We start from the raw sequence: 115343 nt of genomic DNA on the forward strand, positions 1-115343 counted from the left end.
TTGTAAAGAGAGTGGCTCCATTTCATTTATTTCACCAATTGCCCGCGTGTTACGCCGAGCTGGTTGGTAGCTTTGAGTGTCTTCCATACCTGTGTACCGCTGATCTCACCGCGCAGTGCACGGTTGTACAGTCCAAGCACCTCACGTACCTGCTCTGGTGTCTCTTCCAAGAACTCCACGCGGTAGCGGGATACACCAAGATCCATGAAGCTCGTCAGATACTCGGCACCGGATTGCTCGACGGCATTGTATACTGTGTTCCGGCAGCCCTCATCGACACGTACCGGATGAGACATGCCAATACGGTCCTGCAGGGATACGCTGTGATCTTCACAAGGACGTCCGCAGTTCGTGTAATCCGTTCCTTCACTGAGGAACGTACAATATACACAGTGCTCTGTGTGGAACATCGGCAGATGCTGATGAATAACCACTTCCATCTTGTCTGTACGGGAACGCTCCAGCAGATCGACCATTTGCTGAATGTTCAGGTCATAAGACGGAGTAACCGCATCACAGCCTGCTTCAAGGAATAGCTCAACCGCTTTATGGTTGGCAATGTTCAGTGAGAAGTCGCCAATCAGCTCCGGATGATTCGCCTCCGGGTTCTCCATGCGATGACGCAGGTAGAAATACAGTGCGCCCGTATTACGAACCAGCACCGCGTCCGGCTTCAGACGCAGAATGTTGTTATGGTAGCCGTTCTCACCAGGCATGTGGATGCGTGGTGTAACGAGTGCAATTTTCTTGCCTGCAGCATGCACCATCTCTACCGCAGCCGGGAACTGCTTGATGAACTCGAAGTCCGCATAGATAAAGTCTACGCCCGCTTCAAGACAAGCCTCTACTTGAGGCAGACTGCGGCATAATGCGGTGAGCTCCGCTGCACCGCGCTTCACCGCTGGAGCTGGCTTAACGGAATCACCGTAAACCTCCACTTCACGCTTCACATATACCGGCGGCTTCGGACGTTCTCCGGCCAGCATTTCCACTGCCTGACGGCGAATGTTGTTCAGCTCCCGCATCGGAATAATGATATCTCCATGCAGCTGTACATCCAGCTCCTCGAGCTGATACACTGTACCACCCAGTCGTCCAAACTGCTCTTCGAGCAGCTCATCATTCATCGGGCGTTTCTTCGCTAGTTCAAGCTCCATCTCGGAATTCACCTGAACCGTAGTGCCTTTCTGCACATCGGTCCACCAGGTTTCGAGCGGCTGCCCCGGTCTTCCTACCGCCTTCACATGAACCGGGAACACACGATATGGCTTCTCTGTCTCATAGCTTTGACGCAGACGCTTATCCAGCGCTGGGTCGTTGGTCTTCCAGATCCGATCGCCCTCATGCAGACGGCGCAGATCCACATCACTGCGGCCAGGCACGATGTCAATGATCCAGCCTTCGCCTGCTTCGCCTTCAATCTTCACGCCTTTACGACGAATATCATAGACACGTCCGCCTTCTTCGCGCTTAGTTGGGTCGCCGGCATCAAATACAATACCGTCTCCACGCTTCACCGGAGCTTCGAGTTTACATACGACGCCGTCGCGAAGAATTTTTTCTACACGGCCCAAGTATACTCCACGGCTCTTCGGAAACGTTCCATCCACCAGCTTCTTGTTGTTCGTTCCTTCAAGAAAACCATGCGTAAAGCCACGGGAGAAGCTCTGCTGCAGCTCACGAATCTCCTCAGAGCTAATTGGATCTTTGATTCCGTCAAAATAGGCATCAATCGCTTTGCGATATTTGCTTACCACATTCGCCACATATTCCGGTGTCTTCAGACGCCCTTCTATCTTGAAGGAAGTAACACCAGCCTCAATCAGCTCAGGCATAATATCAATTGCAGCCAGGTCCTTCGGTGACAACAGATAAGCAACATCACCCATCGGCTTCTGCTCGCCATCGACCATCAGATCATAAGGAAGACGGCAGGCCTGTGCACACTCACCGCGGTTGGCAGAGCGTCCGCCCCACATCTCGGAAGTCAAGCATTGACCAGAATAAGAAACGCAGAGTGCACCATGCACGAATACTTCCATTGGCAGCTTCGCTTGCTCCCCGATTTTTTGAATCTGCTTCAGATTGTTCTCACGGCCTAGTACGACACGTTCGATATCAAACGGCTTCGTAAACTCTACCGCCTCCGGCGAAGTAATCGTCATCTGTGTTGAACCGTGAATTGGGAAATCTGGTGAGATTTCGCGGATCAGCTTCACAAGACCCAGATCCTGCACAATTACCGCATCCACACCTGCATCTACACAAGCATCAACCAATTCTTTGGCATCTGCCAGCTCATTTTCAAATACCAATATGTTAAACGTCAGAAAGCCTTTGACTCCATAGCTATGCAAAAAAGCCATAATCTCCGGCAGCTCTTCCATCCGGAAATTGTTCGCTCTTGCGCGGGCATTAAACTTCTCCACACCGAAAAAGATCGCATCTGCGCCGTTCGCTACTGCTGAACGCATACAATCCCAATCGCCGGCAGGTGCTAACAGCTCGACATCTTCTCTTCTCAATGCTTTTGTATTCATATATCCTCCTAAACAGGCTCTTTTTACTTTGCCTATATCCTAATACATCGTCCAAATGATCAACTAAATACTCTATCAGTGTAGCCATTCTGCTAAACAACTATAATAGTGTATCAAATCCTTGTTCTTTCCTCTACTACTTCCTGAAAAAACCGAAATTTCCGTCCATTCTCCATGGACTTTTCTATCAACAGTGTAACAAGGCTCCTTCTTTAACTCTATAAAAAAAGAACCCGCATGCCAAATAAATTTAGCTCTGCCGGTTCTTCACCCTATTCATTATTTATTGAATGAAAAAGATTCAAGCGTCTTCGAAAGAGCATTCAGCTGTACTTCCGTTCGATTCGCATCATTCAGTGCTGCGGTTACGGTGTAAGTTATGCCGTCATGCTCAAATACAAGCTGCCTGCCTTGCATGGGAACACCCTTCTCGACTTCATGATAAGTGAACTCGGTCGCCGGTTCTCCTGCAAAGGTCATATTCTTCGTATCTGTCACACGGAAATCCTTGCGGCTCTGGGCTGCTTCGGCATACGATTCACGGAGCTGACTGACGGCCATCTCTACAGATATCTCCTTATCCACATGAATGGAGAAAAACCCTCCGGTAAACTGATAGGCTACAATCGTGGATTCAAATCGGTTCTCCACTGGAGTCCAGTATCTCGGGATATCGAGTGTGTAGCCATATGTTTTGGAAGTCCGGGTGATCATACTCGACTTATTCACTAAATAAGGATCCTCGCCCAGCTTGCCAAAATTTTCGGAGACGGTATCATAATCAATCTCGAGCGAAGCGAGGATCTCTTCAAACAAGCTCTCATCTCCTGCTGCCGCTTCAGGTACAGCGTATTCCAAATAGTAACGATATCCGTTCTCTTGAATCAGCACATTATATTCCGTTGTCCAGCCATCTCCAAAATCGTATTGGAACTGGTTCACCTGAGCATCCTTACCCGCTACGTTCAGCGTGTAGGAATCGACCTCCCGGTGAGCATCCTCCACGAACACATCCCGCATCCACTGATTCAGCTTGTCGCTCCAATCCTTAAGCGAAGCGCCTTCCGGCGCCGAAGTCACCTGAAGGGATAAATGTGTTCCTTCCTTACTCTCGTAGATCAGGGACTGATTATCCTTATCCCACTCCGCGGGCACTGACAAGGCAATACCATAATCTTCGTTATACACTGTCGTCATGCCATTCTCAACCGTGGACAAATCCTTCATTGTCGTATCTGATATGTTGAAGGAGGTACGGAAGGAATTCAGTAGTGGGGCATGCTTTTGCAAATCCTTGTAATTGACAGCCTCATAATCGGAAAAATAGACTTCATACAAGCGCCCGTTATCATAGTATTGTCTTGCTTCCCAGAACATACCGTCGCCATCCTTAGTCACGATGCGTGCATACGGTGTAACGGCTTCTCCATAGGCTTCACGATCCATCACGGTCTCACCCATATCCTTGGCGTCCTGAACCAGCTGCTGCAGCATATCCTCCGCATCCAGCTCGACTTCCTGATCACTGACCAGCACTTCAAGATAATAGGTGCCTTCGGCGTTCATGAAGCTGGTAAAGTCCTCACTCTCATTGTAGGACCCTCCCACAATCAGTCCGGTTGGATAATTCATTGACCATTGGTAGTAACTGTTCCCTATCTTTGTCTTGCCTAGATCGGTATCGATTTCACTCTCTGGATTCTCCTGCGGAGCTTCAGCACTATTCGCTTTCATGCGAATAACCAGCTCACCTTGATCTGTTTTATGAAGTGAAGCTCCAATTCCTGCAGCTACAGAGCGCAGCGGGACCATAAGCACATCCTTCACCATCTTGGGTGCAGCAGTCATCTCTACTTTTTGCCCATCGATCCAGGCGGTCTTGCTCCCGATGGTGAGGGCGACCGTATGTGGACCATCCATGACTTTGACGACATCTTCCCCGGATAAACGGATCTCGCTATTAAAAGCTTTTTTGAACACCCCTACCGGAACCATCAGTGTTCCCTGCTCCATATAAGGCTTATGAATCGTTTGCTTCTCCCCATTGATGCTTGCTGTCTGGCTTCCCGTCCTCAGTCTCAACTCTTCTACAAGATCAGAAGCCGCAGCTGGCTGAATTACACTGCTTAACACAATGGTGCCCGTCAATAGCGCCGTTGTAATAGTACGTACCGTTCTTGTATTCATTGCTCTACCTCATCCCATGCTTCGTCTTCAACTGAAACCACCGAATTCTCACCCTGCGTCAATACCAGATAGCGCGTTACGATGTCTCCATCTGACTGCATGAGCAGCTTCACTTTCTGGCCAGGCAGATACTTCTTAAGCAGCTCATTGATATCGACAACCGAAGTGACTCGCACCCCGTCTATGCTGTACAGCACGTCACCCTCTTGAATTTTGGCCTTGTCTGCTTCATTCGTGTGGACACTCATCACGGTCAAAGGATCGTCCGTTGGCAGCCCCACAATGGCCGACCAGCTCTCCTCCAGCGTAAGCCCCAGACTTGCGCGCTTGACTTCACCATATTTAAAGTAATGATTGATTACATAATGTACCGTCTCCGCAGGGATCGAGAAGCCTGTATTCTCTACACCAACCGCTGCATACTTCATTGTGTTAATCCCGATAACTTCACCCTCTAAATTCACGAGCGGACCGCCGCTGTTCCCCGGGTTAATGGCTGTATCACTTTGAATCAGACGATAGGATGCATTCACTCCCCGGTTGAGCCCGCTGACCACACCCACTGTAGCTGAATTCCGCAGGGAAAAAGACACCGGTGTGCCAATCGCAATCACGGTCTCGCCCACCCGCATATTGGAAGAGGAGCTGGCTAGCTTCGCAGGCTTCAATGATTTGGCGTTGATCTTGATCAGTGCAATATCGCTGGTCGGATCGCTGTAACTGTCGGTGATCTTATAGGTCTTACCATCGGATGTGACTACAACTGCATTAGATAAACCGTCAATAACATGGGCGTTCGTCACAATCCATCCGTTTGATTTGATAATGACACCCGTTCCGTGCGTTAAATTGTAACGGTCTGAGCTTCCTCCTTCTGCACCTGCATCAGGCCGCCCGATGATTCCAACAACAGAAGGGGATACGGCCTCGACGACCTCCGGTATTTCATCTTTTGCTGTATAAATGAATGTTCCCGTCTTCGTGTCATATTGCCCTGTACCGCCTAACGCTTTAATAAGGTCTTTTGAATTTATGTATATTTGACCATCCTGAAGCTGGGCATTCAGCTTGACGCTAGCTCCCTCCGTCACAGCAGGATTCATTATACTTGCTCCAAGCAGGATGATTGCTGCTACAGCAGCTGCAGTCATTTTTGTTATTAACTTGTTGTTTAGATTAAGATCTGTATCCTTGGTTGTATCCGTGATTCTATCGTTATTTGCGTTTCTTCTATCTCTAGTTCTATCTATTCTATTACGTTTCAAATGGCTTCACCTATTCCTCTCCCAATCTATCATTCTCGCTTCCCTATGTAACATTAGCTTCACTTAAAAAGAGGATTAAAAAACACCTTCCCTTCACACAGGGGAAAGTGTTCTGCAAATCTACTTATGCTGTATGTAACCGTCTAGCTCAACCAATGCTTGATCATCGCATAATCGGTAATTAGAAATACGATTAAGCTGACAACACCAAAGGCGATGGCAAACAAATTCTTCTTGGGTGCCTTGATCAGGCGAACAACACCGATGAAGATAATAATGGTAAATAGAATGACAAAGATATCAAATCCATTAAATTTAGAAGTAGTGCCTCCAGCTTCCGCTAATAGCAGCATACATGCGCCCCCTTATGATGAGATATCATATACGTACAAGCGTTTACACCTTCTTATATGTTATCTTCATCGCCCGGGTTTAGCAAGACTTTTCATCCAGAAAATCTAAAATAATCCAATTCAATTCCTATAAATACTTTTCGTATATTTAGTAATGACTTCATCATAATCGGGATACTTATATCCGAAACTTTCTGACACCGCTTTTGAATAATTTCTAAATAACTCATAACAAGTGAATAAAGACTGCCACATTTCCTCATACCCATTCTCCACATAAGTGGACAGGAGTTTTTCCCAATCTTCATCTGGGAGGTAGCGATTTATAAACTTATAGTTCTTCCCTACACTAAAATGATATCCTTGCTCTGATCCGATTTTCCAAGCCATCATTCTCAATAAATTCGGTCTTGCGATCTCGTTCAGATGGTCAATGGCAAATAGGATTTCTTTTCTCCCCAACCCTTTAACCACGTATGTGGAAACCATCCAGAACTCATTACAGCAATCATCGAATTCTCTTGCTGTCGGCTTTTTAATCCAATATTGACGATCATTTGCGGTCACTTCGTGTTTAACGAGATTGTCCTTATCAAGCAGCACCTGGGCTAAACCGTCACTATGGGTAAAATAATCGTTAGCCTCGTGGACTGGGATAAGTGTCAGGTCTAGTTTATTCCCATCTTCAAATAGGATTAAGTATGAATACCAATTACCTAACTCCGGCGGAAAAAGCTCCATATCTTCGGGTTTTTGCATCATAACCGGTTTCCCGAATACTTGAAGCCACTGATCATTCTCCTTGAAAGAATTCATGTCCGTTACAAAGTATGAGAGGTCATAATCTTGGAATGGATCAGGAGGAATATTAGGATTTGTTCGGGACCCTTCCAAAGTTACCAATCGAATTCGATCATCATTTTTGGCAAAATCGATCAGCGTATCCATCATCTCTTGTTCATTTCTCACGACAGTCATCCTCCGTTCCAACTATTTTTTAGATAGCATGAATAATAGAGAGTTCGATATAACCACGTCGCTCTAATGATGACGGATTACTTTAAAAAAGCTGGAGATGAGATAAAGTCATCTCCTCCAGCTCTTCCTGTAGCAGCTATGAACGGTTTAACACCAGGGTTTGACTGCGCTCGGTATCCCGTTCCAACACCGGCTTCAGGTATTTACCTGTGTAGGATTCATTCACTTTGACGATTTGCTCTGGAGAACCCGTACCGATAATGGTACCGCCGCCGTCTCCGCCTTCCGGTCCCAAGTCGATAATATGGTCGACCGTCTTGATGACATCCAGGTTGTGCTCAATGACAAGCACGGTTTCCCCAGAGTCCACCAGTCGGTGAAGTACCGTCAGCAAACGATCAATATCATCCACGTGCAGACCGGTGGTCGGCTCGTCCAAGATATACATCGTCTTACCCGTACTGCGGCGGTACAGCTCAGATGCGAGCTTGACGCGCTGCGCCTCTCCCCCGGATAGTGTTGTTGCCGGCTGTCCAAGCTTGACGTATCCTAAGCCGACATCCAGCAGGGTTTGGATTTTGCGATGAATCTTAGGAATGTTGCGGAAGAATTCCACCGCATCTTCAATCGTCATATCTAGTACTTCAGAAATGTTCTTCTCTTTGTATTTAACCTCTAACGTTTCCCGGTTATATCGTTTCCCTTTGCAGACTTCACAAGGTACATAAACGTCCGGCAGGAAGTGCATCTCGATCTTAATGATTCCATCACCCTTACAAGCTTCACATCTGCCGCCCTTGATGTTAAAGCTGAATCGGCCCTTTTGGTAGCCGCGCAGCTTGGCTTCATTCGTTTGGGAGTACAGATCTCGAATATCATCAAATACACCCGTGTACGTTGCCGGGTTGGATCGAGGTGTACGGCCGATTGGAGATTGATCGATATCAATGACCTTATCAATATGCTCCAAGCCTTTCATTTCCTTATACTGCCCTGGGCGTACTCTTGCCCGGTTCAAATCCCGTGCCAGTGTTTTGTACAAGATCTCATTCACAAGGGTAGATTTGCCTGAACCGGATACACCAGTAACCGCTGTAAATACACCTAGTGGAATCTTCACATTAATGTTCTTGAGATTGTTCTCCTTCGCACCGCGAATTTCCAGCCAGCGATCATCCGTCTTCCGTCTCTCGGCAGGAACAGGGATAAACTTGCGTCCGCTGAGATAGCTGCCTGTCAGTGAATTAGGATCATTCATGACTTCCTGCGGTGTGCCCTGCGATATAATCTGACCGCCATGAATTCCGGCTCCCGGACCGATATCAATAATATAATCCGCTGCCATCATCGTATCCTCGTCATGCTCTACGACAATGAGCGTATTTCCGAGGTCACGCATATGACCCAGTGTTGCAATCAGACGGTCATTGTCACGCTGATGCAGTCCGATGCTTGGCTCATCCAATATATACAATACACCCATGAGACTGGAGCCGATCTGTGTCGCGAGCCGAATACGCTGTGCTTCCCCGCCAGATAATGTCCCAGCAGCTCTGCTCATGGTGAGGTAGTTCAACCCGACGTTTACGAGGAATCCCAGACGACTGTTGATCTCTTTCAGAATCAAATGTGCAATCGCCTGTTCCTTCTCGGAGAGCTGCAAATTGCTGAAGAATTCCATGGCCGCTCCAATGGAGAGATTGGTCACATAAGCCATGTTGTTGCCATTGACAGTAACGGCCAGCACTTCTTTTTTGAGACGATGACCTTTACATGTTCCACACGGCTTCTCGCCCATAAAGCCTTCGATGAACTCACGAATGCCTTCCGAAGCCGTATCACGATACCGGCGCTCCAGATTGGGAATAATCCCTTCAAATACAACATAAGCTTCTTTTCTTTGGCCAAAATCATTCTCATAACGGAAACGGATCTTCTCACCATTCGTCCCTCGAAGGAGCTTGTTCATCTGATCTGGTGACAGCTCGCTGACAGGAACGTTCATCGGAATCTTGTAATGCTCACATACGGAACGTAAAAATTGCGGGTAGTAGTTCGAAGTCCCTCCAGCCCAAGCTTCAAATGCACCGCCTTCGATCGACTTGCTGCGATCTGGAACGAGCAGATCAGGATCGACAATCATCTTAGTCCCCAAGCCGTCACAATCCGGACAGGCACCAAATGGACTGTTGAACGAGAACATACGCGGGGAGAGCTCCTCCATGCTGAATCCGCATATAGGACAGGCATAGTTGGAGCTGAATCTCAGCTCTTCTTCTCCAATGATATCAACCAGCAGCTGACCGCCGGATATTTTAAGCGCGGTTTCAATCGAATCGGACAAACGTGACTGAATGTCTTCCTTCACGACGATCCGGTCCACTACGACCTCAATCGTATGCTTCTTGTTCTTCTCAAGCTCAATGTTCTCCGACAAGTCACGGAGCTCGCCATCAATCCTTACCCGTACGAAGCCTTGCTTCGAAATATCTGCCAGCAGACTCTTGTGCTCGCCTTTGCGGCCCGAAATAACAGGTGCCAGAATCTGCAGCCTTGTCCGTTCCGGGTAGCCCATGATCCGGTCAACCATCTGCTCTACAGTCTGGGAAGTAATCTCTACACCATGTTCCGGACAATGCGGATGACCTATGCGTGCAAACAATAGACGCAAATAGTCATAAATCTCGGTAACCGTTCCTACCGTTGAGCGCGGATTGCGGCTTGTTGTTTTCTGATCTATCGAAATCGCAGGAGACAGTCCATCTATCGAATCTACGTCGGGTTTCTCCATCTGACCTAGAAACTGACGGGCATATGCGGACAGTGACTCTACATATCTACGCTGACCTTCGGCATATATCGTATCAAATGCCAGCGATGATTTACCGGATCCGCTCAGTCCGGTCAGGACGACAAAACGGTCGCGTGGGATCGTTACATCGATGTTCTTCAGATTGTGCGCCCTCGCGCCTTTAATGATTATATTCTCGTTCGCCACACTCTCATCTCCTTAAAAGAACCCTCCTAAATCCTCCCTGAGAGGGAGGACCCCAAAGGGACCTCCCTTTGGAAACCGGAAATTGGCCGAAGTAGTTGGGCTCGTGGTTATTTACAGCTGGGTTGTTGTGCTTGGACCGCATTCGTTCTGGACAACCCATCTGGTTGTCCAGAACATGCTTCACATCCGACGCGGACCGTGAGTGGGATTGCTTCGCTATATCCCACGGGCGGACCATTGCTCTTCGAGCTCGGTCCTTCAAGTGCAACTTCCTGCGTGGGATTGCTTCGCTCCATCCCACGGGCGGACCATTGCTCTTCGAGCTCGGTCCTTCAAGTGCAACTTCCTGCGTGGGATTGCTTCGCTCCATCCCACCGGCGGACCATTGCTCTCTGAGCTCGGTCCTTCAAGTGCAACTTCCTGCGTGGGATCGCTTCGCCCCATCCCACAGGCGGACCATTGCTCTCTGAGCTCGGTCCTTCAAGTGCAACTTCCTGTTGTGGGATCGCTTCGCTTCATCCCACCGGCGGACCATTGCTCTCCGAGCTCGGTCCTTCAAGTGCAACTTCCTGTTGTGAGATTGCTTCGCTCCATCCCACCGGCGGACCATTGCTCTCTGAGCTCGGTCCTTCAAGTGCAATTTCCTGTTGTGAGATCGCTTCGCCCCATCCCACGGGCGGACCATTGCTCCTCGAGCTCGGTCCTTCAAGTGCAACTTCCTGCGTGGGATTGCTTCGCTCCATCCCACGGGCGGACCATTGCTCTTCGAGTTCGGTCCTTCAAGTGCAACTTCCTGTTGTGGGATCGCTTCGCCCCATCCCACGGGCGGACCATTGCTCTTCGAGCTCGGTCCTTGTTCTACTAAATTAAACAATATATCAATTTATCAATAAGTATAGCCCTTATTATCAGCTTTCAACGTTATTAAACGAAATACAATCACACAAGTAAAGAGTACAGAAGCAGCAATGTTATACGTATGCACTCTTTAAGAAGAGAACGACCCCTCGGCCGTTCTCTTCTTATTTTATTCTGCCTTCAATTCAAGCAGGGCGTCACGCAGTTCCGCGGCACGCTCGAACTGCAAGTTCTTCGCTGCATCCTTCATTTCAGCCTCAAGACGCTGCATCAACGACTGACGCTCGCGCTTCGACATCTTCTCTGCGCCGCCTGTCAGATAATCGCTCTTCGCCTCGGCCACCTTCGTTGCCTCAATAACCTCACGAATCTTCTTGCGGATGGTCTGCGGTGTAATTCCATGCTCTTCATTATAAGCGACCTGGATTGCACGACGACGTTCTGTCTCCTTAATCGCTTTATCCATGGAGTCCGTAATCTTATCACCATACATGATAACTTTACCTTCACTGTTCCGGGCTGCGCGTCCAATAGTCTGAATAAGTGAGCGTTCAGAACGCAGGAAGCCCTCTTTATCAGCATCCAATATAGCAACAAGCGACACTTCAGGAAGATCAAGTCCTTCCCGCAGCAGGTTAATTCCGATAAGGACATGGAATGTGCCGAGCCGGAGATCCCTCAGAATGGACATACGCTCCAGCGTCTTAATATCAGAGTGCATATATCTGACCTTAATGCCGACTTCCTTGAAGTAATCGGTCAGATCCTCTGCCATCTTCTTCGTTAACGTCGTAACAAGTACGCGCTCATCCTTCTCTACACGGTCCCGAATCTCTCCAATCAGATCATCAATTTGACCTTTGGTCGGTCTCACTTCAATGATCGGATCAAGCAGACCTGTTGGACGAATAATCTGCTGAACCATTTCTCCTTCGTTATGCTCAAGCTCATAAGGACCTGGAGTGGCAGAGACGTATACGAGCTGCTTCGTCTTCTTCTCGAATTCCTCGAACTGCAGTGGACGGTTATCCAGTGCGGACGGCAAACGAAATCCGTGCTCAACGAGTACGGTCTTCCGCGCACGGTCACCGTTGTACATCGCGCGAATTTGAGGCAGCGTTACATGCGACTCGTCAATGACAACCAGCATATCGTCAGGGAAATAGTCGAGCAGTGTATACGGTGTAGCTCCTGCCTCACGGAAGGTCAGTGGACCAGAATAATTCTCAATCCCGGAGCAGAATCCCACTTCCTTCATCATCTCGATATCGTAACGTGTCCGCTGTTCCAGACGCTGTGCCTCGAGCAGCTTGCCCTGTTCACGCAGTTCAGCAAGACGCTCCTCGAGCTCACGCTCAATATTAACAAGCGCAACTCTCATCGTCTCCTCACGCGTAACAAAGTGAGACGCCGGGAATATGGCCACATGGTCGCGCTCACCTATGAGCTCGCCGGTCAGCACGTCAATCTCTGTAATGCGCTCAACTTCGTCTCCAAAAAGCTCGATTCGCATCGCATGCTGATCTTTGGATGCCGGAAAAATCTCAATGACATCACCGCGCACGCGGAATGTCCCCCGGACAAAATTAAGGTCATTACGCTGGTATTGGATATCCACGAGGCGTGACAAAATCTCCTTGCGAGACTTCTCCATCCCTACACGGAGCGACAATAACATATTAGAATACTCTATCGGAGAACCGAGACCATAGATGCAGGATACACTCGCAACAATAATGACGTCACGGCGCTCGAACAAGGAACTTGTCGCTGAATGCCGGAGCTTATCAATTTCTTCATTTATACTTGAATCCTTCTCAATGTACGTATCTGAAGAAGGAATATAGGCTTCCGGTTGATAGTAATCGTAATAGCTTACAAAGTAATCTACCGAATTGTTAGGAAAAAACTCCTTAAACTCACTTGCGAGCTGTGCCGCAAGCGTCTTGTTATGTGCAATAACAAGCGTGGGTCTATTTAACTTCGCTATGGTCTGAGCAATGGTAAACGTCTTACCGGTACCTGTAGCACCAAGCAATGTCTGATGCCTCTTCCCTTGCCGGATCCCTTCTACCAGCTCTACAATCGCTTGCGGCTGATCCCCTTGAGGTTCAAATTCCGATACGAGTTCAAATCCTTTATTGCTCATGACAATATCGCTCATTGCCCAACCTCACCTTCATCGTCTAAAATAGTTTTACACCAGGATTATGCAAATTTCGATCTCTCTCGCTAAGAAACTACAAATATCCAGATAGAATGAAGTCATCAATGTACATACTTACACTCAAAAACTTCAAATCAACCTAGATATTGTTGTAAGAACTGCCCATAGCAAGCTGTGCAATATCCTTATATATGTCGAGATTTACCGAAAATATAACATTCGGAAACCATTTTATATCTGTATTGCTTATTTACCTAACATTAAACAAATGAAGTTCCTCAGCCGAAATAAAAAAGAACCCATCTCAAAAAGTGGAATGAAGCTCTTCATCAGGCTGTTTCACCGGCTCTTCGTTCGTGAGTTAAGCAAAAGCATTTATAAGAATGTTTGTTCCCGTTTATTATACTCGGTTCATGTCCTGGATGCAAATATAGAACGCAAATGAATGGAGGGAATTTTTGATGGATATCGCGACCCTAATCGGCCTTATAGCCGGAGCTGTCGCAATCATTGGAGGATTTTTATGGGAAGGGGGACAAATAACAGGATTATTTCAAGGAACGGCTGCTCTTATCGTCTTCGGCGGTACGATTGCAGCCGTGCTCATCAGCTATCCAATGCACCGGATCCGCACTCTGCCTGCCGGCATTAAACTGGCCTTCAAGCCGAATCGGTCTGAAGTCAATGAGTGGCTGGAGGATATCGTAGAGATGTCCATGGTTGCAAGACGCGAAGGCGTTCTAGCCTTGGAGCAGAAGGTCCTTGATCACCCTAATATTTTCTTAAGAGAAGGAATTCAGTTGGTTGTGGATGGAACAGATCAGCCGATCGTCCGTCAGATTATGGAGCTGGATATTGATGCCAAAGAACAGGAGCATGATAACTATGCCAAGCTATTTGAATCTGCAGGCTCCTATGCGCCGACCATGGGGATTATCGGGACGGTTATGGGACTCATTCAGGTGCTTGGCCATCTGACGGATCCGAGTCAGCTCGGTCCATCGATCGCCGTTGCTTTTATCGCGACCTTATATGGGGTGGCCAGCGCAAACCTGATTTTCTTGCCTATCGCCTCCAAGATCAGAGCCAAGAGCGCTGAGGAGATCCTGGTGATGGAAATGATTCTGGAAGGTGTATTGTCTGTACAAAATGGCGATAATGCGCTGCTCGTTCGTAAAAAGCTGAACACTTATATCACTTCACAGCCGACTTCATTAAACCCGAGGAAGGATGTCACGCATGAGACAGCGGAATAGGCGAACACGGAATGTAAAGTCAGCGCATTCCTCCGGCTCTCCGCATGATCGCTGGATGATTACCTATGCGGATCTCATAACACTTTTACTCATTTTCTTCGTGATGATGTATGCGATGAGCCGGCTAGATGCAAGCAAGTATGAGGAAGTCACCAGCTCCCTTCAAACTACCTTTCAGAGCTCAAGCGGAATTCTTGACGGAGGAAATGGTGTCATTGACTACCCCTCTGGCCAGAATGGTAACTCAAGCAGTGAAGCAAACCAGCCTGGCTCGAGCGGAACCGGTTCAGATATGGGACAAGAGGCGGACGGCGGACCTTTGACCGAACGAGAGTCTGCATTTCGTGAGCAGGAAAAAGAGCTTCAGGATCTGATGGCCTTGATCGAAGATTATATAAGGGACCATGAGCTTGAGAATCTTATTTTTGTAGTGGACAAGCCTCAAGGGATCTCCATTACGCTGAGTGAACAATTTCTGTTTCGCACTGGGGACGCGAATTTAATGGAAGGTGCAGGCCCGGTTCTCTCTCAATTAGCCAGCTTGTTTAGGGATCTCGAGACAACCATCTCAATCGAGGGACACACCGACAATACCCCGGTGACATCGGGCTCCAAATACCGGGACAACTGGGAGCTCTCCGGTGAGCGTGCACTCTCTGTGCTTCGTTATTTTATTGAGCAGGAAGGACTCGATCCGGACAGCTTCCAATATGCAGGATATGCGGATAACCGGCCTGCAGCAGAGAATACGACCGCAGCGGGCAGACAACAAAACCGCCGAGTGGAAATTACGGTTCTGCGACAGCTGCAAAGTGAGTAAGTCCAGATCTCATCTGCTTATAAAAAGGAAAACCTCCATCCTGATTTTTAATGCAGGATGGAGGTTTTTTTGGTGCAGAGAAGCTTGTATTCGAACGTTCCACTTCTCCGGCTTATTTTATCTCGTGATTGCTTAAAGTAATTTTCAGCTTCTATCCCCTCATGCTTCATGACTGAAAGGATCTGGTGCAGGCTTTTCGGTACGATGTGTATCCACCTTCATCCCGACGATCTGAAAGAAGGAGGCGGGACGCTCGTCTATCGCAAAGCCAGAATCCGGATCCGGTGCAAGCAATGCACCGAGCTGATGGTGCTCACCTTCGTATATCGCACGCTGCAGAAATTTACTCTCGCCTTCAATATTGCGTACTTCCAATTTGCAAAATGCAGGGTTCATTCGAAGGGCGCTGTGCAGCTCCGCTTGGGAGTTGACATGCTGCCCATTTACTCTAAAGATAACCTCACCCGTCTGGATCCCCAGCTCCTCCGCAGGACTTCCCGGCAATACGGCCAGAACCTGCAGTCCCTGCTTAGGATGTACATAGATTGGGCTGCGGTTCTCTTCCTCCGACGAACTGATCCAGCATATCGCTTCAAGACCTAGAAGAGCAAATAACACCGCGACCAGTGACAGCGGATTCCACCACACGGACAAGAGACTCAAGACAAGCAGTATGACTCCATACAGCAGGAGCCGCTTCGTGGTAAGCGCTGATTTGTCTTCAGGCAGCATACTTTTTGTCATTTCACTAAATCCGACGATAAAAGGAACAGCAAAGAGCATATACATATCGGCACCGCCGGAAATCAGCGGACTCCAGGCTAGACCCGCTCCGCTTCCCGACGTCGTGGGCATAAGCAGCATAAGCGGCACAGGTACATAGTACTGCAGCTGATAACCACCGACAAGCTTGCCTCTCTTCCCTTTAAAATAAACAGGAGAAGCGTTCTGCTCCTGCTGCAGCCTTACGAACAGAGCCTGAGTCAAGTGCAGCACTGCTGCAAGCATCAGCAGCTGAGGAATCGGCAGATCATGGATTGTAGAGACCACAGCTTCGAGGAAGCCTCGCGGCTCCCAGCTGCCAAAGAGCTTAAGCACCCATTGTATAATACCGAGCAAGCCCACTGCATATACCGCGTTCAGGTATCTGATCCGCAGCAGCATCAGTATAATCGATGTTACCCATATCGCCAGCACAGCCTGTGCTGTCATTTCAATTCCCAGAAATAAATAAACGACAGATACAATAAGACCAACCAGTATACCTGTAAAAATAGCCCGCAATGTTAACAGCGGCCACCCATTAAGGCGTGTGTGGAGCAATCTTCGTTCTAGCATCCCCTGACGACGGTAACTGAGCGCTAATAATACGATGGCTATGTAATAAAATGGCTGTGTCAGCAAATCGATTAATGCATCCACAACAAGCCATAGCCATGTGATGACTTCATTCAAGTTAGCTCACGCCCCCTCATATTCAACTGTTGCATGCCCTCTCCAAATGCATGATCCAATCAATTTCATAACTCATTTAAGTAAAAAAAGAAGGCTGAACAAGCAGCCTTCTTTCATCTGTTTTTCTAATATCGACAAGAAAAACTTATTCTGAACGCTTAATGTTCGGGTCGTTTTTCTCTCTTAGTTCGACGCAGCTGAAGTGATCTCCTGCTTCATCTTAGAAACAGCCTGTTTGAGCTGCGTATCGTATGCAGGATCGCCGATTCGTTCAATGAGCGCGGTCTCGAGTGCTGCAGCCGTTTCCTCATTGATATTTCCGCTCACGCTCAGCCCTTGTGAGCTCTGGAAAGCCTTGACGGCTTCTACGGTCTTATCATCATAATAACCGTCCTTACGATCCGTCTTATATCCAAGACCCTCAAGCATCGTTTGTGCGTTCTTCACGTCTGTGCTGTTGGTATCGTATTTCAATGGAAGATTATCCTTATTGATTGGTGCTACTGAGAAATAATCAGGCTGACTTACACTGATATCAGGCTCGATTCCTTTCTCATGAATCCAATCACCATTTGGCGTAAGCCATTTGGCTATCGTAATCTTCACAAGGCTTCCGTCACCAAGCTGGCGTTCAAAGCTGGTCTGCACCGTTCCTTTACCGAAGGAATGCTCACCGAGCAGTGTCGCTCCGGCGGATTGCTGCAGTGCGCCTGCCAGAATTTCAGATGCGCTTGCACTTCCTTTGTTCATCAGGACACTCACCGGGTAATCCTTCGCTGAACCTTTGGACTTATTCGTTTCCCGAGATCCGTTCTTGTCTTCCACTTGCACAATCAGTTCTCCAGAAGGAACAAACTGCTCTGCGATATCAATGACGACAGACAGTACACCGCCGGGATTGTTACGAACGTCGATGACAAGCCCCTTCATGTTCTGGCTTTCAAGCTTAGCAAGCTCCTCCTTGAACCGTTCACCTGTATTCAAAGAGAACTGCGTTATCGTAATAACACCGACACCATCTTCCTTCATCTCCGCGTACACGGTCTCCAGATCAATGTCATCTCGTATAATACTGAACTCGAGCGGATCATTGGATCCAGAACGCTGAACCTGAACCTTGGCTTCGCTGCCCTTCGGTCCACGGATCTTGGAGACGGCATCATTGAGATCAAGTCCCTGCAACGACTCACCATTGACAGACAAAATCACATCTTTAGCCCGTATTCCTGCCTTTTCGGCGGGAGAGCCCTTGATCGGAGATACCACCACAACATTGCCATCCTGTGAGGATACTTCTGCGCCAATACCTGTAAATGAACCTTCAATCGATTCTTCGAATTGAGCAGCTGTTTCCTGACCCATGTAATTGGAATAAGGATCTCCAAGCGACTCCATCATTCCATTAATAGCGCCATCAATTAGTTTAGTACGGTCCACATCTTGATAATAGTTAGCCTCGATCAGGTCAAGTGCGGTTTCAATCTTCTGCAGTTCGTTCTTCTGATTGCTGCCTGTTACACTGGCGAGCAGTCCTTCTCCACCCTGGCTGTTCAGCCCCGGGTAATTTACAACAGCGAGTGTAAGCAAGCTTCCACCCAGAAGCGCAAGAACCACCAGCAGTATAGCTGAGCGCTTCTTCATCATGAGCGTCACCGCCCTTTCTATTCCGACTTACTTGCTTTGGATGTAAATAGGATACAAATCAACTTAGAGCCCGGCTTCAAGTCGGCGGCTATGTTACACCCTCCGTTTCATCCTTGGATAAAACAAGCTCCTTATTTACTTGTATCATATTTCGCAAAAGGATGAAACAGCACACGACGGTGTTTCGCTTATTGTTTCATCCGTGGATGAAACACTGCACAACCGTGTTACGTTGACTGATTCATCCTCACACATAAAACCATATACCAGCAAGAGTATATGTAAAGCTTGTACGGAATATGTCCAGAATAGACCTCAGCTTACAAATAATTCATTGGGTTTTGCGTACTTCCATTCACACGAACCTCAAAGTGCAAGTGAGGTCCCGTAGAGTTTCCTGTGGATCCGACTTCGGCGATCTTTTGACCACGGCTCACGGAATCTCCTTCACTCACCTTGATACCGCCTTCGCGAATGTGTCCATACAGCGTCCATAGTCCATCTCCATGATCGACCATCACCGTATAACCATAACCGCTGTACCATTCTGCCATAATAACTACGCCATCTTCAGCGGCATAAATGCTTGTTCCTTGAGGGGCAGCAAAGTCAGTACCGGTATGCATCTTACCAACCTCACCTGTGATCGGGTGAATACGCGGTCCGTAACCTGAGGAGATACGCGCACCTGAGATTGGCATTCCCAGCACACCGCTGCCGCTGGAAGAGATGCTTTCACTTGAGCTTGAGCTAGAACCAGACGAGCTGGAGTTCGAGCTGGCCACTTTCTTCTGAGCCGCTTTTCTCGCTGCTTCTTCCGCTGCTGCCTTCGCTCTTGCCGCTGCAGCCGCCTGCTCTGCCTTGAGCTTGTTCTTCTCTTGAACCAGTGCTGAACGTTTCGATGCGATCCCTACGAGCATGCGATCCTGTTCCTCGCTGAGCTCACCATGCACATGGATTTCTTCCTCATAACCGGCAATGAGCGTCTGTTTCTCTTGCTCTTTACTATCCAGCTCTGCTTTGCGTTCTTTTTTCTCAGCATATAGACGTTTATGTTCTGCATATTGCTGTTCGAGTTCTGCCTTCTTGTCGACAACAAGCTGCTTGTCTTTCTTGTGTTCAACGAGTAGATTCTGATCCTGATCCACGATCATCTTCAGTGAATCTGCACGCTCCAGAAAATCGGAAATGCTTGTGGAAGACAGCAATACATCCAGATAGGAAACTGTTCCATCGGTGTACATCAGACGAACACGCGATTCGAGCAGCTCCTCACGAGCTGCAATTCTTTCTTCCGCTGCTTGCAGTTCTTTCTTCGTGTTCCGCAAATTCTCTTCCGTTGTTTCAATCCGGTAAGACACGGTCGCCAGCTCATTACTTACAACGTTAATTTGTTCCATGATCGTTTCGAGATATGCTTCTTGTTTCTGCTTGTAGTGCTCTGCTTCCTGCTTCTTCTCTTCTGCCTTCTGTTGCTGTGACTTCGCAGATTCGGACTGCTGTTCCAGCTGATTCAGCTCTTTATCAATATCGCTGATGCTTGATGCAGCGATTCCGTATCCAGGATTAAGTACTGTGGCTGTAAGTAAACTTAACGCTATTGCAGTGGCCGTCTTTTTCAAGTTCGTTTCCCATCCTTCTTCGTAAGTATTTTATATATCAATCCATGACGAGTTATGTTCTTAACTTAAGCGGCTGCCCGATTGAGGACAGCCACATGATTATACGAAACTACAAACTACTAATACTATGAAAACTTACACTTTCAAAGATTTGCGAATAGACAACGTGCTTCCCAGGATGCCCACAAGCATCCCCATAAGGAGCAGTGCTCCGCCAAACCAAGTCCATATGCTGGACAATGGTACCAGATCAAGCATCTGGATAATAATATCCTGTTGAATCGAGTTCAGCAGCTGATTGTATCCGATAAATAGAATAGCGATCGTAATAATAGATCCGATGAATCCAATCAAGGCCCCTTCAACGAAGAACGGCCAGCGGATAAAGGAGTTGGTCGCTCCTACCAGCTTCATGATGCTGATCTCCCGGCGGCGTGCCAGGATCGTTACGCGAATCGTGTTCGAGATCAAAAACATGGACATGAGTGCAAGACCTGCTACAAAAACAACGCCGATCGTCCGGATCAGACGGGTAATCTTGAACAGTGTATCCACCGTGTCTTCTCCATAGTTCACTTTCATGATGGGCTGCTCTGGATATTCCTCGTTAAGCGCCTCAATCTTCTCAGCTACAAAGCTGACTGTGCTCGGATCAATAACCTCTACCCTGAGCGTATCCGGGAGAGGGTTGTTATCCTCATTGAAGCCTTCAAGCAGCTCCTGACCATCTTCTCCAAGCTCTTCTTTAAAATCTGCCAAGCCCTGCTCCTTAGGAACAAATTCAATCTTGCTCACTTCCGGCATAGCTCCAATCTCGTCCTGAAGCTTGCCGCGCAGCGCCTCATCTACATTAAGCTGCAGGAATGTACTGATCTCCACCTGGTCATCTGCCTGATCCGCCATGGAATTAACATTCACCACAAGCAGAACGAACACGCCCAGAATCAACAACGAGACAATGATCGACGTAATGGATGCAATCGACATCCAGCCGTTGCGGAATAGGCTCTTGAACCCTTCCCGCAAATGGCGCAAGAAGGTACTAAAATTCATAGCCGTATTCCCCTCTCATTTCGTCTCGGACGATATGTCCCTGCTCAATGGCAATAACCCGTTTACGCATGGTGTTTACGATATCCCGGTTATGGGTTGCCATAACGATTGTTGTTCCCCGGAAGTTGATCTCATCCAGCAGCTGCATAATTCCCCATGACGTCTCGGGATCAAGGTTACCTGTAGGCTCGTCCGCGATGATGACGGAAGGATTGTTCACGATTGCCCTTGCGATCGCAATACGCTGCTGTTCCCCGCCTGACAGCTGGTTCGGCTCGCGATCTGCCTTATTCTTAAGACCGACAAGATCCAGAGCTTCCATAACCCGCTTCTTAATCTGTTTCTTCGGCGCCTCGACAACCTCCATTGCAAATGCGACATTCTCATACGCCGTCATTTTCGGAAGGAGTCTGAAATCCTGAAAAATAACGCCGATATTACGCCGAACATAAGGGATTTTGCGATGCTTCAGCTTGCCGATATTAAATCCGTTAACTGAGATCTGCCCTTTTGTCGGAACTTCTTCTCTGTAAATAAGCTTCATAAATGTCGATTTCCCCGCACCAGACGGTCCGACAATATAAACGAATTCGTTGCGGTCGATCTTTACCGACACACCTTGCAAGGCATGTGCCCCATTCGGATAGGTCTTCCACACGTCCTGTAATTCAATCACATGATCACTTCCCGTTGCATAGTAGCCTTTATCATTTCGACACTTTCCATTGATTTCCTTTAAAATCTCTCGAATTTCATCAAGATGTTTCCCATTGTAACAAATTTGTTACCTTTTGAGTAGCCGAAAGATTTCCGCTTCCGGAGCATATATATCTAAAGTGTTTGTAATCCGGGGAAACAAGAAGCAGGAAAGGAGTTACCCATGAAAAAAATTCACACTTTCGCCATCATTTCAGTGTTATTTGCTCTCTTTTTCACCACCCTATTGGTGTGGATTTATATGTATACTCATCAAACGAAGCTCCCCTCGAAGGTAACCCTCTCTGGCTGGGCTGTCGGCGGCCAAGATATCCCGTCTGTATTTCGTGAGCTTGATCACAAGCTCCAGGCATTAGAAGAGCTTCCTCTACAGTTAAAGGAAGGCAATCGTACCCTGTCCACCCCCAAGCTGACACTGCAGCATGCCGGAGTGAAGTATAGCGCTAATGAGTTTAAACAGGCCGCAGCGGGTCTGTCCGAAGGAAGCATGGTTCAAAGACTCTTCAACCGACTTCGTTTCCAAAAAGACTGGAGCATCTCCTACAGCTATGATCGTGCTAAATTGCAAAGCTATTTGTCTCCTGCCTGGGAACAATCTAAATTTGGTGACATGATCCCTGCTAAGGTCCATATTACGAAGCTGGATGAGATCGAGTTTATACCTGAGCACAGCGCGAACAGGATTACCTGGACGGAGATGACCCGGCGCATAGAACAGGCTGTCCCGGCCGATTTTACACGGCTTATGAATCCCATAGAACCCAGACCTATTATTGTTATCGACCTTCCCCTCCAAGTGATGAACCCCTCGGTAACAATTGACTCTCTTAGACAGTCTGGCATTCAGCGAAAAATCATTCAAGTCTCTACCCCACTCGGCACGAGCGGAGAAGGAAGAACCTACAACGTCACGGCTGCTGCCAAAGCGGTGGATGGTATGATACTTAAGCCAGGAGAGGAGCTGGACTATGGACAAATGGTCAATAAAGCGGAGAAGGACAGCGGCTTCAAGGAAGCCCCTGTTATTGTAGGCGGAGAGCTTGTTCCAGGGATCGGCGGAGGCATTTGTCAGGTCTCAAGCACCCTCTATAATGCGGCACTCAGAACAGGACTTCACATTGTGGAACGGAGAAATCATTCACTGCCGGTCAGTTATATGCCCAAAGGACTCGATGCTACGTTCGCGACGGACTATATTAATTTTAAATTCAAGAATACGACAGGCAAATGGCTGCTGATTAAGGCAGAAGTCAGGGATCGAGAGCTGGTTGTAAAGTTTTTTGGAACCATGCCAGAGAATGTAACCTATGAGCTCGAAACACGACTCCTTGGAACACTCCCTGCACCCACAGAGTATACGAACGACTCCTCTTTGCCGGTAAATACACAGGCCGTAGTCCAAGAAGGAGCACCTGGCTATATTGTGGAAGCCTATCAGATCAAACGAATAAACGGAGCCATCGTCTCCCGTACTTTGATCTCCAAGGACACCTATCGCCCACAAACGCGTCTTATTGCTGCAAATTCAGACAACCCTTCCTCTGAAAAAGAAAACCGTTCAGAACCTGCACCATCTGACCCTGCTCCTCCGGTCGAGGACGGTATACGTACACAAGGAGCCATCGGAGATTGATATGTGTATGTGAGCTGCAGGAGCTTATGCCCTATTTTGACCTTTAGAAAAACAAAAAACTCATGGGCCTGTAAGATGCAGGTTCATGAGTCCATGAGTCTTCAGTTCTTGAGCGCTTTTAGTTCTTGAGTTCGTTACATCCTATTTTTATTGACGCAAGCTCTTGTCTACCTTCGCGGTAGGATGCTCCTTGTATTTCTCCGTATATTCAACCAGCCCGATCCGGCAGCCTGGACCAATCGTGACACGTCGTCCCCGCACAACCTTAGCTTCCACATGCTCAAGCCTGATGTGATCACCCTCAATCAGATCAGCCGACAGCGTCTTACTGACTCTCTTACTAAGGAAGCTCGGAAACCAGGATAAAAACGCCTGCTGAACATCAATCTGTGCCCCGCATAATTCCCTTGCATGACTCGGACCATTCAGTTTAATTCGAATATGCTCCGCGTTCACAGCTCCTTCTGCCGTAATCACACCTCGTATGCGCACTTCTTCAGAGATACAGTCCCCGTGAAGCTGCAGCTGCCCAGAGCATTTTAGCTTCTCACCGCGAAGATTCTGCCCTACTTTCATTGCTCCGATCAGCTTCATGCGACGAACCTGCAATGACCCATCTACACGAAGCTCCCCCAGCGTTGAAGCCGAATCACCGGATAATCCGCCTTTAATATGCATGTTTCCCAATTGTTTAAATGAAGAAGCAGTTAATTGCCCTTGCACAGAGGCGTCCCCCATACAGCGAAAGGTCTCACAGCTCGCATCCCCGTCAATTCGGCCTTGGCCCATAATGCTTATTTTTCGAAATAATCCTCCAGCGGAGTCCCCTTCGCCAATTATTCTGACGTCGCTTTTCCAATCGCTGTTAAGCTCACGATTCCCTGTAATCACAACGAATTCACCTCTTTACATTTGAATGTAGCGATCGACGACCGTATCCTCATCCTGATGATAGGATTCCTTATATTCCACAAGACCGATCTGGCAGCCTGGGCCAATAACCACCCGGTTTCCCCTAACCGTTTGAGCATAGGTCTGCTCCAAGTAGATGTCGTCTCCCTCAATGACTTTGGCCTTCAGCTTAGGTGCGAGTCCTGGCACGAAACCATCGAGAAGCTTCACCTTGTGATCACGGCGCACATGAATGCGTTCCCCGCCGATATCCTCTGCCTCACACCCCAGAAGCAGCTTAATATCAATATCACCTGCGTTCAGCAGTCCATGGATCTTGAAGCCGCCCTGCACCTCGAACTTCTCGCATTCCACATCCCGGTCTGCTGACATAGTTCCAGCCACTTCTACGCTGCTGGCAATGAGTTTGCCGCCTACTTTAGCTTTGCCGTTGACGACAAGCGATTCTGTATCCAGCTGTCCTCTAATCGAAAAGACCCCATCCACTCGAGTACGGTCAGCTATCACATTCCCTTTCGCTTTACTTGTGCCGTTAACGATGATTTCTTCCGCAGAGATTTCACCATCCACTGTGGATAACCCGTTCACGAAGTAGCGATTGCATTTTAGAGCACCATGCAGGCTTGCGGTTCCGTTCACTTCATAACTGATACAGTCAATATCACTGGAAAATTTGGCCATTCCATCTGCTCTGACATGCTGGTATATCCCCCCTGAAGAACTTCCGATACCCGCAATATTCCGATTCCGTCTCTCTGCTTCACTCATAGTGATAACCTCCAGATCGATTTAAATGTACCTTGAGCTGTTCTATATAAACTGCAATTGGTAACCTCAGTGCTTCCATAACACCTGTATCGTAATAGATTCCGCTTCCTGCACTGACCATCATAAGAATCGGCACGCCCATTTTGCGGATCAGAATGATGTCACAGCCCTTATCCTCAAACTTTCTGTATTCATGATGAAACGTACGAATGAGAAGCGCTCCTTCATCTCGGGTCATTTGTCCGCTGGACAAAGCCTGATCCAGAACATAAAGGCAAAGAAGCTGCTCGAACTCCAGCTGCGCTGTCTCATGAAGCTCCGCTTGCTCTATGTACAATTGCATGGTGATCGGTGTAACCAGCTCTCTATGCATAATTTCTTCCTGTGTCAGAAGAAGCGTGCTGACCGATGGTGAGAACACATCTGCGAGCTCATCCAGGGATAGGTCATCTTTCATGTTTTTTATTTTGTGAATTCGTGATAAGATGCTCTCCCTGGGGAAAAACGTCTCTTGACCCGTAAAGGAAGATCTGCGAATGAACCAATCCTCCGGAATTAAATTCTTCCGCTTCCATCGGTATAACTGTCCATATGAAATACCGGTGATCTCCAGCAGATCTTTCTTCGATATCAAGTCCTCCTGCATGTGAAATCAACCTCCTGAACACAATGTAACATAACATTGTTACGCTGTAAATGAAATGAGCTCGTTTCTTCGTCGTTAAGATTGTTACAGAGCCGTAGACAGCTGTGGATTAGCACTTTCTTGCGCCGGATAACTGAAAATAACAGGCTTCTACTTTTGAATCCTATCCACATGACTTGCATAGGACATGTTCAATTTCTCTGCTTGTCTGTGAGTAATGTGAATAGATATGTGCATAAACATGAAAAAAATGTCGTTATTTCGAGCGTCCTGTGTATAACACAATGTTATGCACATGAAAACGCACCATTTTATCCCGAATCGTGAATAAGTCTTCAAAATAACCCCATTTCCTACAGGAAGTTATCAACATTTTGGTATCTGTTGATAACTTTTCGTTCAGCGCTTACGTACGCCACAGACCGAGATGAAGCCCGTTTAAACTTTCCTGTCACTTCTTGATATCCACCCTATTTGAATTGAATTGCTCCGCTGAAAATGAAACCGCTTTTTATTGGAATATGCTTTATAATAAAAGTGACTACAATTCATCTCTATTCGAAGGGAGCACCTTTACATGGCCTTTATGCAATGTCACTTTTATTCCGAAGTACTAGGACTGAATACAACGATGCACGTCATTCTGCCTCAGCAGACTTTCTCTCAGATTGGCGTGGATACGAAGCAGGGACACGGGCCCTACCCGACACTTTATCTACTGCATGGTCTCTCCGATGATGACTCGATCTGGCTGCGCCGGACTTCCATTGAACGCTACGCCTCTGCTCTGGGAATCGCGGTCGTGATGCCGAACGGTTACCGCAGCTTCTACACCGATATGGCGGAAGGAAGCAAGTATTATACGTACATAACGGAGGAGGTTCCAAAGCTGGCCCGATCCTTCTTCCCATTGTCTTCTGCACGTGAGGATAACTTTGTGGCCGGGCTCTCCATGGGCGGATATGGTGCTATGAAGATTGCGTTGTCCAGACCCCAGGAATATGCTGCTGCCGCGAGCCTCTCGGGTGCTGTTGACATGGCTGCCCATTATGACAAGATCCAGACTCAGGATGAAGCACGAAGCGTAGAATTCAAACGGATATTCGGGGATAAGATAGCGGGCACGGATAATGATCTGCTGCATTTGCTCAAGGAATGCGATCAGCAGCCAGGACCTAAGCCTAAGCTGTTCCAATGCTGCGGGACAGAGGACTTTCTATATGAGGATAATCTCAGCTTCCGTTCGGCGGCTGAACAAACAAGTCTTGACTTCACCTATATCGAAGGCCCTGGAGAGCATGAGTGGGGATACTGGGATACACATATTCAGGATGTTTTGAACTGGCTTCCTTTGCAAAAATAAACAGTCAGCACGTTAAAAAAGGGATTACTTTGAGGAAGGCCGCACTGGCCTCCTTCAAGTAATCCCTTTTTATATTTAGAACGATTTACTTACTCTGTATGCTCCTTGAGCCATTGTGTCGTCAGACCCAGCATCGCTTCGCTTCGGCGAATCGCATCCGTTACTTGGACTGAAGCTGTACCTCCGTAAACATTACGCGCATTAACAACCGCTTCCGGCTGAAGCACGGCATAGATCTGATCATCGAACAGCTCGGAGAACTGCTTGAACTCATCAAGGGTTAGATCGAGCAAGTATTTTCCGTTTTGGATACAATACAGCACTGTCTTACCGATAACCTCATGTGCCTGACGGAAAGGAAGGCCATTGCCTACGAGGAAGTCCGCAATATCAGTCGCGTTGGAAAAGTCCTGGTTCACGGCTTCGCGCATGCGTCCTTTGTTTACCTTCATCGTAGCAATCATTGGCGCAAACAGCTGCAGCGCACCTTCAAGAGTTGCCACCGTATCAAACATACCTTCCTTGTCTTCCTGCATATCTTTGTTGTAGGCAAGCGGAAGGGATTTAAGCACAGTGAGCAGACCCATCAGATTCCCATATACACGTCCTGTCTTGCCGCGGACGAGCTCCGGTACATCCGGGTTCTTCTTCTGTGGCATAATGCTGCTGCCAGTGCAGAATGCATCATCAAGCTCAACAAAACTGAACTCTGTGCTGCTCCATAGTACCAGCTCCTCACTCAGACGAGACAGGTGCATCATAATAAGGGAAGCATCAGCTAAGAACTCAACGATAAAATCACGATCGCTTACCGCATCCAGGCTGTTCTCATACACACGGTCAAATTGAAGCTGCTCAGCTACAAAATGACGATCAATCGGGAAGGTTGTGCCTGCCAAGGCACCTGCACCCAGTGGAAGCACATTAATTCGTTTGTAGCTGTCGATCAGACGCTCCGCATCACGCTGGAACATGGAGACATACGCCATCAGATGATGAGCGAACAGAATGGGCTGTGCTCTTTGCAGATGGGTATAGCCAGGAATAATCGTATCCAGATTCTCTTTGGCTTGTCCGATCAGCGCCTCCTGCAGCGCATGCAGCATCCCGACAATCTCGATAACGCGTGACCGCAAGTAGAGATGCATGTCGGTTGCTACTTGGTCATTCCGACTGCGTCCCGTGTGAAGCTTACCACCTACCGGTCCGATCTCCTCAATCAGATTCTTCTCGATATTCATATGAATATCTTCATCCGAGACAGAGAACTCAATCTGGCCTTCCCGAATTTTGCCAAGGACCGTGTGAAGTCCTTCTTTGATCTTCTCCACATCCTCCTGTGGCAAAATCCCGCATTTGCCCAGCATCGTCACATGTGCCAGACTGCCTTGAATATCTTCCTCTGCAAGTGCCTTGTCAAAATTGATCGATGCTGTATATTCCTCAACCAAATGATTCGTTTGCTTGGTGAAACGCCCGCCCCATAATTTACTCATGTCTGTGCTTGCCTCCCTTTCACATCTCATGGATAAAGGCCGCTCCTGAGGTCTCTTCAAGGAACGGCCTTACGCTTCCTTACCAGCTTACTGCTGCTTTATCTATAATCATGCCACTCATGCCACTAGGACACTTCATTATTGGTTCTGTGCTACACCTGATCCGACCTTAAGACGAAGCGCATTCAGGCGGATGAAGCCTGTTGCATCCCCTTGATCGTAAGCCTGGGTAGGATCTGCCTCCATCGTAGCGATATCCGGATTGTACAGACTGACAGGGCTCTTCACACCAGCCGCGATAATATTGCCTTTGTACAGCTTCACGCGAACGGTTCCTGTTACATTCTTCTGGCTCTCTGTCACCAGTGCCTGCAGTGCCAGGCGTTCCGGTGCAAACCAGAAGCCGTTGTACACAAGCGTACTGTAGCGGGTAATCAAGCTGTCACGCAGGTTCATGACTTCACGGTCCATAGTGATGGATTCCATCTTACGATGTGCAGTGAACAGAATCGTTCCGCCTGGTGTCTCATACACGCCGCGGCTCTTCATACCCACGAAACGGTTCTCCACCATATCTACACGGCCGATTCCGTGCTTGCCGCCCAGCTCATTCAGCTTCTCCATCACTTCAAGCGGACTAAGCTGCTCTCCGTTCAAGGCTACGCAGTCCCCATTCTTGAACTCAAGGTCCAAGTATTCCGCTTCATCCGGAGCATCCTCCGGCGAGTTGCTAAGAAGGAACATTTCTTTGTTCTCCGGCGCACTCGCATCAAACCAAGGATCCTCAAGCACTCCGCTCTCATAGCTGATATGCAGCAGGTTGCGGTCCATGGAATACGGCTTCGCAGCCGATGCAGTTACCGGAATGCCATGCTGTTCTGCATAAGCGATCATTTCCGCCCGTCCCGGGAATTGATTACGGAATTCTTCCAGACGCCATGGGGCAATTACCTTGATATCTGGTGTCAGCGCAGCTGCGTTCAGCTCGAAACGAACCTGGTCGTTACCTTTGCCTGTCGCGCCGTGAGCAATAGCTGTTGCGCCTTCGGCAATCGCGATATCAACCATCCGTTTAGCAATCAATGGACGCGCGATACTGGTACCGAGCAGATATTGGCCTTCGTACAAGGCGCCTGCCTGGAACATTGGATAAATGAAGTCACTAGCGAACTCATCACGCAGATCGTCGATATATACTTTGGAGGCACCTGTTGCAAGTGCTTTTTCTTCTAGACCGTCCAGCTCTTCCTTCTGTCCGATATCTGCTGTGAATGCAATGATCTCTGCATCATAGGTTTCCTTGAGCCATTTTAGAATGACGGAAGTATCCAATCCGCCGGAATAAGCTAGTACAATTTTCTCTTTTGCCATAATGTCCTCCTTAAGTCGCTTGAACCATAGTCGATATGGAATCCAAAATTTTCAATTTAATTTATTTTAACATTAACAAGTCAATTTCATAAACCTTTAGCTGCTTAATTCAAGCTGAATTTCCCTACCACAATCTCCCCATTAACCCATCAGGGCAGCCATCAGTGCTTTTTGGGCATGAAGTCGGTTCTCCGCCTGGTCAAAAATAGCCGAGTTCGGTCCGTCGATGACGCCTTCACTTACTTCTTCGCCGCGGTGAGCAGGAAGGCAGTGCAGGAAGATATAATCCTTCTTCGCTCCTTTAACGAGCTCTTCATTAACCTGATAATCGGCAAAAGCGGCTTCGCGAACCTTCTGTTCTTCCTCAAAGCCCATACTTGCCCACACATCTGTATAAATAATATCCGCATCCTTCACTGCTTCCTCTGGACTGCGGGTCACCACAACCTGAGCTCCCGTCTCTTGCGCAATGCTCTTCGCCTGCTCTACGATCGCCGGATTCGGCTCGTATCCTTCTGGACTTGCTACCGATACATGCACTCCAAGCTTGGCAGCGCCGAGCATCAGGGAATGTGCCATGTTGTTTCCGTCGCCTACATAGGCCATCTTGAGACCTTTCAGCTGTCCTTTATGCTCCAGCACGGTCTGGAAATCAGCGAGCACCTGGCAAGGATGTGCATCGTCGCTCAGCCCGTTGATTACGGGAATATCCGCATACTTGGCAAGCTCCGTCACATTACTGTGCGCAAACGTCCGAATCATAATACCGTCCAGGTAACGTGAGAGCACCTGAGCTGTGTCGCTGATGATTTCGCCGCGTCCAAGCTGAATGTCATTTTTGCTAAGGAATAGTGCGTGCCCGCCCAGCTGGAACATCCCTACTTCAAAAGATACGCGTGTACGTGTCGATGATTTTTCAAAAATAAGTCCGATGGTCTTGCCCTTCAGCGGCTGATAGACTTCACCGCTTTTTTGCTTCTTCTTGATATCGACAGCAAGCTGTAGAAGATACTCAATCTCCTCTTTGCTGTAGTCTGTAAATTCAATAAAATCCCGGCCTTTGAGGTTCAGCTGTGTAATCGTCATTTTTCATCCTCCTTCAAATCTATCTCCATGCTCAAACTTCTTCTATCCTTCAACTGAGCTTCACCTCAGTTTAACGTTTAGTTCGACCTACAATGTTCCAGCTTCTAAGTTCCCCTTGCAGGACTGGCCTTATAAGGATTTACGCATTCGCCGCGACGTGTTCCTCAATCAAAGTCTTGATCAGAGCAACCGCTGTGTCGATTTCTTCTGTAGTTACGTACAAGTTCGGCAGGAAGCGAATCACTTCAGGCCCCGCATTCACGAACAGGAAGCCTCTGTTCTGGCCTGCTGTAATAATATCGCCAACCGGACCCTTACACGCAATGCCAACGATCAGACCTCTGCCGCGCACCTCAGTAACAAATGAAATGCCTTCCAGCTCCTTGCGCAAGGATTCGATCAAGTAATCTCCCATTTGCTGTGCTCGTTTAGGCAGCTCTTCTTCAATGATCGTCTCTATCGTTGCATTGACTGCTGCCATGGCCAGCGGTGTGCCGCCGAATGTGGTCGCATGACTTCCCGGGGTAAATGCGTCGCGCAAATAACCTTTACCCAGCATCGCACCCACCGGAAATCCACTGCCAATCCCTTTGGCTGAAGTGAAAATATCCGGCTCCACATCATAATGCTGATGAGCAAACAGCTTGCCTGTTCTGCCCATGCCTGTCTGCACCTCATCCATAATCAGCAGCAAGCCATGCTCCTCACAGAGTGCCTTCACTTTTCTCAAAAATTCCGGATCGACGACATGAATGCCGCCTTCAGCCAGGATCAGCTCTAGCATAATCGCCGCTGTATGCGGTGTAATCGCTGCTTCCAGTGCAGGAATATCATGCAATGGTACATGAACAAAGCCTTCAGGCAGCGGAAGGAAGCCCTCCTTCACTTTATCCTGTCCTGTCGCCGTGAGTGTTGCCAGTGTCCGGCCATGGAAGGACTGTTTGAAGGTGATAATTTCAAACTTGCCTTTGCCCAGCACTTTTTGCTGATATCTGCGCGCCAGCTTAATTGCAGCTTCATTAGCCTCTGCCCCGCTGTTGCAGAAGAACACTGCATCTGCACAAGTATTCGCCGTAAGCAGCTTCGCTGCCTGCTCCTGTCCAGGAATGGTGAACAGATTCGATACATGCCACAGCTCATCCAGCTGTTCCTTCACTTTATTTACAATCTTATCCGGCGCATGACCCAGATTGGTAACAGCGAGACCACTCACGAAGTCCAAATATTTATTGCCCTTGTCATCCCACAGGTAACTGCCCTTGCCCTTGATCAGGCTGAGCGGATACCGTGCATAGGTTGGAAAAAGCGAGCTCCCTGTTTCATTTGTCACTTGCGTATCCGGTGCTCCCGCTTGTGTCTGCTGTGATTGATTCGTAACGGTCATCATCTACACTCCCATCCGATTTTGGCGCATGCGCCTTTTTTAATAAAAAGTATTCATTGCTCCTACTGCAAACTCTTATTCCGAGCTGTTACCACGAACTCGTATTGTAAGTTAGTATTCTTCAACTTATTATTGCGGCCTAACCGTTACATCCGTACAATTCTCGTGCCGATCACTTCTCCCTTAAGCACCCGGCTCAAGATCTTCGGCTCGCTGCCGTCCACGATGACGACCTCTTTTACTTTGCCTTGAATACATTTAATCGCGGCTCTCACTTTGGGAATCATGCCTCCATAAATTTCGCCGCTCTGGATCATATCTTCAATCTGCTGCACGGTAACCGAAGGAAGCACTTTCTTCACTCCATCAACGTTCTTCATAATGCCAGGTACATCAGTAACGACAATCATTCGGTCCACACCCAGATGGGAAGCGACAGCTCCCGCCGCAGTGTCTGCGTTGATATTATAGCGTTGTCCTGCTGCATCTACACCTACAGGCGCAATTACTGGCATATAACCCAGGTTAACGATTCCTTCTATAATAGAAGCCTCTACCCGAGTGACATCTCCTACATAACCAACCTCAGCACTGTTACTGACCGGCTTCGCCTGTATGAGACCACCGTCCACACCGGACAAACCAATCGCCCGTGCTCCCGTCCCCTGGATAAGTCGGACGATCTGCTTGTTAATGCTGCCTGCCAGCACCATTTCCACAACATCCAGCACCGGCTCGGTTGTCTTACGCAGCCCATTAACGAATTCAGTTTCGATGCCAAGCTTCTCTAAATTTTCCGAAATCGCCGGACCGCCGCCATGAACGATAACGGGTGCTGTACCTTCCGCTTGAAGCTCACGCAAATCCTCGAAAAAGGAAGCCGGCAGCGCCGCAAGCGTACTCCCTCCGCATTTCATGACAAACGCTCCTGCTGACTTCCCGGTCGAGCTCTTCTTCACTTCTGCACTTGCCTGCGTCATGTCCCCTCTCCCCTTCTCCAAGTATCTTTATGTCCGATAAGCTGCATTAATCCGCACATAATCATAAGTCAGATCGCAGCCCCAGGCAGTAGCCTTACCTGTACCACCATGAAGATTAACAAAGATCTGAACCGTGTCGCCCTGAAGATAGGCAAGTGCCTCATCTTCACTGAATGCCACAGGACGAGAGCCTTGCAGCACCAAAATATCTCCCAGCTTCACATCCACCTGTTCCGGATTTACCGGCACGCCGGCACGGCCTACAGCAGCAATGATTCGTCCCCAGTTTGCATCTGCACCGAACATGGCTGTCTTGACCAGACTCGAACCAATCACCGTCTTCGCGATGGCTCTGGCAGAATCATCCGTGTCTGCTCCTTGAATGTTTACCTCAACCAGCTTTGTTGCGCCTTCTCCATCTCTTGCAATCGCCTTGGCCAACACTTCGCATACATAGTTGAATGCCTCTGCGAACGACTCCCAGTCTTTATGCTTCGGAGTGAGTATATCGTTGCCTGCCAGCCCGCTGGACATCGCCACCAGCATATCATTCGTACTGGTATCGCCGTCCACCGTAATCATATTGAAGGTCGAATCTGTCGATTGACCCAGCAGCCCTTGCAATGCCTGCTGTTCAATCTCTGCATCACAGGTTACAAAAGCAAGCATTGTCGCCATATTCGGGTGAATCATCCCTGAGCCCTTTGCCGCTCCCGCAATCGTAACTTGTTTGCCGTCCACTTGAGTGGTGACACAGATTTCTTTTTTTACAAGATCAGTAGTCAGAATCGCTTGAGAGAACTCACCCGCTACATCCGTGTCCTTGCCCATCTTCGCAGGCATCGCCTTAATTCCGGCATGTACACAATCCATCTTGAGCAGCTCACCAATGACACCCGTTGAAGCAACCGCTACATCCTCTTCGGCCACACCCAGCTCACGCGCAGCAGCTGCTCTCATTGCATAAGCATCTTCTTCTCCCTGCTTGCCCGTCACGGCATTCGCATTACCGCTGTTCACGATAATGGCTTGAAGCTTACCGTTCTTCAGACTGTCTCTTGTCACCTGAAGCGGTGCCGCTTGGAATACATTCGTTGTATATACAGCAGCCGCGTTCGCAACTACATCACATTTAATAGCGCCAAGATCGTTCCGATCTGTCTTCTTAAGTCCACAATGCAGACCTCCTGCGCTGAATCCTAAGGGCGATACGATCGATCCGTTATCCACGATGCTAAAAGCCTGAATTGCAACCTGTCCCATGATTTCCTCCCCATCCTATCCAAGTTAATATGAAAAGCCGGACATGCACGGATTATGCTTCCTTATATTTATGGGTATACTGGTGAGAATTGAAGACCTGTTGCTTCCTCCCAGCCCATCATCAGATTCAAATTCTGAATGGCCTGCCCAGCAGCGCCCTTCACGACATTATCAATCACGGCGAAGATGGTAACTCTTCCTGTACGTGAATCGGCTGAGAACCCAATGTCACAATAGTTGGATGCGAACACTTCCTTCGTCGCCGGCCAGCTTCCCGCTTGCCTGATTCGAATGAATGGCTTGCCCTCATAATACTGGTTGTATGCATCAATGAAATCCTGGTCTGTATAATTTCCATTTAAGGTTGCATACATCGTGCTCATGATACCTCTAGTCATAGGAACGAGCTGTGCTGTAAATGTGACGGTTACTTTATGACCTGCTATGTCTGTAAGTACCTGCTCAATCTCCGGAATGTGCTGATGCTTGTTGACCTTGTAGGCTTTGAAATTCTCATTAATCTCAGCATAATGCGAAGCCAGGCTTGTGCCTCGACCTGCTCCGGATACACCGGATTTCGCATCAATAATGATGCTTGCGGGATCGATCATGCCTGATGCGATGGCAGGAATCAGTCCCAGCAGCGTTGCTGTCGGATAACAGCCCGGGTTAGAGATGAAGTCTACACCTTGAACCTGCTCTCCATACACTTCACTAAGTCCGTAAACAGCCTGCTCCAGATACTGATCCTCTGCAGGAGTGTGTTTATACCATTTTTCATACGCTGCTCCGTCCTTCAACCTGAAGTCGCCCGACAGGTCAATAACCTTGAGACCCGCATCAATAAGCTGAGGAACGAGCTGTGTACTTACACCTGATGGCGTGGCGGTGAATACAAGATCCACATTTGCTGCCATATGGGCTACGTCAATGCCGTCCAGTGTCTGCTCCATAATCGTGTTCAAGTGAGGGAACCCTTCAGCAATGGATACTCCGCTCGTCGAAGACGAAATGACCGAGGCGATCTCTACGTTTGGATGATGCTGTAAAAAACGAATGAGCTCCACTCCGCCATACCCAGTGGAACCCACAATTGCTACCTTTAATTTGTTCTTCATAATGTCTCCCCTTCTCTCTTAAGCTGAGCTCACAGTCCATGCAACTCTCTATGTATGCAGCACTCTATATAACGGTGCCTATTATGTCAGTAATTCTGAATTTCTGATCCCTAATTTCCGATGTACTCCATACATTTAACGATACGTTCTCTTTAATAGATGTGAATTATTATACATCCAGACTTATATAAATACAACACTTTATACATGATTTCTATATGTTATTATTCGTTCCTGATCCTTCCCCTCGTCAAAAAAATGATGACATGCTATGAAATCTCTTTTCGTGGATTCCAATTGAGTGATATGATGCATAATAGGGTTAATTAAGCTCATAGATAGATTGGACTAATAAGCCTAGCTACATAGATATCATCGAATTTGGAGGAACGACTCACTTGGATATTAACCATATCAGCTACATCGTAGTGATCATCATCAATATGTTACTGGCTGCCGCCCTTATATTTCTAGAACGCAAAGATGCTTCTTCCACCTGGGCCTGGCTGCTCGTGCTTACTTTTATTCCGATTGTAGGGTTCGTGCTCTACCTGCTGCTCGGACAAAACCTTACAAGATACCGTCTTTTTCAATGGAAGGAACGCGCGAAGCTCAACATCGACCAGATGGTCATCGATCAGATTCGTCACCTGCAGGAGAAGGATTTCCCATTCCGCAAACAAGACACTTTAGAGTACAAGGATTTTATTTATATGCATCTCATTCAAAATGGTGCGCTATTTACGGAAGACAACAGTGTCGAAATCTTCTGCGACGGACATCATAAATTCAACAAGCTGATGGAAGACATTGAAAATGCACAGGATCATATTCATATCCAGTACTATATTCTTCGAGGAGATGGGCTGGGGAGAAGCATTCGAAATGCACTGATCAAAAAAGCCCGAGAAGGCGTGTACGTGCGGGTACTGTATGATGCGCTTGGCTCACGGAGCATGAAGAAGAGCTTCTTCAAAGAGCTGGTTGCAGCCGGAGGGAAGGTTGAGGTCTTCTTCCCATCGAAGTTCAGGCTGATCAACCTGCGGCTCAATTATCGTAATCACCGTAAGCTCGTTATCATTGATGGAATTATCGGATATACTGGCGGGTTTAACGTAGGGGATGAGTATCTCGGCAAGGATAAGAAGTTTGGATACTGGCGCGATACGCATCTGCGGATTCAAGGAACGGCGGTTTCCACACTGCAGGCCCGGTTTATTATGGACTGGAATGAAGCGTCCCGTTATCATGACATTACGTTTGTGCCTGAACATTTTCCTGAGCCGGAAGGCAAGGATCATATCGGTATGCAGATTGTAACGAGCGGACCCGATGCCGAAATCGAGCATATCAAGAATGGATATATCAAAATGATCTCTGCTGCGAAGAAATCCATCATCATTCAGACGCCGTATTTTATTCCCGATGCTAGTATGCTGGATGCGGTACGGATTGCCTGTCTGTCAGGAATTGATGTACGAATCATGATCCCGAATAAGCCGGACCACATGTTTGTCTACTGGGCAACAACTTCGTACGTCGGTGAGCTTATCAAGGTCGGCGCCAAGATTTATATCTACGACAACGGCTTCCTGCATACGAAAATGATCGTTGTAGATAAGAAAATGGCCACCATCGGTACAGCCAACTTCGATGTCCGCAGCTTCAGGCTTAACTTCGAGATCAACGCTTTTATTTATGATTCCAAGATTGCGCTGGAGCTGACGGATGCTTTCGAAAAAGATATGCAGCTCTCTGCCGAGATGACAGCAGAACACTACAGACAGCGTTCGCTCTGGATCCGGTTCAAGGAATCCATATCCAGGCTGCTCTCGCCAATTTTATAGCTATATAATAGAGAAAAGGGAGTTCCTCCGTTCAAACGTGAGGCCACTCCCTTTTGTCATTTCCCTATTAACTTATTCATTTATGCATTAGCCGCTCCATTCATTCTTTAGCGACTCAGCCTGAATCTCTACATCTACTAGCTGTAGCTAAAAATTTTCTACATTTCTGTAGCTACACATACCATTCTTCTCCACCTGCACTCGGTGTTCATCGCTTGAATAAGTTCATGAACTTCGATGATTCACAGTTTGCATAAATACGGCTTATGCAGCAAGTAACTAACACGCTTCTGTTTAGAATGTCTTCTTAAACCCTTCTCCCAGCACCTCATGCGCATTCGTAATGGTCACAAATGCATTCGGATCCACCGCACGAACGAGCGTCTTCAATCTCGCAATCTCACTTTGCCCCACAACAACCATCAGCACCGTACGGTCATCATCCGTATAACCTCCTTGGGCAGACAGCTTCGTTACGCCTCGGTCCAGATCGTGCAATATCGCCTGCTTAATTGGTTCCGTATAATTGGATATAATGTAGGCGACTTTGGAAGTACCAAATCCCATTTCAACCGCATCAATCACTTTTCCCGTGACATATAAACTGATGAGTGCATAAAGTGAGTTCTCTAGGGACAGCAGCATCCCCGCTATTACAATAACTGCCCCATCCAGCAGCATGACACTCAGGGACAGCCGGAGACCACTGTATTTCTGAATAATTTGCGCAAGGATCGTCAGTCCCCCTGTGGAACCTCGTCCGCGGTATACGATACCAATCCCGAGCCCAACGCCAATTCCGCCAAAGATCGAAGCCAGCAGCGGGTTGCTGGTAGGCACCGTCCAATCCTTAGTAAGATAAACGAACAGCGGAAGCATCACACTTCCGAGCAGGGAACGGATAGCATATTGCCTTCCCAGTATGGAATACCCTGCAATGAATAACGGAATATTCAGTGCCCACTGTGTAAATGCCGGTTCGAATCCGAAGGCGGCCTGCCCCAGAATCGAGATACCCGATACACCGCCCGAGGCGATCAAATTCGGCACGAGGAACAGATTGAAGGCAATGGACATGACAAATGCCCCGAATATGATGAAAAAGGCGTCAACGACCACTCGAAGCGGACCGTCCACCGGAATGAGATTTGAAGCTCTTTTGTTCCTGCTCTTGCGCTCTTGTGCTTGCTGCATCTTGATTACTGTCTCCCCTTAACATAGATGATCGATGATTTCACTTCATAATTAAAAACAACCAAAAAAATTCCTACACGGCTATACTTAACCTTACCATGTTGGAATTCCATATAAATTATTCAGACTCCACCTTAATTTGCTTGCGGAGGTATCCATCAATGAAAGTATCCAGATCGCCGTCCATTACTGCGCCTACGTTCCCCGTCTCCACGGATGTGCGGTGATCCTTTACCATACTATAGGGATGGAATACATAGGAGCGAATCTGGCTGCCCCATGCAATTTCCGACTGTTCCCCTCGGATTTCATCCAGTTCTTTTTGCTGCTCTTCCAGTTTTCGCTCGTACAGCTTCGAACGAAGCATCGTCATGGCACGCTCACGGTTCTTGATCTGAGAGCGCTCATTCTGACACGTCACAACGACACCGGTTGGAATATGCGTAATCCGTACAGCCGAGTCCGTCGTATTGATATGCTGACCGCCGGCACCGCTCGCACGGTACGTATCGATCTTCAAATCTTCAGTCCGGATATCCACTTCTACGTCCTCTGTAATCTCGGGTACAACATCACAGGATACGAACGAGGTGTGTCTGCGGCCAGATGAATCGAATGGAGAGATTCGCACCAGACGATGTACACCCTTCTCAGCTTTGAGGTAACCATAAGCATTATAGCCCTTAATGGACAAGGTCACGCTCTTGATTCCCGCTTCGTCTCCCGGAAGGTAATCCAGCACTTCCACCTTGAAGCCGCGCTTCTCAGCCCAGCGAGTGTACATCCGAAGCAGCATTTGTCCCCAGTCCTGAGACTCCGTACCGCCTGCACCAGGATGCAGCTCCAGAATGGCATTCATCTTGTCATAAGGCTGATCCAGCAGCAGCTGCAGCTCGAACTCCTCCAGCTTGCTTACCAGGGCTTTGATCGTTTCACCGATTTCTGCCGCGATGCTCTCATCGCCTTCCTCTTCCGCCAGCTCGATCATCATGCTCGCATCATCATATTCCTGCTGCAGCTTCTTGTACTGATCGACAGAGCCCTTCACTGCATTCATCTCGGAGATGAGCGCCTGGGCTTTATCATTATCATCCCAAAAATCAGGGGCTGACATCTTCTCTTCGAAGTTTGCGATCATTTCATTCTTCAGATCTAAGTCAAAGAGACCCCCTAAGGTTGGTTAGTTTCTTGCTGATCTCGCGTAAATCCTGCTTAATGCTTGGTTCAATCATGATTCACAGATTCCTCTCTTTACTTGTAGATAAAGCCCCACTGAGACCTGGCCACGTACAGTAACACGGACAAGTCTCAGGGAGCTGTATTATTAAAACAAACCTATTTCAGATTATGCATCACGCCATCCCATGCATCCTGTGCATCACACAGGTGGGATTCTGAGCAAAACCCTTAATTTATATTATATTCTATGCCGAATTAAGAAGTTTGACCATGGCAATGTTTATATTTCTTGCCACTGCCGCAAGGACAAGGATCGTTGCGTCCGATTTGGTCTGCTACCTTCACAGGACGCTTCTCCGCAGGTTCGCCGCTTGTTGAGATCTGCTTCTCGTCCACAACCGCTTGACGCTCCTGGTTGCTCTCGATTTGAGCTCTCATGACATAAGTTGCAACTTCCTCCTGAATCGTGGAGATCATCTCGTTGAACATCGCAAATCCTTCAAATTGGTATTCGCGAAGCGGATCAGTACCGCCGTATGCCCGAAGGTGAATCCCTTGACGCAGCTGATCCATCGCATCGATATGGTCCATCCATTTGCTATCTACCGCACGAAGCACAATAACCTTCTCGAATTCACGCACCATTTCTTCCCCAATGCGCTCTTCACGGGCATCATACTTCTCCTGCACCTTGCCAAAGATGAACTCAACGATCTCTTCAACCTCTTTGCCCCATAGATCATCGCGGGTAATAGCGCCCTCTTCGAGCATCTTACTGTTCATGTAGTCTGCTACTTCCTGCAGCTCCCAGTTCTCTGGGATATCATCCGGGCAGTGAGCCTCCACATTACGCTGAATCGTTCCACGGATCATCTCCATCACGATCTGCTTGATGTTCTCAGACTCCAGCACCTCACGACGCTGCTTGTAGATGACTTCACGCTGCTGGTTCATGACATCGTCATATTGGAGAACGACTTTACGCATATCGAAGTTATTGCCCTCAACACGCTTCTGAGCGGATTCTACCGCACGCGTAATCATCTTGCTCTCAATCGGCTGATCTTCCTCGAAGCCAAGACGCTCCATCATGTTCAGTACGTTATCCGCACCAAAGCGCTTCATGAGCTCATCGCCAAGTGACAGATAGAACTGCGTCGAACCCGGATCACCCTGACGTCCGGCACGACCGCGTAGCTGGTTATCGATCCGTCTCGACTCATGACGCTCTGTACCGATGATGTGCAGGCCGCCAAGATCCGATACGCCTTCACCCAGAATAATGTCTGTACCGCGTCCAGCCATGTTGGTCGCAATCGTTACCGCTCCAGCCTGACCTGCACCGGAGATGATCTGTGCTTCCTCCGCATGGTATTTCGCGTTCAATACCTGGTGCTTCACACCTTTGCGCTTCAGCATTTCGGACAGAACCTCAGAGTTCTCAATGGACACCGTACCCACGAGTACCGGCTGATTCTTCGCATGACGTTCTACGATCTCATTCACCACGGCTCTGAACTTGCTCTCTACGCTCTTATAAACCACATCCGGGATATCCTGACGCTGGTTCGGACGGTTCGTCGGTACTTGAAGCACTTCAAGTCCGTAAATCTTCTTGAACTCTTCTTCCTCTGTCTTCGCCGTACCGGTCATCCCTGCCAGCTTCTTGTACATCCGGAAATAGTTCTGGAAGGTAATCGTCGCAAGCGTCATGCTCTCGTTCTGAACTTCGATGCCTTCCTTCGCTTCGATCGCCTGGTGCAGACCATCGCTGTAACGACGACCCGCCATTAGACGGCCTGTAAATTCGTCAACGATGACAACTTCGCCTTCTGCAACGACGTAATCGACGTCACGACGCATGATGACATTCGCCTTAAGCCCCTGCACGATATGGTGATTCAGCGTTACATGAGCTTGGTCGTACAAGTTATCAATACCAAAAGCACGCTCAGCCTTAGCAACCCCTGCTTCGGTCAGCGCTACAGATTTCACCTTAATATCTACAGTGTAATCCTCTTCAGCGACCAGCTTCTTCACGAAACGATCGGCTGCAAAATAGAGCTCTGTCGATTTCTGGGCTTGTCCGGAAATGATGAGCGGTGTACGCGCTTCGTCAACAAGGATGGAGTCCACTTCGTCAATAATGCAGAAATAGAGTGGACGCTGTACCATTTGTTCCTTGTATAGGACCATGTTGTCACGAAGGTAGTCAAACCCGTATTCGTTGTTCGTTCCGTACGTAATATCACATGCATAAGCAGCCTGCTTGGACGCATGATCCATGCCGCTGAGGTTAATCCCAACGGTCATGCCGAGGTACTCATAAATCTGTCCCATCTCCTGGCTGTCACGTTGAGCCAAATAGTCATTGACCGTAACCACGTGAGCACCCTTGCCAAGAAGTGCATTGAGATATACAGGCAGCGTTCCGACGAGCGTCTTCCCTTCCCCTGTCTTCATCTCTGCAATCCGGCCTTCATGCAGTGCAATACCGCCAAGTAGCTGTACGTCATAGTGACGTTTATTCAAGACACGCTTCGATGCTTCCCTTACAGTAGCAAAGGCTTCCGGCAGTATCTCCTCAAGGGTAGCCCCTTTCTCAATCCGTGCGCGGAACTCCTCTGTCTTCCCTTTAAGTTGAGCGTCGGAAAGCGCGGTAAATTCCGGTTCCATTTTATTAATAGTATCGACCGTCTTCATCAGACGTTTGACATCACGCTCGTTGGTGTCGCCGAAGATCTTCTTCACTAGTCCTAGCATGGTTAACCCCTTTCGTGCAAAACAGATGTTAGAATCAAACTCGGCATGCAAAGGGTAAATGTTAGGAACTTGAGTGGTTCAACTGTCATTCAAAGTTCTTACATGCACAAGCTGATGTTCATATCGAATCATTCATAACATTTCTACGCATATTCAAATCAAGGTGAATCCACTTCATCACTCACGAAAACAATGAATTAGATTCAGCGGTGAATCAATTTCATAAATCATAAACAAAGGTATTATGAAATTGATTCTAGTATACATAAAAATGGTTTTGCCTAAATTGTAACAGTTTGTCAAGGCTGTCGCAACAAGGGCAGGCCCTTTATTTTCACCGAATTCCGCTATTAAAATGAGCAGTGAAACTCATCACAGCCCTAGCCCATCATCCGGTAAGACTCTGTATATATAGACGCATGAGCCTAATATTTAGTTTCGCTATATGACGAAGACATTATGTGGAAAAATACAAAAAAGAGCCCCTGCTCATCAAAGAGAGGGCTCTTGGTTATTTTCTAGTTCGATCAAATTTTTAAATAATCCTTACCAGTACCTGCACGCAACATTCACAATCGTTTCAGTCAACCTTAGATTAAGTTGAAATCAAACCGGCTGAATGCAATAAGATTTAAATGGTACTTACTCATTCTTGTTCAATAAGACCGTACTTGCCGTCATTACGCTTGTACACGACGCTAACTTCATTATTCTCAATATTGGAGAATACAAAGAAGTTATGGCCGACCATGTTCATCTGTAAAATGGCTTCCTCCACATCCATCGGCTTCAGGAAGAATTTCTTCGTACGGACCACTTCTAGATCATCATATTCACTGTCCAGCTCCTCATCGGTAACTGGGGACGGGCTGGCAGGAACATTTTCAACAAAAAACGTCTTCAAATTATCTTCTTGACGGAATTTGCGGTTGATCTTCGTCTTATGCTTCCGGATCTGACGTTCAAGCTTCTCCACCACAGCGTCAATGGAAGCGTACATGTCAGTACTCTCGTCTTCTGCGCGAAGGACCAGACCTTTCATCGGAATCGTAACCTCAACAGTGTGGAACCCGCGGTTTACATTCACGCTGAGCGTCACATTGCCATCAGAGGTTAGAGGTTCATCGAAATACTTCTCTAGCTTGCTAAGCTTCTTGTCGACGTAATCTTTCAAAGCATCGGTAACCTCGATTTGTTGACCTCGAATACTCAAATTCATAGGGCAATTCCTCCTTTTCCTTTGCACCTCGATTATAACATGTTTATTAGGCCAATGTAAAAAGAATGAAGGCGTTTTACACACATCTAACACAAAGTTATGACAATTGTATGAGGAGCGTTTGAAGCGAGCAGGAATCGGTTAAATGTTCTGTTAGCCTTGTGAAATGAGAAGAAATCTGCTGATTTTTGGCGGAGACTTTCGCTTATTTTGTCGGAAATTTAATATAATGTGAAATTAAAATTTCTGGTCATGCAAGAAAATAAACTTCAGATCTCGGTAAAGTAAGGATCAAGTTGTCTTAGATGGGGCCGAGACTCTGAGAGTACACATCCTGGGGGGGAATATAGCCCTTAAGGTACTATTCAGTGATGTTCAAATATAATCCATTGAGATATATGCAATGCTGCATGAATAGCTATGAATAGTAGCACCTGGCAATAATAGAGGAGATTGAAGATTAAGTTTGAAGCTTTAGGTTCAATGCTTAAAGTTTGTTGTTTGATATTAGATACTCGAAAGAGAGCAGGCTTGTATGTGTCCCTTCATGTGTACCTTGGTACCCAAGCTAAGCGAGGAGAGATAAATCCTTCTAACGGGAACAAAAAAAACCTTGAGACAACTGTCTCAAGGTTGACGCTAGCTAAACTCAATTGTTAACCATCTAACCGTTATATGTAGGTCGGGCTAAGCCGGGATGATTATAATTTGATTACGTTAGCAGCTTGTGGTCCACGTGCGCCTTCGACGATTTCGAATTCTACGGATTGACCTTCTTCCAAAGTCTTGAAGCCTTCGGATTGGATTGCGGAAAAGTGTACGAATACGTCGCCGCCGTCCTCAGTCTCGATGAAACCATAACCTTTTTCTGCGTTAAACCATTTAACTTTACCTTGCATGCACGAACATTCCCTTCGTCATCAAATGAAGTGAGCTTGGCTCACAACTCCGACTATACCATCCAAACTTATCCATTGTCAATTGGAAAAGAAAATGATTACCTTCTAATATATGACATAATAATGTTAATATTTTGTCGAACTTTGAGACAAAAAGATCTAATCACAAACAAATTATAAAGTCAGTAAATCAGAAAACATCACATTAAAACCGACTGAAAGAACCCCATCAAGAGGGGTCCTCCCGCCAGAATAAATAAACTTTGTACGCTATAACCGGAAAGTATTTTACACTATTCTGGTTTAAGTTCAGCATTATTTTCAGTACTAGCTGAGTCTGTTTCTGATGCTTCTTCTGAACTAGTGTCTACATCTGATTGAACATCACTCTCTGCACCAGTTTGCGGATCCGATTCCGGATCTATTACTATCTCTGACTCGGGAGCTGTTTCCGGTTCAGTTATGGCTTCAATATTCTCGTTATTAGATACATCCGATTCAGGAGCAATAGTGTTGCTAGAATTTATATAGTAGTGCACCTGAGCTTCTTTTGTAGTTGAGAATAATTGAGTTTCACCTGTCTGAATAGTTCCTGTAATTTCATCTTCCCATACTGTTGGTTGATGATATGTTTCTGTTGTATTAACAAAAGTGGCACTGCTTACGTTCAGTTGAGGAGTGTTCGGCACATTTACACCCTGGGAGGACTCAATTCCACCGAAGAAGTTCCCACTCACATCAATGGTCCCTTTTAATTCTACAGAAGAACCATTAACTAACAGCCCCGCATCTCCTCTGGTAAGCTTCACATCTTGTATCGTTACACCTGTCGTATTGTACACTTGAAGAACATAGTTAGAATCCCACAATACGTCGTTCCCTGTTAATTCAATCGTATGATTCTGTCCATCAATTGTTACTGCACGGCTTACAACGAACCTTTTATCTGTCGCGATATCAGATGCCAGTCTAATCTTGACGATGCTGTCATCTCCTAGCGCTGCTCTAAAATCATCTGCCGTTGAAACTTCTGTTATTGTTGCTGGATCTTCTGTATTCTTCACTTCCAGATAATACTGTGGCTGATTTTTCAAAGTAATCAATGTGAACTGATCTTCACCTGTTAAGATCGTATCTGTGATCTGATCTTCCCATAGTGTTGGTTTCCCAAATGCTTCTGATGAATTAATCAATTTGGCAGTGCTTACGTTCAGTTGAGGAGTGTTCGGCACATTTACACCCTGGGAGGATTCAATTCCGCCGAAGACGTTCCCACTCACATCGATGCTGCCTTTTAATTCTACAGAAGAACCGTTAACTAACAGCCCCGCATCTCCCCCGGTGAGCTTCACATCTTGTATCGTTACACCTGTCGTATTGTACACTTGCAGAACATAATTGGAATCCCATAATTCGTCGTTCCCTATTAATTCAATCTGATGATTCTGTCCATCTATTGTCACCGCACGGCTTACAACGAACCTTTCGTCTGTCTCGATATCAGATTTCAGTCTGATTTTGATTATACTAGCATTATCTAATGCTGCGCTAAAATCATCTGCAGTTGAAACTTCAGCTATTGTTGCTGGATCTTCTGCATTTTCCTCTTTGAGATAATACTGTGGCTGATCTTTCAAAGTAATCAATGTGAACTGACCACTTGTTGATATAGTTCCTGTAATTTTATCCTCCCACAGTGTTGGTTGCCCAAATGCTTCTGTTGTATTAACCAAAGTAGCGCTACTTACGTTCAGTTGAGGATTGCTCACCAGCCCTTTACCCTTGGAGGATTCAATACCGCCGAAGAAGTTATCACTCACATCGATGGTCCCTTTCAATTCTACAGAAGAACCATTAACTAATAACCCCGCATCTCCACCAGTAAGCTTCACATCTTTGATGATTACACCTGTCGTATCGTATACCTGGAGAACATAATTGGAATTCCACGCTTCGTCGTTCCCTGTTAATTCAATCTGATGATTCTGTCCATCAATTGTCACCGCTCGGCTTACTACTATCTTTTTATCAGTTGTGAAACTATCTACTAGCTTAATAGTGGACTTGTTTGTATTCAGTAGTGCTTCTTCAAATTCTATAAGTGAGGATACTTTAGCTACACTCGAGTCAACAATTTCAATGGTTTGAGTTATTGCTCCGCTCGAAACGGTAACTACCACATTTCCTTCGCTGGCTTCTGTTCCTTGGGCTACAATGACTGTTACCCCTGTCAATCCAAGGGAAGAAATTGCTTCATTTACTTTCACTACTGTTGTTTCCACATCCGTGTCCCACTCTAAATTTAGCCCCTCGATTGCTTCTATCGCATCTGCTACTTTCTCTTCATCCGTTTGTCCATCCGGTATATCTGGATTAGTTCCTCCATCACCTGGAGATGTATCTCCACCAGATCCTCCGCCATTTGAACCACCGCTACTTGTACCGCCACCACTTGATGCCGGAGGAGTTGCTGGTAAAACCACATTGTCTTTTTGAGAACCGTCTATTTGGAGCGGCTTAGTCTGGAATGATGATCCCTTTGCTCCTTCGTTTACGGTAGCTTTACTAATTGTCCCGGAACCTAACAATTTCGTAATCGCATCAAGTACGAGCTGAGCAATTTGAGCGTTGTTGCTTACAGTGATTTGGCTGTTGACTGCAGCTTTATCCACTTGGAAACTCTCGATAAACCCACCGTCAAGCCCAACCGATACAGAAGCAGCATACAAACCAACATCATCAAAAGTTCCGTTCAATGCCACCTGACTGCCAGCCGGTAAAATTTCAGACAATTCAACGTCAGTAAAGCCAGCTCCTGTAACGTTATGTTCTTCAACCTTTACTGATGATTGAACAATAACATTCTCTGCTGTCGTCGTTCCTTCTGCAACAATACGAACCGTGCCATCCTTTTTATTCACTACAACATTCAGCAGTACAGAATCCACAAAATGGATGGAGTTTTCACCGCCGCCTTCTACATTGGTTGTACCATGCACTTTTACATTCTGAATTGTGACATCTCCAGCTCCAATACCTTCAGCAAACAGAAGACCCCCTTTAATCTCTGTGTTCACGAGCGTGACATCAGGTACATTGATAATTACATTTCCTTCAATAACTGTCGTTTCCTCTTCAGAACCATAAGTTCCTGCGAGATCATATGTAACGGTGTTCAATTCTATTTTACTTGCTAATGCATTCTCAATCAGCACCACAGCTTCCGCTCTTGTAAGCGATCGAAGTGGAGCGAATGTTCCATTAGGGTATCCTTCCATCACTTCATGCTCGACAACAGATGCAACTGAGGCCTTCCCCCATCCAGCAATCGTATCTTGATCTGTATATTGGTTTAACGCATCGTAATTATCGCTCTTCACATTCAACAATTTCGAAATCATGGCAGCTGCTTCTTGTCTTGTTACATCAGCACCTGGACGGAACGTATTATTCTCGTAACCTTGCACATAACCTGCTTGGACTGCAGATGCGATATCTGTGTATGCCCAGTTTGATGGGGATAAATCATCGAAGGATAATGAAGCCTGTTCTGAATATCCAAAAATTCTATTTACCAACGAAACAAACTCTGCCCGAGAAATAGACTTGTTTGGTTTAACAGAACCATCTGCATATCCTGTTAGATGACCTTCATTCATCCAATGCTGAAGCTGGCTTTGCGCCCAATGACCTTGAATATCATTTGTTCCCGTTGTTGCTGCACTAACTGAACCTACGGTGCCAAGGGCCATACTAATACTCAATAATCCTGTGACTGTACCACGAACTTTTTTACCCACAATTTCTCCTCCTGTTAAATAAGATCGATATAGTAATCAGGCTTAGATAAATCTTAAGTCTCATATTTTTTCTTGAATAAACACAATTCCTAAATAAATAAATCTAAAGACCTGATTCTTAAGAACTATATAACAAGGGATATTCTACCATCTAATAGAAATATTTTCTAGTGTTTTTTGTATAATTATGTATTTAATTCACATTTTATGTCGTAAAAAAAGAGACTATCAAACAAGTCCTCTTGTTTAATAGTCCCTATCATTTTATTTGCGACGATCCAGCAGTAAACTATCTGCGCTGTACGGATTCTCATAGGCGTTACGCTGAGCTTTGATCCGATTACGCTGTTGAAGCCAATCCTGAGCTTCTTTTTTAAGGTCACTCATCTTGTTAACTATGATTTCATCCTTACTTAGCAGCACTTTCAGTCTCTGTTCATCCTCTGTATCCATTCTATTCTGGACAACTTCAACCAGTATGGAATCTACGACTCTCTGACGTTTCTCAACAAAACTCTCTACTTCTTCATAACCGACTTCATCAATGCGAATGAGAAACGCTGAAGTTAAGATCTCCAGTTCACTTATTAGCTGCTTCATATGTTGAACCTGTCATTACTAATTTACTTGCTGTTAGCCATGTATCTCTTAAATCAGTGAGCATATCCAGTGCTTCCTGCGCAGGCTCCAGTGACTTCTTAATGTTCGCTTGCACCAGCAAGTGGTTCATATATTCATATAGGGAATACAGACTCTTAGAAACTTCAAAGTCCTGATTCAAGGTAGACATTAACTCGCTGATAATCGTCTGTGCTTTGCCTAGATTCGTATTCACCTGCTCTAGATCCTTCTCTTCCAACCCTTTCATTGATGCACGAACGAATCGAATAGCTCCATCATACAGCATAATGACTAGTTGAGCTGGGTTAGATGTTTGTACAGAGGACTGACGATATTTCTCATATGGGCTTGCTATCATTGTTATTCCTCCTACATATTCTCTCTAGTTACTAAGAGAAGAAGCTTGTGAGACTTGAAGACTGTGAATTATATTTGCTTATCGCGGTTTCCATTGCAGTGAATTGTCTATAGTATCTATTTTCAAGATCAACCAATTTATCTTGCAGATCATCAATTCGCTTATTGTAGTCTTTGAGCTGTCTACCCATTACACTTTCTTCTTTAAAAATACTGTTCAGGTCACCTGAATACTTACTCGTTCCTGCCTTGTTAACCAATTTATCAAGAGATCCATTAATCGTCTCTGACATTTTGCTAAATATTCCGCTGGAAGAAGAACTGCCCACACCTTGGAATACCTCAGCTAGTTTTTGCGGATTGGACTGCATCGCTTGATTAAATTTCTCTTCATCCAAGTACAGCTTACCGTTCTCATAATATTGCCCTGATGTAATGCCTAATGCACTTAAATCCCCGAGTTTTTCTGTAATAATAGAGCGCATAGAAGAAATTGTGGATCTCAGAATTTCATCGTTTTTGAGCAGACCGCTCCTAGACTTCTCTTCCCATAGCTCAATATCCTTTTCTGTCATTGCACTCTTCTGTTCATCGGTCAGTGGAGCGAAATCACGATATTTCTCTTCACCCATCTTGGTATTCATGTAGCTCATTAGGGTGTTATATTCTTCAATAAAGCTTTTTACTGTAGTTAGGGCTTTCTCAGTATCTGTTTGAACAGATATATTCACGGATTTATCATTAGTCTTATCATAGGTTCCATCGCCTTTAAGAGTAATTCCAGTTACCTCCGAAAAGATTAGAGCGACTCCGTTCACGGTCAGTGAATTGGTAGAGAGATTATCATATTTTCTATCATTAATCAGAACGTGTCCATTTTGACCACTGGAGGTTTTTTCAGCCCCTCCAAACAGTGTTACTAATGACCCACCCTCGCCACCAGTATCTTCTATTACTAATTCAGCTTCAGTGCCAGTTGATTTGGATAAAATCGTAAGCTTTCCTGTTATCTCGTCAAACTGTGCTGTTGCATTTGCTGTTGAGTTAGAATTAATCTTAGAAACAACAGAAGAGATGGTGTCCGTTGCATTGAAGGTAATATCCTGACCATTAATTTTAACACTATACTTTTCAGGTAAACCTGATGCCTCACCATTCTTTCCCTTCGCTATATCACCTAAAGTTGACTTGGCTGTATAATCGCCGTCCAACTTATTCATTTCATAAGAAGCAGGCTTGGCTAAACTGACGACACTGATGGTCATCGGAATGTTCTGAGCACTAGCAGAGGCTTCAGCTTTAACAGCATTCGTGTTTCCACTAACAACAGCCTTCTGGGTGTTTAGCTCTGTAGACTTATTGTATGTCATCAATTTATTATTTCTGAAATCAAACAGTTTGCTGTTCAACTCTCTATAATTATCACGCTGCCAAGTTAGAAGCTGCTTCTGTTGAGTCAGCTTGTCTAATGGAACTCTATGGGCGGTCATTAGCGATGAAACCATTGTATCTATATCCATTCCCGAAAAACCAGAAATTCTCACGTTATTAATCCCTCCTTATATTTTCTTATCTACCAGTATCCCTGCGATTTCCATCATTTTGGCCACAAGATCCAGTGTCTTCTCAGGTGGAATCTCACGTATCAACTCCCCTGTTTCTTTATTTAAAACCTTTACCATAATATCATGGGTTTTCTCATGAATACTGATATTAAGTGTGGTTTGCGGACCTTCTAAAGCCTTTATGGCTCGTTCGATGTTTTGAATAAGGTGTTCTTGTCCAGGTGTCATCGAGTTTGATGACTTCGTAGTACTACTTGTTTGATCAGAAATTTGTTCGACAACATTCGGATAATCAACTATTTTTTGTGCGCTTGTTGTGGAGCCTGCAGATATTGATAATTGGATATTCATTAACTGGAACCCCTCCGCATTGATTTACTATTTATATCGGATAATCGAGTGCGTTGTATTAGTAAATGCAAAAAAGAGACTCTAAGAAAATTAGAGTCTCTCCATTGAAAATATAGATTAACGAAGCAATTGAAGTACGCCTTGTGGTTGTTGGTTCGCTTGAGCAAGCATAGCTTGTGCAGCTTGAGAAAGGATGTTGTTCTTCGTTTGTTCCATCATTTCTTTCGCCATGTCAACGTCACGTACACGGGATTCAGCAGCTGTCAGGTTCTCAGAAGCTGTTCCCAAGTTGTTGATTGTATGCTCAAGACGGTTTTGTACCGCACCAAGTTTAGCACGCTCGCTGGAAACTTGAGTGATCGCTTTATCAACAACGTCGATAGCTTTAGAAGCATCTGCTTGAGTAGAGATGTTAAGAGCTGCTTCAGCCATTACGTCATTTGTACCGTTTGTAACACTATTTTCTTTTGTGAATCCAGCTTGTCCAGCGTTACCAGTGATGCCCAGTGCAGCAGAACGAACATCATTGATTGTCAGGGACATGGATTGACCCGTGTTAGCACCGATTTGGAACTTAGTAGAGAAGCCAGATCCTTGTGCGCCAGGTCCAACTACTTGTTCTACGTTTTTAACAGCGTCAAGATCAGCTGCCCCAAAGCCAACTGCTGCTAACGGGTTACCTGTTCCTTCAGTCAATTCAAGGTCTTTTCCAGATTCAGAGATGAATTGGATCTCGTTATCTGCAGAAAGTGAAGCAGATACCTTTCCATCTAAACCTGCTTCTTGAAGAGCTGCGTTCAAGTCTTTTACAAGATCTGCTCTAGCTGCACTTGCAATATTTTCATCATCGTTATCAATATCATAAGTTTTAGCATCTGGACCAAGACTTACTTCAACAGCACTTTCAGATCCTACTTGAATTTTGAAAGTAGAGTCAGCAGCTATTGCTACATCTGCAGTAAGTGCACCTGTTGCTTCAAGACCTGCACGTTCAACTGTAGCAGGTGTTCCCTTAACTTCAGTTCCGGTAGCCGCAGCATCCTCAAAACCTAACATTATAGCGGCAGCATCATCATCAGCCGTGATTGTAATACTGCTAGTATCACCAGAAGATTTAGTAGTAAAGCTAATGGAATCTCCATTATCTTTAATATCAACCAAATCAGATAGTTTAGTGCCTCCAGAAGTCACATTTTTCAATTGTTCGATCAGTTGATCTTTAGTGATAGCAGTTGATTCATCGATGTCAGCTGTACCAGCATCATCAGCTACACTAAAGTCTTTTGCAAGAATGGAAGTGATATCAAATGTTGTGCCATCTACTTTAATAGTGGCCTTAGTTAGTCCAGAAGCATCCCCGTTACCAACAAAAGTAGTATCTCCAACAATTGATGCACTTTCAGCTTTAGTCAGCTTAGCGCTGTCGTTAGAGCCCATACCGCCATTCAGTAATTTCTGAGTATTGAACTCAGTTGTGTTACCGATACGGTTGATTTCGGAAGTCAATTGGTTCATTTCGTCTTGCAGAGCTTGACGGTCAGAATCTGTGTTCGTACCGTTAGCAGATTGGTTAGAGATCTCACGCATACGTTGCAGGATGGAGTGAGTTTCGTTCAATGCACCCTCAGCTGTTTGGATCATAGAGATACCATCTTGAGCGTTACGGGATGCTTGATCGAGACCACGGATTTGTCCGCGCATTTTTTCAGAAATTGCAAGACCTGCAGCGTCATCGCCAGCACGGTTGATACGAAGACCGGAAGACAATTTCTCGATATTTTTGCTAGTGTTATCTGTGTTAATAGACAGTTGGCGGTGAATGTTCAACGCCGAAATATTGTGATTGATAATCATGTTATAATTTCCTCCCTGAAATAAGTAAGTTCCCACGTCCATGTGGAACGCCCGAGGCGAAAGGTCGGCCGCCCTTGCCTTAAGCGCTTATAACATATATCGACGATCATCACGTTATTTTTAATAGTATTGCAAAACTTTAACCATTATTTTTTTTATCAAATGAACCTTGAAACTGAGCCATCAACGCCTGCACATGATCCTTCGCTGGAGCGGCAGATTGTTTGTTTGCTTCTTGAATGGAAACATAGACCTCTTTGCGAAAAATATCAACTTCAGAGGGCGCGGAAATGCCAATTCGTACGTTATCTCCCTCCACTCCAAGCACTGTTATTTCAATTTGGTCTCCGATCATTATGGACTGACCCCGTTTGCGGGAAAGCACCAGCATATTATTCTCCCTCCTTCGCAAATAGCTGTTCCGCGGCAGACAACTCACTAAGCTTGTGGCGTGTTACGTAAGCTGTATCATGCAACACGATTTGCTTGCCTTGGCGGTTAATGGGATTAATCACAATAGGTGCTAACAAGTTAATGCTTGAATCACTCAAAGATACTCCAGTTGTCACGATGCATAATACGTTAACTTCTTCGTCTATCTGGAGCTCTGCAGCCTCATGCTGTGGTAATTCAAACTCATATTGCGGTTCAAATAAAAATGGATCTGCGAGCAAAAAGGACAGACCCGGCTCTTGCACGGATTGCATCATATGGAACGGGCTATTCTCATAGGGGAGAATGGCGAACGTTGTCTCTTCTTCAAAACCTGGAATTCCTCGATGAAACTGTACAATCTGATCTTCCTGCACCTCAATCTTTCCCCAAGATGAGGTTTCAATTATCATTGTCATGTTGTTCTCTCCTTTGTTACATAAACTAAAAGAGCTACAGATATGGCCATCGCCTCTCCATAGCTCTTATATTACACGGTTTGATCCATTTCGGGTGGTATAAACTGGACCGAAGGATATTGCATCATATAAATGTCGAGTTTCCCTCTATTATATTCAATCTCCGGCTTATTCACCTGCACATTAAATTCAACAGGACTCCGTTCAATTTCAATATCCACCGGTCTTACATTGAATCGTACATCTACATTATCAAATGACGCCTCGCCTCTAAACTCACCCAACACAGGCAGCCGCTGGCTCTTGCCATACACCTCAGCCACCGTATTTCCCGGTTTGAAGAACTCCGCCATTCGGTTTCCTTGTTCCACACGCTTAGCAATTCCTTCAAGAAAGATCTGCTTCACATTAGAGTACAATCGCTGCGTCATTTCTAAATGCGGGCCTCCCGTAAAAGCTGCTCTTGCTCGTGAAGAATCTACAGTAAGTTCAGGTTGATGTTGGTCAATCGTCATTACAGCAGGCTTACTCACGATCTGCAAATCTGCCTTTGGCTGTCTCATCGAGTATTGTCCTGGATCTGCGTCGATCCCGATTTGAGCTTGCTGCTGTCTAATCTGCAGCATAGGGATTGTGCTCATAATGTATCCCTCCTGTTTATCTTAGGAAGTCAACTAGAGAAGAAGAGATAATCTTAGACCCGACCGAGAGTGTCGCATTATAAATGTTTTCCTGAATCTGAGACTGTATGGCAAGCTCGGCATAGTCTGCATCTTCCGTCTTAGCCTGCAGGCTAGTCAAGTTATATTCCATGTCTCCGAGTCTATTCTGCATCAGTTCAACTCTATTCGTCTTTGCACCAACACCTGCCTGAGCAGCCAACAGTTTCTCAACACGGGTATCAATTTGCTCCAATTCCGCCGACACACTTTCCAGATCCCCATCAGCCAGAGCTTGGCTTAAACGGTCTGCGATTGCAAATACGTTATCCGTTTCTTCTGATGAACCCATTACCTCATTCCCGTTGACGTTAATGGCCATTTGAATCCCAGAACCTACGGTGTAACTAACCTCTCCGGTATCTATCATTCCAGAGGTCATACCAGATGTGTCTGAGATACCGTTGGCATCTCTAGGAAAATCGTATGGCTTCTCGTTGTATGTCTGCCCATTCAATATATATTTTCCGTTTAACTGACTGTTACCAATATCAATTAACTGCTCTTTTAATTGGTTAACCTCAAGACGTATACTTTCCAATGCATCCTGAGGATTAGAACCTGTTGAACCCTTAACCGTTAGCTCACGCATCCGCTGCAGTACTTCATTCGTTTGTGATACAACCGTATCCGTATAATCCAACCAAGAAAGTGCGGAATCTACATTGCTTTGGTACTGCTCATTCGAATTAAGCTCTGTACGATATCTAAGTGCATATGTAATGCCTACGGGATCATCTGAAGGCTTGTTAATCTTCATCCCTGTGGACATTTGGATCTGTGTATCGTTCATTTGCTTCGCATTGCGGTTAATGTTATTCATGAGTGTGCTGGACATCATATTTGAGGTCACTCTAAACATCATAAAGCCCTCCTACCAATCTATCTTATCTTCCTACGGTTCCTGTGCTATTAATTAACTTATCCAACAGTTCATCAAAAGTGGTCATAAATCTTGCAGATGCGCTGTACGCATGCTGGAATTTGATCATATTACTCATCTCTTCATCTAACGACACTCCGCTGACCGATTGTCTTGAATTCTCCACTTGGATAACAAGAGATGTAGAGTTAGTTGCTTTACGATAAGCTTCCTGCGTCTGAATACCGAGCTCACCGACCATGGATTTGTAATAGTCGTTAATGGTTGTAGAATCCGTTCCACCAGGCACTGTAAAAGCTTGATCTTTCAAACTACCCATCAGATTAGCCATCGTGTTATTTCCTTTTATTGCATTGCCGTTAGCATCGACACGAAGTGAGGAAGCAATTGCGTTGGGGTTAGACTGGATAACCTGATTCAGTGTAATATTCCCAGCTGTAATTGGACCACCGTCTGTTGATATGAAGAAAGGAATACCCGCACTTGCTGAGCCATCTAGGGAATAACCCAGTTGATGCAGTCCGTTAATTCCTTGTACGGTCAGCGGTGTCTCGTTCTTAAGAACAGCTCCTGCTGGAAAGGCTTGTCCGGCAGCAACAGTGGATTCAACCCCGTTCACGGTAATAACCGTATCCTGACTAGCCACAGTACCTTCACGAATAGAAGAGCCTGCAGGAATCTTAACCGTGACGTCTCCGTTTGCAATGGTATTCGCGAGTTGATTCAGGTCATTCTGGAAGCCGGTTACGAATTGATCCCGGGATACGATCATCCCGTAGACTTCCCCACCTGTAAGATCACCAGCAGCATAAGCATCGGTAAGAAGGTCGCTAGTCACCTGAGTAACTGCGGTTCCGTTGACCAGTTCTTGTCCGCCGATGGAGATGTTGTATCCTTGTTCATTCTCTGTTACCGTCACGTTCGCAATCTTGGACAGTTTATCTGTTAAGAGATCACGCTGATCTCGAAGATCATTCGCATTGTCCCCTAGTGACTCAATTCGGGATATCGTTTGATTTAATTCGCCTATAGAAGTGATGTATCCCTGAATTTCTTGTGCTTTCACGCCAACATTATTCGTAAGATCCTGACTTAAGCCGTTCAGCTGATTACTCATCAGATTCATGGCATCAGTTAAGGCAAGAGCCGTCTCTTTGACAATATTACGAGCGGTCAGATTCTCAGGGTCTTTGCTCAGATCAGACCATGCCCCCCAGAAGTTGTCCAGCACCGTTTGAAGTCCCGTATCGGAAGGCTCGGTCATAATCCCCTGAATTTTATCAAGCGTATCATACTGAACTTCCCAATTCCCTAGACTGGAGTTCTCACTGCGGTATTGGCTGTCCAAGAATCCTTGGCGAACACGTTCAATCGCAGAGAACTCGACCCCAGATCCAAGCTGCCCCGGATTGGTAGACCTAAGAAACGCAAGCGGTTCCATTGGGGAAGAGGCTGTCATTTTGACGACTTGTCTTGAGTACCCCTCCGTATTTGCGTTCGAAATATTGTGGCCTGTCGTATTCAGTGCAGCGGTCTGTGTAAATAAACTCCGTTTGGCTGTTTCTATTGAATGAAAGGTTGAAACCATTGTGTAATCCTCCTATTTAAGCACGAGAGTCAAATAATCCGAATTGTCCCATCATACTCTGACGTTGATCCGGGTGCTGGTATACGGGTGCCTGGGTCGGTTTATCTACGAGCACATCCAGCGAATAATCAATGAAAGCAAGGGACTGCTCTACCAATCTCTGATTGAGATCATTCACTTCCTTGAGCTCTCTTAAGGTATTGCTTAATTCATTCTGAACCTCTTGCAGTCTTCTTTTATCCTCTACATCAAAGACGAGACGCGAGATTTCGGAGATGTTAAGATTCAGCTTCGATTTGATTCCCCGTTCCAGTAAAAAAGCGCCTACAGCCTCGCTCCGCTCAGCCTCCTGACTCTGAATCTGCTTCATAATCATCGATTCTTGATTCAATAGCTTGATGAGCGTATCCGTATCATTTTTTACAATAGCTTCTCGTTTTACTTCGGCCGTATGCAGCATTTGACGATGAGTGACAATTAATTTCTGGAGTGCAACAATCAATTGATTTAAGGACATATTGTTTGGCTTCTCCTATTTCTCCGAGCTCGGTTTAAAATACGGCATCATGCGTTCTGCCAGCTGTTCTGTGTCGACCTTATATGTTCCTGAAGCGACCTGTTGCTTCAGTTCCTGAATGCGCTGTGCGCGTTCGCTGCTATTCACTTGTTCCTGCTGCTTGAGCATTTCCATAGCTTCAGGCGAGATGGATACCTCATCCTTACGCTTGCTCTTCTTATTTTCGGTCTGTTGACCGGATTCTATATTTCTCGAATAAGAGTTAATCGCTCCAATTCGTCCGGATTCATTAATCTTCATAATGAACACCTGCTTTCATAAGAATTTAGGATCAAGAATCGTCCTAAAATAAAAAACCGATAATCTTTACTAAAGTTATCGGTAGAGGTTGAAACATTGTTTATAGACTATGTCTGAAATGAGTCATGCATCCTAAGAACGCTTGAATTTGTCGATTGCATTGTAGGCACCAGAGCCTAAAGTGGAGGAGTCCTTCCGACTAACCTCCTGGGTTGCACCCGTCAATTCCTTGGTCAAACGCGCACGACAGCCGTCACACATATGACCTTCCCGGATAAGAGTTCCGCATACCTCACAAGGATACATCATGTTTGGAGCATCGACGATCGAAATTCGTCCTTCTCTAATAAACTTCGTAATCTGTTTAATAGATATGCCTGTGGCTTCAGATAATTGCTGTATATTTGCACCTTTTTCTACACGCAGGTATTCCACACAATCATAATATTGCTGTTCAATCTCTTTCAGACACGACGGACAAGCCTCCATCACATTCAGTACATACAGCTTGCCGCAGCGAGGACAATTACCGACATTCATCCTCTTTACGCCCCCTTTTATATAGACAACCATTGCTGTTGACATTATAACCTACTTGATTTTCACTTGTCATCCAAGTGAGCACCTTACTATATATATATCGGCGTGAACACCATTAAAATAAAGCAGATATCCCTACATCCCAAACTCAAGAAATAATTCCCATATGGAATAGACAAATATAATTTAAGAACGAGCCCAGCATAATGCATAAATACGAATATCCAATCCCAATTCTACTTCCCACTTCTTGAGAATCCGACTACACGCTTCAATTGTACTTCCTGTCGTATAGACATCATCTATTAATAGAAGATTTAGAATGGGCTTATTCTGATGCGTGCTTTGAGCACTTCGAAAATGCGGTGTACCTAAGCCTTGCGTGCTTTGGTTATTCAGCATGTTATACATAAGATGTACTCTATTTTCCTGTATCGACCTGTTTGATTTTTGCGAGATATACATTCGATACGCGTGTAGCTCATCTGTTATATCTCTATCCACCTCAAAAGCATACTGCATGGAGACTTCTCTTTCTCTTCGTCCCTTGAAGCTCTGCTTCTCTGTATGCTTGGTTCTCTGCAGTAAAGAAATTACGGGTAACCCTTGATATTTCGATAGCTCGACGGCCATCCGCTCGGCCTGATTAAATCCCCGCTCCATAAGTCGCTCATGACTTACAGGCACATAGGTTATTACATCGGCTCGCCAGAGATCTGACCTGTACTTGTTTAAGCTTAGAGGATTCCCCATCTGGCCAGTACTCTGTTGAAGTATTGCTGCTGAATATTCTCTCTGCATTCCCAGGTACGCCTTATTGAGCATTGCCCCGAATAATGGAGCGAATCTTTCTTTCCCCCGATACTTATATACCGCGAGCCATTCTCTCATTAACGCATCATATGCTACCGCACTTCGGTTACATTCAAAGGATCTACGGTTATGATCTTCTCTAGAGCAGTCCGGGCAGCCTATTGCCCGTCCACATTTAACACAGCGAATCTGAGTAATCCAAGGAATATAACGAACGCAGCGGTGACAGATCCCGGGCAGCTCCCTAGAGAGCGGAGCATGTGTACCACAGGCGAGACAAGTATTACCGGAAGGAGCTGCCAAGCTATGTATGAATGTAGACATACGGTTTAAAATATTCATTCTCTTCCACTCCCCTCATCTCTAAGTTCTATGAAATGTTGTAATTTAACTGTAAAGATCCACTCTCTCAGCTGAAATGGAATTTTGCAGAAATGTAAACGTCTGACGGCTGAGCCTCTGACATCCGAGGCAAGCGCCAGCTTCCTACTACATTTCGTTCAATAGAGACACGTCCGGTTACTCTATCAGATACCCGTTACGACGAGCGATGGCGTTCATCCGTTTAATCTGACTGACGGCGACTTTCTGAGCCCGATTTACTTCTGGAGCACCGAAAATGACCGTCCCAGCAGGATCATCCTTAGATCTTCCTGCTCGACCTGCCATCTGCACGAGCGATGCATCATCGAACAACCTAGTACTTGCGTCTAAGATATATACATCGCTCTTCGGTACGGTCACACCGCGTTCCAAGATGGTTGTCGTTACGAGCAAACGAATCTCTCGATCGCGAAAAGACATGACCTTCTCCCCCCGTAATGGGTCTTCTGAGGAAGTGCCTTCGACACGAATACCTGGCAGGTTATCTCTAAGCAGAGCAACAAATGAACCGATCTGCGCAATGCGAGTGATGAATAGAAACACCTGCGCTCCTCGCTCTAAGGATTGCTTAAGCCTCAGCTGAAGCTCGCGTGGCAGCTTGCGCTGCTTCAGCTGCTGCGCTACGTACGGAAGCTTCATATATTGCGGAACAGGCAGCGGGTGGCGGTGGAAGCGAACCGGCACTCTGGCATGAGCCAGCTTTCCCCGGGCTGCTTCCCGCTGCAGCTGTGCAGGCGGGGTGGCAGATAAATAGACGAAGCTGCCGCCCGGTTTGCAGCATGCTTCGGCAGCATACGCAAGCATGGGATCATTGTGGTATGGGAAGGCATCGAGCTCATCGATGATGACCAGGTCAAAGACGTGGCGGAAGCGTAGCAGCTGGTGAGTCGTAGCGAGGGTCAGCTGCCCTCGCTGCCAGCGTTCGCTGCTTCCGCCATAGAGGGTGACCCGCGCCGTGTCCGGGAAGGCGCGGGCCACCCTCGGTGCGAGCTCGAGCACCACATCGCGGCGCGGTGTGGCGACGAGCACGCTACCGCCGCTGCTGAGGATGTAATCCAGCAGCGGGTAGGTCATCTCGGTCTTGCCTGCGCCGGTCACGGCCCAGAGCAAGAACCGGCCCTTCGCCCGGGCGTCCTCACGCCGCCGGGCTAAATACGCAAGCGCCGCGCCTGTGGCTGCGCTCTGCGCCGGGCTAAGCCCCCACCGACTCACCAGATCGGTGGGGGAACCCCCGGCCGTGCCCCGCACGGCCGGAAGCGCTGCGCCTTCGAGCAGCAGCGCGCAAGAGCGGCTGCGCCCGAGCGCGAGGCAGGCCTCGCAATAGGCGCACGCCGCAGACCCGCAGGCCGCACACGCACTCTGCTGTGCGGCCATGCTGCCGCATCGGCGGCAGCGCAGCTGCTCTCGTCTGACCCAAGGCCAGACGAATCGCGCAGAGCGCGCCGCCTGCGGCGGTGCAAGGGCGGGCCTGTATCTAACCCGCCCCGCCAGATACGCCAGCTGCACTGCAGCCCGCCACTCGCTCCCTACCTCGGGAGCGGTCTCCGCAAGCAGTGCCTCTGCCTCCGGCATAAGCAGCTGTCTTCCTGCCAGCTGCTGTGCCACACGCTCTGCCTTCACTCTCAGCTGGTATATCTCATCCACTGAATTAAACCTTTGGCTACCTGCTCTCCTCTGATCTCCATGCTCTGTACTCGCAACCACTCTATACGGTCCAACTTCCAGCGTATGTGAATTGTTCCTCAACTCAGATCTCCGTGTTTCTACGCTCCCATGGGCTGCCGTCTCCGTACTCAGGCAATGCTCATACAACATCCCATCCATCTCCATTCTTGATCTTCCTCCTGGTCTAAGCATCGCTTTTCCAGCCACGGTTGATACAGTTAGGCCGGCACATTCTGTACACCCCCTCTCTCTGTACAATTCGTCCTCTAACTTAGTCTTTTGCCCCTTTGCTAAATCACCAACAATGCCTAACTTCTGCTCCCCCCATTCCTCCAGCCCGCTATGCCCAATCTGAAACTCCCTTATCTCCACACACTCGCGAAACATCCGCTCTCCTTGCTCCCCAGGCTCTGCACTGATCAGCGGAGCAAGTAAAGACTTCACCATCTCCCTCCACTGAACTTCAGTTCTCTCTGCTCCCCCACTTCCCAAAGTCCTTGTCCCGTCTTTAAATAATTCCTCTTGTACCCGATACGCCCAGGATAACGGCATAGCCTCTGAGATCATGACCACCTGCCATACTCCTGCTGGAGACGCTTCACGAAGCTGCTCTCTCCACCACAGCCAATCTACGCTCAAATGAAGTGACAGAAATATTCTCCACTCCCTGCCATTGCCGGCCCCCACACATAATCTGATCGCATATAGCCCAATTCTCATCTGATCTCCTCATTTCCCCTCATAGCTTTAGCTTCCAATTTCGACCAAATACCCATTTATGAACGCAAAAAAAGCACATACCCGGCGTATTTGCCGAAGTATGTGCTTCATACTTTTCATCTACAGTTAAATTAAACCAAAAAGATCCTATATTTACAATATTAATGACAATACCGCAACTTTTTAACGATATATTCGTCTTATAATATGATTAATGTTTAGTTACGAACGGAAATTCCGTTAGACTTGCATCGTTGCGAAGATCAACGAACTTGACCTCTTCGTACGCTGAAGGCTGTAAGGCAGATAAGCTGCTCATCGGCTCCTCACTTGCTGAGACAATGCTCAAATCCACGCCTGCCATACCACCGAGGCGGTAGAGAAGCGGAAGAGTATCATCTTTGGAATCAAGATCCATCACAGTTACTTTATGAATTGTGCCTCGAAACAGAGCGTCGATGGACAATCCGCGGATAATCCACTCCAGCTGAAGTCCATGGTTACATGTGATGAGAACATAGTGAACGGGTATGGCGGCAGGCTGCTGCTTGGTCTGTGAACGTGCGTATACATACCGAACGCATAAGGCTGTTAAGCCATAGACAAGCGCAATCCATATCAAATGTTCGATCAAATACGACTACACCTCCCTATTGCATCCATGGATGCAATTAACCGCAAAACTACTCACTTCACAGCAGCCGTGTGAATGACCAGCCGGCGGATCATGTTTATACCGCCAATATATGCGGATACCCGGGACGGTGACACAGTCAAATGAATCAGCAGAACATATGATAAATCTTATTTTTTACTAACACGATAGATTGAGCATTTAGAGCGACAGTTCCATTCGTTATGATGGGATGCGAGCCAACAATAGCGAAGATAGACCGGACTGCACGATTTCAAATGATTCTATCAAGCATACACTGAACTAAAGCATCCTCTACTCTTTGCTTTAGTTCTTTACTATACTATAGAAATGTAACATTCTATCTTTATGAAAAGAAATGTTATCTTTTCTTGCGCTTTCAAAAATTCCATAACTATATAACCGAACTAAAGTAATAACTCATTGGTTCTTTGCCATAACCTTCGAATCAGAATCACAATCGTAACCCGATTGAAAATACGACAATATCAACGTTAGCGTCCTCAACTTTAGATCAATCTATATCTTCTCACATTTCAAGGCAGTATGAATATACAGCACAAGAAACGTTCCCCCGTACATGCTACCTATGTAGTACCAGAGACCACTAGCTGTACGCATGACTTCAGTAGTTCCCCCAGGGCAAGCGGCAGATCACACTTCCCTTATACCGAAGGCTACGTTCCCTTTACAGGGTAACCCATCCATATTTAATGGAATTGATAACGGCTTGTGTACGGTCATCCACTTCCATTTTTTGCAGAATGCTGCTGACATGGTTCTTCACTGTCTTCTCACTGATAAACAGGAACTCACCAATCATCTTGTTACTCTTACCTTCCGCCATCAAACGAAGTACTTCGGCTTCACGACGGGTCAGCGGATTGTTATCGCCTGCAACGAATTTGACGCCAGCTTCCTTCACGCCGCCTTCATTCATAGCGCCTGTCTCATTCAAATATGTCATCCGGCGCAGCTGCATAATGAGCTTGCCTGTTACTTTGGGATGGATAAAGGCATAGCCTTCATGCACAGAACGGATTGCGTTAATAAGCGACTCTGCCTCCATGTCCTTCAGCAGGTACCCGTTCGCGCCCTTGCGCAATGTTTCAAATACATAGCTCTCATCATCGTGAATCGATAGAATAATAACCTTCACGTCCGGGAACAGCTCTCTCAGCTTCTCCGTCGCTTCAACCCCGTTCTCTACAGGCATATTAATGTCCATAAGAACGATGTCCGGCTTACTCTGGTTGCAGAACTCCAATACCTGAATGCCATCGCCGCATTCGCCAATGACCTCGATATCGTCCTCCATGTTCAAGATTCGTTTCAGACCCTCACGAAACAGCTGATGATCATCAGCCAGCAATACCTTAATGTTACCCCTTATCATGTTCTGGTTTTCCATCCTGCTACTCCTTTCCCTTTTCCACGTTTGTCGGGATATGAATCACAATCTTGGTGCCTTGATTCTCTCCTGATTCAATTTCCATTCGGCCTTCGAGCAGCTCGACTCTCTCACGCATCCCAATCAGACCAAAGTGTGAATGGTCCTTGCTCTTCTGTTCCAGCAGTTCGGGCTTAAAGCCAAGCCCGTTATCCTGTACAACAATCTTAACGAGTTGTGCCTGAAAAGTGATCTCCACCACGACATAGGTCGGGTATGCATGCTTGGCTGCATTCGACAAGCCTTCTTGCACTAAACGATAAACGGCAGCCTCCATAGCCGAAGACAAACGGTGTTCCTTCCCTCTGGTTTCAAAAAGCGCGCGAATTTTCGTTTTTTCTTCAAAATCCTGCACGTATTTTCGAAGCGTGGGAATTAAGCCTAGGTCATCCAGTGCCATTGGACGCAAATTGAAAATAACTTTGCGCATTTCTCCAAGGCTTGAACGAACCTGTTTCTTCAAATCTACTATTTCGGCCTGCACCATCTTAAAATCCTGCTTAACCAGCATTCTTTCTACAATTTCCGTCCTAAGCACTAAGTTTGCAAGCATTTGCGCAGGGCCGTCATGGATTTCCCGGGCGATTCTTTTGCGTTCTTCTTCCTGGGCCAGGATGATCTTCAGACCGATCATTTGTCGATTCTTGGCAGACTCGATGATTCGGGTCACCTGACCTAATTCCCCTGATAGATACTCCATGACAACATTCATCTGCGAACCGATAGTCTCTGCCCGCTCTACAGATTCCTCAATGCTTCTCGCACGCTTCTGCAGATCGTCACGGCGTGCTTTAAGGTACATTTCCTTCTCTCTGTAAATCATCAAATCCAGCTGAAGCTGTGTCGCCTTCTCATAAGCTTGCTTGATGTCATGCTCGGAAAAGCGGACGAAATCCCGGCTGACCTCTGTCAGCCGGATTCGGGACCGGCGGAAATTAAGCTCAAGCTGATCGACCTTCTCGATCGTTTCCGCCGTCTCTTTCAGGATCGATTGAATCTCCTGATTGAGCGTCTTCAGCTCCGTACGAGCTGAGTCCATTATTTCAAAAATCTGATATTTACTACTTTCCATGACCTGCATGGCGTTTTTTATGACGCGGTCAATAGCATCAGCTTGAAAGTCCACAAATTTTCGACTCCATTCCTAACGTTTCCAGGATATATCATACCATATCACGAGTCGATAGTGACGGTCTTCGTTTTCTGTTCCCATTTTACGGTAAGGCCAAGTTGTTCAGATACTAGTCTGAGCGGGACCAAAGTCCTACCACCGGAAATATACGGAGCCACACTCGCGCTAAGGCGCTGCCCGTTAAGGATAAATTCCTTCTCGTTTACTGTAAGATCAATCAGCTTGCCGCCGCGGAGAATGGTCACACGCTGGTTCTTGCTGTCCCAGGTGGCTCTGCCTCCGAATACATCCAGCACATGCTTGATTGGTACATAGGTTGTGTTGTTCTTCAGCACAGGGGCCGCATCGATCGCCTTCTTCGTTCCATTGAAGGTCACCGATTTCTGTCCAATGACAAACTTGGCAGTCCCTGTAGGTAATCCTGCTTCACTAGATAGCGAAGGCATGGTCAGAGCAATATTATCAAACGCTACCGTTCCTGCCATCGCTCTCTCATCCTGACCTTCTTCAAGATTGACGACATATACCCGCTTCAGCTTCGCCGGATAAGCAATACCTGAACCGCTTAGGTCGACATTAATTGTCTTCCAGCCTGTCCAGTTGATATTGCGCGCAAGATCAACGTATACCGTTTTACCGTTCGCATCAATCACCTCTGCCCGCAGCCAATTCAAGCTGTGATCGCCAAGCACGTCCATAGACAGCGCCGTTGCGCTGGATTCGATTTGTTTACCGGAAGTGCCGTTTAGCTGTGCATAAGCATACATTTTACCACTTCCGCCGTTCATATCATAGCTCAGCTCAAGCACTTTGGAGCCCGACTTCTCGCCAGTTCCGTTAACAACGCGGGCTGCCCCGGTTACGCCGGAAGCATTCGTTGTGAAGTTGATCGGATAGCCTACATTCTCAAAGTTTTCCCACATTGTTTGTCCCGCAGTCGTAAGGACGACAACCGTGCTGAAGCCGTCATAGCGGCCGATGGCATAACCCACTGAGGCGCCCGAATTGACAGAGGATACAGTGAGTGTATCGCCCGATACACTTCCCTTAAATCCAACGAACTCCCACTTCAAGCTGTCTGCCGGAAGGGAGACGGATTGTCCGTCTTTGGTCGTTGCTGTAATCGGAACAGAGATGGCCGCTCCTTTTTGCAGCGAACCTGTACCAGCTCCAGCCTTAAGTGACTTCAGATTGCTTGCCCCCACAACCGTGATCTGCATCTTGGCACTTGCCGAGCCGCTCACTGCAGTTAGTGTTGCTGTACCGCCGCCTTTAGCGGTTATTTTACCGCCGCTTGTGCTAATAACATTGCCGTTACTGGACTTCCAAGTTACTGAAGCACCGCTCATGTCATAAGGATTATAATACGTATCGTAGCCCTTGAGGCTGTAAGATCCTTCCTGTCCAACGAGCATGGAGGACGTTCCGCTAATCGTTAGTCCCTTCAGCTGCCCCTGTGGTGCCAGAGAATATACACCTAGACCATTAATAACAGCACGCTGCTCTGTGCCATATTCCGTTGCAAAAGCAAGGCCTGTGTTCATTTCACCGAGCGGTCTCGTAATCATCGTCGTTGAACCACCGCCGTCAAGGTTCATGCCTTTCCACACGCCAATACTTACCATGAATTTCTGCAGCTCAGACAGTGACATCCCCGAGCTTGAGCTATTATCCTGAACCGCGATCAAATACACATATCTGCCGTCTTGAGAATACCCCACTGCCGTGCGAGCTCGGTAGCCGCCAATACTGGATACATCTCTGGAGAAGGAAGCGGCTTTACCGCCATTCACCAGAAGCGTATGCCCGCCAATCATCATATCCAAATTGTCCGGATTCACGGTCTGTCCCGTGGTCTTCGCGATCAGCTTATAATCCGCTTTAATGGATTGTCCGACTGCCAGATTCGTATTGATCCACTCCCCTGCCGTACCATGAGCGCGCAAAATATAAGCGCCCTCTGGAATGGACGTGCTCAGTGGAGTTTTATAAGAAAGTTGTTGAATCACACCATTCTGTACCAGCACTTCTGTAGCGGCAGCTGTTGCCGGATCATTCGGACGCTTGAGCGAAGTCCATGCGGATGTATAAATATACATCGAATTTGCATGACTGTATCTGACAGAGCCGGATTCCAGCGTATAATCTTCCTTGTTCATCCCTCTCAGCTTGAAGGTAGACCCATTCGCAGCGGTAACGGAGCCATCGAAGCTGTATTCATCAATCATCGGCTTGCCGTCCTTAGTTACCGTTAACGCCTGCATACCCGACAGCTCGGAAGGAGTCGACATCAGCACTCCATCCATGACCTGACCGCCAATTGGCGCACCTTCTCCGCTCACATTAAAGTAATCCCCATTCACGCCGGCTACTGCGCCGGTTTCCTTCACCATTCCCCCAGTGCTCTGTTTGCTGTTGAACTTGCCTTGTTTACCTGTCATCACATCCAATTTCACATTTGGATTATTCAAATCCACTTGAATCACATTCGCCAGTACGCTTGATGAAGCCCCTGATCGTGTTGTTGTATATCGATAGTTGATCATTTTGGCTCCCGCCGTGATCATCTCTTCTGATATTTTGGTTGTGCTTGCCGCCATGGCTACACTTGATATTTGAAGAGTATCCTGCAGCACCTGTCCTGTTCCAAGAACGGGGGTAACCCATAATACTCCTGCGATCGTCACAATCATCCACTTCTTACCTGACATTGCCGTCAGTTTCCCCGCTTGCTTCCTCTCTTTGCTCATAAAAAAGCGCCTCTCCCATCTTATGTGCTTTCTATTATATGAGTTCAGCTCCGCTAGTCTCTGTAATAGAGATTCACGGAGCTGAAGACACGAACATCCTCTCAATAATAGACTGCTAAAAATGGAAAAAGTTACGCTCTTTATCTAACTTTATGAACAGAATCTAGCAATTTGAACAGATCGATAGCTTTTGTTGAAATTCAAATGTATCCAAAGGAATAACTCAACTGTGCAAGGCTGCCCAGCCATAAAGCATAAATCTATTTATTTGGTATAAATGCTCAGCATTCTAGTAATCATGACTGCCGCTTGGGCACGTGTCGCATTTCCGCCCGGTTTAAATGTGTTCTGTGTCATGCCCTCGATAATTCCTTGCTGGACAGCCTCTGCCACGATATTTGGTGCTTGAATGTACACACGATCCTTGAACTTGCTCAGGATGCTGTTCGGTGTACCGTTAAGTGCCGATTCATGACCGCCGTAGTGCAGCGCACGCACCATCATAATCGCCATCTGTTCACGCGTGATCAGCTGGTCTGGTTTAAAAGTACCGTCCTGATGCCCTGTAATGATACCAGCCTTGGTAGCCGCTCCAATATATGCGCCGGAAATACTGTAAGGAACGTCTCCAAACCTGCGTGATTCTTCAAAGTTACTATCTAGTCCAAGACTTCTTGCGATCATTCCGGCAAACTCTGCCCGGGTAATTGGCCGGTCAGGTTCATAATTTGATCCTCCTGGCTGATCAATGATCCACATCGAAGCCAGTCTTTCGATGGATGTTCTTGCCCAGTGGCTATTCATTCCTATATAGGTGACAGGATGACTGGCTGGAACGACCGCTTGATTACCAGCTAGTTTCGCTTGAACAATTTGAGTATCCCTTGTCTTGGTCATTTGGAATGGAACCGGACTTAATCTCTGAATCGTGTTGTCCATCTTCACCAGCCCAAGTGTGCTGCTGCTCACAGTACCACTCAATCTAAGGTACAGCTGTCCGTTATACGTTAGGGCTGTCTTGAATGTTGATGAATCGTTAGAGATATAAATGCTTGCATCCATAATGCTGGACAGCTTAGATGCTGAGCTTTGACCGAGTAATTGATCCATAGCTACTGAAGATGAAGGAGTCACTGCCTCTAACTGAATGTACAGTGTAGATCCAATAATATTTGTATTCGCAGCTCCGGCTATTGTATTCAGTTCAAGCTGGTCTACAGGAAGCGTGTACAGCACATCACCATAACGAACTCCAATGACAGATCTAGAATTCAATCGTTTAATCTCATCGAGTGCCTGCAGCTTGAAGCCAACGACAGCAGCGCTCTCTGTCTGAGGAACTTCAACAGCTACCATCGGTGTGCCTCCGGAAGCATTGATATACGAATATGCTTGTTTAAGCAGTTCAGTGCTCGGCGTATACGCATTTACGCTGCGGTTATATTTCGACATTGCTGATGACTTGGCCGCTGCACTACTGTTCAGCACATAGCCTGTCTCATTAAAGAGTGATGAATCGAGAACAGAAAGCCCATTGGGCATACTGGTCGATCCTCCGCCTGTTGAACTGCTCGTCCGGTTCTGAAGCGTGAATGGTCCAAAGCCGGTAAGGGTCTCTCCTTTGGCTGATTTCAGCGGTATCGCTCCCGGTGAGTAAGCAAGCGTGACATTCTGACCGGCATATACCGGAGCAGTGAGTGTTATGGTCACGGTCTGATTCTGCACCGAAGCAGATGCAACTTGAACACTTTGACCACCCGCCATGATTGTGAACTGGGATGGGGTGATTGAGCTTTGTGTTTGCATCGTCTCAGACATGGTTAAGGTTACTGTTTGACCTTGAACTGAAGCCTGTTTTACACTGCCGCTCCCATATACCGTGACCGGAATCAGGTCAAGATACCCTGCAGGATTATAGTTCAGATCCGTCAATCGCTTCACACCAGGAATATAGGATAACGTCACATCCTGATTAACTGCGAGTGAATTAGCAAGCGTTAATTCTACGGTATCCTCATTGACCTCAACGCTATTCACATATAGCGGGCTTCGATTAACGAGAACAGAGAACTGGCTTTTTAATGGAAGATTATCCGTTCGCAGTGCTTCATTATATTGTATGTAGAGTTTATTACCTCCGGCCCATGTCTCTACGAACTCAGGGGCTTTGGTATCATAGGTGTTCCGGACAAAGAAATCACTAAACCCAGGAAGCGCCTGTTCTCTATAGTCCTTCAGCGGATAGGATCCTGGCGTATAGGTTACTCGGATAACCTCGCCGTCAGTCACCGCCCGACTTAAGATGAGCGTAACTGCCGAACCGCTGCTTATTCCAATACTGCTGACACCTATACTGCTGCCATTCGCAGTGACTTGGAACTGATCCCGGGCATTGGATGCAGTCACCTTAACACTTTCAGTAAAGTACAAATATAGTGTGTTGCCGTACACTGTGCCTTCTCTCGGCTTGGATAATACAGAATCCAGATCATTCACAATCTCGCGATTCGAGAAGGAGGATGCCGAGTTCCCCGACAAGTCCTGAACCGGTCTTACACCCGGCGAGTAGGATAATCGGACAACCTGACCTACCGCAACGCCTGTATCCAGCATGACATAGACGGTGTCCCCGGATACACTGACATCGCTGATCCCCCGATTCTCGCCGTTCACCGTTACGGTGTAGCTGGAATTCAGCGGCTTGACGCTAGTACTGAGCACCTCATTATATGTCAATCGAATCAGGGTATTGGTGTACATTTTGGAGGACTGCAGTACGGGAGCAGTTGTATCCCGTGTAAATGTCTTGAAGCTCCACGATCTGCTTCCTGTTAGTCCTGCAAACGTATTGCCTGCTGCATCTCTAAAAACACCACCTGGTACATCAATCTGGTATGTTGTATTATACTCCAGTTGTCCAGTCGGTGTGATGATAAGCTGCCTGGGATTGGATGAATTAATGACGGTACGTGAAGCGACTTCGGATCCGCCTGCCTTACGAATCGTCACAGATCCAGTGTAGCTGGGGTTCAGCGCCTTGTTAAATGTAATTGTAAGCGACTGATCCACCGGTGCACTCATACTTCCATCACTAGGAGACAAGGACGATACCGTAAGCGCAGATGTATCGGTTGACACCGTGAAGCTCCAGCTTCCCTTAGCTATGGGCTGACTTCGATTCTGATGGGCATCCCAGAATGCCCCTAAAGGTACAACCACATCGTACACAGTATTATTCTCTAATGCTGCTGTTGGTGTGATGCGAATCGTGCTCGTTCCTCCGCCACTGACTCGGGAAGAGGTGACAGGTATTGTATCCACAACCTGATTGTTCGATCGTTTAATAATCTCAATGCTGCCTGCTGCTGGATACATGTCTTTGCTAAATTTCAGAGCAAGCGAAGAGGAAGGAAGTACTCCTGTCGCATTATGCGCAGGTGTCTTCTCCACGACAGTCACTTCTCCCATCCCTTCTGTCCAGAACCGCCATGTAGCCGCATCCTGGATCCCTTCAAAAGAGACATCCTGCTCGTTCACAAATACGCCGGGGTCAATCAGAACATAATATCCACCACTGTTCAGCTGAGCTGTACCCATATCGAATGTAACGTATGTACCATATCCGTCTGAAGGAACTTCTGTCCCGTCTTTGTGATCATATATTTTCACTTCTGTATCCATATCAAATTGCTTGACCATGCGATTGTCAGACAGACTCTGAATCTTCACGGATCCGCCGTCCTGTCCTTTTCGTACATTCTCTGTCAACTGAATTGCCAGACTCGGCTTCCTTGGCACCTCAACTTGCCCTGAGTACGGGTATAACTCCTGTACATTCTCAATTTGAGCCGCCATTGTCTGTACTGACTTCAACTGCGAGGATGTTGCAAGCTGCGGGCTTGCCTGCAGCGACATGGTTTGTCCTATTGTTATCTGTACTGGTGCTTCAGCATAGCTTGTGCCTACTCCTGCACTGACAGCAATCTGGAGGGTCAAGGCACAGACCAGCATCCATGATAATCCCTTTTTCATTATGCAGCACTCACTCCTTTCAAATTTACATCCTAAATACAGACCTCTTCTTTACATCGGTCATTTGGAAAATATAGTTTAGCGATTGGAATCAGCTTCCCAACCATTTCTGCACAGCAAAAAGCCCTCGATGGCAATCCATCGAAGGCTTTAAATCAAGCAGCTCTCTTATTCCGAGCTTATTCTGTTCCGTTCATTTCGTCTGCAATGGCTAATTATAGACCCGCTTGGCTCTTCAATACATCTGCTTTGTCAATGCGTTCCCAAGGCAGATCAATATCAGTACGGCCAAAGTGGCCATATGCCGCCGTTTGCTTGTAGATCGGACGACGCAGATCCAGCATACGAATAATGCCAGCCGGACGAAGGTCGAAGTTGTTTCGCACAAGTTCAACCAGCTTCTCTTCACTGATCTTGCCTGTGCCGTATGTATCGACGTTGATCGATACCGGATTCGCTACGCCAATCGCGTATGCAAGCTGAATCTCCGCCTTATCAGCAAGTCCCGCTGCTACGAGATTCTTCGCTACATAGCGTGCTGCATAAGCAGCAGAACGGTCTACCTTAGTAGGGTCCTTACCGGAGAAAGCTCCGCCGCCATGACGAGCATAGCCGCCATACGTATCTACAATAATCTTGCGTCCTGTAAGTCCTGCATCCCCTTGAGGTCCACCGATGACAAAGCGTCCAGTCGGGTTAATGAAGTATTTCGTTTCACTATCCAGAAGTTCAGCAGGAACGACAGGAGACAATACATGTTCTCGAATATCAGCCTGAATTTGCTCAAGCGTAATATCTTCGGCATGCTGTGTAGATACTACGATGGTGTCCACACGAACCGGCTTGTTGCCGTCATATTCAATCGTGACTTGAGTCTTGCCGTCCGGACGAAGGTAGCCAAGTGTGCCATCCTTACGAACTTCAGCCAGACGACGAGCGATACGATGAGACAGAGCAATTGGGAGTGGCATAAGCTCTGGTGTCTCATTGGTTGCAAAACCAAACATCAGACCTTGGTCACCTGCACCGATATTTTCTGTTTCCTTCTCCATTTGAGCCGGGTCACGGTTCTCTAGTGCCGCATTTACGCCCTGAGCAATGTCCTTGGACTGCTCGTTCAGGGAAGTGAGTACAGCGGAAGTCTGGTAGTCAAAACCATATTTCGCACGCGTATATCCGATCTCTTTAATGGTGTTACGCGCAATGGCCGAAATGTCGATATAATCAGCTGTAGAAGTAATCTCACCGATAACCAGCACAAGTCCAGTTGCAACAGATACTTCACAGGCTACACGGGCATTCGGATCGGCTTCAATAAATGCATCCAGCACTGCGTCTGATATCTGATCACAGATTTTATCTGGATGTCCTTCAGTTACAGACTCTGATGTGAATAAGTGACGCCCTTTAACAGACATTGTAGTAATCAACCTCCCACATATATGGATATTATGGTCTTTCCCCCATACGTTTATCCTTTAAACAAAAAACGAACCTTTTCCACCATGGAAAAGGTTGCAGTACATCCTCATACGACATGTTAACGTATTTGTCAATCCGTGTCAATCTGATAAAGTATGAATATTCCAGTCGGATATTACGGTTTTATTGTCCTTTTTACAGACAGAATGTAGTGATGCTTCCTACAGATTAGGTATCTGGAAGGAACTAGACTCCGCCGATCGAACAAGGCGTTTCGTAATTTCACCGCCAATAGATCCATTTTCTCTAGATGTCAGGTAGCCCCATCCAGCAAACGAAGATTGGCCACTCGTAGATCCCAGCTCGTCTCCGAATTCGGTGTCTGCGCCTCCTGCATGCGAACCTCCTGTGTAAATACCAAACTCCGCTGCGATTTCATATTTCATTTGCTCCAGCATTTGACGGCATTCCGGAACTAATTTGCTTTTGTTTCTTGCCATGATCTATGCACCTCCTGTGTATTGTTCTTGCAGGTATATTGTTTGTAACTCAGGGGCTTTATAGACTGGCGAATCATTGTTACTTATGGAAAAATGACACACAATAAGCAAAACATCCATAGATGAAATTGCAATTAAAAGGACACATTGGGCTGATCTCTCCAATTAACTTAATCCCTCATATGTAATAAAGCATCCAATTATCAGTCAAGTTGTAGCTTTCAGCTCTCTATAAAAAAGACGTTCCGCCTCATATATAATATGAAGCGAAACGTCGCATACTAACCCTATTATTGCAATGTATAAGCTCCCCGAACCATAACGGTAAGATTGTACTTATTACCCTGCTGTACTTCAATGCCTCTACCCTCACGAGGGAAAGAGAGAAGATGGTTGTTCGTAATTGCTGTTCCATTGGTCAAGTCCTGTCCTGCAGTCAGATCCGCTACACCGTTCGCATCTGCAGAATAGATAACAGCCTTGCCGCTGCGAACAATAAACTCTGTGCCAGCTCCCGCAACAAGGCGTTGGCCAGGCTTCACCACTACGATCTTCAGTTCTTCGCCTGCACTTGGGGCTGATGGCTCAGATGGTCCCGCACTACCTCCACCGTTCAGTGCATTTTGTATCGCCTTATCTACATAGCTCTTCGTAACGACAGGATCATCGGCTGTTCCCGGCTGAGAATTAACCGATGCACCGTCTGCCGTAATATTCATAACGGATCCGATCCATATTCCACCGCCGATTGCGACGGCAGCCATACCTAATTTCAACATGCGCTTCATGATGTGTTCCTCCTCTAATCTATCAAACCCATAATTAATATGATAGAGCGATTTTGCCATATAGACAAGAAGAACTTGGCAACTAAAGTCTATTCTTCAGGAATTACAGCAGGAAGCCGATTAGGGTTATAGTACATGGACTGTCCTGCGATCTTTAACTTCTCCCCTTGGAACTCGTCATAGACTGATATTTGGTAGGTTCCAGCTCTGCGGTCTTCAAAGATCCGATCATCAATTGACCAGGACAGAAGCTGGTTTGCTCCGAGCTTCATGTCCGTGCCTGGAACCAGTTCCTTGGCAAAGACTCTGCCGGTAGAGTCAGCGATCTCCACAATGAACTTATGCTCATTCTCAGGTAGACTATACTCGTTGTTTTGGCTAAGCGTATAGTACCATTCAATAGATACATTGGATCCGCCAGACAGGTAAGAATCAAAGGTATGTGTCTGTACCTGATAAGGAAATAATTCAAAATTCTGAATCGTTGCTAATGCCGTAACCTGCTGAGGGCTGATCTCAAGGGATGCAGCATTAACGTAGCCAGTCGACACCTCTTTGACCGGCGTCAGCTTGTCCTCTGTCACTCCCTCACCCACGATAAGGCGCATATCGGAAACCGTCACTCGTTTAGGGACCTTTGTCCACATCGTGACGATACTCTTGTCTTCAGGTCCTGCCGGATAATCGATCTGTTTGACATTTGCTTTGAAATAGAGGCCGCTGGAAGACATATAATATCCGCTGAGCTGAGACAGATCGGCTTGACGATTCTCCATATTGGTCATTTCAAGCTCTGTATACACAAGATCAGTCGTTGTCCCTGGATAGACGAGGGATTTTCTTGTTTTAATCTCTGCTTTTTTCCCTAGTGTCGTTAAGGTATATGCTTCATCCTTCTCAATCTCTGGTACCTTTGGAATAGCCCCAATATTTGTAAGCTTAATCCACTCTGTGGATTCTTCCCCTACCTTCTCTTCAAGCGCTACTTGCAGCTGAGCGATATCCAGCGATGTAGGAATTTTCGTTACAAGATACATATCAACGGCTTGCCCTGGTCCAAGTAATGAAGCGGCCTGGCTCTTGATCAATTTGGTGCTGCTCGCATCCTTCGCTGCATCAATGGTGTACACACCTTGCAGATCTGGGAGATGAAGAGTCTTCACCGAAGTGTTCTTAATGGTCAGCTTGGCAGAGAGCAGATCCCCGTCTGTCCAAGGCAAACGTTGAATGGATGACCAAGTCACACCATAGGTTCCACTGTCATTCTTCACGGAGATCTCTCGCCCAAGCGTATTTTGCAATGAGGATGGCTGAGGAAGAATATACACCCCTGCCGGATAACTATAAGCTGGTGCTTTGCTCTCTGGATCTTCCGATTTAGGTGTATTCATAATCAGCTTGAGAGCGCCTTGTGCAACTTCATAGGACACCGAGATATCCAGCTTAATTGTCTTCTCAGCACCTGGCTGTAAAGATAGATTCTCCAGTGCTTTGGTTGTAATCGGATAGGAGTTTCCGTTTCCGCTCTTTAATAAGAATTCATATTTCGGCACCGTAATGGTTTCTTTACTAATGTTCTTGAATTTAAAGGATAAGGATAAATCATTGCTGCCATAACTCTGACTGACAGTCGCTGCTTCAAGCGTCGTTTCAAGCTTCAAATTCCCTACCGTGACTTGTCTTGGTTTAAAAGGTTGCGTCGCTACGGTCTGTGTTGTACTTGCCGCAGGCAGTTGCAAGGTAGCGAGTGGCAGTACGGTCTTGGCTTCGCCTTCCTCCTCTACAACAATGAGCTCCGCTCCCGCCAGCTTGACCGACTTCGGAATACTGGAGAGCAGCTTCAATGTCTTATTCTCTTGTGGCTGAATACTAAAGGTGGCATCTGCCGAATCCAATAGCAGCGGATAGTTACTGCCCCCAGCTGTTCTCAGAATCCATTTTGCTGTAGGATTCTCCAGCAGTTTGTAGCCTGTATTATGGAGATTCACACTGATCTCTGCATAGTTGTAATCCGAACCCGAATGAAGCTCAAATTTTGATACTTTAATCTTGATCGGAATATCGTTGAGACGAATGGTCTTGGATTGTTTGACTGGTGTAGACAAAGTATACGATGCCGGCACATTAAACTGCCCTAGATGGCTCTCATAGTTCGTTTTACTGAAATCCCATTTGACGATCTGGAACAGGAGATCACTGACTTTCACGTTCTTTCCGACCTTTACAATATAGGTAACTGAAAGGGACGAGCCAGCAGCTACACTTTTCTTTACCTGATCCCGTGCAATGAGGTTGGGAGAATACAATGTTCCGCCCTTTGTCTTCACTTTGGTCCAATAATCGATAAGCATTAATGTCTTGCTGTCATTATTCTGATAGGTCAGGGTGTAGGTGAGGGTCTTGCCATCTTCTTGCGTAAGTACATTGAGATCGGTAAGTTTAACGATGCTCTTAGATGTTAATTTAACGGGTTTGAGGTTATTAAGTGTATGTATCGGTTTGTCACTTTTTGTCGATGATGAAGTGGGGCTTTTGCTTGTTGAGGAATTCTTTGATGTTGAGGTTGATTTAGGCTTACTAGCCGATGCTCCGATTTGATTATGATCGGAATTGGAGTTCATTAAGCCTGCTCCAAGTAGTTCTGCTCTTGGCATCTGCCCGCTATACAGTAAGTGTGATGGAGTTAATGTGGATGTGTCTGAATAAGTGGACGCTAACGGATGAAGCGGGAGAGCTTGTACAACTTGATCTGGGTCAGGAATTGAAACAAGCTGCGTTCCTATTAAATCGCTTGATTCATCTGATACAGCCCCTACGGAAGTCGCTTGTCCGATTATAAGTATCGCAGCGGTGATCCAAAGTAAGGCTTTTTGAGTATGTTTATGATCCACGTCTGTACCTCCAATTGTTTCCTTTTTTTGAAGTTACTATATAGACGCTGGTTTCGATAGAAAAGTTTCTTTTGAATTAAAAAAGAAGAGGTGGAGACCACCTCTTCTTTGTTTAGTAGTAATTATTTTGCTACAAGACCAGTTGTACCGTCATAATTAGCTACTGCTTTACCACCTAAATCAGTCAGGTAAGTAGCACCATCGATAACAACACGGTATACAGTTTCGTATTCTCTTTCATCATCCAGAGTAATAACGACGTTTGAACCGCTGATTGCTACTGAGTAATCAGTTGCTGCTGACAACACTTTGTTGTCATAGTTACGAGTCAATTTAATGTCACTAGCTGCAAGAGCTGGGTTAACATTCTTGATCGCTTCAGAGTATTTAAGAGTAATTGTATTAACTCCAACTTCAGGGTTTGCAACAAGAACTGGAGCTACAGAATCAAGTACATTAGCTTGTTTAACTTCAAGCGGTGTACTGCTAGAACCAGCTGCAGAGCCTGCAGTTGTAATCAACTTAGTCAAATCTACTTTCAGATCCAGACCTCTAGCGTCTGTTTCAAGATCTTTGCTAAATTTAACTGTTACTACAGAAGTACCATTAGTTTCAACAGCAGTAACTGGGTTATCTTGAGTATAAGTTACAGCACCAACTGTAGCTTGAGTAATACCAGCTGTGAATTTAATTTTCACTGTTTTTCTGTCAACCAATTCTGCGTATACAGTCTCTGCAACAGAGCTGTTGTATTGAGCGAATCCTACAGTTTGGTTATCAGTCAAGCTTACTGTGTTACCACCTTTAGCTTCGGTAAACTCTTTAAGAATGTTACCAGCAAGGTCAGTAACGGATCCTACAGTTACACTTGCAATATTAGCAACGCCAGCAGATGATCCATTACCAGTAGCAAATTGTACAACATTGTTGTTAATTCTTTCAGCGAAAGTAATAGATACTGCAGTACCATCATTAATTACAGAGATATCAGCCATTGCATTAGTCAATACAACATTATTACCGTTTAGGTTAACAATGTAGTTATTGTAATTTGCAAGTGTTACAACATTCATCTTCTCACTGAAAGTAATTACTACACGTTTTTGTGCATTACTAACTACCTTGGAATCGACTGTCGGAGCAGCTGTATCGCCAAGAGTTACTGATCCAGAGAAGTCCAGCATAGTATTTTGCAAACGAGTGTTATCTTTCAGGTTCTTAACAGTGATATTATTAGTACCAGTAGCTAGGTTATTGTACAATTTAACAATAACTGCTTTATTATCATTTGGATCAAGTGCAGCGGATTGTACAGCAAGCACAGTTCCATCCGGCTTAGTTACAGTATAATTTCCAGTTGCAGTTACGCTTGTGCCAAGCAATTCTTTGTTAAATTGAACGCGAATTGTTTTAGCATCTGGAGAAGTAACACGAGTAACCTCTGGACGAGTTTGATCAACTACTGGGTTCACAGAAACTGTTGTACCAGAAGCGATTTGGTTACCGGAGTAATCTTTAACACCTTCAACGTATACTACAATTGTTCCTGTAGGAAGTACGTTAGTGTCAACGAATTTGAATTTATATTTGTTATCAGCAACTTTTTCGAAAGAATCTGCAGTTTTCTTGGAATCTCCAGACTTCCAGTAGATGTTGGAAGCAGAAACTGTAGATGCATCTACGTCTTCAGAGAATGTAAGAGTTACAGACTCAAGAGTTGCTTCAGCAGTCGTTACAGTAGGTGCAGCTGTATCTTCTACTACTTCAAAGTCAAAGGATTTAGTCAGGGATACGAAACCTGCGAAATCTTTAACTGCGGATACAGTAACAGAATGAGCTCCTACAGCAAGAGTAGAAGTAGAATATGGAGTCAAGATAACGGATTTGTTACCTGCGCCAAGTTCAACTTTACCGAAGTACTCTTTACCGTCGATTTTGAAGTTAGATTGAGTCAAACCATCAACTGGCTCGCTGAACTCAATTTTAACAGATTTAGTTCCAAGGGATTTAACAGCAGTTGCTTCTGGAAGTTGGTTGTCAACTGCAGTGAATTCCACATTAGTAGCACTGATTGTTCTGTCGCCAGCTTTAACATTGGATACGGAAACAGCTTCAGTACGGTTGTTAGTCAAAGTTCCTTCAAGAGTCAAAGTTACTGTTTTCTTGTCAGCAGACAAGGAAGCAGATTTAACTACTTTACCAGATCTCAGGGAGTAGTTAGCAACTTCAGTTGCAGTATCTTCATCAACTTCACCGTCGAATGCTACAACTACTTCTTTAAGGTTGGAAGCAGAAGCTTTATCAACTTTAGTTGCAGAAGTAACTACATAAGTAACTTTCTCAGTGAATTCTTTTTCTTGGTAAGTAAATTTAACTTCAGTTTCTTTGTTAGCTTCAAGAGCTTTATCCAAAGTTACTTTTACAGTTTCGCCGTCAGTCAATTTGAATTCTACAACTTTACCAGCTTCGGATACAGTGTAGGATTCAACGGACAGGCTCAGTTCTTGATCAACTGCGTAAGCAGCGCCTACAAGAAGTTGGCGAGTAGCGTTGGATTGGAAGTTAGCGTTAGCGTCAACCAGACCTGCGTTGATTGCTGCTTGAACATAATCTTTAGCCCAAGCGGATGCGCTGTTAGTGCTTCCAGTTGGTACTTCAAGATCAAGCGCACGTACAAGTACAGTTGCCATTTCTTGAATTGTTACTGGGTTAGAAACTCCGAAGATTTTCTTAGTAGAGTTAACGCCTTCCATGATACCTGCAGCGTAAACTGCTTCTACATAAGGAGCTGCCCAGTGGTTCTCACCGTAGTTTTTGTCTTTGAAGGAGTAAACGCCTTCTACTTCTTTAAGACCCAGAGTCTTAGTGATGACTTTAGCGAACTCAGCGCGAGTCATTTGTCTGTCAAGGTGTGCTTGACCGTCTGGGAATCCAGAGAAGATCCCTTTATCTTTCAAATAGTTGTATTGCGCGTTTACATCAGTAAGACCAGTTTGACCGAATGCTACAGAAGCAAACATGGAGAATGCCATTGCTGTAGACAAAGCCACGGATAAAATTTTCTTCATAACCTTTTTTTCTCCTCCTCGAGAAATCATCACATGATTATTTTCTTTATGATTGCTAGTACTAGTAAATGGGTTGCCCGTGTTACTCATTAGCCGATACACCCCCTTTCCAGAGTTGAGCAAGTAAATCCATATAAAATGATGTCTGTGATAGATCACAGAAACTAGTAAATATAAGCCAGGGTAAGAAAAAATAGAGTAGTTTCCTAATCCTACCTATCGTATTATACAATGTGGTTCGGAAGACGTAAAGAAAATTTTTCTAATAAATAGACAAAATTCTCCACGAATCTCTTTCCTAAAATCCTCCATCGTGTTTGGCTCTACATCTTAAACGCAGTAGTTTCTAAAAAGTTGCGAAGTTTCAAAAAAAATTTTCCACTAATTTTAAAATCATGGGATTGATCCTTCAATATTCTATATCGGTTCCAAATAATTGATAATGAATAGCGCGTCAACTCTAAGTTATATGTAGCCATAAACAATTTTAGATTATCCTTCAATTTATGTAACAATCCAAATAAAATTCGGAATTACCTCAAAAGATATAGAAATCGCAACAAAGCGAATGAAAAACATACAAAAAAGGTGCCGAATCTCGGCACCTTCATCTTCTACATTATCCAGTTGTTTACTTAATCTTCATTGCCAGCTCGATGATGCGAGCACGCAGCTTAGGGTCGGTATTCAAATTCTCGTACATATCCTCGATCGGTTTCTTATTATCACGGTATGTCTTCTCGTGCTTGATCGTAACATGGGACCATTCAATAAGTTCATTCTCTGCTGCCATCAAATTATTATATGCATCGTGGAATCCAGTCTTCATAACAAGACCTTCCATAACTTCCTGCGAGATCTCCTGAGTCTTGCGTGCCTTCTCAATCTCTACTTCCAGAATCGCCGCTTGTTTCTCAAACTGTGTCTTTGCCTTCATGTAGCCAAGCTGAGCTTTCGAATAGATTGCTTTCATCAGATACCTTCACCCTTTAGCAAAATGTGTATTTTACGCTATTGTATCTTATTATCTATTAAATTACAAAATCTAGTTAATGAAGCTTTCAATAAATAGAATAGAACTGCCCCTCAGAGGAGCAGTTCTATCTCTGTTAAACGATTTTAGCTTAAATTATTTGGAAAAAGTTTATTACTCTTTTTGAACAGCTCCACAGCGATTTTCGCTGCTTCTGCACGTGTCAGGAAGCCCTGCGGATTAAAACTGTACTGCTGTTTACTCTGTCCTGCAACCGTAATTGCATTCCCTGTCATAATCTTTGCTTTGTTTACTGCAAGGACTGCAGGCTTCGCATAATAGTTAATACTGCCGGAATCCACATACAGCTTCGCAAGATTGTCCGTAAGCTTGCTGTCATTAGCAGCTAGTTTGAGCTTCATTGCGCGGGCGATCATGACAGCCGCTTGCTCACGAGTCAGAGGCTGGCTCGGTGCAAATACGCCTTCCGTTAATCCCGTTACAATTCCTGCTCTTGCTGCTGTTTCAATATGCTCATAATCCCATGTTTCGCTTCGTGCTCCAGGCACCAGATCCACGAATGTTTGATTATTGTCGTAGTTCAGAGGCAGATTCATACCCTTAACGAGCAATGTAGCGAATTCACCGCGTGATGTGCGATCGTCAGTACCAAACTGATCAAATCGGATATTCTCCATCAAGCCTTTAGAATACATCGCGTTCAAAACGTTTCGGGCCCAGCTATGATTCGTAATATCTGTATAACTGCGACTAAGCTTCATAACCACATAATAGCCAAACTCATCAAAGGGAATAGTAATTGTATGGTTCTTCGCATTAACAATACCGCCTACATTTACCCACTCACGATCAGATGTATATTTAAATACGGTGATTGTGGAACCCACTTCATCAACCACGCTACTGTTATAAGTAAGTGTCAGTTCACCACGCTGGGATGGAGTAACCTCACGTTCAGCTGCAATTGTCGGATCACCATACAAACCTTCAATTGAATATGGTGCAAGTCCATTTGTAGGCGGCAAGTAATCTGCAGAACCTAATGTTCCACGTTCCCCGAGTCCTCCACTGATCCAGTAAACATTAGAGATCGTCGTAAAGTTCTGTTTATCTCCAGAGGAAGATCCGAATCGCAAGAAGTACTCATCCGGAATATCCCATACCGGCAATCCTGTTTCATCCGCAGAAAGACCGTTATTCGGGAAACCGATAATGTTACCATAATCATTTCTACGTTCCACTACACCGTCTTTTGGATCTGCGAGACCGAATAGCAGCTGTGTTGTAGGATAGTATTTGTTAATTCCTCTTGTATCCGTCGATTGCATAATGGTTCCCTTTGGAAACTCAAGCTCTAAGCTTTTGTTAAATACACTGTATTTATTAGCTACTTTAGGAGCCATGTACTGGGAATCTACAGCTACTGCACCTGTGTAATACACCGATATCGTATCTTCAAGTGTTGTACTTCCACGTACAATCTCAATATCAATATCATTAGCTCTGTCTTGCTTGAGACCTACATAATCATACAAGAAACGATCATCACCTAGATCTGTTCTCTTTACAGCTGGCTCTCCATCAATCAATACTTCAGTGGCACCTTCAGCTTCAATATCAAAGCGAACAAAGTTCTTGTTCACAACATATGCTCCATCAACCGTTGGCTGTGGTGCTAGCAATCGATAAGGCTTAACCTCACGAACTAGCTGGAGCTGCTGACTTGTCTTCGCACCTGTACTATTAATCAATTCAAGATTATATACATAAGTTCCAGGCGTTTCGGCAGGCAAGTTCTGCACACGGATCACAAATTCAGCCGTGCTGCCAAAGTACTCGTATGCATAAGTCTTATTATTATAAGTAAATTCGTTTGTCTGCTTGATTACTGTATCTGTGACATCTAGTGAGAATAAATTTTGCGATCCCAAATTCAAGTTTACCTTGGATGCTCCATTACCACGAATGACGATATCATGCTGCTGAAGACTTGTTGTATACGTACCGCCATTATAAATGAAATCAGGAGTCAGGTTAAAAATCTTTGCCCATTGTTCATTATCTGTATATTCCAGCGGGAAAGTAACTCTATTATTGCCTACAGCTGGCTGAAATTTATCAATGTTTGAAATATTCTCGTCCAGAATATAGACCCGGATTTCTTTTCGTACAACTCGGTACTGGTTGTTATCATCTGCTACAGTTCCGGTAAATACAATTCGGTTCTCACCATAATATAAAGGTCCTGTGTCAGCATTGACCTGCAGATTCAAATTAAACTTCCCATTGGTCAGCCATGTAGTTCCAACACTGGCTGGAGTTGTTCCGTTTACGAATACTTCTCCTTTGAAAGCCGTACTGCTAAGATCAAACCCGATGTACTCCCCAGAAACCTGCAGGTTCGTTGTCTCATTCGAATCAATGGTCACCGTCTGTCCGTCCGTCAGGTTGGAGACATAAATGTAAGTCTTGGAGACAAATGAAATGACCGCGTCCTTATACTGGGAGGAACCAGTGTATTGGAAGCGAACAGTTTGATTCCCGTTTTGGAAGCCAGAAATTCTATAAATATACTCGGTAGTTGAACCTTCCACCGGACCTACATAATTGATCGTCATATTGCTGCCCACAGGCAAATATTTAGCTGATAAAGAGCTAGGTGTAGCAACAGGAGAATTTGTCTTAACGGAAATGTAGAAATCACTAGAATCCACATTTGCTCCGTTGAGATTCTGTTTGGAATAAGTAGCCTTACCATCTGTACCAACCGTGTAGCCGTTCAAGTGATACAGCTGACTGATTACAACTTCTCCTTGAGCAAAATTGAAATTAGCCGCCTTGTTTACCATTGTCGAGCCGTAAGTGATATTTAAGGAGTGTCTTTGACTTCTTGCTGTCGTTCCATTTGCATCATCAAGAAAAGGAAAGTTCTGAATTGCAAAAGTAATTAATCGGTAAGCGGAGGTCGCTCCTTCAACACCTTGAATGACAACATCGCTATTGCCTGCAGTGACCAGCTTGCCTGAGCTGTCTAGTGACAGGGAAGAGAAATATACGGGAGTTACATCAAGGCCATTTAGCTTGATTGACTTACTCACAGCATCTCCTTCATCGGGAACCAAAGCCTGTACATACAATGTCGCTGTATCTTCCGCTCCTGTCCATGTCGGTGTTCCTGTTAATAGATTATTTGCATTAAGACTTGAATCTGCCAAGTACATAGAAACAATCGGATTGCTAGTATCAAAATAATACAACGAATGATTTACCGTAATCCGATCTGAACCATTCTCAATAACAAGAACGATACTGTTCAGTCCTGGATTTAGTGATAGTTGTGGAGAGTAGAACGTTCCATCTGACAATAACGTCGTCGCTAGTGCTGATCCGCCATTCAGTGCTACCGTTGCTCTCGTCGCATTTTGTATTTTACCTTGAAGGGTAATATCCTTTCTCGGGATAACCACCTGAGTTCCCTCGTTCAAGGTTACTGGTTGGGACAACCCTAGTACACTTAGGCTCTCTACATATGGAACCTGGTCAAACAATACATAGAAGCTCTCTGACCGAGTCATATTGCCTTGTGTTCCAGAGAAAGTAATTTCATTCATGCCTGGATACAGTGTAAGTGTAGAAGTAAAACGATTCTCCGGACTGTCCAGATCAAGCTGGATGGTACCTGGAGTTACTTTGGAAGTATCACGTGTCCACTTCGAAGTAAGTGGATCCCATGTTAGTTGCTGAATGCTGGCACTGAGTGTAGAGCCTGTAACTTTGGTGTACGTACCCGTTGCTGTCAGCATTTTCTCTGTTACTTTATATGCATTCTCTCTACTCAGTAATTTATCCGTTCCTTCGAGCTTCAACTGAACTGTGTTCTTTAGAGTCTCGATATCCGGAGCAAAATAACTCGTAGATACATTATCAGCTGCCTCTGCCTTATTAACCAAACCTGGGGGGAACAGTGAAACAATAAGTGTTACTAACAGCAGCCATACCATCGGCCGTTTGATGCGCTGCATATAATCTCTCCTTTAAAATTAGTTACCTCTTATATCGGACAGGCCTCCTTAAATATGAAGAAGTTTCAACAAAAAAAGCCTTATTCCCTAAACAGGAACAAGGCTGGTTAATAGTAGTTCAAAGGTTTAAATTATAGATTATATAATAACTGTTCATTTCATTTAAGATTTCGTACGAGACTCGGATGCCTTCACTCTCAGCTTCATGAAGAAGTTGATCAGCGGACGTTTGGTTTTATCAATCAAACCGATGACTTCTGCACCGATCTGCAGGAAGAACATCATGACACAGATCACCACAAACGTAACCCAGTTGGCTTCATGCATTGCTGCAGAAGACTGGATCACGGCAAGTACGCCGAAGAATGCGGCAATGCCGTAAATGATAAGCACCGTTTGACGGTGACTGAAACCAAGCTCACGTAGACGGTGATGCAAGTGACCTTTATCCGGTGCGAATATCGGCTTCTTGTTCAGGAAGCGGCGAAGAATCGCAAAGAGCGTATCAGATAATGGTACAGCGATAATGATCAGCGGTGTGATCAGGGATACGACAGCAATCTGCTTAAATCCAAGAAGCGAGAGCATCGCAAGACTGAAGCCTAGGAACAGTGATCCTGTATCTCCCATGAAGATCTTGGCCGGATGAAAGTTAAAGAACAAGAATCCGATAATGCTGCCAAGCAGCACAAGACAGATGAGTGCAGTCGTGAAATTCCCCATAATAAAGGACATGACCGCAATCGTACCAATCGCAATGGCAGACACACCCGCGGCAAGACCGTCGAGTCCGTCGATCAAGTTAATCGCATTCGTCACACCCACAATCCAGAAGATCGTAAGTGGAATCGAAATCCATAGTTCGAGTGATGAGTAAGCATCAGCAAAAGGAATATTTACAAAATCTATACGGATCTGAAATCCGAACACAACGACACACGCCGTAATAATCTGAGCTAAAAATTTGACCTTGGCCGACAATTGGAACCGATCATCTAGCGCACCAATCAGGGCAATCATTGTACCGCCAATCATAAAGGCTTGGATGAATCGGGAATCTCTTGCAGTGAAGTATTCCGAAACAAACGGAAGTAGCGCCAGCATCGTGACCATAAAAGCAAGAAAAATACCGAGACCACCGAGTCTAGGCATAATCTTGGTATGAACCTTGCGTGCATCAGGCACATCAACAGCTCCTACATTTACCGCAAACTTCTTCACAAGAGGCGTCAATCCAACCGCAAGTCCAAGAGCCACGATAAATCCCAAGATATAGAACTCTAACATTTGTTCATTCAACCCCCAATTTTTAAAAACAAAGAATCCTTCACAAATCTGTCCATGACCCAACTGAACAGCATTATACTCTCTTGACCTCTGAATTACTATTCTTTTTTTCTAGCAAAAAGCATTGTTTTTAACAGATCTTCCTGTATTTACACGCTGTTTACACTGTTTTCGTCACATTTTCTTTCTCTCGTTTCACTTTCAATACGAACTGCGGCAAGGCAAGCATTCGCTTGGCTCGCTTCGGTTCCTTGAGCAGCCGGTACAGCCATTCTGCTCTGAGCTTCTGGAATACAACTGGCGCTCGCTTGGATCTGCCGGAAATAATATCGAAGCTGCCGCCCACGCCCATCATGAGTGGAACGCCAAGCTGCTCCTTATATTTACCGATCCATGGCTCCTGGGTATCCGCGCCACGTGCTACAAACAGCAGGTGCGGCTCAGCTGCACGAATCTGCTCAATGACTTCCGGATCCTCGGACTCACCGAAGAAGCCATCGCGATATCCGCACACCACGATGCCAGGATATTGCTCTTGTAACCTGCTTGCTGTCTCTTGAATCACTTCTCCTGTAGAACCGAGCAAAAACACTCTCCACTGATAGGATTCACCAACACGCATGAGTTCATGTAACAGATCAAATCCGGCGACACGCTCGGCTACAGGAACACCGCAGTATTCAGCTGCCCAAACCACGCCGGTCCCATCGGGAACGATCAGTTCAGCGGATTTCATAATTTCCATATATTTTGGGTCATTCAGTGCAGCCATAACCATAATGGGATTCCCAGTAATGATCTGATGCGGCTTGCCTGCTTGAATCGTTTCTGTTAAATAAGCCACGGTGTCCTTCATGTTCATTCGCGAAAAAGGAATACCGAAGATCGGCACCGTTGGCACTGTACGTGCGTTCGGCTCTGTTGCTGCTGTCGAGACTGTACTTGCTGTTGATGCTCTTGATGCCGTTGACACAGATCCCTCATTTACCTGAGTTGAACCTGCCTTTTCTGTTGGCACGCTTGACTGTACACCATCTGTCGGTACCACCGGCACCTCTTCCTTACGCTCTGTCATGACGTTCAATCATCCTTTGCCGCTAAGAAATTTTAGAATGTGAGCTGCAGGCTCCTGAGCTTGCTCTTTCAGGGCAGCGATCGCCTCTTCCTTGTCAGCAAGCCATTCTGCATGAGAATCCAGCATGTCCTTAAGTGTAGCCAGAAGCTTGTCTGCATCCAGCGAATCGGTGCTGCCGACAGGCTCACTGTGCAGACGCTGCAGAAATGCATCAATCTTCGGATCATAAGATACACCTGCGAGCGGTACTCGCTGTGATGCAGCATAGATCAGACTGTGCAGACGCATCCCGAGGAGGAGCTTACAGCGGGATACCTCCAGCAGCATCATCTGCGGATCGGTCTGCTGGGAACAGGTACTCACCTTGCTGCCTGTCCCATTCAAATGTCCGATCTTCTTCTTCACATAAGCGGAGGCTTCCTCATCCGTAGGAAGATGGAACGGAAGCAGACGGATATGAACCTTGCGCTGCTCCGCCAGCTTCTTCAGCCCTTCGGCGATGGCATCCAGTTCTCTTCTCTCCTTGTCCCAGAAACGAACCGAGACCCCGATCACAGGCAGTTCTTCCTCTTCCTGCTTTGGTGTTGTTCTTCTAGCGCTTCCCCCACCATACGTAGCAGCCTTCTTCACCTTAGATTCATCCGGCAGAGGCAGTCCCATGACAGGGTCAGGCACGACTTTGACATCATTCCACTGAATTCCATAGCTCTGAATGAGCTTGGCTGAATCCTCATCACGTACGGAAATATATTCACAGTGCTTAAAGACACCACGGATCATCGGGTGAAAAATCTTCCGGTGTACAGGCCCTACGCCCTGCGCATAAATAAACGTTGGCTTCTTCATATTCTGTGCCAGCTTAAGAATCCCCAAATAATAAGGAATGGACTTCCAGCCGGTAGCATCCTGCAGCAAGCTGCCGCCTCCGCTGATCAGGCCGTCGCTCTCCTTAATTGCGCGTCGAACTTCTCCAAGCTTCATCCGATGTACAGATCTCACCCCATATGTCTGCTGTGTCCATTCAGGATCGCCTGATAAGACGATAGGCTCGATTTCAATCGACGTACGCTGACTCTGTTCCGCGAGTGCCGTGAGGATCGACTTAAGTACAGCTTCATCGCCGCTGTTTCGAAAGCCGTAATAACCTGAGATAACTATTTTCTTAGTAGTATTGGTGACCATTTTTTCCAACATCCTTCCAGAACTTGCCACACCAGTATTGCAATCAGTCCAACAATCAGTCCCAGTCCGAGGCCAATCAGTCCGCGAATTAGCGATAGATGCACCGGTGTATGAATGTGAGCGAATGTGCCCACCATAGATAGCTGTGCAATGGCTGCAATAATTAGCAAGTAAATCCCATGACGATATTTAAGAGCAATAAATGCTCCTACAACGAACATCGGATGGCCCAGCAGGAATTCCTTGTTACGCGGACGTACGCCGAACGTATTCTCAAGGAAAGTACGCAGCTGTGCTTCAAACGGCAGTACCGTTCCGGCGTTCCCAGTTCGAGTCATATAGTAATAGCCTACCACACCGACAATACCCACTGCCACTATCATCAAAATCGTGATCGGCCGGTTCAGCAATTGGCGAATTGAAGCGACTGACATCGACTTCAGGTAGAAAAATACATAGATAGCTACGAGCAAAACAGGTCCGGAGTACAGTATGCTTACGCCTCTAAATTGATCGATGACGAGTGAATACGTAATGTTGTTAAGCAGTGCAACCATGAACGGAACACCAACGAAGGACAGAATGGATGTCCATACATACAGCAGGATGCTCTTCGATAACCGGCTCTTCACCGATAAGTCAGGCGTCCTCACCTGTGCAGCATTGATCTTTCTTACCGCAAGGATCATCGCAACGGTTGGTGCACTGATCGCAGCCAAGAGAGCCAACGCTTGTTCAAGCAGAGTGGGTCTCAGTAGGAACAGTCCAGCACTTCCAATCAGTCCGAGAATAAAGGCCGGCAAGGTCAGGAACGGAATAAAGTAGGATATCATCAGCGCAATCATCGCCACGCTGCCGACAACGACGACGGCCTTAAAGTATCTCTCACCGCCTGTTTCTGCAACATTAAATGGCTCTGCCTTGCCCATGACAAAACCGTTGTCTTCCATTCGCTGAACCGCATTTCCTTCTTCACCTAATGCATCCATCAGGTTATCCAAAGGATCCGTTACTTGGGCCGTAAGTGCACTTCTTGCCGGAGCGGCATTCAGGTACAGCATTCGGATGTTCCGATCCTTCGTTGCCAGTGCGAATCGATCTGAGATCACGTTCACATCCAGATTCGCATCCGATTCACTGAGCGAATATAGACGAGTGACATTATAATCCGTCAGGTAGGCAAGCGTGCTGAATCCGCTCTGAGGCTTCTTCAGATTCTCGATGGCAGCAAGCCCGATCCCATGCTTGTTCATTAGTTCTGCAAAGGCAGACAGACTCTTCATGTCTTCATTATCGTTATAGCCCTTAACTTTATCACCATCAAACAAGATCCGCGATACACCATATTGCTCAAAGGTCTCCATCATCGCAGCAGCTGCTTCTTGATCATACGGCAGTGCATCTCCCAGACGAGGCATAATGTTAAAGCCACGCTCATGGAGGTCCGCCATCGCAATAGGATCAGGAAGCATCGGCTTCAGCTTCGCATTTTCGGTCGGCGTCTGAAGAACCAGTCCTTGTTCATTCAAATAGGTCCATGGATTCACGGGAATATCGAGTCTTTCGAAGGTATCCTCGATAATTGGAGACAACACCTCCCGGCTCTCATCCGATGTGAAGAGAATATACGTATAGTTCTCATTAACCGGTGGGATTTGGCCTGTCAGGTTGGCCGCTTGTACACTGTCATAGATTGTAATTCTCTCTGACTTGCGGAATTCTTCCAGTGTGCTCTCGTATACTGCCATCGTGATGACACCCGCATCCTTCAGCTCAGTCAGCTTCTGGTCAATAAAATCCTGTGGGTGCACCTGATAAGCTGCGACTTCGACAAGATCCCGATAATCGAACGCAAGCTCCACGTTCTTCGCGCTTGATTCAGTCTTCACACGATCCGCAATGATGGGAATCGAGGCAACGAGTCCGATGATAACAAGGATCCAGAGCCATTTTCGGGATACGGTGTTCCAATACTGCCATTTTTGACGCACAAAAAGTACCTCCTAAACAAAATAAATTAAAGATAATGAATAGAGACGGTAGAAATAAAGGGAATGAATTCAGCTGAAGAAAATAAAGTTGATCCATTTCTATAATCGCATGATACATCGTTACGATGGAGGGTAATAAGTGTATAGGGTTGAAAAATGACCTCCTATTTTTATACATTCCATATCATGCCCTAAGGAACCAAAAAATTCTCCTTCTCATTCAAACTTACAATCTGCTGACATAGGAAGAGCCTTTCCGCCAAACAACCCGTAACGGTGCGGAAAGGCTCTCTACAATTAAGTCTTGCTTATGTTAACTCGTTAACTCCTTGAACTTATGCATCCACACGTGCCATGACAGCTTCAATCAAACGATCAATCCGTGCTTGTGCATCTTCATAAGAAGTACCCTGTACCGCAAAATAAACCTTAATCTTCGGCTCCGTCCCTGATGGACGTAGACAGAACCAGGATCCATCCTCAAGGATGAATTTCAGTACATTTTCTTTTGGCAGGCCGTTCAGGCCTTTGGAGTAATCCTGCATCTCTGTCACTCTGATGCCTGCAACCTCATCAGGCGGGGATGTACGCCAATCTGTCATTTTGGACTGGATTTGCGCTACGCCGTCTTTCCCTTTCAAGGTTCTCGATTGCAGTGCTTCAAGGAAGTAGCCGAACTGCTCGTACAGCTCCTGCAGTACATCGTACAGCGTCTTGCCCTGGGCTTTGTAATAAGCCGCCGCTTCACAGATCAGCATCGCTGCAAGGACTGCATCCTTATCTCTCGCATAATTGCCGGCAAGATAGCCGTAGCTCTCTTCATAGCCGAACAGATACGTATGGCTGCCCGTCGCTTCAAAAGCATCCATCTTCTCACCGATATATTTGAATCCGGTCAGTGTATTAAACACCTGTGCACCGTAATGCTCGGCAATTACCGCCCCCATCTCACTCGTTACAATCGTCTTGACGACCGCACCGTTCGAAGGCAGCTCTCCCCGCTCCTTCATCTGACTGAGCAGGTAATGGGTCATAATCGCGCCGGATTGATTGCCGGACAGTACGAAGTATTTTTTGTTCTTATCCTTCACAACCGCTCCCATCCGATCTGCATCGGGGTCGGTACCAATCAGAATATCCGCTCCAACTTGTTCTCCAAGCTCAATCGCCAGGGTGAAGGCTTCACGCTCCTCCGGGTTTGGAGATTTCACCGTTGAGAACTCGGCATCCGGCTCTGCCTGCTCAGGTACAATATGCAGGTTCGTAAACCCGATCCGCTCCAGCACCTGACGAACCGGATGATGGCCTGTCCCGTGCAGCGGCGTGAATACAATGTTGAAATCCTTCGCATATTCGGAAGCGATGCGATCACGGTTCAAGCTTACGGAAGCAACCGTTTCAATAAACGCTTCATCCTCCGCTTCGCCAAGCCATACCAACAGTCCTTCAGCCTCGGCTTCAGCCTGGCTCAGCTTCTTCACTTCACGAAGTGAGGAAATCTCCTGTATGTAGCTGATGACACGTTCTGCTTCGTCCGGTACCAGCTGTCCACCTGAGGCATTGTACACTTTATAGCCGTTATATTCCGGCGGATTGTGGCTCGCTGTTACGACAATACCGCCCGTTGCAGCAAGATGTCTTACGCTAAAAGACAGCTGCGGCGTAGGGCGCAGTGATGGATACAATTTAGCAACAATCCCATTCGCTGCAAGCACCAGCGCAGCCTCCAGGGCAAATTCAGGTGAGAAGTGACGTGAATCATGTGCAATGACCACAGAAGGCTGACCTTCGCCTTGATGCTGTTCAAGAATATATTTGGCAAATCCTTGCGTCGCTTTACCAACCGTATATCGGTTCATGCGGTTGCTTCCGGCTCCAATGACACCACGGAGACCCCCTGTACCAAATTCAAGCTCTCGGTAGAAGCGGTCCTCCAATTCTGTAGTGTCATTCGAGAGCTCTTTAAGCTCCTGCTTCGTCTCCTCATCGATTGAAGGATCCGCGAGCCATTGATTCAAACTGCGTTCTGCTGTTTCACTTAACATTACCATCATTTCTCCCTCCGGCCATGATCATTATTTTCTCTATGTGTTTATCCAGTAAGTACAACCATTAGAGCTGCTATTACTATATAATCATTAACCAATTTACCTAGGATCTGATAACGCAAACATGATTTCGCCTTCAGCAACCACTTTGCCTTCCACCCGAGCCGTTGCTTTTCCCTTGCCAATGGAGCCCTTCAGACGGGTAATCTCCACCTCAAGCTCCAGCGTATCGCCAGGCACAACTTGTCCGCGGAAACGGAAATTATCCAGTCCAGCCAAAAATCCGATCTTGCCCTTGTTGGCCTCGACGTTAAGAATGGCAACCGCTCCGACCTGAGCCAGTGCTTCGGTAATCAGCACACCCGGCATCACCGGATAACCAGGAAAGTGGCCTGTAAAAAACGGTTCGTTCATGGTCACATTCTTGATGCCAACGGCACGCTTGCCCTCTTCCATCTCCACGATCTTGTCCACCAGCAAAAACGGAGGACGGTGTGGAATAATCTCTTGAATTTGATTAATATCCAGCATTCTTTGGTAAAACTCCTTCCATTCTATGCATAACATCTCAGCTTCTCGTCAAAACTATTCTTATCCTTCATCATCTGCAGTAGTGAAGGTTAAGATAAGGGGTTTCTCTACCGCTTGCAGAACCGTAAACAGCCTTATGGGCTGCTTGCCCTGCTATAGAGAAGCCCTTTTTTGTTGTTGTTAAATGGAGCACTTGCTTTACGCACAAAGTCCCCCATCATTATACATTTTTCGGGAACAAAAAGAAAACTCCTGCTAAACAGGAGCTTCCCGTATTTTAAATGTTAACCGTCTATGGTGCAAATACCAGATCAAAAATATGCTTCCAGGTACGATAATCAAAGGCTGAGCCGATATCCTGCCCGCCAACGACGACATAACCCGCAATCATACCGCCGACAAGTGCCAGAATGAGCAGCATAGGGATGAGCAACCAGCGCAGGACCTTCTTCCCGGATCCTTTCTTCTTCACCACAGCTGTATCTTCTTGAGTCATTACGTTCACCTATGCCCTCATATTATTCGCGAGATTTAGCATCGTATCACTGGAGCTGAGTGCACGCGCAGCCAGCTGGTATGTGCGCTGTACCTCCAGCATCTTGGTCATCTCCGCGGTCAGATCCACATTCGAAGTCTCCAGGTAACCGGAACGAATGGAGGCACCCGCAGGAACACGAGCCGCTGCATTCTCTCCAAAGACCTCTGCTTCCGTCGCACCCGGTGCTAGTGCATAGAGGTTGTCCGCGCTTGCAGAGAGCCCCTCCGGTCTCATCGGCTCAACAAATTGCAGCTGACCTGCAATCGCTGCGTTAGGTGAGTTACCTATACGGACCAGCAAATTCCCGCTTGCATCCACAGCAGCAGATGAATTCACCGGTGCGGTAATCCCTTCTCCGTCTCTGCCGAGTACAGCATACCCTTCAGCAGTAACAAGTCTCATCCGGTCTTGATCTGCCGGGTCGGGTACAAATTGAAAATTCCCTGCACGGGTCCAGGCCTTCTCTCCGTTCACGTCAACTGCGAACAGTGCATTGCCTTCAATAGCCAGATCGGTCGGATTGCCTGTTGCATTCATTTCGCCCTGCGTCATATCCTGCGCAAGTGAAACCATCTGAATGCCATAGCCCTGCGTAAAGCCCAGCGGCGTAGCACGGCCATCCCGGTTCAGTGGTGAAGCCTGCTCCTGAAACGTGGTCAGTACATCTTCAAAAGAAGCCTGTTTGCTCTTATATCCCACCGTATCCACATTCGCCACGTTATCGGCAATTACATTCAGGCGCTGCTGCAGACTTTGCATAGATACGAGTGCACTTATCATCGAATTATTCATAAATTATCCCCCCAAACTTAAGAGATATGTAAAGCTCTAGCCACATCGATTTAGACACGGCCAATCTCATTCACAGCCTTTTCCAGGCTTTTATCATAAAATTGTATTACCTTCTGATTGGCTTCATACAGTCGCAGCGCCGCCATCATATCAACCATAGACTGAGATGCATCCACCGTAGACTGCTCCAGAAATCCTTGCTGAACCTGTACATTATCCTCTTCTGCCAGCTGCCTTACCGCTCCTTCACCTGAAGGATCCAGTGCAAAGTTACCATTACCTTCTCTGACAAGCTGGTGAGGCTGATCAATAATGGAAATTCCTAGACTAAGCCCAGCAGGGGTGCCGTTCACGGCATTCACCAGACGTCCTTGCTCGTCCACTTTAAATTGATTTACGGATCCTGTCAACACAATCGGCTCGCCATTATCTGACAGCACTTCGTAGCCGGTTGCACTAAGAAGCCTGCCTTCAGCATCCACACTAAATTCACCATTCCGTGTATATTTAACATTGCCTTCACTGTCCTGGACGGTGAAAAAAGCCTGCGGCTGATAGATAACGCTGCCGTTATCGCTAATATATTTACCTGACGCATCAAAAGGTACGGCCTGGCCTGTATTCGGGTCCATCACATTCAGATCGGAATACAGCGCAAAATCCATATTATTCTCCATTGGCGTGAGTGCTCCTTGGATATTCGAATACAAGCTCTCCTCCGCATATACGCCTGTGTTGAGCAGACCTACCTTCTTATTACCGGGTGAGGAAGCATCTCCTGTCCGCTCCAAGAGCATTTCAGGAAAAGAACGGTTCACGCTCTCCACCTGCTTGTATCCTGTTGTATTCAAGTTGGCGATATTTTGCGTCACGGTATCATGTCTGCGCTGCTGGGCTACCATTCCGGCTGCCGCTGTATAAAGACCTCGAATCAACCTTACTCCTCCTTCATGCTGTCAGCATATTTGTATATATCATCTAAAGACCAGCTGTTTGATAAGTTCTCAATTTAATTTATGTACTGCTTATTGCTATATCGGCAGATTAGAACTTTTTCTTAAGGGAACGATCCAAATGATTGAGCATCAGGCCCGTCCCCTTGACGACACAGTGCATCGGATCCTCCGCCACCAGAACCGGAACTCTGAGCTCTTCCGCGAGCAGCTCGTCCAATCCTTTAAGCAGTGCACCTCCACCGGTCAAAATCACTCCACGATCAATGATATCCGCTGCCAGTTCAGGCGGAGTCTGCTCCAGTACCGATTTGGCAGAGGCGACAATCCATTCTACAGGGTCGGACAATGCCTCCTGAACCTCACCTGATGTAACCATAATCGTCTTCGGCAAGCCGCTGACCATGTCCCGTCCGCGAATATCGAGCTCCGCCTGCTCCCCATTCGGATGTACCGTACCGATCATCATCTTAATATGCTCTGCCGTCCGTTCTCCGATCAGGAGCTTGTACTTATTTTTGATATACTTCAGTATCGCTTCGTCAAACTTGTCCCCCGCCATTTTAATAGAAGAAGAGGTAACAATCTCACCCATGGACAGCACAGCAACATCCGTTGTCCCCCCGCCAATATCGACGACCATATTTCCGCTCGGCTCATAGATGTTCATGCCTGCGCCAATGGCTGCTGCTTTGGGCTCCTCCTCCAGAAATACTTCCTTCGCCCCACTGCGTTCTGCCGCTTCACGAATTGCCTTCTGTTCTACAGAAGTGATATTGGTTGGTGCACATATTAAAATACGGGGACGGCTGTACCAATTCTTGCCGCCAACCCGATGGATGAAATATTTAAGCATCGTTTCGGTAATATCAAAATCAGCAATGACCCCGTCACGCAAAGGCCGGATGGCCACGATGTTCCCAGGTGTGCGCCCCACCATGCGTCTTGCTTCTTCTCCAACGGCGAGGACTCTCTTGGACCCGCTCTCAATCGTAACGACAGAAGGCTCGTCAAGCACAACTCCGCTTCCTTTCACGTGAATAAGCACATTTGCTGTGCCAAGATCAATGCCGATATCCTTGCTAAACATATAAAAGAGCCCCCAAAGTGATATTTTATAGGTCCGGGATTTTGCATAAGTTGAAGGGTTAACGAATGGATTTATGCAAAATCCTCATGAAAATACGTTGTTTGCTGCATATCGAATCTTGCACCACTCGAATGATCCAAATGAATGCTTAATCCCTCATATAGCTATTGTTCGACAAAAGACAGCAACTTTATGTGAAAGTTCAATCGTATACTAGTCATATTTCGACGTAATCCCATCTTTTAACATATCATACTTCAGGGGAGGTATTCAATGCATTTGTATGCTTCTGGTCCTATCTTAAGCAGGGTGATCTCAAGATTTGCTGGAGGCGAGCACCTCCCGTTTTTTGCCGCTCGATTTCTTATATTTGATCTTGGTGGCTTCTCCTCCCCGCAAATGACGGATGGATTTATGATACTCCAGAATGTGCTTTACCTGATCGGCAAGATCAGGGTTGATTTCCGGCAGCCGTTCGGTCAAATCCTTATGCACCGTGCTCTTTGAAACGCCAAATTCTTTGGCGATCGTCCGGACCGTATGCCTCGTCTCAACGATGCAGCGTCCAATCTTAATGGTCCGTTCCTTGATGTAATCGTGCACGCTCCCGCCTCCCTACTGTGGATAGTTTGGTACATTATATGAGGGGCGTGCCTAGATATTCACGGTTTCAAAGGGTGACAAGCTTCGGCGGATGGATTTATTTTCATTTTCATTATCCACAGGTTTGTCCATTTCCGCGATTTAAGCGGCAAAAAAGAAAAAACAGCGGGTTTCCCCGCTGCTTTATTAAAGATAGAACTTTTCTTATTTTTGTGGCAGGTACTGTTCTGGATTAACCGGTTTTCCTGCTTCGAACACTTCAAAGTGTACGTGATTGCCAAGATCCTTCTTCAGCTCGCTGGTTCCGGATGAGGCAATGATATCACCTTGTTTAACCTTGTCATCCTGTTTCACTGTTACGTTAGACAAGCTTTGGTATACCGTCTTCAAATCGTTGTCATGTGTAATTTCAACGACCATTCCGTTTAACGGATGTGTTTCAACACGAGTTACCGTACCGCTCATTGCTGCTTTGACTTCAAAGCTCTGATCATCTGCTCTTGCGAGGTCAATACCGACATTGGCAAAAAACGTTTGGTCATACTCTAGCAATGCACTTGCTTTTTCTTCACTCGATGCTTCTGAATCATAGAAAGGCTTCACGACACTTACATCAGCTGGGCTTGCAACCGGCCATGCGAGATTCTCGGCTGTACCTTCTCCTTCACCGCTGCTAGCAGGCTCTTCTTCTAGATTCACTCCAGTGGTAGGAACCGATTCTCCTGTTTCTGAAACCTCATTTACGGTCTCATTCACTAGAGATTGTCTGGTTGTGTCCTGGTAGACCCACACTAAAGTTAGTATAATAGCTGCTGCGGCAATGTAAGCTGCCGGGTATACCCACCGTTTGGACAACAGCCTTTTCCAGGATGAAGGTTGTGAACTTTGTGCTCCTTGATTGGATTTTGGAGCATCTTCTTGGTTCTGATTTTTGTTTTGTTCATTCATATTCTATCACCTCAGTAACAAGTGTTACCGGGCGCAACTCTTTTATACTCGCCTATTAAAATATTTATGAAATTTTTTGAGAGTTCAGGATTTCTCGTTATATAAGAGCTCAGAAGCTCGTCCGAACGATATCCCGGTATAGTAGTGTTTGAGAATCTCTGTTGCTGTATATCCTTCCAAGGCCATGCCGTTTGCTCCCCACTGGCTCATGCCTACGCCATGTCCGTAGCCGATCGTCGTGATCGTAATCTCATTTCCTTTGGTAGACCATTTGAACTCACTAGATCTGAGCCCTAGCAGCTCTCTTATATCTTGTCCGGAGAAAATCTTGCTGCCTACCCGAATCTCTTTGATCCGATTCCCCTCGGTCTTAGAGATGACTTCGATAAAAGGCTTGGCCCCTGTGTTATTCGTAGACACCGGTACCGGATCCGGAATGACATTCAGCTTATTCATAAATTCCACACGTGTCATCGTCACACTCTCTTGGAATCCAGGTGCAATCTTGGCATCCCATGGACTGGCCACGCTTCGAAGGTAAGGAACCGCCTCCTGCCACACTTCCTCGGAGTTCTCTGTGTATCCATTGCTGGTGGAGAAGAAGGAGGCCGTAATCGGCTGTCCTTTGTATGTCATAATCGAATCCTTGCTCTCCCTTACAGCCTGCTCCAGCTTGGCCCATTCCTCTTGCTTGCCAAGCTCGGCCCACTTGTCCTCCAGACCGCCGTACGGATGATAAACCTGGTGATCCACGGTATCCGTGACATCGGCGCCGCTGACCGGAACGCCGCTGGCATCGCCTGCGGCGAGACGCTTCACGATATAAGTGCGCGCGGCAATGGCCTGCGCCTTCAACGCCTCGAGGCCGAAGTCCGAAGGCATTTCGGCCGCCAGCACCCCGGTGACGTACTGTTCCAGCGTCACCGTATCAATGGTGCCCGTCTCCTTCAGGTAGACGCGCACCATGGGTTCGGGATACACCTGGGCCGGCTGCGTAACGGCCGATCCAGGTGTATCCGGCGCTGAGGCAGCCGGCGGAGCTGCTGACTCCTGCGGCGCCTTCCCACCGGTGCTGCTGCCGGCGGGAGGCGCGGTTTGCTCCGCCGCTGGCGCTGGCTGCGGCGGAGTTCCCTCGCGGGGCCAAGCGAGCACTGCTGGAATCAGCAGTGCGGTGAGGGCCAGCCCCGCGAGGCCGGCGGCAGGTGCGAAGCGCCGCCGAGGAGGGCGCCGCGGGCTGCTGCCGCGGCGCCAGACGTAACGGGCCGTGGCGGGAGCCGGCCCGTCCTCTTCGTGAGCAGCCTGCGAACGATCCGGCTGCGGCTCCACCCCTGGCTGCAACTTACCTCCTTGCTCTGCCTCCGATTCCGATCCTGCCGCAGATTTCTCTGCCGTACCGAAGAAAAACACCTCAGGCAGCTTGTTTCTGACAGAGGCCGTCTGCATGCTCCCTGATTGATGTCCTGCATGCTTCTCAGTGAAGTCATGCTTGACGGGCGACTTCTCAGCAGCTGTAATCTGATGATTCGGATTCTTTAGCATTTTGCTCTCTTCTTTTTTCTGTATCCTGTTGATATCTATTAATGTAGAGTCAGCGTTGGGATCAGGTTCGTTCTGCTTCTTTTTTGAGATGATGTACGGAGTAATCCCCGCCATTTCCTGTTCTGTCGAATTAGAATCAACAGAACGGGGATCTGGCCATGGGATTCGGACGATCCGGCTTCTTCGATAAGTGCGAACTCGTTCTTTCTTATAAGATGCATTGCTGCGTATCTTGCTCATCTTCGCGTTTCCCTCCGTTCTATTTGCCTGCATGTTTCAACCAAGGCTCGTAGAGACTTCATAGAATATACATATGAGTCCCCACCATCTGATAGAACTAAATAAGAGAATCGAAATGAAGATACTAGCAGATCATTAGAGAGTGAATGTACAGCATAACCAACCCGCAAACGCGCTTCCCGCCTGTCATTATAAACAATCTCAAATTCTCAATATAGGAATGGTTACTGCTTCATATTAGAAGCTGCTACTAATAGTAGTGATCACAGGCTCTCATCCTTGCAGCTACCAAGTTCGTAGAATTACGCTTTTAGTAACTTACTTCGAAGACGATAAAGATAAAAAAAAGAACCAAGGCTGCTAGGAGCCTGGTTCTCTGTTCGAACACACTGTTGCATATATTTGTACTATCCTTAAGCTAAGCTGGATTGAACTTTGAAGAGAGGTGTTTCTTCCGCCTTCTTCTCGCTTGCCTTGTTCTCCAGCTTCGGCTCTTCCACAGATACACGGTAAATGTCAGCACCAAGGCCATTCAGCTTCTCAGCCAAATGAACATAGCCACGATCGATATGATGTACACCACCGACTTCTGTTGTACCGTCAGCAATTAAGCCAGCCAAGATCAGAGCAGCCCCTGCACGCAGGTCCGTCGATGTAACTTTGGCTCCGGTCAGCTTAGCACCGCCTGTAATAATAGAAGAACGACCTTCTACTTTAATTTCGGCATTCATCAGATTAAACTCATCGACATGCATAAAGCGATTCTCAAACACCGTTTCCGTTACAACACTGGTTCCTTCAGATTTAAGCAAGAGCGCCATCATTTGCGACTGCATATCTGTAGGGAAACCTGGGTATGGTAAGGTTTTGACATCCACAGCTTTGAGAGGGCCGTCCGCAATCACACGAACACCATTCTCATCAGGAATAATCGTTACGCCCATTTCTTCCATCTTGGAGATGACAGGACCGAGGTGATCCGAGATCGCTCCCTCGACATAAACGTCGCCGCCTGTAATAGCAGCAGCCGCCATATACGTACCTGCTTCAATCCGGTCAGGAATTACGGTGTGCTTCACGCCGTGAAGTTTGTCAACTCCATCAATACGAATGACGCCTGTACCCGCACCGCGGACTTTAGCTCCCATTCCATTGAGGTAGTTCGCTAGATCAACGATCTCAGGCTCTTTTGCCGCATTCTCAATCGTCGTTGTTCCTTCAGCAAGTGTAGCTGCCATCATGATATTCTCTGTCGCGCCAACACTGGCTACGTCCAGATAAATCTTAGCTCCGCGCAGCTTGCCGTTAGAACGTGCTTCTATATAACCTTGACCTAGACTGATTTCTGCACCCATCGCTTCAAACCCTTTGAGATGCTGGTCAATCGGGCGAGTACCAATGGCGCATCCGCCTGGTAAAGATATTTTTGTATAACCCATCCGAGTTAGCAAAGGACCCATAACTAAAAAGGAAGCCCGCATTTTCGTAACCCATTCGTAAGGGGCCTCGCACGAAGTTAGTTTCGTTGCATTTACGGTAATTACCTCATCCTGGTATTGTACTTCCGCTCCTAGCGATTCCAGTACTTTGTTAATTGTCATCACATCGTCGAGAGGAGGCGCATCAATAATTGTGCTTACTCCTTCTTCCCCTAAGAGAGAGGCGGCGATGATCGGAAGAACTGAATTTTTAGCGCCGCTGACTTTGACACTTCCGGTCAATCTCTTGCCTCCGCGGACGATAAATTTGCTCATCATGGTTCCCTCCGCGCGTTTTTTTCCCTTTTCTGCTTACAATCTTAGATCCTGTAAAACAGATCATCCGTTGCTTGCCCGAATGAATCGGAAAATTCGACATCATTACTTAATGTTCGTCAAGATGTCTTTCTTCAGAAAAGAATCGTTTTCATTGTTATTAGAATAATTTTATCGTAACTACACTACAAATCGAAGAAAAAGCGAGTCATTCGCTAATCCCCTAAATTCCATCATACCACCTGATAAATAAAGGAGACAAGCATTTTTTCATATAAGGCAGAATATTCTAGCTCCGGCTTCCATTAACACTTGTTTGACCCTTATTTTACAGGGACACTTATTACTTTCATTGTTCACATAAATACATGATGTTATTCGACAAAAGCCGTGTTGTTCTTGCCTAACAGAGATTAACCAGCTTTATATATCTTTAAAACAAGATTTTTATAAAATTATTCTTTACCTTGCTTTATGGTAATGCTCCGGGCTGAATCAATTTCCTAATTTAAGTTATGAAATCGATTTTGCTAAGTGAATTTATGTAAATTCACTAGAACAGATATCTCAGCATTTGAGTCCAACTCAAATACTTCAGTATGAACTCAGACACGAAATGACCAATGACGATTGCGATTAACAGCTGCAGCATCCTTGCTTGAGGACTCTGCGGGTGACGTACGAACAAATCCAATTTCAGATGCTGTAATGACCACCAAGCTAAGGCAACACAGGCGAGTGAAACGATCATCGCTACCAGACCATTCACACTAACCGCTTGATTAAGCTGGTCGTTCACTAATTGATCCATATCCTACCCTCCGCCTTTATCATAACATCAGAAAATCACACACTGAGAAATCATAGTCGGTAGACGCCCCCTTGTCAACATGCCAAATATCATATCTGACTGCCAATATACGTCACCTCCGTCAAAATTGTTCTCTTTCAGACACATTTCCTGTTTGTCCGGGTAATTCTCTGTCATTTCCTCGGAAATAATATCAAAAATAAAAGAAGGATCTGGGACATATTCATGCCTCAGATCCTTCTTCAGTTCATCTATTTTTAGAATGATCTCAAGCTTCATTCTACTTATGATTACTGACCGGAAACTTTAAGCCGGTTCATGGCTTTTTGCAGTGCAAGCTCAGCACGTCTGTGATCATATTGATCCCGATTGCTCGAGAGACGTGTTTCTGCACGCTCTTTCGCAGCTCTTGCACGATCAACATCGATCTCATTAGCCAGCTCCGCACTTTCAGCCAGAATAACGACCTTCTCTTTGCGAACTTCAACAAATCCACCGGCAACGGCGATTCTTTGCTCTTTACCGTTCGCTTTAATCGTTACAGGGGCAATCTGCAATGGAGTCACGAAGGGTACGTGACCAGGTAAAATCCCCAGTTCTCCCTCCAGACCTCGAACAACCAGACTGTCAGCCTGTTCAGAGTAGATGAGTCGCTCCGGAGTTACGATTTCTAATAAAAAGGTGCTCACTGTCATCCCTCCTGAACACTATCCGCAAGGGATAGTTCACTTCATGTGTGGATCATTAGTTCTAAGGCTTAAGAACTATTCCATTGATTTTGCTTTTTCTACAGCTTCTTCAATAGTACCCACGAACAAGAATGCAGCTTCCGGAAGATGATCGTACTTACCGTCGAGGATTTCTTTAAAGCTGCGTACTGTTTCTTTAACAGGAACATATTTACCCGGAATACCGTTAAATGCTTCTGCTACGTGGAACGGCTGGGACAAGAAACGTTGAATTTTACGTGCACGTGCAACGAGCATTTTATCTTCTTCACTAAGCTCGTCCATACCTAGGATCGCAATGATGTCTTGAAGCTCATTATAACGAGCCAAGATACGTTTAACGCCTTGTGCCACATTATAATGCTCTTCACCCACAACGTCCGGAGTAAGAATACGGGAGCTGGAAGCAAGAGGATCTACCGCTGGATAGATACCCATCTCAGAGATTTTACGCTCAAGGTTGGTCGTTGCATCCAAGTGAGCAAAGGTTGTAGCTGGAGCCGGATCCGTATAGTCATCGGCAGGTACATAGATCGCCTGGATGGAAGTAACGGAACCTGTCTTCGTGGAAGTAATACGCTCTTGCAATTGACCCATTTCCGTTGCAAGTGTAGGCTGGTAACCTACCGCAGACGGCATACGGCCGAGAAGTGCGGATACTTCAGAACCCGCTTGAGTAAAGCGGAAGATGTTATCGACGAAGAGAAGTACGTCTCTTCCTTCTTGATCACGGAAGTACTCCGCCATTGTAAGACCAGTCAACGCTACGCGAAGACGTGCGCCTGGTGGCTCGTTCATCTGACCGAATACCATCGCCGTCTTGCTGATAACGCCGGAGTCCGTCATTTCATGATACAAGTCATTACCTTCACGTGTACGCTCACCAACACCGGCAAATACGGAGATACCGCCGTGCTCTTGCGCAATGTTGTTAATAAGCTCCTGAATTGTAACGGTCTTACCTACACCGGCACCACCGAAGAGACCGATCTTACCACCCTTCGCATAAGGCGCAAGCAAGTCGATTACTTTGATTCCTGTCTCAAGCATTTCTGCTTGTGTAGACAATTCTTCAAACTTAGGCGCTTGACGGTGAATCGGGTTACGAGTAACTGTTGCTTCAATTGCTGTTCCGTTATCGATTGGCTCACCCAGTACGTTAAATACACGTCCCAGAGTAGCCTCACCAACAGGAACGGAGATTGCTTGTGTAGTGTTCACTGCTTCCATACCACGTACAAGACCGTCAGTGGAAGACATGGCAATACAACGTACACGGTTGTCACCAAGATGCTTTGCTGCTTCAAGAGTCAGATTGATCTCAGTGCCGCTGTCTGTAGTTGTGTTGATCGTAATCGCATTATTAATATCTGGGAGTCCGCCGCGGTCGAACTCGACGTCAACGACCGCACCCTGTATGCTGACAACGCGTCCTTTATTCATCTTTTAGTTCCCTCCTACAAGCTATAACAGATCAAAAGTCCAAAGAAATAGATATTTCTCCATTAACATTAAGCCCTGATTAGCCTTCGATTTATATTATTCCGTACATGACTTTAAGATTGAGCGTTAGCTCCCGCAACGATTTCCGTAATCTCTTGCGTGATTGCAGCCTGACGAGCACGGTTATACGTAAGAGACAGCTCTCCAATAAGCTTGGAGGCATTCTTCGTCGCAGATCCCATGGCTGTCATCTTGGCACCGAGCTCACTTGCTTTACCGTTCAAGAGCGCCCCATAGATCAACGTTTCTGCATAGCGTGGAAGAAGAGCTTCCAGCACAGCATCCGCAGAAGGTTCATACTCATATTGAGCAGAAGCACCCGTGGATTGTTTCTCTGGTCTTTCCATTGGCAGAAGCTTCTCAACGGTTGGAACTTGAGTAAGTGCATTCACAAAACGGCTGTAGCAGATATAAATCTCATCAAACTTACCTTCCTCAAATCCATTTACAGCTTGGTTGGCAATGGTTTTGATGTCTGCAAAAGAAGGCGAATCCGATAGATCCGTTACATCCAATTCAATGGCCTGCTCCCGGCGTCTGAAGTAATCCCGACCCTTTCTTCCGATGACATAGAGAACATACTCGTCCTGGGATGAGTGGCGTTCTTTAAGGGTAAGTGTGACTTGACGCAGGATGTTGGCATTGTATCCACCCGCAAGACCACGGTCTGAAGTGATGATCAGATAAGCCGTTTTCTTAACCGGACGTGAGACAAGCATCGGATGACTGACCTCATTGGAGGAAGATGCGATGCTTGTTACGACTTCCTTAAGTTTCTCGGAGTATGGGCGAGCAGCTTCTGCTTTCTCCTGGGCTTTTCTTAGCTTGGAGGCGGCGACCATCTCCATTGCTTTGGTGATTTGCTTCGTGCTTTGTACACTTTTGATTTGGCGCTTGATTTCGCGCATGCCTTTTGCCATTTTTTTCACCACCTTAGAGTTTTGACGGAGTCAAAACTAACTTCGTAAGCATAAACCTTAGAGTTTTGACGGAGTCAAAACTAACTTCGTAAGCATAAACCTTAGAGTTTTGACGGAGTCAAAACTAACTTCGTAAGCATAAACCTTAGAGTTTTGACGGAGTCAAAACTTACTTCGTAAGCATAAACCTTAAAATTTTTGACGGAGTCAAAAACTAGCATCGTAAGCATTAACTTAGTTTTGACGGAGTCAAAACTAACTTCGTAAGCATCAGCTTGAGGTTTTGACAGAGTCAAACCCATTCCGTTTGCATTCAAATATATATGTCTTTATGCAAGCAGGCTGCGGCGTACGTTAGCCGCGCAGCCTGCTTGCACAAAGTTTATAAGCTCAATCAACTCACTGCGAGCAATGATCTACTTATACAGATGTAGAAAAGCTCTTTCTGAAGGTCTCGATTGAATCCTTCAATGCAGCTTCGTTGTCAGCTGTAATTTCTTTAGTTGTACGAATCGATTCCAGGACTTCTGGCTTGTTGCTTACCATGAAGCTGTGGAATTCCTTCTCGAAGCGAGTTACATCGCCAACTGGGATTTCATCCAGGTAGCCTTTCGTCGCTGCATACAAGCTGATAACTTGCAGTTCAACCGCAAGCGGCTTGTGTACATCCTGCTTCAGAATCTCCATCATGCGTGCACCACGATTCAAACGAGCCTGTGTTGATTTATCCAGGTCAGAACCGAATTGGGAGAACGCTTGAAGCTCACGATATTGAGCCAGGTCTAGACGCAGGGAACCTGCTACCTTCTTCATGGCTTTGATCTGAGCGGAACCACCGACACGGGATACAGAGATACCTACGTTGATCGCTGGACGTTGACCTGCGTTAAACAAGTCCGCTTCCAGGAAGATCTGACCGTCTGTGATCGAGATTACGTTCGTTGGAATATAAGCGGATACGTCAGAAGCTTGTGTTTCAATGAACGGCAGAGCGGTTAATGAACCACCGCCAAGCTCATCGTTCAGCTTCGCTGCACGCTCCAGCAAACGGGAGTGCAGATAGAAGACGTCACCCGGATATGCTTCACGGCCCGGAGGACGACGAAGCAGCAAGGACAGCTCACGGTATGCAGATGCTTGTTTAGTCAAGTCATCATACACTACGAGAACATGCTCACCTTTATACATGAAGTACTCACCGATCGCGCAGCCTGCATATGGAGCAATGTACAAGAGCGGTGAAGGCTCAGATGCAGACGCAGTAACGACTGTTGTGTATTCCATTGCACCGTTACGACGCAATGTTTCAACAACCTGTGCAACAGTGGACTGCTTCTGACCAATCGCAACATAAATACATTTCATTCCGTTGCCTTTTTGGTTCAGGATGGCATCAATTGCGATCGCCGTTTTACCTGTTTGACGGTCACCAATGATAAGCTCACGCTGACCGCGGCCGATTGGAACCATCGCATCAATCGCTTTGATACCCGTTTGCATTGGCTCATGAACGGATTTACGTGCCATAACGCCTGGAGCTTTGTTCTCAACTGGACGGAACTGATCTGTTTCAATAGGACCTTTACCGTCGACAGGCTCTCCAAGTGCGTTAACAACACGGCCGATCATGGCTTCACCAACAGGAACCTGCATGATTTGACCCGTACGTTTCACTTGATCGCCTTCACGGATATCCGTGTAAGGTCCCAAGATAACGATACCTACGTTACTTTCTTCTACGTTCAGTGCAAGACCCAATACGCCAGTTGAGAATTCAACGAGCTCACCGGACATTACGTTCTCGAGTCCATATACGCGGGCGATACCGTCCCCGACTTCGATTACAGAACCAACCTCGCTAACTTCGATATCAGTTTTGTATTGTTCGATCTGATTTTTAATTAAAGTGCTGATTTCCTCAGGTCTGATACTCAAGTGTCCTCACCCCTCACAACTATACTCGTCTATTAAAAGACTGTTCTATCCGTTTTAATTGACCTGCGAGACTTCCATCATAAACCGTATCACCGATGACGACCTTCAGTCCGCCGATCAAACTCTTATCGACAATATTTTCAATGCGGATCTGTTTGTTGATACGATCTCCAAACTCTTTCGACACCGCTTGTTTTTCTTCTTCACTCAGCTCGTAGGCAGAGTACACACGAGCGTTCACCATACCCAGAGATGAGGCCTCGAGATCAAGATAGCTGTCTACAACAGCATCCAGTACCTCAATCCGTCCCCGCTCAATGAGCAGCTTAATTGTGTTGAGAACCGGCTCTGACACTTTCTCTTTCAGGGCGTCCAGAACACTCAGCTTCGTTGAAATACTCACATTCGGAGAAGAAATAAATTTCAAAACGTCGCGATCTCCCGTTATGGAGCTTGCAACCGCGCGAAGTTCGGCTTCCACTTCCAGGACGGACTGTTTCTCGATCGCCACATCATACAATGCTTTGGCATATCGTTTAGCAACTACCGTATCCCGACTCATGGTCTGCCTCCTACTTCATTCAGATACTTCTCAACCAGCTCTTCTTGAGCCTTATCCTGCTTAACTTCCTTATCAAGAATCTTGGAAGCGATTTGTACAGAAACTGTACCAAGCTCGTTCCGCAAGGAAGCAACAGCTTTGTTTTTCTCACTTTCAATTTCACGTACAGCTTCATCTTTCATGCGTTCAGTCTGCTGCTTCGCTTCAATCAGCATCGCCTCAGCCTGACTTGCGCTTGTCTTGCGAGATTGCTCAATGATTCCCTGTGCTTCTTGACGCGCTTCCTGCAAAGCCGCCTTTTGCTCTTCAACATATTGAATCGCTTGCTCACGGGTTTGCTTTGCATCTTCCATTTGCTTCGCTACCAATTCACGACGCTGCTCCATAATCCCAAACAGCTTATTGAAAGCAAATTTAGATAGCAGGAAGTAAAGAATTAGAAATGCAACGATCGTAATTGCAATATTTTCCCATAAGATACTCACTCACGTCACTCCTTTCCGTTCAATCCATTATCGTAACAAAACGAAGGCGCGGATGGCATCGCCCTCCCCGCCAAACCGTCTAAATGTGATATTAAGAAAACATGATCAAGAACGCGATAACTGTAGCTGCCAAAGGAATAACCTCTACGATACCAACACCGATAAACATTGTCGTTTGCAATTGACCGCGAGCTTCTGGCTGACGAGCGATAGATTCTACCGTTCTGCTGACAATCATACCGTTACCAATACCTGCACCAAGCGCACCCAAACCTACTGCAATAGCTGCTGCTAAAAATTCCATTTTGAATTTCCTCCTCGAAATATATATACATTTTTTTGTTAAAAACTGTTTAATATAATAATCTTCCTAGCGAGTTAACCCGCATAAGAAGTTACCACCTTACTAGTGTTCCTCATGAATCGTTGTCTGTGCAATGTATACCATTGACAGAATGGTAAAGATAAAGGCCTGAAGTGCACCTACGAATATACTGAAGCCTTGCCACGCCATCATGGCCGGGATTCCGAACCAACCGATTTTCAAAATGGTCGAGATCAGGATCTCCCCTGCAAAGATGTTTGCAAACAAACGAATTGCAAGCGCGATCGGCTTCGCCAGGTTCTCAATAATGTTAAGCGGAAGGAAAACCGGGAACGGCTCAATATAGTGCTTCAGGTAATGCTTGCGGTTGTGTTTCAAACCTAAATAATTCATTAGAATAAAGATGACGATCGCAAGACCTGCAGTCACAGAAATGTCTGCCGTAGGTGATTTCCACCATAGGATGTGAGCATGATGATCTTCCGTCAACCCCCTGGTCGCCTCAATGACGAATGGACCCACATTGGATTCATGATGATGCTCAGAGATGACAGAGAACGGCAACCCCAGCAAGTTAGCGACTAAGATAAACAGAATCAAGGTCAGGCCAAGGTTGATATAAGCCTTCCCTTTGCTCAGCGGCATGGCGCTTGCAATAAGATTCTGAACAAATTCGACAACCCACTCCATGAAGTTCTGAACCTTTCCAGGATTCTCAACTGATAGATTGCGAGTTGCCAGTCGGGCGAGTATGAACACAATGAGCACCGTCACTGTGAGCATAAGTACAGCGGAAAGGTCAATGTTCAATCCTCCGAGCTTAATTATCGGTGAGTCATGCATAGTGATTTATTCACCCCTTTCCAAAAGTATTTTCATTTGCCGGCTCTGGCGTTCAAGATAATGCTGACCGGAAGAGCCAGAACCTGAACTAAGAAAAGCCCAATTATAGTGAAGCTCATGGATACCTGCTCAAACCGCACTGCAAACATGATCGCCAAAAGAGTAATACACATTCGTGACAAAAAACCGAAGTTGACTCTTTTGCCTCCGGGCGTTGCGGCGTTTTCCGACACCTGGTTGATTTTCAACGATAAATATCGAAAATTGAATAATCCTGCAGCTAATCCAATGGTAAGTCCAAGAAACACCGGACGATGTTCGGGCATAAGCACCCAAGCGAACAGCGTTACTGACAAGAGTACAAATGCCAGTCTTGTCACAGCATTAACGATGGAAGACAAACTAATCATTTTGTGCCCCCAAAAACTTCTTAATAATCATAGCTATATTCAGAACCCCCAGCACCAGCCCGGCCATACAACCGATCGCGATTATATAAGCCTCTCCGTCTATGAGGTTCATCAGCCACCTGCCTGCAAAAAATCCAATGGTTATGTACGTAGCCAGCAGGATGCCGGAACCACCGATTGCAAGAGCAATTAACCACGGTTTATCTTGGTTCATCTTAGACACAACCCATCCCTTAGAAAGCGCTGTATATGGAAAATGAGTCAAATTCCCGTTCTTCACAAATACTCCGGAAAAACGATGAATTATGCATCTGGCCTGTCCAATCCCAATTATCTTACTGAATGGGTAAACTGTTTGTCAATCGGTCGATTCCTTGCTCCAGCTATGAAAAAGGCCTTGAAAAACAGTGAAAAAATCTCACAATATCTCTCAAAGCCACGTAAACCGTACAGTTTGACTGTATGCTGTACTGTTCACTTCATCACATAATAAAAATAATTATTTTTCGAACTTTCTGTGAAATTGCTCAGGACGCTCTTCTTTTTTGCCAAAATGGTGCAAAATCGCACTGACAATCCGTTCAGAAGCACGTCCGTCACCAAATGGATTCGCTGCTTCACTCATCGATGCGTACAGTTCCGAGTCGGTTAATAATGCCTTCGTTCTGGCATATACCTGCTCCTCGTTCGTGCCGACAAGCTCCAGTGTTCCCGCTTCAACACCCTCAGGTCTCTCCGTCGTATCACGAAGGACTAGAACAGGTACTCCATAGGACGGTGCTTCCTCCTGCATGCCTCCTGAATCGGTAAGAATCAGATGCGTATGCGGATAAATATTGTGGAAATCTACAACGTCCAGCGGATCAATCAGCTTAATACGCGGGTGTCCTCCCAGAATTTCGTATGCCGGCTCTTTGACTGCAGGACTCAGATGCACAGGGTAGACGATGGCTACATCCTCAAACTCATCTGCGATGCGCTTGACGGCTCTGAATATGTTGCGGTGAGGCTCGCCTTGGGATTCACGGCGGTGAGCCGTCATTAGAATGAGCCGCTTGCCTTCTGCAAATTCGAGCACCGGATGCGTGTAATCATCCCGTACCGTATATTGAAACACATCTGTGACCGTATTGCCTGTGACGTATACACTTGACTCCGGCTTATTTTCTCGCAGGAGATTGTTCGCAGACATATCTGTCGGTGCAAAATGCAAGTCCGCAAGCACACCTGTCAGCTGTCTGTTCATCTCCTCAGGGAATGGTGACAGCTTGTTCCACGTACGAAGCCCTGCTTCCACATGTCCAACCTTGATCTGCTGCAAAAATGCCGCATAGCTGGCAAGGAATGTGGTCAGGGTATCTCCATGAACGAGTACAATGTCCGGTTTCGCTTCCTGCAAGACCGGTTCAAGTCCTTGAAGGACTCTTACCGTAATTTCGTTCAGTGTCTGACGGTCCTTCATGACATCCAGATCATAATCCGGTGTAATGTTGAACACTTCCAGCACTTGATCCAGCATCTGACGATGCTGAGCTGTAACACATACAATTGATTCGATCTCATCAGGGTGACGTTCCAGCTCCAAAATAAGCGGCGCCATCTTGATCGCTTCCGGGCGGACTCCGAAAACCGTCATTACTTTAATCTTCGACATTCGCGTTCGAGCCCCTTTGTATCAGAATGATTTGTTATTTCGTACCGTACAAGCGGTCTCCTGCGTCACCAAGACCAGGAATAATGTAGCCGTGGTCATCCAGACCTTCATCAAGTGCAGCCACATAAATGTCCACATCGGGGTGAGCATCATGAACGGCCTTGACACCTTCTGGTGCAGCCACCAGGTTCATCATCTTGATCTGAGTGCAGCCGCGCTTCTTCAGCACATCAATCGCCGCAATCGCAGAGCCGCCAGTGGCCAGCATCGGATCGATTACGATGAGCTCGCGTTCCGTTACATCTGTAGGAAGCTTCGTATAGTACTCCACAGGCTGCAAAGTCTCAGGATCGCGGAACAGACCCACATGCCCTACTTTGGCCGCAGGAATCAATTTCACGACGCCATCCAGCATACCAAGCCCCGCGCGCAGAATCGGAATAAGTCCCAGCATACGTCCTGAGATGACCTTACCCTCTGTCTCGGCTACAGGTGTCTGCACAGTTATCGTTTCGAGCGGAATATCGCGTGTTATTTCGTATGCCATTAAAGTTGCCACTTCATCTACGAGTTCACGAAAATCCTTAGTGTTCGTGCGCATGTCACGAATAATTGTCAATTTGTGTTGAATCAACGGGTGATCACATACCACCAATTTTCCCATTGCTTGTCCCTCCGGTAGGTTCTTCATTCATCATCAACAGCCGCATCTACGCAAATTATAGACAGGCAAGTCGATAAATCCTGTATATTATATCATTCCCTATCCTTAAAATGCACCTTCATCTGACGGTATCATTCGAACAGTATAAAAAAGACCGAACTACCATGATAGCAGTCCGGTCCGTTGTTCAAGAAAATAGCCGAGACAGCTAATTCTCAGTATGGGAAAATTTGTTTTATTTTAGTACTTTAGCTCTGGATAAAGCGGGAATTTGTCAGTTAACGCCGTTACTTGTCGTTTTGCTTCTTCCAGCACCGTAGCATCTTGAGCGTTCTTCAGCGTCTTGGCGATAATTTTACCGATCTCAACCATCGCTTCTTCGTCCATGCCGCGGGAAGTTGCTGCAGGCGTGCCGATCCGAATACCGCTCGTTACAAACGGACTTGTAGGATCAAATGGAATCGCATTTTTGTTAACCGTAATACCGATCGAATCAAGCACATGCTCTGCATCTTTACCTGTAATGTTGATATTGCGGGTATCGATCAGCATCAAGTGGTTGTCCGTACCGCCGGAAACGATATTCAGACCCTCTGCAATCAAAGTTTCAGCTAGAACTTGAGCATTCTTCACTACATTTTGAGCATAAGTTTTGAAAGAAGGCTGAAGAGCTTCCCCGAGGGCAACCGCTTTGGCAGCAATAACGTGCATCAACGGTCCGCCCTGGCTTCCTGGGAATACAGCCTTATCAATCGCAGCAGCCCATGGCTTGCGCGTAAGGATCATACCACCACGTGGTCCGCGAAGGGTCTTATGTGTCGTTGTTGTTACAAAATGAGCATGCGGCACCGGATTCGGATGCAGACCTGCTGCCACGAGACCCGCAATATGGGCCATATCCACCATGAACAATGCACCTACATCGTTAGCAATGCTCGCAAGTGCTTCAAAATCAATGGTACGCGGATAAGCGCTGGCACCTGCTACGATCAGACGAGGGCGATGCTTAAACGCCGCTTTGCGAACCTCGTTGTAGTCGATGCGGAATGTATCTTCCTGAACACCATAAGCAACAAAGTTATAGAGAAGACCCGATGCATTCACCGGGCTGCCGTGTGTCAAATGACCGCCATGTGCAAGGTTCATCCCGAGCACGGTGTCTCCAGGCTTAAGCGCCGCAAGGTATACAGCCATATTCGCCTGTGCACCGGAGTGCGGCTGAACGTTGACATGCTCTGCACCAAACAATTCTTTGGCACGTTCACGAGCGATATCTTCGACGATATCAACATGCTCGCATCCGCCATAGTAACGTTTGCCAGGGTAACCTTCAGCATATTTATTTGTAAGTACGGAGCCCATCGCTTCGATAACCGCTTCGGAGACGATATTCTCAGAGGCAATCAGCTCGATATTGTTTTGCTGACGTTTGAGTTCCAATCCCATCGCATTAAGTACTGCCGGGTCTGCTTTGCGCAATTGATCCATAACTTGAATTCCTCCCATATGATAGCTGTTTAAAATAAATTCTTAATCACAAGTTGAAGTGTTACTGGTTACATCAAGCTGGTACACCGCACGCTCTCCGCCAATAAGCTTTGGCCTGGACAATGCGGTAGTCACCCGTGCTTCCCCAATATAACGCCTTGCTGTACGGTAAGGAACG

Annotated in this window: 90 protein-coding genes (1 of these 90 running past the window's edge); 5 read left to right on the forward strand and 85 right to left on the reverse strand. The window is 46.4% G+C overall.

The window, feature by feature from the left end:
• Positions 1-26 precede the first annotated feature (26 nt).
• From TCA2_RS14415 to uvrB, 8 genes are all read right to left on the reverse strand, one after another.
• Positions 27-2540 carry a U32 family peptidase gene (locus tag TCA2_RS14415; RefSeq protein ID WP_047912328.1) on the reverse strand — a complete coding sequence of 838 codons (2514 nt, stop codon included), beginning with the start codon at positions 2538-2540 and terminating at the stop codon, positions 27-29.
• 279 nt (positions 2541-2819) lie between these two features.
• Positions 2820-4727, reverse strand: a complete 1908-nt coding sequence (locus TCA2_RS14420) for a stalk domain-containing protein (protein ID WP_047912329.1) — start codon at positions 4725-4727, stop codon at positions 2820-2822.
• The gene (locus TCA2_RS14425; protein ID WP_047912330.1) at positions 4724-5878 is read right to left on the reverse strand and encodes a trypsin-like peptidase domain-containing protein; all 1155 of its coding nucleotides are present in this window, start codon (positions 5876-5878) and stop codon (positions 4724-4726) included. The genes TCA2_RS14420 and TCA2_RS14425 overlap by 4 nt, the downstream gene beginning before the upstream one ends.
• Before the next feature lie 257 nt (positions 5879-6135).
• On the reverse strand, positions 6136-6345 hold the full coding sequence (locus tag TCA2_RS14430) for a hypothetical protein (RefSeq protein ID WP_170862559.1): 210 nt from the start codon (positions 6343-6345) through the stop codon (positions 6136-6138).
• 120 nt (positions 6346-6465) lie between these two features.
• Entirely contained in the window at positions 6466-7314 is an 849-nt protein-coding gene (ant(6), locus tag TCA2_RS14435) for an aminoglycoside 6-adenylyltransferase (protein WP_047912331.1), read from the reverse strand.
• Between the two features lie 145 nt (positions 7315-7459).
• Positions 7460-10321, reverse strand: coding sequence for an excinuclease ABC subunit UvrA (uvrA, locus tag TCA2_RS14440; protein ID WP_047912332.1), 2862 nt, complete (start codon positions 10319-10321; stop codon positions 7460-7462).
• A gap of 515 nt (positions 10322-10836) precedes the next feature.
• Positions 10837-10995 (reverse strand): hypothetical protein, encoded by a 159-nt coding sequence (locus TCA2_RS14445; protein ID WP_238546402.1) that lies wholly within the window; start codon positions 10993-10995, stop codon positions 10837-10839.
• A gap of 353 nt (positions 10996-11348) precedes the next feature.
• Positions 11349-13343, reverse strand: coding sequence for an excinuclease ABC subunit UvrB (gene uvrB, locus TCA2_RS14450; protein WP_047912334.1), 1995 nt, complete (start codon positions 13341-13343; stop codon positions 11349-11351).
• 464 nt (positions 13344-13807) lie between these two features.
• Between uvrB and TCA2_RS14455 the strand changes: the two genes are divergently transcribed.
• Both TCA2_RS14455 and TCA2_RS14460 read left to right on the forward strand, forming a co-directional pair.
• The gene (locus TCA2_RS14455) at positions 13808-14602 is read left to right on the forward strand and encodes a flagellar motor protein (RefSeq protein ID WP_047912335.1); all 795 of its coding nucleotides are present in this window, start codon (positions 13808-13810) and stop codon (positions 14600-14602) included.
• On the forward strand, positions 14586-15422 hold the full coding sequence (locus TCA2_RS14460) for a flagellar motor protein MotB (protein ID WP_047912336.1): 837 nt from the start codon (positions 14586-14588) through the stop codon (positions 15420-15422). Before TCA2_RS14455 ends, TCA2_RS14460 begins: the two co-directional genes overlap by 17 nt.
• Positions 15423-15581: 159 nt before the next feature.
• Here TCA2_RS14460 and TCA2_RS14465 read toward each other — a convergent pair whose 3' ends face one another.
• The 5 genes from TCA2_RS14465 to ftsE all read right to left on the reverse strand — a co-directional run bounded on the left by TCA2_RS14465 (position 15582) and on the right by ftsE (position 21872).
• A complete protein-coding gene (locus tag TCA2_RS14465; protein WP_047912337.1) occupies positions 15582-16877 on the reverse strand; it encodes a PDZ domain-containing protein in 1296 nt (431 codons plus the stop codon).
• 183 nt (positions 16878-17060) lie between these two features.
• Positions 17061-18521 carry a S41 family peptidase gene (locus TCA2_RS14470; protein ID WP_047912338.1) on the reverse strand — a complete coding sequence of 487 codons (1461 nt, stop codon included), beginning with the start codon at positions 18519-18521 and terminating at the stop codon, positions 17061-17063.
• A 320-nt stretch (positions 18522-18841) separates the two neighbouring features.
• Positions 18842-20143, reverse strand: coding sequence for a murein hydrolase activator EnvC (locus TCA2_RS14475; protein WP_047912339.1), 1302 nt, complete (start codon positions 20141-20143; stop codon positions 18842-18844).
• A 135-nt stretch (positions 20144-20278) separates the two neighbouring features.
• On the reverse strand, positions 20279-21196 hold the full coding sequence (gene ftsX, locus TCA2_RS14480) for a permease-like cell division protein FtsX (protein ID WP_047912340.1): 918 nt from the start codon (positions 21194-21196) through the stop codon (positions 20279-20281).
• The gene (ftsE, locus tag TCA2_RS14485; RefSeq protein ID WP_047912341.1) at positions 21186-21872 is read right to left on the reverse strand and encodes a cell division ATP-binding protein FtsE; all 687 of its coding nucleotides are present in this window, start codon (positions 21870-21872) and stop codon (positions 21186-21188) included. Before ftsE ends, ftsX begins: the two co-directional genes overlap by 11 nt.
• 204 nt (positions 21873-22076) lie before the next feature.
• Between ftsE and TCA2_RS14490 the strand changes: the two genes are divergently transcribed.
• Positions 22077-23546 carry a VanW family protein gene (locus tag TCA2_RS14490; RefSeq protein ID WP_047912342.1) on the forward strand — a complete coding sequence of 490 codons (1470 nt, stop codon included), beginning with the start codon at positions 22077-22079 and terminating at the stop codon, positions 23544-23546.
• Between the two features lie 147 nt (positions 23547-23693).
• On the opposite strand, the gene TCA2_RS14495 is transcribed toward TCA2_RS14490, so the two are convergent.
• The 3 genes from TCA2_RS14495 to TCA2_RS14505 are packed head-to-tail and all read right to left on the reverse strand — an operon-like array spanning position 23694 to position 25872.
• Positions 23694-24437, reverse strand: coding sequence for a hypothetical protein (locus TCA2_RS14495; RefSeq protein ID WP_047912343.1), 744 nt, complete (start codon positions 24435-24437; stop codon positions 23694-23696).
• Between the two features lie 15 nt (positions 24438-24452).
• The gene (locus TCA2_RS14500; protein WP_047912344.1) at positions 24453-25226 is read right to left on the reverse strand and encodes a polymer-forming cytoskeletal protein; all 774 of its coding nucleotides are present in this window, start codon (positions 25224-25226) and stop codon (positions 24453-24455) included.
• The gene (locus TCA2_RS14505) at positions 25219-25872 is read right to left on the reverse strand and encodes a YhbD family protein (RefSeq protein ID WP_047912345.1); all 654 of its coding nucleotides are present in this window, start codon (positions 25870-25872) and stop codon (positions 25219-25221) included. The genes TCA2_RS14500 and TCA2_RS14505 overlap by 8 nt, the downstream gene beginning before the upstream one ends.
• Before the next feature lie 577 nt (positions 25873-26449).
• On the opposite strand from TCA2_RS14505, the gene TCA2_RS14510 reads away from it, so the two are divergent.
• Positions 26450-27235, forward strand: coding sequence for an alpha/beta hydrolase family protein (locus TCA2_RS14510; protein WP_047912346.1), 786 nt, complete (start codon positions 26450-26452; stop codon positions 27233-27235).
• A gap of 89 nt (positions 27236-27324) precedes the next feature.
• On the opposite strand, the gene argH is transcribed toward TCA2_RS14510, so the two are convergent.
• The 7 genes from argH to argC all read right to left on the reverse strand — a co-directional run bounded on the left by argH (position 27325) and on the right by argC (position 35933).
• Positions 27325-28731 (reverse strand): argininosuccinate lyase, encoded by a 1407-nt coding sequence (gene argH / locus TCA2_RS14515; protein ID WP_047912347.1) that lies wholly within the window; start codon positions 28729-28731, stop codon positions 27325-27327.
• Positions 28732-28869: 138 nt separating this feature from the next.
• On the reverse strand, positions 28870-30102 hold the full coding sequence (locus TCA2_RS14520; RefSeq protein ID WP_047912348.1) for an argininosuccinate synthase: 1233 nt from the start codon (positions 30100-30102) through the stop codon (positions 28870-28872).
• Between the two features lie 141 nt (positions 30103-30243).
• Positions 30244-31188: an ornithine carbamoyltransferase gene (gene argF, locus TCA2_RS14525; protein WP_047912349.1), complete on the reverse strand. Its 945-nt coding sequence runs from the start codon at positions 31186-31188 to the stop codon at positions 30244-30246.
• Positions 31189-31327: 139 nt separating this feature from the next.
• Positions 31328-32575, reverse strand: a complete 1248-nt coding sequence (locus TCA2_RS14530) for an acetylornithine transaminase (RefSeq protein ID WP_152557759.1) — start codon at positions 32573-32575, stop codon at positions 31328-31330.
• A 143-nt stretch (positions 32576-32718) separates the two neighbouring features.
• Entirely contained in the window at positions 32719-33552 is an 834-nt protein-coding gene (gene argB / locus TCA2_RS14535) for an acetylglutamate kinase (protein WP_047912351.1), read from the reverse strand.
• Positions 33553-33579: 27 nt separating this feature from the next.
• Positions 33580-34815: a bifunctional glutamate N-acetyltransferase/amino-acid acetyltransferase ArgJ gene (gene argJ / locus TCA2_RS14540; RefSeq protein ID WP_047912352.1), complete on the reverse strand. Its 1236-nt coding sequence runs from the start codon at positions 34813-34815 to the stop codon at positions 33580-33582.
• A gap of 68 nt (positions 34816-34883) precedes the next feature.
• A complete protein-coding gene (gene argC, locus TCA2_RS14545) occupies positions 34884-35933 on the reverse strand; it encodes an N-acetyl-gamma-glutamyl-phosphate reductase (RefSeq protein WP_047912353.1) in 1050 nt (349 codons plus the stop codon).
• 398 nt (positions 35934-36331) lie between these two features.
• On the opposite strand from argC, the gene cls reads away from it, so the two are divergent.
• On the forward strand, positions 36332-37780 hold the full coding sequence (gene cls / locus TCA2_RS14550) for a cardiolipin synthase (RefSeq protein WP_047912354.1): 1449 nt from the start codon (positions 36332-36334) through the stop codon (positions 37778-37780).
• Positions 37781-38074: 294 nt separating this feature from the next.
• On the opposite strand, the gene TCA2_RS14555 is transcribed toward cls, so the two are convergent.
• From TCA2_RS14555 to TCA2_RS14870, 62 genes are all read right to left on the reverse strand, one after another.
• The gene (locus tag TCA2_RS14555) at positions 38075-38974 is read right to left on the reverse strand and encodes a YitT family protein (RefSeq protein WP_047912355.1); all 900 of its coding nucleotides are present in this window, start codon (positions 38972-38974) and stop codon (positions 38075-38077) included.
• 118 nt (positions 38975-39092) lie between these two features.
• Positions 39093-40206 (reverse strand): peptide chain release factor 2 gene (prfB, locus tag TCA2_RS14560; RefSeq protein ID WP_152557760.1). Its coding sequence is split into 2 segments (ribosomal slippage): positions 39093-40133 and positions 40135-40206, totalling 1113 coding nucleotides; the frame shifts between segments, so codons are not numbered across the junction.
• A 202-nt stretch (positions 40207-40408) separates the two neighbouring features.
• Positions 40409-42916: a preprotein translocase subunit SecA gene (secA, locus tag TCA2_RS14565; RefSeq protein WP_047912356.1), complete on the reverse strand. Its 2508-nt coding sequence runs from the start codon at positions 42914-42916 to the stop codon at positions 40409-40411.
• Positions 42917-43562: 646 nt separating this feature from the next.
• Positions 43563-44135, reverse strand: a complete 573-nt coding sequence (gene hpf, locus TCA2_RS14570) for a ribosome hibernation-promoting factor, HPF/YfiA family (RefSeq protein ID WP_047912357.1) — start codon at positions 44133-44135, stop codon at positions 43563-43565.
• Between the two features lie 701 nt (positions 44136-44836).
• Positions 44837-45034, reverse strand: a complete 198-nt coding sequence (locus TCA2_RS14575; RefSeq protein ID WP_009594275.1) for a cold shock domain-containing protein — start codon at positions 45032-45034, stop codon at positions 44837-44839.
• 293 nt (positions 45035-45327) lie between these two features.
• Positions 45328-48834, reverse strand: a complete 3507-nt coding sequence (locus TCA2_RS26190) for an S-layer homology domain-containing protein (RefSeq protein WP_052512022.1) — start codon at positions 48832-48834, stop codon at positions 45328-45330.
• Between the two features lie 264 nt (positions 48835-49098).
• Positions 49099-49434: a hypothetical protein gene (locus TCA2_RS14585; protein ID WP_047912358.1), complete on the reverse strand. Its 336-nt coding sequence runs from the start codon at positions 49432-49434 to the stop codon at positions 49099-49101.
• Positions 49415-49813 carry a flagellar export chaperone FliS gene (gene fliS, locus TCA2_RS14590; protein WP_047912359.1) on the reverse strand — a complete coding sequence of 133 codons (399 nt, stop codon included), beginning with the start codon at positions 49811-49813 and terminating at the stop codon, positions 49415-49417. The genes TCA2_RS14585 and fliS overlap by 20 nt, the downstream gene beginning before the upstream one ends.
• Positions 49814-49844: 31 nt before the next feature.
• Positions 49845-51356 (reverse strand): flagellar filament capping protein FliD, encoded by a 1512-nt coding sequence (gene fliD / locus TCA2_RS14595; protein WP_047912360.1) that lies wholly within the window; start codon positions 51354-51356, stop codon positions 49845-49847.
• 15 nt (positions 51357-51371) lie between these two features.
• Positions 51372-51728: a flagellar protein FlaG gene (locus TCA2_RS14600; RefSeq protein WP_052512024.1), complete on the reverse strand. Its 357-nt coding sequence runs from the start codon at positions 51726-51728 to the stop codon at positions 51372-51374.
• 117 nt (positions 51729-51845) lie between these two features.
• Positions 51846-53582 (reverse strand): flagellin, encoded by a 1737-nt coding sequence (locus tag TCA2_RS27885; RefSeq protein ID WP_047912361.1) that lies wholly within the window; start codon positions 53580-53582, stop codon positions 51846-51848.
• Between the two features lie 139 nt (positions 53583-53721).
• Positions 53722-53973, reverse strand: coding sequence for a carbon storage regulator CsrA (gene csrA / locus TCA2_RS14610; protein WP_047912362.1), 252 nt, complete (start codon positions 53971-53973; stop codon positions 53722-53724).
• A 1-nt stretch (position 53974) separates the two neighbouring features.
• Entirely contained in the window at positions 53975-54433 is a 459-nt protein-coding gene (locus tag TCA2_RS14615; RefSeq protein ID WP_238546403.1) for a flagellar assembly protein FliW, read from the reverse strand.
• Positions 54434-54504: 71 nt separating this feature from the next.
• Positions 54505-55074 carry a DUF6470 family protein gene (locus TCA2_RS14620; protein WP_047912363.1) on the reverse strand — a complete coding sequence of 190 codons (570 nt, stop codon included), beginning with the start codon at positions 55072-55074 and terminating at the stop codon, positions 54505-54507.
• A gap of 16 nt (positions 55075-55090) precedes the next feature.
• Positions 55091-56014, reverse strand: coding sequence for a flagellar hook-associated protein FlgL (gene flgL / locus TCA2_RS14625; protein ID WP_052512026.1), 924 nt, complete (start codon positions 56012-56014; stop codon positions 55091-55093).
• A 25-nt stretch (positions 56015-56039) separates the two neighbouring features.
• Positions 56040-57623 carry a flagellar hook-associated protein FlgK gene (flgK, locus tag TCA2_RS14630; RefSeq protein WP_047912365.1) on the reverse strand — a complete coding sequence of 528 codons (1584 nt, stop codon included), beginning with the start codon at positions 57621-57623 and terminating at the stop codon, positions 56040-56042.
• Positions 57624-57639: 16 nt separating this feature from the next.
• On the reverse strand, positions 57640-58140 hold the full coding sequence (locus TCA2_RS14635) for a flagellar protein FlgN (RefSeq protein WP_047912366.1): 501 nt from the start codon (positions 58138-58140) through the stop codon (positions 57640-57642).
• Positions 58141-58155: 15 nt separating this feature from the next.
• Positions 58156-58440: a flagellar biosynthesis anti-sigma factor FlgM gene (gene flgM, locus TCA2_RS14640; RefSeq protein WP_047912367.1), complete on the reverse strand. Its 285-nt coding sequence runs from the start codon at positions 58438-58440 to the stop codon at positions 58156-58158.
• Between the two features lie 132 nt (positions 58441-58572).
• A complete protein-coding gene (locus TCA2_RS14645) occupies positions 58573-58980 on the reverse strand; it encodes a flagellar protein (RefSeq protein ID WP_047912368.1) in 408 nt (135 codons plus the stop codon).
• Positions 58981-59166: 186 nt separating this feature from the next.
• Complete coding sequence (locus TCA2_RS14650; RefSeq protein ID WP_193746055.1) at positions 59167-60135, reverse strand: ComF family protein; 969 nt, start codon at positions 60133-60135, stop codon at positions 59167-59169.
• 177 nt (positions 60136-60312) lie between these two features.
• Positions 60313-62562, reverse strand: a complete 2250-nt coding sequence (locus TCA2_RS14655) for a DEAD/DEAH box helicase (protein ID WP_052512030.1) — start codon at positions 62560-62562, stop codon at positions 60313-60315.
• A 211-nt stretch (positions 62563-62773) separates the two neighbouring features.
• Positions 62774-63196, reverse strand: coding sequence for a hypothetical protein (locus tag TCA2_RS14660; RefSeq protein ID WP_052512032.1), 423 nt, complete (start codon positions 63194-63196; stop codon positions 62774-62776).
• 709 nt (positions 63197-63905) lie between these two features.
• Entirely contained in the window at positions 63906-64628 is a 723-nt protein-coding gene (locus TCA2_RS14665; protein WP_047912369.1) for a response regulator transcription factor, read from the reverse strand.
• Positions 64629-64632: 4 nt separating this feature from the next.
• Positions 64633-65793, reverse strand: a complete 1161-nt coding sequence (locus TCA2_RS14670; protein ID WP_047912370.1) for a sensor histidine kinase — start codon at positions 65791-65793, stop codon at positions 64633-64635.
• 47 nt (positions 65794-65840) lie between these two features.
• The gene (locus tag TCA2_RS14675) at positions 65841-68549 is read right to left on the reverse strand and encodes a stalk domain-containing protein (protein ID WP_047912371.1); all 2709 of its coding nucleotides are present in this window, start codon (positions 68547-68549) and stop codon (positions 65841-65843) included.
• Positions 68550-68813: 264 nt separating this feature from the next.
• Entirely contained in the window at positions 68814-72581 is a 3768-nt protein-coding gene (locus tag TCA2_RS14680) for a SwmB domain-containing protein (RefSeq protein ID WP_052512034.1), read from the reverse strand.
• A 215-nt stretch (positions 72582-72796) separates the two neighbouring features.
• A complete protein-coding gene (gene metK, locus TCA2_RS14685) occupies positions 72797-73999 on the reverse strand; it encodes a methionine adenosyltransferase (RefSeq protein WP_047912372.1) in 1203 nt (400 codons plus the stop codon).
• A gap of 225 nt (positions 74000-74224) precedes the next feature.
• Complete coding sequence (locus TCA2_RS14690) at positions 74225-74503, reverse strand: alpha/beta-type small acid-soluble spore protein (protein WP_047912373.1); 279 nt, start codon at positions 74501-74503, stop codon at positions 74225-74227.
• 290 nt (positions 74504-74793) lie between these two features.
• Positions 74794-75291 carry a hypothetical protein gene (locus tag TCA2_RS14695; protein WP_047912374.1) on the reverse strand — a complete coding sequence of 166 codons (498 nt, stop codon included), beginning with the start codon at positions 75289-75291 and terminating at the stop codon, positions 74794-74796.
• A gap of 89 nt (positions 75292-75380) precedes the next feature.
• Complete coding sequence (locus TCA2_RS14700) at positions 75381-78182, reverse strand: hypothetical protein (RefSeq protein WP_052512036.1); 2802 nt, start codon at positions 78180-78182, stop codon at positions 75381-75383.
• A 122-nt stretch (positions 78183-78304) separates the two neighbouring features.
• Positions 78305-81340, reverse strand: coding sequence for an S-layer homology domain-containing protein (locus tag TCA2_RS14705; RefSeq protein ID WP_081872516.1), 3036 nt, complete (start codon positions 81338-81340; stop codon positions 78305-78307).
• A 541-nt stretch (positions 81341-81881) separates the two neighbouring features.
• The gene (locus TCA2_RS14710; protein WP_047912375.1) at positions 81882-82223 is read right to left on the reverse strand and encodes a hypothetical protein; all 342 of its coding nucleotides are present in this window, start codon (positions 82221-82223) and stop codon (positions 81882-81884) included.
• A gap of 146 nt (positions 82224-82369) precedes the next feature.
• A complete protein-coding gene (locus TCA2_RS14715) occupies positions 82370-86266 on the reverse strand; it encodes an S-layer homology domain-containing protein (RefSeq protein WP_047912376.1) in 3897 nt (1298 codons plus the stop codon).
• Positions 86267-86428: 162 nt separating this feature from the next.
• The gene (locus tag TCA2_RS14720) at positions 86429-87553 is read right to left on the reverse strand and encodes a glycosyltransferase family 4 protein (protein ID WP_047912377.1); all 1125 of its coding nucleotides are present in this window, start codon (positions 87551-87553) and stop codon (positions 86429-86431) included.
• 160 nt (positions 87554-87713) lie between these two features.
• Positions 87714-88415: a WecB/TagA/CpsF family glycosyltransferase gene (locus TCA2_RS14725; protein WP_152557764.1), complete on the reverse strand. Its 702-nt coding sequence runs from the start codon at positions 88413-88415 to the stop codon at positions 87714-87716.
• Positions 88416-88637: 222 nt separating this feature from the next.
• Positions 88638-89810 carry a polysaccharide pyruvyl transferase CsaB gene (csaB, locus tag TCA2_RS14730; RefSeq protein WP_047912378.1) on the reverse strand — a complete coding sequence of 391 codons (1173 nt, stop codon included), beginning with the start codon at positions 89808-89810 and terminating at the stop codon, positions 88638-88640.
• On the reverse strand, positions 89783-91801 hold the full coding sequence (locus TCA2_RS14735; protein ID WP_047912379.1) for a DUF5693 family protein: 2019 nt from the start codon (positions 91799-91801) through the stop codon (positions 89783-89785). Before TCA2_RS14735 ends, csaB begins: the two co-directional genes overlap by 28 nt.
• 335 nt (positions 91802-92136) lie before the next feature.
• Positions 92137-93852, reverse strand: coding sequence for a phospho-sugar mutase (locus tag TCA2_RS14740; protein WP_047912380.1), 1716 nt, complete (start codon positions 93850-93852; stop codon positions 92137-92139).
• A 96-nt stretch (positions 93853-93948) separates the two neighbouring features.
• The gene (gene fabZ / locus TCA2_RS14745) at positions 93949-94380 is read right to left on the reverse strand and encodes a 3-hydroxyacyl-ACP dehydratase FabZ (RefSeq protein ID WP_047912381.1); all 432 of its coding nucleotides are present in this window, start codon (positions 94378-94380) and stop codon (positions 93949-93951) included.
• A 292-nt stretch (positions 94381-94672) separates the two neighbouring features.
• Positions 94673-94876, reverse strand: a complete 204-nt coding sequence (locus TCA2_RS14750) for a DNA-directed RNA polymerase subunit beta (protein WP_047912518.1) — start codon at positions 94874-94876, stop codon at positions 94673-94675.
• Between the two features lie 9 nt (positions 94877-94885).
• Positions 94886-95710 (reverse strand): flagellar hook-basal body protein, encoded by an 825-nt coding sequence (locus TCA2_RS14755; RefSeq protein WP_047912382.1) that lies wholly within the window; start codon positions 95708-95710, stop codon positions 94886-94888.
• Positions 95711-95760: 50 nt separating this feature from the next.
• Complete coding sequence (locus tag TCA2_RS14760) at positions 95761-96645, reverse strand: flagellar hook-basal body protein (protein WP_047912383.1); 885 nt, start codon at positions 96643-96645, stop codon at positions 95761-95763.
• 109 nt (positions 96646-96754) lie between these two features.
• Positions 96755-97753 (reverse strand): rod shape-determining protein, encoded by a 999-nt coding sequence (locus tag TCA2_RS14765; RefSeq protein WP_047912384.1) that lies wholly within the window; start codon positions 97751-97753, stop codon positions 96755-96757.
• Positions 97754-98068: 315 nt separating this feature from the next.
• Entirely contained in the window at positions 98069-98356 is a 288-nt protein-coding gene (spoIIID, locus tag TCA2_RS14770; RefSeq protein ID WP_047912385.1) for a sporulation transcriptional regulator SpoIIID, read from the reverse strand.
• A gap of 204 nt (positions 98357-98560) precedes the next feature.
• Positions 98561-99304 (reverse strand): M23 family metallopeptidase, encoded by a 744-nt coding sequence (locus tag TCA2_RS14775; RefSeq protein ID WP_047912386.1) that lies wholly within the window; start codon positions 99302-99304, stop codon positions 98561-98563.
• 84 nt (positions 99305-99388) lie between these two features.
• Positions 99389-101083 (reverse strand): stage II sporulation protein D, encoded by a 1695-nt coding sequence (spoIID, locus tag TCA2_RS26670; RefSeq protein WP_238546404.1) that lies wholly within the window; start codon positions 101081-101083, stop codon positions 99389-99391.
• Between the two features lie 413 nt (positions 101084-101496).
• Positions 101497-102837, reverse strand: coding sequence for a UDP-N-acetylglucosamine 1-carboxyvinyltransferase (gene murA, locus TCA2_RS14785; protein ID WP_047912387.1), 1341 nt, complete (start codon positions 102835-102837; stop codon positions 101497-101499).
• Between the two features lie 553 nt (positions 102838-103390).
• Entirely contained in the window at positions 103391-103648 is a 258-nt protein-coding gene (locus TCA2_RS14790; RefSeq protein WP_047912388.1) for a DUF1146 family protein, read from the reverse strand.
• Positions 103649-103938: 290 nt separating this feature from the next.
• Entirely contained in the window at positions 103939-104337 is a 399-nt protein-coding gene (locus TCA2_RS14800; protein WP_047912390.1) for a F0F1 ATP synthase subunit epsilon, read from the reverse strand.
• Between the two features lie 75 nt (positions 104338-104412).
• Positions 104413-105819 carry a F0F1 ATP synthase subunit beta gene (gene atpD / locus TCA2_RS14805; RefSeq protein ID WP_047912391.1) on the reverse strand — a complete coding sequence of 469 codons (1407 nt, stop codon included), beginning with the start codon at positions 105817-105819 and terminating at the stop codon, positions 104413-104415.
• 113 nt (positions 105820-105932) lie between these two features.
• On the reverse strand, positions 105933-106799 hold the full coding sequence (gene atpG, locus TCA2_RS14810; RefSeq protein ID WP_047912392.1) for an ATP synthase F1 subunit gamma: 867 nt from the start codon (positions 106797-106799) through the stop codon (positions 105933-105935).
• Positions 106800-107219: 420 nt separating this feature from the next.
• Positions 107220-108734, reverse strand: a complete 1515-nt coding sequence (gene atpA / locus TCA2_RS14820) for a F0F1 ATP synthase subunit alpha (RefSeq protein WP_047912394.1) — start codon at positions 108732-108734, stop codon at positions 107220-107222.
• Positions 108735-108753: 19 nt separating this feature from the next.
• Positions 108754-109296: a F0F1 ATP synthase subunit delta gene (locus TCA2_RS14825; protein ID WP_047912395.1), complete on the reverse strand. Its 543-nt coding sequence runs from the start codon at positions 109294-109296 to the stop codon at positions 108754-108756.
• Positions 109293-109781 (reverse strand): F0F1 ATP synthase subunit B, encoded by a 489-nt coding sequence (gene atpF / locus TCA2_RS14830; protein WP_047912396.1) that lies wholly within the window; start codon positions 109779-109781, stop codon positions 109293-109295. The genes TCA2_RS14825 and atpF overlap by 4 nt, the downstream gene beginning before the upstream one ends.
• A 91-nt stretch (positions 109782-109872) precedes the next feature.
• Positions 109873-110085 carry a F0F1 ATP synthase subunit C gene (atpE, locus tag TCA2_RS14835; protein ID WP_047912397.1) on the reverse strand — a complete coding sequence of 71 codons (213 nt, stop codon included), beginning with the start codon at positions 110083-110085 and terminating at the stop codon, positions 109873-109875.
• Positions 110086-110187: 102 nt separating this feature from the next.
• Entirely contained in the window at positions 110188-110949 is a 762-nt protein-coding gene (atpB, locus tag TCA2_RS14840) for a F0F1 ATP synthase subunit A (RefSeq protein ID WP_047912398.1), read from the reverse strand.
• Between the two features lie 32 nt (positions 110950-110981).
• Positions 110982-111359, reverse strand: coding sequence for an ATP synthase subunit I (locus TCA2_RS14845; RefSeq protein WP_047912399.1), 378 nt, complete (start codon positions 111357-111359; stop codon positions 110982-110984).
• Positions 111352-111573 (reverse strand): hypothetical protein, encoded by a 222-nt coding sequence (locus TCA2_RS14850; RefSeq protein ID WP_047912520.1) that lies wholly within the window; start codon positions 111571-111573, stop codon positions 111352-111354. Before TCA2_RS14850 ends, TCA2_RS14845 begins: the two co-directional genes overlap by 8 nt.
• A 285-nt stretch (positions 111574-111858) precedes the next feature.
• Positions 111859-113013 (reverse strand): non-hydrolyzing UDP-N-acetylglucosamine 2-epimerase, encoded by a 1155-nt coding sequence (gene wecB, locus TCA2_RS14855; RefSeq protein WP_047912400.1) that lies wholly within the window; start codon positions 113011-113013, stop codon positions 111859-111861.
• A gap of 34 nt (positions 113014-113047) precedes the next feature.
• Complete coding sequence (upp, locus tag TCA2_RS14860) at positions 113048-113677, reverse strand: uracil phosphoribosyltransferase (protein WP_047912401.1); 630 nt, start codon at positions 113675-113677, stop codon at positions 113048-113050.
• Between the two features lie 240 nt (positions 113678-113917).
• Positions 113918-115165, reverse strand: a complete 1248-nt coding sequence (glyA, locus tag TCA2_RS14865; RefSeq protein ID WP_047912402.1) for a serine hydroxymethyltransferase — start codon at positions 115163-115165, stop codon at positions 113918-113920.
• Positions 115166-115207: 42 nt separating this feature from the next.
• On the reverse strand, positions 115208-115343 hold the 3' portion of the coding sequence (locus TCA2_RS14870) for a TIGR01440 family protein (protein WP_047912403.1). The gene runs 461 nt beyond the window's last position; 136 of the gene's 597 nt are visible here — the last part of the coding sequence; its start codon lies off the right edge, out of view; the stop codon is at positions 115208-115210.

Origin of the sequence: Paenibacillus sp. TCA20 (assembly GCF_000732325.1) — a bacterium.
GTDB lineage: Bacteria > Bacillota > Bacilli > Paenibacillales > Paenibacillaceae > Paenibacillus > Paenibacillus urinalis.

Excerpts from the sequence above, each read along its gene's own strand:
- TCA2_RS14415 (WP_047912328.1), bottom strand. The coding sequence starts at position 2,540 with ATGAATACAAAAGCATTGAGAAGAGAAGATGTCGAGCTGTTAGCACCT.
- TCA2_RS14420 (WP_047912329.1), bottom strand. The coding sequence starts at position 4,727 with ATGAATACAAGAACGGTACGTACTATTACAACGGCGCTATTGACGGGC.
- TCA2_RS14425 (WP_047912330.1), bottom strand. The coding sequence starts at position 5,878 with ATGACTGCAGCTGCTGTAGCAGCAATCATCCTGCTTGGAGCAAGTATA.
- TCA2_RS14430 (WP_170862559.1), bottom strand. The coding sequence starts at position 6,345 with ATGCTGCTATTAGCGGAAGCTGGAGGCACTACTTCTAAATTTAATGGA.
- uvrB (WP_047912334.1), bottom strand. The coding sequence starts at position 13,343 with ATGAGCGATATTGTCATGAGCAATAAAGGATTTGAACTCGTATCGGAA.
- TCA2_RS14455 (WP_047912335.1), top strand. The coding sequence starts at position 13,808 with ATGGATATCGCGACCCTAATCGGCCTTATAGCCGGAGCTGTCGCAATC.
- TCA2_RS14460 (WP_047912336.1), top strand. The coding sequence starts at position 14,586 with ATGAGACAGCGGAATAGGCGAACACGGAATGTAAAGTCAGCGCATTCC.
- TCA2_RS14470 (WP_047912338.1), bottom strand. The coding sequence starts at position 18,521 with ATGATGAAGAAGCGCTCAGCTATACTGCTGGTGGTTCTTGCGCTTCTG.
- ftsX (WP_047912340.1), bottom strand. The coding sequence starts at position 21,196 with ATGAATTTTAGTACCTTCTTGCGCCATTTGCGGGAAGGGTTCAAGAGC.
- TCA2_RS14490 (WP_047912342.1), top strand. The coding sequence starts at position 22,077 with ATGAAAAAAATTCACACTTTCGCCATCATTTCAGTGTTATTTGCTCTC.
- TCA2_RS14500 (WP_047912344.1), bottom strand. The coding sequence starts at position 25,226 with ATGAGTGAAGCAGAGAGACGGAATCGGAATATTGCGGGTATCGGAAGT.
- TCA2_RS14505 (WP_047912345.1), bottom strand. The coding sequence starts at position 25,872 with ATGCAGGAGGACTTGATATCGAAGAAAGATCTGCTGGAGATCACCGGT.
- TCA2_RS14510 (WP_047912346.1), top strand. The coding sequence starts at position 26,450 with ATGGCCTTTATGCAATGTCACTTTTATTCCGAAGTACTAGGACTGAAT.
- argH (WP_047912347.1), bottom strand. The coding sequence starts at position 28,731 with ATGAGTAAATTATGGGGCGGGCGTTTCACCAAGCAAACGAATCATTTG.
- TCA2_RS14520 (WP_047912348.1), bottom strand. The coding sequence starts at position 30,102 with ATGGCAAAAGAGAAAATTGTACTAGCTTATTCCGGCGGATTGGATACT.
- argF (WP_047912349.1), bottom strand. The coding sequence starts at position 31,188 with ATGACGATTACACAGCTGAACCTCAAAGGCCGGGATTTTATTGAATTT.
- TCA2_RS14530 (WP_152557759.1), bottom strand. The coding sequence starts at position 32,575 with ATGATGACCGTTACGAATCAATCACAGCAGACACAAGCGGGAGCACCG.
- argB (WP_047912351.1), bottom strand. The coding sequence starts at position 33,552 with ATGACGCAGGCAAGTGCAGAAGTGAAGAAGAGCTCGACCGGGAAGTCA.
- argJ (WP_047912352.1), bottom strand. The coding sequence starts at position 34,815 with ATGGGACAGGTTGCAATTCAGGCTTTTAGCATCGTGGATAACGGATCG.
- argC (WP_047912353.1), bottom strand. The coding sequence starts at position 35,933 with ATGAAGAACAAATTAAAGGTAGCAATTGTGGGTTCCACTGGGTATGGC.
- TCA2_RS14555 (WP_047912355.1), bottom strand. The coding sequence starts at position 38,974 with ATGCAGCAAGCACAAGAGCGCAAGAGCAGGAACAAAAGAGCTTCAAAT.
- secA (WP_047912356.1), bottom strand. The coding sequence starts at position 42,916 with ATGCTAGGACTAGTGAAGAAGATCTTCGGCGACACCAACGAGCGTGAT.
- hpf (WP_047912357.1), bottom strand. The coding sequence starts at position 44,135 with ATGAATTTGAGTATTCGAGGTCAACAAATCGAGGTTACCGATGCTTTG.
- TCA2_RS14575 (WP_009594275.1), bottom strand. The coding sequence starts at position 45,034 with ATGCAAGGTAAAGTTAAATGGTTTAACGCAGAAAAAGGTTATGGTTTC.
- TCA2_RS14585 (WP_047912358.1), bottom strand. The coding sequence starts at position 49,434 with ATGAAGCAGCTAATAAGTGAACTGGAGATCTTAACTTCAGCGTTTCTC.
- fliS (WP_047912359.1), bottom strand. The coding sequence starts at position 49,813 with ATGATAGCAAGCCCATATGAGAAATATCGTCAGTCCTCTGTACAAACA.
- TCA2_RS14600 (WP_052512024.1), bottom strand. The coding sequence starts at position 51,728 with ATGAATATCCAATTATCAATATCTGCAGGCTCCACAACAAGCGCACAA.
- TCA2_RS27885 (WP_047912361.1), bottom strand. The coding sequence starts at position 53,582 with ATGATTATCAATCACAATATTTCGGCGTTGAACATTCACCGCCAACTG.
- csrA (WP_047912362.1), bottom strand. The coding sequence starts at position 53,973 with ATGCTGGTGCTTTCCCGCAAACGGGGTCAGTCCATAATGATCGGAGAC.
- TCA2_RS14615 (WP_238546403.1), bottom strand. The coding sequence starts at position 54,433 with ATGACAATGATAATTGAAACCTCATCTTGGGGAAAGATTGAGGTGCAG.
- TCA2_RS14620 (WP_047912363.1), bottom strand. The coding sequence starts at position 55,074 with ATGAGCACAATCCCTATGCTGCAGATTAGACAGCAGCAAGCTCAAATC.
- flgL (WP_052512026.1), bottom strand. The coding sequence starts at position 56,014 with ATGTTTAGAGTGACCTCAAATATGATGTCCAGCACACTCATGAATAAC.
- flgK (WP_047912365.1), bottom strand. The coding sequence starts at position 57,623 with ATGGTTTCAACCTTTCATTCAATAGAAACAGCCAAACGGAGTTTATTT.
- TCA2_RS14635 (WP_047912366.1), bottom strand. The coding sequence starts at position 58,140 with ATGTCCTTAAATCAATTGATTGTTGCACTCCAGAAATTAATTGTCACT.
- flgM (WP_047912367.1), bottom strand. The coding sequence starts at position 58,440 with ATGAAGATTAATGAATCCGGACGAATTGGAGCGATTAACTCTTATTCG.
- TCA2_RS14645 (WP_047912368.1), bottom strand. The coding sequence starts at position 58,980 with ATGAATGTCGGTAATTGTCCTCGCTGCGGCAAGCTGTATGTACTGAAT.
- TCA2_RS14650 (WP_193746055.1), bottom strand. The coding sequence starts at position 60,135 with ATGAATATTTTAAACCGTATGTCTACATTCATACATAGCTTGGCAGCT.
- TCA2_RS14655 (WP_052512030.1), bottom strand. The coding sequence starts at position 62,562 with ATGAGAATTGGGCTATATGCGATCAGATTATGTGTGGGGGCCGGCAAT.
- TCA2_RS14665 (WP_047912369.1), bottom strand. The coding sequence starts at position 64,628 with ATGGAAAACCAGAACATGATAAGGGGTAACATTAAGGTATTGCTGGCT.
- TCA2_RS14675 (WP_047912371.1), bottom strand. The coding sequence starts at position 68,549 with ATGAGCAAAGAGAGGAAGCAAGCGGGGAAACTGACGGCAATGTCAGGT.
- TCA2_RS14680 (WP_052512034.1), bottom strand. The coding sequence starts at position 72,581 with ATGAAAAAGGGATTATCATGGATGCTGGTCTGTGCCTTGACCCTCCAG.
- metK (WP_047912372.1), bottom strand. The coding sequence starts at position 73,999 with ATGTCTGTTAAAGGGCGTCACTTATTCACATCAGAGTCTGTAACTGAA.
- TCA2_RS14690 (WP_047912373.1), bottom strand. The coding sequence starts at position 74,503 with ATGGCAAGAAACAAAAGCAAATTAGTTCCGGAATGCCGTCAAATGCTG.
- TCA2_RS14695 (WP_047912374.1), bottom strand. The coding sequence starts at position 75,291 with ATGAAGCGCATGTTGAAATTAGGTATGGCTGCCGTCGCAATCGGCGGT.
- TCA2_RS14705 (WP_081872516.1), bottom strand. The coding sequence starts at position 81,340 with ATGAGTAACACGGGCAACCCATTTACTAGTACTAGCAATCATAAAGAA.
- TCA2_RS14710 (WP_047912375.1), bottom strand. The coding sequence starts at position 82,223 with ATGAAAGCAATCTATTCGAAAGCTCAGCTTGGCTACATGAAGGCAAAG.
- TCA2_RS14715 (WP_047912376.1), bottom strand. The coding sequence starts at position 86,266 with ATGCAGCGCATCAAACGGCCGATGGTATGGCTGCTGTTAGTAACACTT.
- TCA2_RS14720 (WP_047912377.1), bottom strand. The coding sequence starts at position 87,553 with ATGTTAGAGTTCTATATCTTGGGATTTATCGTGGCTCTTGGACTTGCG.
- TCA2_RS14725 (WP_152557764.1), bottom strand. The coding sequence starts at position 88,415 with ATGAACATGAAGGACACCGTGGCTTATTTAACAGAAACGATTCAAGCA.
- csaB (WP_047912378.1), bottom strand. The coding sequence starts at position 89,810 with ATGGTCACCAATACTACTAAGAAAATAGTTATCTCAGGTTATTACGGC.
- TCA2_RS14740 (WP_047912380.1), bottom strand. The coding sequence starts at position 93,852 with ATGGTAATGTTAAGTGAAACAGCAGAACGCAGTTTGAATCAATGGCTC.
- fabZ (WP_047912381.1), bottom strand. The coding sequence starts at position 94,380 with ATGCTGGATATTAATCAAATTCAAGAGATTATTCCACACCGTCCTCCG.
- TCA2_RS14750 (WP_047912518.1), bottom strand. The coding sequence starts at position 94,876 with ATGACTCAAGAAGATACAGCTGTGGTGAAGAAGAAAGGATCCGGGAAG.
- TCA2_RS14755 (WP_047912382.1), bottom strand. The coding sequence starts at position 95,710 with ATGAATAATTCGATGATAAGTGCACTCGTATCTATGCAAAGTCTGCAG.
- TCA2_RS14765 (WP_047912384.1), bottom strand. The coding sequence starts at position 97,753 with ATGTTTAGCAAGGATATCGGCATTGATCTTGGCACAGCAAATGTGCTT.
- TCA2_RS14775 (WP_047912386.1), bottom strand. The coding sequence starts at position 99,304 with ATGAATGAACAAAACAAAAATCAGAACCAAGAAGATGCTCCAAAATCC.
- spoIID (WP_238546404.1), bottom strand. The coding sequence starts at position 101,083 with ATGAGCAAGATACGCAGCAATGCATCTTATAAGAAAGAACGAGTTCGC.
- murA (WP_047912387.1), bottom strand. The coding sequence starts at position 102,837 with ATGAGCAAATTTATCGTCCGCGGAGGCAAGAGATTGACCGGAAGTGTC.
- TCA2_RS14790 (WP_047912388.1), bottom strand. The coding sequence starts at position 103,648 with ATGGATCAATTAGTGAACGACCAGCTTAATCAAGCGGTTAGTGTGAAT.
- atpD (WP_047912391.1), bottom strand. The coding sequence starts at position 105,819 with ATGAATAAAGGACGCGTTGTCAGCATACAGGGTGCGGTCGTTGACGTC.
- atpG (WP_047912392.1), bottom strand. The coding sequence starts at position 106,799 with ATGGCAAAAGGCATGCGCGAAATCAAGCGCCAAATCAAAAGTGTACAA.
- TCA2_RS14825 (WP_047912395.1), bottom strand. The coding sequence starts at position 109,296 with ATGAGTCGGGATACGGTAGTTGCTAAACGATATGCCAAAGCATTGTAT.
- atpE (WP_047912397.1), bottom strand. The coding sequence starts at position 110,085 with ATGGAATTTTTAGCAGCAGCTATTGCAGTAGGTTTGGGTGCGCTTGGT.
- atpB (WP_047912398.1), bottom strand. The coding sequence starts at position 110,949 with ATGCATGACTCACCGATAATTAAGCTCGGAGGATTGAACATTGACCTT.
- TCA2_RS14845 (WP_047912399.1), bottom strand. The coding sequence starts at position 111,359 with ATGATTAGTTTGTCTTCCATCGTTAATGCTGTGACAAGACTGGCATTT.
- TCA2_RS14850 (WP_047912520.1), bottom strand. The coding sequence starts at position 111,573 with ATGAACCAAGATAAACCGTGGTTAATTGCTCTTGCAATCGGTGGTTCC.
- wecB (WP_047912400.1), bottom strand. The coding sequence starts at position 113,013 with ATGTCGAAGATTAAAGTAATGACGGTTTTCGGAGTCCGCCCGGAAGCG.
- upp (WP_047912401.1), bottom strand. The coding sequence starts at position 113,677 with ATGGGAAAATTGGTGGTATGTGATCACCCGTTGATTCAACACAAATTG.
- glyA (WP_047912402.1), bottom strand. The coding sequence starts at position 115,165 with ATGGATCAATTGCGCAAAGCAGACCCGGCAGTACTTAATGCGATGGGA.